We start from the raw sequence: 108,877 nt of genomic DNA on the forward strand, positions 1-108,877 counted from the left end.
AGAAGGTCTGCGCTTCGCCATTCGCGAAGGCGGCCGTACCGTGGGTTCGGGCGTCGTGGCCAAGATCCTCGACATCTGAGTCGAGCGAACAAAGGAATCATCACCATGGCCACGAAGCAAAAAATCCGCATCCGCCTGAAGGCATTCGACTACAAGCTGATTGACCAGTCGGCGGCCGAGATCGTCGACACCGCCAAGCGCACCGGCGCCATCGTCAAGGGCCCCGTGCCCCTGCCGACGCGCATGAAGCGTTTCGACATCCTGCGTTCGCCGCACGTCAACAAGACGTCGCGCGACCAGTTCGAAATCCGCACGCACCAGCGTCTGATGGACATCGTCGACCCGACCGACAAGACGGTGGACGCGCTGATGAAGCTCGACCTCCCGGCCGGCGTGGACGTCGAAATCAAGCTGCAGTAAGCCTTTCGCATTCCTGCATGCTTCAAAGCCCGTCGGTAGAAATACCGACGGGCTTTTTTTGTTCTTGCGTGCCATGGAGGTGTGGCATTCTCCGGAGCGCAGGTGACGACTGGCATCATCGGCGCAAGGAGTCTTTATGGGCGGAATGTGGTGGTCCCGGGCATGCCTGCTGCTTTGTGCCGCGGTGCTCGCCGGCTGCGGCGGCGGTGGGGGCGGTGGGGGCGGTGGCGCCACGCCGGCGGGCGGCACGGTCGTCATCCAGGGTGTGGCAACCTTCGATTCGGTCCCGAATGCGAGCAGCGGCCGCCTCGATTACAGCGCCACGAGCGCCAAGCCGATCCGGGGTGCGGTCGTCGAGGCGGTGGCCGAGGATGGCAGCCGGGTGCTGGCAAGCGCCATGACCGGCGAAACGGGGGCCTATGCCCTGTCGGTGCCCGTGAACACGCAAGTGCAGATCCGCGTGCGCGCCCAACTCCAGCGCAGCAGCGCGCCGAGTTGGGATGTGACGGTGCGCGACAACACAGCGTCCGGCGCGATCTACAGCATTCAGTCGGCCGTCTTCGGCAGCGGCAGTGCGGCGTCCCTCCAGCGCGACATCCACGCACCGTCTGGCTGGAATGGCAGCGCCTACGGGAGCACGCGCGCGGCCGGCCCTTTCGCGCTGCTCGACACCGTCTATGTGGCCATCAACAAGGTGCTCTCGGTGGCGCCCGCCTTGAACTTCCCTGTCTTGCGCGTGTACTGGAGCAGCAAGAACAGGCCCTCCTCTGGGGATCCGGCAGTCGGCGAGATCGGCACCACCTTCTTCCGGTCGAGCAGCGACGGTGAGCGCGCCATCTATGTACTCGGACAGGCCGACGTGGACACCGACGAGTACGACGTTTCGGTGGTGGCCCACGAGTGGGGTCACTACTACCAATCCGCGTTCAGCCGCGATGATTCACCGGGCGGAGAACACGGCCCGGGGGATTTGCTCGACCGCCGACTGGCTTTCTCGGAAGGCTGGGGTAACGCGTGGTCCGGCATTGCCTTGGAGCGCTCCACGTACAGCGATTCAAATGACGTTGCTCAGAGCGGAGGCTTTTCGCTCGATCTGAGCAGCGCCCCCGCCACGAACCGGGGTTGGTTCAACGAGCAGTCGATCCAGTCCATCTTCTGGAACCTGGAGCGTGCGGCTGGCTTCGGCGCCATTCATGCGGCCATGACCGGGCCGTTCAGGAGCGGCGTGCCAGTGACCTCCATCCATCCCTTTGCGGCGGCATTCGCCGTGGCGGCGCCTTCGCAGGCGGGTACGCTGGCGAGTCTGTTGGCGGCGCAGGCGATCAGCCCCTCTACGAGCGATCCTTTCGGTACGTTGGAGACCAACGACCAGGGTCTCTCCGGGGTATTGCCGCTCTACAAGAGCGCGGCGAGTTCCAACCTGTGCGTTGAGAAAGACAACGAGCGGCGAAATACCATTGGCCGGTTCGCGTATGTCCGATTCACTCTGGCTGCGGCCGGCTCGCATCAGATTGACGTCACTGGACTGCCCTCCACGTCGAATCCGGCGTTCGAGGTGTATCAAGGTGGCCTGCTCACGAGTCAGAACGTGCAATCGGGTGCGAGCGAAAGCGGTACTCTGAACCTTCCTGCAGGGGAGAGTGTCCTGGTTCTTCGCGATAGCAACGCCGGTGCTGCATGCTTCACCGTTTCAATCAACTGAGGAGAGCGGACATGAGCGCCCAACCGTCCTTTGTGCGCACGCGTTTCGCTGCGTTGGCCCTGATGGCGGCAGTGGCTGCACTGCCCGCCCATGCCGACCGCTCCGGAACCGAAGAGACCGCCCGCGATGCGGGCGCGCCCCGTGCCGCCATGAAGCCTGTTGCGCCGCGCAAGACGAACGGCTCCGGCATCGAGGTGCAGTTCCGCATCGACGGCACCCCGCGCTTGGGCGAGGCCTTGCCGATCACCCTGAGCTTCGTCGGCATCACCGACCCGGCCGGGGCGACCGTCCGCTTCACGGCCGATGCCGGACTCTCGTTGCCGGCCGCCTACCTGTCGAAGCTTCCGCTCTCTGTGGGGCAGACGGCGCCGACGCTGACGGTGCCGGTCACGCCCATGGCGGAAGGCCTGGCCTACCTCAATGTCTTCACCACCCAGGGCGGGAAGACCAGCGCCAACTCGGTGCCGGTGCAGGTCGGCAAGGCGACAGCGTCGAAGCCGGGCGGCGAACTCAAGTCGACGCCGAGCGGCGACAGGATCCTGATCGTCCCGGTCCCTTGATCCGCTCGGCCTTGCGCGCCTGAGCACTCGCGGGCTATAATCGCCGGCTCTGCCCGTTTTGCGCCTCCAGGGGCGCGCGACGGCGAGAATTTATCAACCTTTCTTCGTGACTGGTTCCCCTCAACAGGAGCGCAGTCAACGCTGTCGCCAATTGAAGTGGCAGCGGCGAAGGAAGACTTCCATTTTTGGAGAAAACATATGAGTCTGAGCAACTCCCTCGGGTTGCTGGGCCGCAAGGTGGGGATGATGCGTCTCTTCACCGATGACGGGGACGCAGTTCCTGTCACGGTGGTGGATGTGTCCAACAACCGTGTGACCCAGATCAAGTCGCAAGAGACCGACGGCTACGTCGCGCTTCAAGTGACGTTCGGCTCGCGCAAGGCATCGCGCGTGACCAAGCCGCAGGCAGGCCACCTCGCCAAGGCGGGTGTGGAAGCTGGCGAGATCATCCAGGAATTCCGCGTGACCGCCGATACGGCCGGTCAGCACAAGCCCGGTGGCGTGATCGCTGCAGGCAGCGTGTTCGCGGTCGGCCAGAAGGTGGACGTGCAGGGCACTTCCATCGGCAAGGGCTTCGCTGGCACCATCAAGCGCCACAACATGAGCTCGCAGCGCGCGTCGCACGGCAACAGCCGTTCGCACAACGTGCCGGGTTCCATCGGTATGGCGCAGGATCCGGGCCGTGTGTTCCCGGGCAAGCGCATGACGGGCCACCTCGGCGACGTCACCGTTACCACGCAGAACCTCGACGTGATCCGCATCGACGAAGCCCGTCAACTGCTGCTCATCAAGGGCGCGATCCCCGGCTCGAAGGGTGGCTTCGTCACCGTGCGTCCGGCCATCAAGGCCAAGCCGCAAGCGGCTGAAGGAGCGAAGTAATGCAACTCGAACTCCTGAACGAACAAGGCCAAGCCGCGTCGAAGTACGACGCCCCCGAAACCGTGTTCGGCCGTGACTACAACGAAGACCTGGTCCACCAGATCGTCGTCGCCTTCCAGGCCAACGCCCGCCAAGGCACGCGCGCCCAGAAGGACCGCGAACAGGTCCATCACTCGACCAAGAAGCCTTTCAAGCAAAAGGGAACGGGCCGCGCCCGTGCCGGTATGACGTCCTCGCCGCTGTGGCGCGGGGGTGGCCGGATCTTCCCGAACATGCCTGACGAGAACTTCACGCAGAAGATCAACAAGAAGATGTACCGCGCCGGTATGGCTTCGATCCTCTCGCAGCTCGCTCGCGAAGGCCGTCTGGCCGTGGTCGATTCGATCAAGGTCGACTCGCCCAAGACCAAGCCGCTGGCTGCCAAGTTCAAGGCGATGAACCTTGAATCGGTGCTGGTGATCGCCGAAGAAGTCGACGAGAACCTGTACCTCGCCTCGCGCAACCTGGTGAACGTGCTCGTCGTCGAGCCGCGTTACGCCGACCCGGTGTCGCTGGTGCACTACAAGAAGGTGCTCGTCACCAAGGGTGCCGTCGACAAGCTCAAGGAGATGTTCGCATGAGCCGCATGAATCCTACGCCGGCCTTCCGGACGCAGTTCGAAGAAGGTCGCCTGATGGCCGTGCTGGTCGCACCGATCGTGTCCGAAAAGGCCACGATGGTCGGCGAGAAGTCGAATGCCGTCACTTTCAAGGTGCTGCAGGACGCCACCAAGCCCGAGATCAAGGCCGCTGTTGAACTGATGTTCAAGGTCGAAGTCCAGGGCGTGTCCGTGCTCAACACCAAGGGCAAGACCAAGCGCTTCGGCAAGTCCATCGGTCGCCGCGACAACGTTCGCAAGGCCTATGTGACCCTGAAGGCCGGTCAAGAGCTCAACCTCGTCGGGGAAGGTGCTTAAATCATGGCCGTCATCAAGATGAAGCCGACTTCGCCGGGCCAACGTGGCGCGGTGAAGATCTCGCGGGACCACCTGTTCAAGGGTGCTCCTCATGCTGCGCTGCTGGAGCCGCAATTCCAGAAGGCCGGCCGTAACAACAACGGTCACATCACGACCCGTCACAAGGGTGGTGGCCACAAGCACCACTACCGCGTGGTGGACTTCGTGCGCAACAAGGACGGCATCCCGGCCAAGGTCGAACGCATCGAGTACGACCCGAACCGCACCGCCCACATCGCGCTGGTGTGCTACGCCGACGGCGAGCGCCGCTACATCATCGCCCCGCGCGGTCTGGAAGCCGGTGCCACGCTGCTGAGCGGTTCGGAAGCCCCGATCCGCGCTGGCAACACACTGCCGATCCGCAACATCCCCGTGGGTTCGACCATCCATTGCATCGAACTGCAGCCCGGCAAGGGCGCGCAGATCGCTCGCTCGGCCGGCACCTCGGCGACCCTGCTGGCACGCGAAGGCGTCTACGCCCAGGTCCGCATGCGCTCCGGTGAAGTGCGCCGCATTCACGTCGAATGCCGCGCCACGATCGGCGAAGTGGCCAACGAAGAACACAGCCTGCGCCAGCTCGGCAAGGCCGGTGTGAAGCGTCACATGGGTATTCGCCCGACCGTTCGCGGTGTGGTGATGAACCCGGTCGACCACCCGCACGGTGGTGGCGAGGGCAAGACCGGCGAAGGCCGTCATCCGGTCGACCCGTGGGGCAACCTCACCAAGGGCTATCGCACCCGTAACAACAAGCGCACGCAGGTCTTCATCGTGTCGCGTCGCAAGAAATAAGGGGATAGCACATGACTCGCTCTCTCAAGAAGGGTCCTTTCGTCGACCACCATCTGGTGGCCAAGGCCGACAAGGCCGTGACGACCAAGGACAAGAAGCCGATCAAGACTTGGTCGCGTCGCTCGATGGTCCTGCCCGAGTTCATCGGCCTGACCATTGCCGTGCACAACGGCAAGCAGCACGTGCCCGTGTACATCACCGACCAGATGGTCGGCCACAAGCTCGGCGAATTTGCGCTCACGCGCACGTTCAAGGGGCACCCCGCGGACAAGAAAGTCCAGAAGAAGTAAGGAACGACCATGTCTGAAACACGTGCAGTCCTCCGCGGTGTCCGCCTGTCGGTCGACAAGGGCCGTCTGGTCGCGGACCTCATCCGCGGCAAGAAGGTCGATCAAGCGCTCAACGTTCTGCAATTCACGCAGAAAAAGGCCGCTGTGATCATCAAGAAGGTGCTCGAGTCGGCCATCGCCAACGCCGAGCACAACGACGGTGCCGACATCGACGAATTGAAGGTCAAGACCATCTACGTCGAGCAAGGCGCCACGCTCAAGCGCTTCACCGCCCGCGCCAAGGGCCGCGGCAACCGCATCAGCAAGCCCACGTGCCATGTGTACGTGACGGTTGGCAACTAAAGGCCGGAAGACTATGGGACAGAAAATCCACCCCACTGGCTTCCGCCTTGCGGTCAGCCGTAACTGGTCCAGCCGCTGGTATGCCAGCAACAAGGACTTCGCCGGCATGCTGGCGGAGGACATCAAGGTGCGCGAGTACCTGAAGAAGAAGCTCAAGAACGCGTCGGTTTCCCGCGTGATGATCGAGCGTCCCGCCAAGAATGCGCGCATCACGATCTACTCGGCACGTCCGGGCGTCGTGATCGGCAAGAAGGGCGAAGACATCGAGAACCTCAAGCGCGAACTCGGCAGGCAGCTGGGCGTGCCGGTCGCAGTGAACATCGAAGAAGTGCGCAAGCCCGAAATCGATGCCAAGCTGATCGCCGACAGCATCACGCAGCAGCTCGAGAAGCGGATCATGTTCCGCCGCGCCATGAAGCGTGCCATGCAGAACGCCATGCGTCTGGGTGCCCAGGGCATCAAGATCATGTCGTCGGGCCGCCTGAACGGCATCGAAATCGCACGTTGCGAGTGGTACCGCGAAGGTCGCGTGCCGCTTCACACCCTGCGCGCCGACATCGACTACGGCACCTCGGAAGCCAAGACCACGTACGGCGTCATCGGCGTCAAGGTCTGGGTCTACAAGGGCGACACGCTGGGTCGTAATGACCTGCCGGCCGTCGAAACGCCGCGTCCTGACGACGAGCGCCGCCCCCGCGGTCCGCGTCGCGATGGCCGCCCGGGTGGCGACCGTCCGGGTTCGGACCGTCGTGGTCCTGGCCCGCGCGCCGGTGCCCGCGGCCCGATCGGTGGCAACACCGCGCCGGCCGACGGCAGCGACAAGCCCGCAGAAGCCACCGGTGCAGCCGCACCGGGTGCAGACGCCCCGAAACCCGCCGTTAAGCGCGTCCGCAAAGCCGCGCCAGCTGCAGCAGCTGACGGTGCCAAGACCGAGTAATCGGTCGCCCCTGGGCGCGCAAGCGCCTGGGGTCATCACGGAGTAAGAAAACATGCTGCAACCTGCACGTAGAAAGTTCCGCAAGGAACAAAAGGGCCGCAACACCGGTGTTGCGACCACGGGCAATTCGGTCGCCTTCGGCGACTTCGGCCTGAAATGCACCGATCGCGGCCGTCTGACGGCGCGCCAACTCGAAGCGGCACGTCGCGCGATTTCGCGTCATGTGAAGCGCGGTGGCCGCATCTGGATCCGCGTGTTTCCCGACAAGCCGATTTCGACCAAGCCCGCCGAAGTGCGGATGGGTAACGGCAAGGGCAACCCCGAGTACTACGTGGCCGAGATTCAGCCCGGCAAGATCGTGTTCGAGATCGTCGGCGTGCCCGAAGAACTCGCCCGCGAAGCGTTCCGCCTGGCTGCTGCCAAGCTGCCGCTGCGTACCACCTTCGTCGCGCGCCAGCTCGGCACCTGATCGAGGAGAGAACACTCATGGCAACACGTAAGAAGAAGGACGCCGCGGCCAAGCCGGTCAAGGTGTCGAAGGCTGCAACGCTGCGCGAAAAAGACGTCGCCGGCCTGCAAACCGAAATCAAGGATCTGCAGAAGGCCCATTTCGGCCTGCGCATGCAGAAGGCCACGCAACAGCTGTCGAACACCTCGACGCTGCGCGTGACACGTCGCGACATCGCTCGCGCCAAGACCATTCTTGCGCAGAAGTCGCAAGAGACCGCCGCCAAGTAAGGAGCAGACATGACGGAAGCTAAAAAATCCCTCAAGCGCACCTTGATCGGCAAGGTGGTCAGCGACAAGCGTGAGAAGACCGTGACCGTGCTGGTCGAGCGTCGTGTGAAGCACGAGCTCTACGGCAAGATCGTGGCCAAGACCAGCAAGTACCACGCCCATGACGAAAAGGGCGAGTACCACCTGGGCGACACCATCGAGATCACCGAAAGCCGGCCGATCTCGAAGACCAAGAACTGGGTCGTGACCCGCTTGGTCGAGAAGGCCGCCCTGGTCTGACCCTCGGCACACAGCCACCCCGGAAACGGCCCACAATGTGGGCCGTTTCTTTTTTGTCTGGAGCATTCTCATCATGATCAAAGTCGGCGATTCCCTCCCCTCGGTCACCCTCATGGAGTATTCGGAGGTCGAAGGCGAGGGCTGCAGCATCGGGCCGAACGCCGTGGACGTCACGAAGGCAGCGGCCGGCAAGACGATCGCCGTGTTCGCGTTGCCCGGCGCCTTCACGCCCACCTGCTCGGCCAAGCATGTGCCGGGTTACGTGCAGCATTTCGATGATTTCAAGGCCACCGGCGTCGACGAGATCTGGTGCCTGAGCGTCAACGACGCCTTCGTGATGGGCGCCTGGGCGCGCGACCAGAAGACCGGCACCAAGGTGCGCATGCTGGCCGACGGCAGCGCCGATTTCGCCAAGGCGACCGGCCTGACGCTCGACCTCACCGGCCGCGGCATGGGCCTGCGCAGCAACCGCTACTCGATGCTCGTGAAGGACGGCAAGGTGGCCTCGCTCAACGTCGAGGCGCCCGGCAAGTTCGAGGTCAGCGACGCCGAGACCTTGCTGGCACAGGCCAAGGCCTGAGCCCCGGCGCTCGAGCTCGGGCTACAGCTCGACCTTGAGGTAGTGCGAGCCCGCGATCGGGTTGTGGTAGTAGGGCGGCACCTCGGTGAAGCCCAGGTCTTCGTACAGCGCCCGCGCGGATTCCATGTCGTCCAGCGTGTCCAGCAGGACGCACGCATAGCCCGCGCCGCGTGCCGCGTCGAGGATCGATTCCGCCAGGCGACGCCCCAGGCCGAGGCCGCGAAAACAGCGCCGCACGTAAAGCCGTTTCATTTCGGCCGCATTGGGATAGTCGACGGCATCGAGCGGGCGCAATGCGCAGCAGCCGGCCACATGGAGCGCGCGACCATCCGCAAGTCGCAGCGGCGGGTCGGAGGGAGCGACGTCGGGGGGCGCGTCGACCAGCGCCAGCAGGAGCGCTCCCCGGGGCTCGGCGTAGTCACCGGGCAGTCGCCCGAGTTCCTCGTCGAAATTCTGAAAACTCAAATCGATGCCCAGGCCCGCCGCGTACTCCGTGAAGATCACGCGGGTGGCGTCGAACGCGGCCGCATCGTCCGGCGTGAGCAGCACGATGTCGGGTGCGCCGGTGAGCGGCAGCGGACGGGACGGCGAGATGCTCATGGCCGCATCGTACCGATCCAGACGGCCACGGCGACGCAGCCTGCGAAGACCGCGAGGGCCAGCAAGCGCATCGCGGCATCGTCGCGGCTGGGCGTCACCGCCGTGGTGCGCGAAAGTACCTTGTCGCCGGTGATCATCGACGCCACGAGCCGCTGGCGGCGCACCAGGCCGTGGTAGAGCAGCGCCGCCAGATGGAGGGCGATGAGCGCGATCACGACCCATTTGCCCTGCCCGGCATGCCACCCTGTCGCCAGGCTGCTCATCGCCCCCGACACAGTGTGCGCCAATGGCCCCGCGTAGGTGATCGCGTCATCGGCCACGAGGCCGGTCGCGACCTGGAGCGCCAGGACAGCGAGCATCGCGAAGACCGAGAGCGACCCCAGCGGGTTGTGGCCGATGAGGTGGTCCGGATGCGCCTGGCCCCGCAGGTAGGCCGCGACCGATCGCGGGCCATGGGCGAAGGCTGCGAAGCGCGACCAGCGCCCCCCCATGAAGCCCCACACGAGCCGGAACAGCAGCAGGGCCAGCACCGCGTAGCCCAGGCGGAAATGCCAGTCCATCACGCCGGTCCAGCCGGTGACCAGGACGCCGGTGACCGTCACCGCCAGCAGCCCGTGGAACAGCCGCGTCGGCAAGTCCCAGATGCGCGTGCGCGCCAGGCCGGTATCCGGCGTCGCGGGGGAGGGGGCGGGGGGCGTCATCGGGGCATGAAGGGCTGCGGAAGGCGCAGATTAGCAAATCCGCGTCTGGCGGCCGGAAATTCCTTCGCCTCGCATCCATCGTGCGGTGCGCCCCTAAACTGCCTTCGGCGCCGCGCCGCGGTGTCTTCCCCTCGATGCAAAGGACACCCATGATTCGTCTTGCCACCCTCGCATGCGCCCTGACGCTGGCCGTCGCAGCGCTGCCTGCTCTGGCGCAGCCGCAGAAGTTCGACAAGCCCGAGGACGCGGTCAAGTTCCGTCAGGCCACGTTGAAGGAACTGCAGAAGAACTTCAAGCGGGTCGCCGACATGGCGTCCGGCCGCGACGACTTCGATGCCAAGGGGGCTGACGAAAGCGCCACCCGCGTGGCCGAACTCATCAAGCAGCCGTGGCCCGCATTCGGCCCCGGCACCGAGGGCGGCAAGGCCCGTCCGGAAGTCTGGACCGAGCAGGCGAAGTTCCAGGACCTGGCGGGCAAGGCGCAAGGTGAAATGCTCAAACTGGCTGCGGCGGCCAGGACCGGCAGCCTGGACGCCATCAAGGCGGCGATGGGCCCGGCCGGCGCCTCGTGCAAGGCGTGTCACGACAGCTTCAGGGCACGCTGATCCCCGGCAAGCCGACGCAAAAAAGGCACCTTGCGGTGCCTTTGCGTCCAGTGCCCTGGCTGCTCAAGCCTCGGCCAGCAGCTTCTCGATCAGCTTGTGCAGCTCGGCGAAGTCCGGTTCTCCCACGTAGCGCTTCACGATCTCGCCGCGCTTGTTCACGATGTAGGTCGTCGGGGTGAGCGCCACGTCGCCCCAGGCCTTGGCGACGGCGCCTGTGTTGTCGATCGCCACCTTGAAGGGCAGCTTGCGGGTCTCGGCGAAGTTCACCACGTAGCTCGGCGGGTCGTAGCTCATGGCGACGGCCAGGGTGTCGTAGCCTTGCGCCTTGTACTTGTCGTAGGTGGCGATCACCTTGGGCATCTCGCCCACGCAGGTCACGCAGCTGGTGGCCCAGAAATTCACCAACGTCACCTTGCCTTTGAGATCATCGGTGGTCTTCTTGCTGCCATCGAGCAGGACGAAGGTCGACGCAGGCGCTGCCGAGACGCCCGTGTTCAGGTAGACGCCTGCGCCGGCGGCCAGGGCGATCGCAAGGGCGGCGACAGGGATGATTTTTTTCATGGGAGATGAATCGATGAAGCGCCGTAATTTTAGTTCCGCCTGCCTGTCCGTGCCTGCCTCTCTGGTATTGCTCGCCACACGGCAGGCACACGCCCTGTCGATCGGCGACCTCAGCGCGGTCGACGCGTCGGCCGGCGTCAAGGCTGCGCTCGAGAAGGGCGCCACGGTGGCCGTGAGCCTGCTGGGCCGGCCCGACGGTTTTCTCGGCAACCCCAAGGTGCGCATCCCGCTGCCGGGCTATCTGGAGGACGGGTCGAAGATCCTGCGCATGATGGGGCAGGGCAGCCGCATCGACGAGCTGGTGACGGCCATGAACCGCGCGGCCGAGCAGGCGGTGCCTGCCGCCAAGGACCTGCTGATCAACGCTGTGCGGACCATGAGCGTGACCGACGCGAAGGGCATCCTGACCGGCGGCGACAACTCGGTGACGCAGTTCTTCGCCGAGAAGACGCGCGCGCCGTTGACCGAGCGCTTCCTGCCGGTGGTAACCGCGGCCACCGTCAAGGTCAAGCTGGCCGAGAAGTACAACAAGTTCGCCGGCAAGGCCGCCGGCCTCGGTCTGGTGAAGAAGGAGGACGCCAACCTCCAGGGCTATGTCACGGGCAAGTCGCTCGACGGCCTGTACCTCGTGATCGGCGAGGAAGAGCGCAAGATCCGCCAGGATCCGGTGGGCAGCGGCAGCGCCATCCTGCAGAAGGTTTTCGGCGCCATCCGCTGAGCCGCGTGCGACGGCCGGGCCGGGCTCGCGGCTCGATAATCGACGCCCGATGCTTCTCCCTTCCCGTGCCGGTCTGGCCGTCGCCTTCGTCGTAGCGATCGCCTTGTCGGCCTGCAGCCCGACCTTCAACTGGCGCGAAGTGCCGGTCGGGGACGCCGGCCTGGTCGCGATGCTGCCCTGCAAGCCCGACCGCGCCACCCGTGCCATGCCGCTCGGTGCGGCGTCGGTCGAGGTCGAGGTGGTGGGCTGCGAGGCCGGTGGCGCGACCTTCGCCGTGGCGCACGCGCGGGCCGCCGATGCAGCACAGGCCGAAACGTGGCTGACCGCCTGGCGCATGGCCACGCGGGCGCAACTGGCCGACGCGCAGGCCGCCGAAACCCCCGCCGCGGTGCCGCGCGCCGCACCGCGGCCGGCGCCGGTCCGCTTCGATGGCGGCGGCCCCGCTGCGGCGCACCTGCTGTGGTTCGCGCAGACGCGCGCCGGCGGCGTCTCGCTCTACCAGGCGACCGTGCTCGGCCGGCCGTCGTCCGCGGAGGCCGTCTCCACTTTCGACGAAGGCCTGCGGCTGCCGTGAGCGCCGCCCGGCCGCCCGAAGGCGCTCAGCACCGCAGCCCGCAGGGCGGAGGTTATCCAATGAGCAGCGCCACCGATCACTCCTCCACTTCCTCGGCCGACCCGCATAATCGACGCCCGACTCTCCGCGCCGCATGAACAGCATCTTCATCATTGCCCACGCTCCGCTCGCCCAGGCGCTGCGTCAGTGTGCGCTGCATGTGTTCCCCGACTGCGAACGCCACATCGCCGCGCTCGACGTGCTGCCGAACGTGTCGCCCGAAGAGACGCTGGCGGCCGCGCGCATCACGCTCGACATGGCCTTGCGCACCCCGCGCTCGCAGGTGCTCGTGCTGGCCGACGTGTTCGGCGCCACGCCCTGCAACGTGGCGCAGAAGCTGGTCGACGGTGCGCGCTCGCGCCTGGTGGCCGGCGTCAACCTGCCCATGCTGCTGCGGGCCGTGAGCTACCGCAACGAGCCGCTCGATGCGCTGGTGCAGCGGGCCATGGCCGGGGGCACCGCCGGCGTCATGCAAGTCGCGGTTTCCGCTCCTCAGAATCAGGCGAGAAGAAAGCACAGTGATCAAGACATCCGTGACCATCAGCAATAAGCTGGGCCTGCACGCACGCGCGTCGGCCAAGCTCACCAAGCTCGCCGGCAGCTTCCCATGCGAAGTCTGGCTGGCCCGTGGCGACCGCCGCGTCAACGCCAAGAGCATCATGGGTGTGATGATGCTGGCCGCCGGCATCGGCGTCACCATCGACCTCGAGACGAATGGCGACCAGGAACAACAGGCGATGGATGCGCTGGTCGCGCTCATGAACGACAAGTTCGGCGAAGGCGAGTGATGTCGCCCCCACGCTCCGCACTGCGTGTCGTCGCTGCCCCCCGAGGGGGCGCGGCCGGCTTGGGGCGGCCCGGCGCCGGCCGGTTGTCGCCCCCGCGCGTCGTCCCATGACGTTCGCGGTCCACGGCCTCCCGGTCGCCCGAGGCATCGCCATCGGGCGTGCCGTGCTGGTGGTGTCGAGCCGCATCGACGTCGCGCACTACTTCATCAAGCCCGAGCAGGTCGAGACCGAGATCCAGCGTGTGCGCGGCGCGCGCAACGCGGTCGCCGACGAGCTGACCAAACTGCAGGCCAGTGTCGCGCTGATGGGCCCGAGCGAGGCGCCGCACGAGCTGGCAGCGCTGCTCGAGGTGCACCAGATGCTGCTGCAGGACGAAGCGCTCAGCGACGGCGTCAAGCACTGGATCACCGACCGCCTCTACAACGCCGAATGGGCGCTCACCACCCAGCTCGAGGTCATCGCGCGCCAGTTCGACGAGATGGAGGACGAGTACCTGCGCGAGCGCAAGGCCGACCTGGAACAGGTCGTCGAGCGCATGTTGCATCGCATGAAGGGCACCGCGGCCGTGCTGGCGCCGACGCCACCCAAGCGCAAGCGGGCGCACGCCGACGACGATGAGCATCACGACCCGACCACCGACGACAGCGTCGACGCGCCGCTGGTTCTGATCGCGCACGACCTCTCGCCCGCCGACATGCTGCAGTTCAAGAAGAGCGTGTTCGCCGGCTTCGTGACCGATGTCGGCGGACGCACCTCGCACACCGCCATCGTCGCGCGCAGCATGGACATCCCCGCGGTGGTCGGGGCGCGCACCGCGAGCCAACTGGTGCGGCAGGACGACTGGGTGATCATCGATGGCGATGCCGGCGTGGTGATCGTCGACCCGTCGCCCATCATCCTGGCCGAGTACGGCTTCAAGCAACGCCAGGGCGAACTCGAGCGCAGCCGTCTCACGCGCCTGCGCCACAAGCCGGCCGTCACGCTCGATGGTGAGCGCGTCGAACTGCTCGCCAACATCGAGATGCCCGAAGACACCCTCGGTGCGGTCAAGGCCGGCGCGGTGGGCGTCGGCCTCTTCCGCAGCGAGTTCCTCTTCATGGGCCGCGAGGCGCAGCAGCTCGCACGCCTGCCCGACGAGGAGGAGCAGTACCTGGCCTACCGCCGCGCGGTCGAAGGCATGCAGGGCATGCCCGTGACCATCCGCACCATCGACGTCGGCGCCGACAAGCCGCTCGACGGCAAGGCCGCCCGGCAGGAGCACCTGAACCCGGCGCTGGGGCTGCGCGCCATCCGCTGGAGCCTGGCCGACCCTGCCATGTTCCTGACCCAGCTGCGGGCCATCCTGCGGGCGGCGGCCCATGGCGAGATCCACCTGCTCATCCCGATGCTGGCGCACGCCAGCGAGATCCGCCAGACGCTCGCGCTCGTCGACGAGGCGCGCGCGCAGCTCGACCAACGCGGTGCGGTCTATGGCGTGGTGAAGCTCGGCGCCATGATCGAGATTCCGGCCGCGGCGCTCACGCTGCGGACCTTCCTCAAGCACTTCGACTTCCTGTCGATCGGCACCAACGACCTGATCCAGTACACGCTGGCCATCGACCGCGCCGACGAAGCGGTGGCGCATCTGTACGACCCGGCCCATCCGGCGGTCCTGCGCCTGGTGGCCGACACCATCGCCGAGTGCCGCCGGCAGGGCAAGGGGGTGAGCGTGTGCGGCGAGATGGCCGGCGACGTGACCTTCACGCGCCTGCTGCTCGGCCTGGGGCTGCGCAGTTTCTCGATGCATCCGTCGCAGATCCTCGCGGTCAAGCAGGAGGTGCTGCGGGCCGACACCGGCAAGCTCGCGCCCTGGGCGCAGAGCGTGCTCGAGGCCGAGGAGCCGGCGGCCCTGCTCAGCGCGCCGCGCTGACGCCCGCCTTCCGCGGGCGGCAGAAGCTCAACGGACCCGCGTGCCGATCGCGGCGGCCGAGATGATCATCAGTGCGGCCAGCGCGATCGTCCATGACAGCGGTCGGCCGGTCAGCACCAGCAGCAGGCCGGTCGACGCCAGCGGCGTGAGGTAGCTCAGGATGCCGATCTGTCGCGCGTCGCCGCGCTTGAGGGCCATGTCCCACAGGTAGAAGGCCGCGCCGAGCGGGCCCAGGCCGCACAGCGCGATCAGCACGATGTCGCGCGTGCTCAGGGTCGCCGACGGTTCCAGCACGGCGTGGCAGCCCAGCGCCAGCAGGCCGGACACCAGCCCGAACAGGCCGATCGCCGCTGTCGGAAAGGCGGGGACCCGCTGCGTCCACAGCGAATAGCTGGCCCAGATGAAGGCCGAACCGAGGGCCGGCAGGAAGCCCCAGGCCACCGTTGTCGGGCCCGCGGCCGAGGCGCCGCTGCGCGCGCCGAGGATGGCGATGGCCGCGCCGGCGAAGCCCAGCAGCGCAGCGACCACGTGCAGCGGCCGCAGCGTCATGCCCTTGAGCAGCAGCGGGGCGAGCACCACCATGAAGAGCGGCCACAGGTAGTTCACCAGGTTCGCCTCCACCGGCGGGGCGTGGCGCAGCGCGATGAAGAGCAGGAAGTGGAAGCCGAACAGGCCGTAGAGGCCCAGCGCCAGCGTGCGCGGCGGCACGGCCCAGGCGCGGCGGTCGCGCAGCAGCTGCGGCAGGCTCAGCACGCTGCCGATGGCCAGGGCCAGCCCGGTCAGGAGGAAAGGCGGCACATGCGAGAGCGCGGTGCCCAGCGAGGCGAGCGTGGCCCAGAAGGCGATGGCGCCGAGCGCGAGCAGGGTGGCGGGGGACATGCGCCGAGCTTAGAGGGGCTGGTCGTCGCGCGGCGACGGCGCATCGTCGCGCAACGCGCCCCGGCTCAGCCGTCGAAGGGCCGTGCCTGGCGACGCAGAGCGGCGGTGAGCGCCGAGGGCGAGCGGTAGCCGGTGCGGCGGGCCGTCTCGGCGACGCTGGTGCCGGCGGCGCGCAGCGTGCGCGCCTGCGCCAGGCGGAGGTCGCGCAGCCAGTGCATCGCACTCGTGCCCATCTCGTCGCGGCAGCGCGTGTTGAACTGGCTGGCACTGAGGCAGCAGCGCGCCGCCAGCATGGCGACGTCGAGCGGTGCGGCGTGCCTGCCGGCGGTCCAGGCGGCGAGCGCGGCCCAGTCGATCGGCCTGCGTGCGCTGTGCGGTGTCGGCGTGCCGTGCCAGGCCTCGAGCAGCAACAAGGGGCCGTAGAGCGTGGCCAGCGCGGCGTGGTCCTGCGCCACGCTGTGGGCGAGGCATTGCGCCAGGGCGCGCGCCTGGGGTGACGGCGTGGTGTGCCCGGCATGCCGCTGCCAGGCGCTCAGGGTGCTGTCGAGCACCAGGCACCGGCTGCTGCCGTCGGCGCCGAAGTCGTGGCGCTCGCCTGGCGGGATCACGCAGCCGTCACCGGCGGCGATGCGCCGGCCGCGGCCTTCGACCTCGAGTTCGAGCACGCCGTCGAGGCCGATCAGCACCTGGAAGTGGTCGTGCGCATGGCTGCCGTGCGATGCGCCATAGTGGCGCAGCGTCAGGGTGCCAGCGACCACGGTGCGCGCCTCAGACGCCGGCTGCGTGCGCCTGCTCGTCGGCGTGGTAGCTCGAGCGCACCATCGCGCCCACCGCGGCGTGGCTGAAGCCCATCTTGTAGGCCTCTTCCTCGAACATCTTGAACGTATCGGGATGCACGTAGCGGCGCACCGGCAAGTGCGAGTTCGACGGCGACAGGTACTGGCCGATGGTCAGCATGTCGATGTCGTGCGCCCGCATGTCGCGCATCACCTGCAGGATCTCTTCGTCGGTTTCGCCCAGGCCCACCATGATGCCGCTCTTGGTCGGCACGTTCGGGTGCAGCGCCTTGAACTTCTTGAGCAGGTTCAGGCTGAACTGGTAGTCGCTGCCCGGGCGCGCTTCCTTGTAGAGGCGCGGCGCGGTTTCCAGGTTGTGGTTCATCACGTCCGGCGGCGCGGCCTTCAGGATCTCGAGCGCGCGGTCGTCGCGGCCGCGGAAGTCGGGCACCAGGATCTCGATCTGCGTCGTCGGCGAGAGCTCGCGGATGTTCTTGATGCACTCGACGAAGTGGCCGCTGCCGCCGTCGCGCAGGTCGTCGCGGTCGACGCTGGTGATCACCACGTACTTCAGGCGCAGCCTGGCGATGGTGCGCGCCAGGTTCAGCGGCTCGTCCTGGTCGAGCGGGTCGGGCCGGCCGTGGCCGACGTCGCAGAACGGGCAGCGGCGGGTGCACTTGTCGCCCATGATCATGAACGTCGCCGTGCCCTTGCCGAAGCATTCGCCGATGTTCGGGCAGGAGGCTTCCTCGCACACCGTGTGCAGCTTGTTCTCGCGCAGGATCTGCTTGATCTCGTAGAAGCGCGTGCTCGGCGAGCCGGCCTTCACGCGGATCCACTCGGGCTTCTTGAGCATCTCGCCCTGCACCACCTTCACCGGGATGCGCGACAGCTTCGCCGCGGCCTTCTGCTTGGCGAGGGGGTTGTAGGTTTCGGCGCTCTGCGCCTCCCGCACGACGGGCGAGGGGACGACTTCGGTGTTGCTCATAGGGGCTCTCAAGGCGCCAGGTAGGTGATGAGCTTCTGGCTCAGCACGTGCGCGGCTTCTTCCCAGGTGGTGTGGACCCCGATTGTAGAAAGGTCGACCGTTCGCAGCCCTGCGTAGCCGCAAGGGTTGATGCGGGAGAAGGGTTCCAGGTCCATCGCCACATTGAAGGACACGCCGTGGTACGTGCCGTGGCGCGCCACCTTGATGCCCAGGGCAGCGATCTTGCCGAGGCCGCGGAACGGGTCGTCGGGGGAGAAGGGGCCGGTCAGCGCGGCATGGGAGAACGGGTCGTCCAGCCGCACGTAGATGCCGGGCGACCCGGCCACGCGGTGCCCCGTGACGCCGAAGTGCGCCAGCGTGCGGATCACCGATTCCTCGATGCGGTAGACGTACTCCTTCACGAAGTAGCCGGTGCGGCGCAGGTCGAGCAGCGGGTAGGCCACGACCTGCCCCGGGCCGTGGTACGTCACCTGGCCCCCGCGGTCGGTCTGGACGACCGGGATGGTGCCGGGGCTCAGCAGGTGGTCCGCCTTGCCGGCCAGGCCCTGCGTGAAGACCGGCGCGTGCTCGCAGACCCACAGCACGTCGGGTGTGTGTTCGCCGCGCTCGGCGGCGAAGCGGCGCATCGCGTCGTAGGTCTCCTGGTACTCGACGTGGCCGAGCAGCGTCGCCGCCAGCGTGGGCCGCGCGGCCAGGGTCAAAGCACCACCTTCACCATCGGATGCGACGACAGGGTGCGGTAGATGTCGTCGAGCTGCTCACGGCTGGTGGCGGTCACGGTGATGGTCACGCCCAGGTAGTTGCCTTCCTTGCTGGTGCGCAGTTCGATCGTGCTGGCGTCGAACTGCGGGTCGAACCGCTCGGCAACCAGCGTCACCGCATGAACGAAGCCGTCGACCTTGGCGCCCATCACCTTGATCGGGAACTGGGAGGGGTACGCGATCAGCGACTCCTTGCGGATGTCGGTCGGGGTGTCAGGCGTCGGAGCTGGAGTCGTCATGTGCGTCGGTGATGGTGTCAAGCAGTGGAAGTTCCCCGTTGATGTGCTTGGTCATGGCGGAATGCAAGGGGTTTTTACTTATAATCAATGGCTTTGTAAATTTTAGGCAGCCTTCGGCCACCGGCAGTGCACACAACCATGACAACAAGCACGCCAGAGTCCGAGATGGATGTCGAAGACGCCGATTTCAAGCCGCTCACCGCCGAACAGGCGCAGCAGCTGCGCGATGCCAATCCCGAACCGTCGCCCTGGTGGGTGATCGTGGCCCAAGTGGTCGCAGGAGTGATCGTGGCAGGCATCGCTTGGGCTTGGACGGGTCGGCCGGTGGCCGGCGTGTCGGCACTTTATGGGGCATTGGCAGTGGCGATCCCGGCGGCGTTGTTTGTCCGGGGTGCGATGAGGGGCACGGAGGCGGCGAATCCGTCGGCCGCCATGCTGAGGTTTTTTGTCTGGGAGCTGATCAAGCTGGCGCTGACCGTGGCCTTTCTGGCGGCGGCGCCCTGGGTGATCGGCGACCTGAGTTGGCTGGCGATGCTGGCTGGCATCGTGGCAGCGATGAAGATGTACTGGGTCGCCCTCGTGGTGCGGCCCAGATTGTTGAACCGGATTTGATTCTTTAAAGAGACGCTGAAAGATGGCCGCAGAAGGACACGCACCGACCGCGAGTGAATACATCGTTCACCATTTGCAGCATTGGCAGGTGAACTGGGGCCTCGAGCCGGTGACTCAAAAGGCCATCGTCGACTTCAACGTCATCAACCTCGACTCGGTGCTGTGGGCGCTGGTGGTCGGCGTGATCGGCTGCTTCGTGCTGTGGCTCGCCGCGCGCAAGGCCACCTCGGGCGTGCCCGGCCGTTTCCAGGCCGCGGTCGAAATCCTCGTGGAAATGGTCGACAGTCAGGCCAAGGCCAACGTGCACAACGCGCAGAGCCGCAAGTTCATCGCACCGCTGGCCCTGACCGTGTTCGTCTGGATCTTCCTGCTGAACGCGATGGACATGCTGCCGGTCGACCTGCTGCCGGCGCTCTGGGCGCAAGCGTTCGAGGCGGCGGGCCACGACCCGCACCACGCCTACATGCGCGTCGTGCCGACTGCCGACCTCTCCACCACGCTGGGTCTGTCGACCTCCGTGCTGCTGCTGTGCCTGTTCTACGGTATCAAGGTCAAGGGCCTGGGCGGCTGGGGCCATGAACTCATCACCGCGCCCTTCGGTGCGCATCCGGTGCTGTGGCCGATCAACCTGCTGATGCAGATCATCGAATACCTTGCCAAGACCGTCTCGCACGGCATGCGGCTGTTCGGCAACATGTATGCCGGCGAACTCGTCTTCATGCTGATCGCGCTCATGGGGGGTGCGATGGCCGCTTCGTTCTCGGGAGTGCTGCTGCCCATCGGGCACATCATTGCCGGAACCGTCTGGGCGATCTTCCACATCCTGGTGATCACGCTGCAGGCATTCATTTTCATGATGCTGACACTCATCTACCTGGGTCAGGCGCATGAGGGCCACTAGGCCTGGTTACCCTTCTCGCTTTCGTTTTTTCTTTTCGCTTTCATCTGTAATCTAAGGAGTCATCATGGCAAACATTCTCGGTCTCGTCGCTCTGGCATGTGGTTTGATCGTCGGTCTCGGCGCGATCGGTGCGTCCATCGGCATCGCCCTGATGGGCGGCAAGTTCCTCGAATCGTCGGCACGCCAACCCGAGCTCATGAACGACCTCCAAACCAAGATGTTCATCTTGGCCGGTCTGATCGACGCGGCGTTCCTGATCGGTGTGGCCATCGCCCTGCTGTTCGCCTTCGCCAACCCGTTCGCCGCGACCTTCTTGGCCAACCTGCCGAAGTAATCCCGTTCAACGCCACTCAAGAAAGGTGTTGCCGTGAGTATCAACGCGACCCTGTTCGTTCAGGCCATCGTCTTCCTGCTGCTGGTGCTGTTCACGATGAAATTCGTGTGGCCGCCCATCGCGAAGGCGCTGGATGAACGCGCACAAAAGATCGCCGCGGGCCTGGCGGCCGCCGAGAAGGCCAAGGCGGAACTCGCTTCTGCCAATCAGCGCGTCGAACAGGAACTGGTGAAGTCCCGCAACGAGACGACCAATCTGCTGGCCGACGCCGAGCGCCGCGCCCAGCAGATCGTCGAAGAGGCCAAGGGCCGTGCCACGCTGGAGGCCAACAAGATCGTGGCCGCTGCGCAGGCCGAAGCCGAGCAGCAATCGGTGCGCGCCCGCGAGGTGCTGCGCGAGCAGGTTGCCGCGCTGGCCGTCAAGGGTGCCGAGCAGATTCTCCGCAAGGAAGTCAACGCCGGCGTCCACGCCGACCTGCTCGACCGCCTGAAGACCGAGCTCTGAGGACGACATGGCCGAAATCGCCACCATCGCCCGCCCTTATGCCGAAGCGCTGTTCAAGGCGTCGACGCGTGACCTCGACGGCACGGCCGGCTGGATCGACCAGCTCGCCGCCGTTGCCGGCAACCCGCAACTGCTGCAGTTCGCGGCGGACCCCAAGGTCGCGCCCGAGCAGGTGTTCGACCTGGTGTCCGGTTTCGTGCCGTCAGGTCTGCCCGATGCCGGCAAGAACTTCCTGCGCACCGTGATCGACAACGGTCGTCTCGCGGCGCTGCCCGAGGTGGCTGCGCAGTTCCGACTGCTCAAGAACGCGCAAAGCGGCGCCTCGGATGCCGTGGTCTACAGCGCCTTCCCGATCGACGCGGCCGGTCTGAAGACCGTCTCCGAATCGCTGGAACGCCGCTTCGGCCGCAAGCTGAACACCCGGGTCGAACTGGATGCGTCGCTGATCGGCGGCATCCGTGCCGTGGTGGGCGACGAAGTCCTCGACACGTCCGTCAAGGCGCGTCTCGAGCAAATGAAAGCAGCGCTCACCGCTTGATGCGGCGAGGCGGTTGGCCCCATTTATTGAAAGAAGGAAAGAGTCATGCAACTCAATCCCGCAGAAATTTCCGAACTGATCAAGAGCCGCATCGAGGGCCTTGGCGTCAGCGCTGACATTCGCAACCAGGGCACCGTGGTGTCGGTGGCCGACGGCATCGTGCGCGTGCACGGCCTGTCGGACGCGATGCAGGGCGAAATGCTCGAGTTCACGCCCACCGCCGACGGCACGCCGACGTATGGCCTGGCCCTGAACCTCGAGCGTGACTCGGTCGGCGCCGTGATCCTGGGCGAGTACGAACACATCTCCGAAGGCGACACCGTGAAGTGCACGGGCCGCATCCTGGAAGTGCCGGTCGGCCCCGAGCTCATCGGCCGCGTGGTGAATGCACTGGGTCAGCCGATCGACGGCAAGGGCCCGATCAACGCCAAGATGACCGACGTGATCGAGAAGGTCGCACCGGGCGTGATCGCACGCAAGTCCGTCGACCAGCCGCTGCAGACCGGCCTGAAGTCGATCGACTCCATGGTGCCGATCGGCCGTGGCCAGCGCGAGCTGATCATCGGCGACCGCCAGACCGGCAAGACGGCGGTGGCGATCGACGCGATCATCAACCAGAAGGGCCAGGGCGTGACCTGCGTCTACGTCGCGATCGGCCAGAAGGCCTCGTCGATCAAGAACGTGGTGCGCGCACTGGAACAGGCCGGTGCCATGGACTACACGATCGTGGTCGCCGCTTCCGCTTCGGAGTCGGCCGCGATGCAGTACGTGTCGGCCTATTCGGGCTGCACGATGGGCGAGTACTTCCGCGACCGCGGCGAAGACGCCCTGATCGTGTACGACGACCTGTCCAAGCAGGCTGTCGCCTACCGCCAGGTCTCGCTGCTGCTGCGCCGCCCGCCAGGCCGCGAAGCCTACCCCGGCGACGTGTTCTATCTCCACAGCCGTCTGCTCGAACGCGCCGCGCGCGTGAACGAAAAGTACGTGGAAGATTTCACCAAGGGTGAAGTCAAGGGCAAGACCGGTTCGCTGACGGCATTGCCGATCATCGAAACGCAAGCCGGCGACGTGTCCGCCTTCGTGCCGACCAACGTGATCTCGATCACCGACGGCCAGATCTTCCTGGAAACCTCGCTGTTCAACGCCGGCATCCGTCCCGCCATCAACGCCGGTATCTCGGTGTCGCGCGTGGGTTCGGCCGCTCAGACGAAGATCATCAAGAGCCTGTCGGGCGGTATCCGTACCGACCTGGCCCAGTATCGTGAACTGGCTGCGTTCGCGCAGTTCGCTTCCGACCTGGACGAAGCCACCCGCAAGCAGCTCGACCGCGGTGCCCGCGTGACCGAACTGCTCAAGCAGGCCCAGTACAGCCCGCTGCCCATCTCGCTGATGGGCGCCACGCTGTTCGCGGTGAACAAGGGTTTCATGGACGACCTGGACGTCAAGAAGGTTCTGGCCTTCGAGCACGGCCTGCACCAGTTCCTGAAGACCAGCCACGCGGCGTTGCTCGACAAGGTCGAGAAGGCCAAGGCGCTCGACAAGGACGCCGAAGCCGAACTCACCGCCGCGATCACGACGTTCAAGAAGTCCTTCGCCTGAACATGATGCCCACCCCCGAAGCGGCCTTCGGCCGCCTCCCCCTCCAGGGGGCGCTGCCAGTGGCCCGGCAAAGCCGGTTCCACGTCGGCCTGGCGAAGAAACTCAGGAGCTAAGCATGGCTGCAGGAAAAGAGATTCGCGGCAAGATCAAATCGGTGGAGAACACCAAGAAGATCACCAAGGCCATGGAAATGGTGGCCGCGTCGAAGATGCGCAAGGCGCAGGAGCGCATGCGCGCTGCCCGTCCGTACAGCGAGAAGATCCGCGCCATCGCGGCGAACCTCGGCCAGGCCAACCCCGAGTACACGCACGCGTTCATGAAGACGAACGAGGCGAAGGCTGCGGGTTACATCCTGGTGACGACCGACAAGGGCCTGTGCGGCGGCATGAACACCAACGTGCTGCGCGCGCTGACCGCCAGGCTGCGTGAGCAGCAGGCGGCCGGTGTGGCGGTCGAGGCGGTGGCCATCGGCAACAAGGGCCTCGGTTTCCTCAACCGCATCGGCGCCCGCGTGGTATCGCATGTCACCCAGCTGGGCGACACGCCGCACCTCGACAAGCTGATCGGCCCCGTCAAGGTGCTGCTCGACGCGTATGCCGAGGGCCGGGTCAACGCGGTCTATCTCTGCTACACCAAGTTCATCAACACGATGCGCCAGGAGTCGGTGGTCGAGCAACTGCTGCCGCTGGCGGCCGAGACGCTGCAGGCCGAAAAAACCGGAACAGGCCAGCACGCCTGGGACTACATCTACGAGCCCGATGCGGCGAGCGTGATCGACGAACTGCTGGTGCGCTATGCCGAGTCGCTGGTGTACCAGGCCGTCGCCGAGAACATGGCGTCGGAGCAGTCCGCGCGCATGGTGGCCATGAAGTCCGCCACCGACAACGCTGGCAACGTGATCGCCGAACTCAAGCTGGTCTACAACAAGACCCGCCAGGCCGGCATCACCAAAGAACTGTCGGAAATCGTGTCGGGCGCTGCGGCGGCCGCCGGCGTCTGAGCCGGTCTCGATGTCAACCAGATTCAAAAATTAATTGGAGCAGATGATGGCTCAAGCCAATGCAGTGCAAGGCAAGATCGTTCAATGTATCGGTGCCGTGGTCGACGTGGAATTCCCGCGCAACCAGATGCCCAAGATCTATGACGCCCTGAAGTTCGACGGCAGCGCGCTCACGCTCGAAGTGCAGCAGCAGATCGGCGACGGCGTGGTTCGCACCATCGCCCTCGGTTCGTCCGACGGCCTGCGTCGCGGCCTGATCGTGACCAACACCGGCGAGCCGATCACCGTGCCCGTGGGCAAGGCCACGCTCGGCCGCATCATGGACGTGCTGGGCGCGCCCATCGACGAGCGCGGCCCGGTCGGCCAGGAAGTCACCGCCTCCATCCACCGCAAGGCACCGGCCTACGACGAACTCTCGCCGTCGACCGACCTGCTGGAAACCGGCATCAAGGTGATCGACCTGGTGTGTCCGTTCGCCAAGGGCGGCAAGGTGGGCCTGTTCGGTGGCGCCGGCGTCGGCAAGACCGTGAACATGATGGAACTCATCAACAACATCGCCAAGGCCCACTCGGGTCTGTCGGTGTTCGCCGGTGTGGGTGAACGCACCCGCGAAGGCAACGACTTCTATCACGAGATGGCCGACTCCGGCGTCGTGAACCTCGAGAAGCTCGAGGACTCGAAGGTGGCCATGGTGTACGGCCAGATGAACGAGCCCCCGGGCAACCGTCTGCGCGTGGCGCTGACCGGCCTGACCATCGCCGAGTCGTTCCGCGACGAAGGCCGCGACGTGCTGTTCTTCGTGGACAACATCTACCGCTACACGCTGGCCGGTACCGAAGTGTCCGCCCTGCTGGGCCGCATGCCCTCCGCCGTGGGCTACCAGCCGACGCTGGCCGAGGAAATGGGCCGCCTGCAAGAGCGGATCACCTCGACCAAGGTCGGCTCGATCACCTCGATCCAGGCCGTGTACGTCCCTGCGGATGACTTGACCGACCCGTCGCCCGCCACCACCTTCGCCCACTTGGATTCCACCGTGGTGCTGTCGCGCGACATCGCTTCGCTCGGTATCTACCCCGCCGTGGACCCGCTGGACTCGACCTCGCGTCAGCTCGATCCGAACGTGGTCGGCGAAGAGCACTACAACGTGGCCCGCGCCGTGCAAGGCACGCTGCAGCGCTACAAGGAACTGCGCGACATCATCGCGATTCTGGGCATGGACGAACTGGCCCCGGACGACAAGCTGGCCGTGGCCCGCGCCCGGAAGATCCAGCGTTTCCTGTCGCAGCCCTTCCACGTGGCCGAAGTGTTCACCGGCTCCCCCGGCAAGTACGTGCCGCTGTCGGAAACCATCCGTGGTTTCAAGATGATCGTGGCCGGCGAGTGCGACCACCTGCCGGAACAGTCGTTCTACATGGTTGGTACCATCGACGAAGCTTTCGAAAAAGCCAAGAAGGTCGCGTAAAGCGGCGCATTCGACCGCCTGGCTTCGTTGCCGTGCTCGCCGTACTTCCTGTACGGCTATGCGCGGCGCCTCACCAGACGGCCGACTGCTTGCTTTCCGAAGTTCTCCCTAGAACGGCAAAGGAAAAAACATGGCAAACACCATTCACGTCGACGTGGTCAGCGCGGAAGAGTCGATCTTCTCGGGCGAGGCCAGGTTCGTCGCGCTGCCCGGTGAAGCCGGCGAGCTCGGCATCTACCCGCGCCACACCCCGCTGATCACGCGCATCCGCCCGGGTGCCGTGCGCATCGAGACGGCCGACGGCGGCGAGGAGTTCGTCTTCGTGGCTGGTGGCATCCTCGAAGTGCAGCCCCACACCGTCACCGTGCTGTCCGACACCGCGATCCGCGGCAAGGACCTGGACGACGAGAAGGCCAACGCCGCCAAGGCCGCCGCCGAGGAAGCGCTCAAGAATGCCAAGAGCGACATCGACATCGCGATGGCGCAGTCCGAGCTGGCCGTGATGGCCGCGCAGATCGCCGCACTGCGCAAGTACCGCCAGAAGAAGTAAGACGGTTCGCCGCCTTGCACGAAGCCGCCCTCCGGGCGGCTTTTTCATTGGGCGCTCGAAGCCAGACGTCGGCCCGCCGTTCGGCCTGAAAATGGTCGAAGTTCAGCCTTGTCCGGCCGAAGCTGTCTCTCTAGTATCCGGCTTCCGCCTTGGCCATCCGATGCCGAGCGCGAGAGACGGAGACAAACGCATGGAACGTTGGCGCGGCCTGACGGCCGACGAGATGCAGCTGCTCGAGACGACCTTCTGGTCGGCGGGCGGCTCGCGCCATGGCATGGCCGAACGGCTCGGCTTCTCCAGGAGCAAGGCGAATGCGCTGATCGCCGGACTGGTCGACCAGGGGCTGCTGGCCGAGGCCGGCTTGCAGCGTTCCTCGGGTGGCCGTCGCGCCGAGAACCTGCAGATCAGCGGCTCGCTCGGCGTGCTGGTGGGCGTCGACATCGGCGCCACCAGCCTCGATCTGGCGGTGCTCGGCCCCGATCTCCAGCCGCTGGCGCAACACGCGGAGCCGGCCGACGTGGGCCACGGCCCCGGCGTCGTGCTGGCGCGGGTGCGCGTGCTCATGCGCGAGCTGCTGGCGCAATGTGGGCTCGACGCATCGAAGGTGATGGGCATCGGCATGGGCGTTCCCGGGCCGGTGAACTTCCAGATCGGCCAGCTCGTCAACCCGCCGCTCATGCCGGCCTGGGACGGCTTCTCGATCCGCGAGGCGCTGCGCGAGGATTACGCGGCGCCGGTCTTCGTCGACAACGACGTGAACCTGATGGCGCTGGGCGAGCTCTGGCGCCTCAAACGCACCTTGAGCAACTTCCTGGTCATCAAGGTCGGCACCGGCATCGGCTGCGGCATCGTCTGCCATGGCGAGGTGTACCGCGGCGCGGCCGGTTCGGCCGGCGACGTGGGCCACATCTGCGTCGACCAGGAAGGCCCGCGCTGCCACTGCGGCAACGTGGGGTGCGTCGAGATGATGGCGGCCGGCCCGGCCATCGCCCGCATGGCCGTCCACGCGGCAGAGGCGGGCGAGAGCGCGATGCTCGCCGAGCGCCTGCGCGCGCAGGGGCGGCTCGATGCGCTCGACGTGGCCCATGCCGGCCGGGCGGGCGACGCCGCGGCCAACGCCATCATCCAGCGCGCGGGGAGCCTGCTCGGCCAGATGCTGGCGTCGGTGGTGAACTTCTTCAACCCGTCGCATGTGTTCATCGGCGGCGGCATCACGCACATCGGGCCGCTGTTCCTCGCGGCGGTGCGCCAGAGCGTCTACCAGCGCTCGCTCGCGCTGTCGACGCGGCACCTCGAGATCCAGTACACGCCGCTGGGCGCGCAGGCCGGCCTCATCGGCGCGGGCGTGCTGGCGATGCAGGAAACGCTGAAGGTGAAAGGGGTCGCGCCATGACCGGACTGGCCGTCGACTTCGACGCCATCGAGAAGGCCTTCGGGCCGGTGCAGGTGCTGCATGGCGTGAGCTTCTCGCTCGCGCCGGGGCGGGTCTACGGCCTGCTGGGCGAGAACGGTGCGGGCAAGTCCACGCTGATGAAGATCCTCGCGGGCTACGAGCGGCCGAGCGGCGGCGGGCTTCGCATCGACGGCACGCCGCAGCAGTTCGCCAGTTCGCGCGACGCCGAGGCGCTGGGCATCGTGCTGATCCACCAGGAATTCAACCTCGCCGAAGACCTGAGCGTGGCGCAGAACATCTTCCTCGGGCACGAGAAGAAGAAGGCCGGCTTCCTGCTCGACGACGCAGCCATGGAGCGCGAGGCCGCCGCCGCCCTCGCGCAGGTCGGCCTGCGGATCGATCCGCGAACGAAGGTCCGCCGGCTCATCGTCGCGGAGAAACAGCTGGTCGAGATCGCGAAAGCCATCGCGCGCAACGCTCGCCTGCTCATCATGGACGAGCCCACGGCCACGCTCACGCCCGGCGAGACCGAGCGCCTCTTCAAGCTGATCGCCCAACTGCGCGCCGAGGGCGTGACCATCGTCTACATCTCCCACAAGCTCGACGAGGTCGAGCGCGTGACCGACGACGTGATCGTGATGCGCGACGGCCGCTTCGTCATGCGCTCGCCCACGGCGGACATCACCCGCCACGAGATGGCGAACCGGATGGTCGGCCGCGCGCTGACCGACCTCTACCCGCCGCGCGACACCGTTGCGCACAACGCCGCGCCCGCGATGAAGGTGCACGACTTCAGTGTGCCCGGCTGGGCGCAGGGGGTGAGCTTCGAGGTGCGGCCGGGCGAGATCCTGGGCTTCGCGGGCCTGGTCGGCGCGGGCCGCACCGAACTGTTCGAGGGCCTGATGGGCCTGCGTCCCGCGAGCGGCCAGGTCGAGATGCTCGGCCGCCCGGTGCCCGGCGGCAGGGGTTGGCACAACCCGCGCGATGCCGCCAAGCACGGCTTCTCCTACCTGAGCGAAGACCGCAAGGGCAAGGGCCTGCATGTGGACTTCGGCCTGCGCCAGAACCTCACGCTGATGGCGCTGGAGCGCTACGCCACGCCGTGGCTGAAGCCGGACGCCGAGCGCGCCGCGCTGGCCGAGGCGGTGAAGGACTACGGCATCCGCACCGGCAACCTCGACGCACGCGCCTCGTCGCTGTCGGGCGGCAACCAGCAGAAGCTCGCACTCGCCAAGGTGCTGCAACCGCAACCGAAGGTCGTGGTGCTCGACGAGCCCACGCGCGGTGTCGACATCGGCGCCAAGCGCGACATCTATTTCCTGATCCAGCGACTCGCCCGCGAAGGGCTCGCCGTGATCGTCGTCTCGTCCGAGTTGATGGAACTCATCGGCCTGTGCCACCGCGTCGCCGTGATGCGCGCCGGCCGGCTCGTGACCACGCTAGCCGCCGACCATCTCACCGAAGAAGAACTCATCGCCCATGCCACAGGAACCGCCCATGACCACGCCAACGCCTGAGGCCGCCCCGCACCGTGCCGCGCACAAGCCCGGCTGGGCCGCGCGCCTGCACGGCATCGGCCCGATCGCCGGGCTGGTGCTGTTGTGCATCGCCGGCACGCTGCTCAACAGCGACTTCGCCACCGCCGACAACGCGATGAACGTGCTCACGCGCACGGCCTTCATCGGCATCATCGCGGTGGGCATGTGCTTCGTGATCATCTCGGGCGGCATCGATCTGTCGGTCGGCTCGATGGCCGCGCTCATCGCCGGCAGCGTGATCATGTTCATCAACTGGGCCGGGCCCGCCACCGGCTCGCCGCTGATGGCGGTGGTGCTCGGCGCCACGCTCGCGGTGCTGCTGGGTGCGATGTTCGGGCTGGCGCACGGGCTGCTCATCACCAAGGGCCGCATCGAGCCCTTCATCGTGACGCTGGGCACGCTCGGCATCTTCCGCGCCTACCTCACCTACTTCGCTGACGGCGGCGCGCTCACGCTCGACAACGACCTGTCGGACCTCTACGCGCCGGTCTACTACGCGAGCCTCCTGGGCATCCCGGTGCCGGTGTGGGTCTTCTTCATCGTCGCGGTGATCGGCGGCGTGATCCTCAACCGCACCGCCTACGGGCGCTACGTGCAGGCCATCGGCTCGAACGAACAGGTGGCGCGCTACGCCGCCGTCGACGTCGACCGGGTGAAGATCCTCACCTACGTGCTGCTCGGCGGGTGCGTCGGCATCGCCACGCTGCTGTACGTGCCGCGCCTGGGCTCGGCGTCGCCCACCACCGGCCTGCTGTGGGAACTGGAAGCCATCGCGGCGGTGATCGTCGGCGGCACCGCGCTCAAGGGTGGTGCGGGCAGCATCGCCGGCACGGTGATCGGCGCGATCCTGCTCTCGGTCATCAGCAACATCCTGAACCTCACCAGCATCATCAGCGTATACCTGAACGCTGCCGTGCAGGGCTTCGTGATCATCGTCGTGGCGTTCCTCCAAAGAGGTCGGCGCTAGTTTTCCCGTTCCCGTTCCATCCACCAAAAGGAGACATCCCTCATGACACGTTTCACCCGTCGCATCGCACTCACGGCCATCGCAGCCGCCTCCCTCGCCAGCCTGCCGGCCTTCGCCGCCGAGAAGGTCAACCTCGGCGTGTCGATCCCGGCCGCCACCCACAGCTTCATGGGCGGCATCAACTACTGGGCCAACCAGGCGAAGAAGGATCTCGAGAAGGAACACAAGGACCTGAAGATCACGATCAAGACCGCCAGCGGCGCGCCCGAGCAGGCCAACCAGCTGCAGGACTTCACGACCGTCACCAAGATCAATGCGCTCGTCATCTTCCCCTTCGAATCGGCCGCACTGACCAAGCCGGTCGCCCAGGTGAAGGCCAAGGGCGCCTACGTGACCGTGGTCGACCGCGGCCTGACCGACACCAGCGCGCAGGACGCCTATGTCGCCGGCGACAACACGGCCTTCGGCAAGATCCCGGCCGAGTACATCGTGAAGAAGCTCGGCGGCAAGGGCAACGTCGTGGCGCTGCGCGGCATCGCGACCACGCTCGACAACGAGCGCATGGACGCCTTCAACGCGGTGCTCAAGAACCACCCCGACGTGAAGCTGCTCGACGCGAAGTATGCCAACTGGAACCGCGACGACGCCTTCAAGGTGACGCAGGACTACCTCACGCGCTTCAAGGCCATCGACGCGATCTGGGCGGCCGACGACGACATGGCGGTGGGTGTGCTCAAGGCCATCGAGCAGGCCAAGCGCGACGACATCAAGATCGTCTTCGGCGGTGCCGGCGCCAAGGGCATGGTCAAGACCATCATGGACGGCAAGAACAAGATGATCGACGCCGACGTGAGCTACTCGCCCAAGTTCATCTACGACGCGATCAAGCTCACCGCCGAAGCACGCCTGAAGGGCGAGAAGCTGCCGGCCACGACGATCATCCCGTCGGTGCTGATCACCAAGGACAACGCCAAGGACTTCTACGTCCCCAACTCGCCATTCTGATGTGACTGCGGACAACGCTTCGCGCAAGCTGCGCTATGCCATGGTCGGCGGCGGCCGCGACGCCTTCATCGGCGCGGTGCACCGCCACGCCATCGCGCTCGACGGCCAGTGCGAGCTGGTGGCCGGCGCGCTGTCGTCGAGCGCGGACAAGGCGCGTGCCTCGGGCCGCGACCTGTTCCTGGCCGACGACCGCAACCATGGCGACTGGCAGGCGCTGCTGGCCGACGAGCTGAAGCGGCCGGCGCACGAGCGCGTCGACTTCGTCGCCATCGTCACGCCGAACCATGTGCACTTCCCGGTGGCGCAAGCTTTCGTGGAGGCGGGCTTCCACGTCGTGTGCGACAAGCCGCTGGTGCACACGCGCGCCGAGGCCGACGCGCTGGTCGCCGCGGTGGCTGCACAAGGCACGGTCTTCGGCGTGACCTACAACTACAGCGGCTATCCGATGGTCCGGCAGGCGCGCGCGATGGTGCGGGCCGGCGAGATCGGCGAGGTGCGCAAGGTCATCGTCGAGTACAGCCAGGGCTGGCTCGCCGCGCCGCTGGAGGCCAGCGGCAACAAGCAGGCCGGCTGGCGCACCGACCCGGCCAAGAGCGGCGCGGCGGGCGCCATCGGCGACATCGGCACGCATGCGGAGAACCTCATCGCGACCGTCACCGGCCTCCAGATCGAGCGCCTGTGCGCCGACCTCGGCGCGCTGGTGCCGGGCCGCGCGCTCGACGACGACGCCAACGTGCTGCTGCGCTTTTCGAGCGGTGCGCGCGGCGTGCTGGTGGCATCGCAGATCAACACGGGCCTCGAGAACGACCTGCGCCTGCGCGTGACCGGGACGCAGGGCACGCTCGACTGGCGGCAGGAGCATCCGAGCGAGCTGCTGCACTTTCCCGCCGATGGGCCCAAGCGCGTCCTCACGCGCGGCGCGCCCTGGCTGCACGAGTCGGCACGGCGTGCCAGCCGGTTGCCCAGCGGCCACCCCGAAGGCTTCATCGAGGCCTTCGCCAATGTCTATGCGGGCGTGGTGGCGGACATCCGCGCGCGGCTCGGCGGCGTGCCGCCCGACCCGCTCGCGGCCGACTATCCCCGCGTGGAAGACGGCGCGCGCGGCGTGCGCTTCATCGAGCGCACGGTCGCGTCGGCGGCCAGCGCCGCTAAGTGGACGGACTGGTAGGCGCCGCCAAGGCCGTATCGCCGAAGGGCCCGTGGCCCGTCAGTTGCCGCGTGATCGCGGCCTTGAGCGGCGGAAAGCGTTGCGCGCCTTCGAGCACCAGTTGCCGCAGCAGCCGAAGCGGCGCGCGCTTGTCGGCGTAGAGCTTCGCGACCGCATTGGTGCCGTGATAGATCAACCGGGTGTGCCGGCGGTGCGTGGCTTCGTAGGCGGCCAGCAGCGAGGCGGCGCCGATGTCCTGGCCCGCGCGATGCGCCTGCACCACCCGGCCGGCCAGCGTGCCCACGCCCTGCAGGCCGAGGTTGTAGCCGTGCGCCGTCACCGGGTGCATGCCCACCGCGGCATCGCCGACGAGCGCACTGCGCATGCTCCGGAAGCGGTGCGCATAGGTGGCGACCAGCGGGTAGGCATGGCGCTCGCCGGCCATCGCCATGCGGCCGAGCCGATCGTGGAACTGGCGCTGGACCAGCGCGGTGAAATCCGCGGCGGGCAGCGCCATCAGCGCTGCGGCCGCGCTCGCATCGGCCGTCAGCACGACCGACGACGCATCGCCTGTCAACGGCAGCACGGCCAGCGTGCGTTCGTAGCCGAAGCACTCGTGCGCCACCTCGCCATGCGGCTGTGCATGCTGCATGCGGCAGACCACCATCGTGCGGCCGAAGTCGTGCAGGTCGGCGCCGATGCCGAGCTGGCGGCGTGTGGTCGAGAAGCGGCTGTCGGCGGCCACCAGCAGCCGGGCGCGCAGGTCCCCGCCGGTGGGAGCGGGCTCGGCCTCGAAGAACACCTCCGCGTGGCTCGGCAGCGTGCGAACCTGCGAGGTCTGCGCGTTGCAGACGATGCGCAACGCCGGCAGGGCGTCGGCCACCTCGAAGCTGGCGCGCCGCAGCGCATGGTTGGGGACGATCCAGCCCAGCACGCCGGTGCCGCCGCCACTCCCCGCTCGTTGTGCGTTGAAGTCCAGCAAGGCGCGGGCGTGGCCGCCGTCGTGCACCTGCGCTTCGCGGATGACGCCGATCTCGTGCGCCGCGAGCCGTGGCCAGATGCCGAGCTTTTTCAGCAGCGCGACGCTGTCGTGCGTGAGCGCGATCTCGCGGCCATCGTCCTTCGGTGCGGACAGGGCGGCGCGCCCCTGCGTGTCGAGCACGATGACCGAGAGGCCGGCCTGCCCCAGTGAAATGGCCAGTGCCAGCCCGGCGGGGCCGGCACCGATGACGAGGACATCGCTGTCCAGGGGCTGTTGCATCGCGCGCCTTGAAATGTTGACCGTGGCATTGTGCGAGCCACGGCTTGGCGCCGTCGTTGACGGGCGTCAAGCGTCATGCGGCGCGCGATGCCTGCTCAAGACATCAGGCTGACGTGCGCCGCCACCACGCGCCAGCCTTCGGGCAGGCGCACCCAGGTCTGGCTCTGGCGGCCGATGCGCTCGCTGCCGGCACGCTTGAACTCGATGTTGGTCACGGCCAGGTCCTGGCCGTAGCTGGTGATCGCCGTGACGGTCACTTCGCGTTCCAGGTTCACCGCGGGGCGGGCCTGGCGGAAGGCGCGGATCGCGTCGTAGCCGTACAGGTTCTCGCCCGCGCCGTAGCGCAGCGTGTGCGGCGAATCGAAGAAGAGCCGGTCGAGCACGGCCACGTCGTTGGCCACCAGCGCCTGCTGGTACTCGGCGAAGGCGGCCGTCACTTCTTCGAGCACGGCGGGCAGGTTGATATCGGAGAGGGCAACGGTCACGGTCTTACTTTCCACCCCAATGCACGAAGCGGCGCTCCGCCATCAGGAACACGAGGTTCATCACATAGCCGAGCAGGCCGGCCGCAAAGATCGAAGCGTACATGTCGGGCATGTCGAAGAGGGTCTGCGCGTTCATGATGCGCTGGCCCAGCCCGTCGGTCGAGCCGATGAACATCTCGGCGACGATCACGATCACCAAGGCGATCGACACGCCCGAGCGCATGCCCACGAACACCTGCGGCATCGACTCCAGCAGGATCACGTCGGTCAGCACGCGCCAGCGCGGCGCGCCCATCACCTTGGCCGCGAGCTGGCGCTGCTTGCGCGCGCTCATCACGCCGTAGGCCACGTTGAAGAGAATCGCCAGCGCCGCGCCGAAGGCGGCCACCGCGATCTTGGTCGCCTCGCCCACGCCGAACAGCACCAGGAAGAGCGGGAACATCGCCGAGGCCGGCGTCGAGCGGAAGAAGTCGATGGCGAACTCGATCGACTGGTAGATCTTCTCGTTCGAGCCCAGCACGATGCCCAGCGGCACCGAGATCACCAGCGCCAGCCCGAAGGAACTGAGCGTGCGCACGATGGTCTTGTAGAAGTCGCCCCACAGCGTGCCGTGCGCGATGCCGTTCCAGAAGGCGGCGAGCGCCTCCATCGGCGACGGCAGCAGCACCGGGTCGATGGCGCGCGTGGCGTGCACGAAGGCCCACAGGGCGATCAGTACCGCCATGCCGACCAGCGGGCGCAGCCGGGCGGCGGTGCGTTCGGAGATCGCGATCATGGCTTGCGCACCTCCCGCTGGAAGATCTCCAGCGCGCGGGTCTTGGTGGCGATGAACGCCGGGCTGAGCGTGGTGTCGGCGGTGCGCGGGCGCGGCACGTCGAAGGGCAGGTTCTCGGCCACGCGCGTGGGCCGCTTGGTCAGCAGCAGCACCTCGTCGGCCAGCAGTACGGCTTCGTCGAGGTCGTGCGACACCAGCATGGTGGTGGTCCGGCGTTCGGTCAGCACCTTCTGCAGCCGCTCGCGCAGGAACATCACCATCTCGTAGTCGAGCGCGGAGAAGGGTTCGTCGAGGAACAGCACCTCGGGGTCGACCACCAGCGCCCGCATGATCGACACCAGCTGCTGCTGGCCGCCGGACATCTGGTAGGGGTAGCGGTTCAGGTCGAACTTCACCTCGAAGCTCTCCACCAGCCGATCGAGCCGCGCCTGCCGCTCGCCCTTGGCGATGGCCAGGTACTGCAGCGGGTAGCGGATGTTGTCGATGGCGCGCATCCACGGGAACACCGCCTCGCGGTAGTTCTGGAAGACGTAGCCGATGCGCGTGTCGCGCGCCTCCTTGCCCTCGAACAGGATCTGCCCGGCGTCGTAGGGCAGGATGCCCGAGATCATGTTGATCAGCGTGCTCTTGCCGCAGCCGTTGGGGCCGAACACCGAGACGATCTTGCCCTTCGGGATGTCGAGGTCGAAGCCGTCGTAGATGGTCGCGTCCTGGAAGCGCTTGGTCAAGCCGCGGATGGTGATGTGCGTGCCCTCCGGGTACCAGCGGTGCGACCTGTCGCTGACGGCAGCATCGGGCAAGGCGGCCCCGATCGGCAGGTTCGAATCCATCACGCGCATCAGAAGGCTCGAACCAGCGTCTTGCCGTCGATCTTCTCCTTGACCACGCCCAGTTCGGTGCCGATGTCGAGGAACTTCTGGAAGTCGCCCACGTCGGCGGCGCTCATGTCCTTGACCATCACGATGCGCGGCAGCGGCACGGTGGCGGCCAGCTCCGGCGGCACCTTCATGCCCTGCACCAGGTAGCCGCGCGCGCTGCTGTCGGCCTGCGCTTCCTTCACGCCGCGCGCCCAGGCCGCGGCGAAGCGCTTGGCCACGTCGGGCTTGTCGGCCATGAACTTGCCCGACATCACGGCGCCGGCAGCGAAGGCCGAGGCGCTCTTGTTGCCCAGCAGGTAGGTGGCGATCACGCCGGTCTCGACGCGCTTGCCGACCTTCTGCGCGACCATGATGGTGGCCGACGGCTCCAGCGTGTAGCCGCCGTCGAAGTTGCCCGACTGCAGCGCGCCGATGTGCACGCCGATCTGCTGCTCCTGGATGGTGAAGTCCTTGCCTTCGACCAGGCCCACCTTCTTGAGCACCGCGCGCGCCGCGCCGATGTTGGCGGGGCCGGGCGCCGAGAACAGCTTGAAGCCGTTCCTGAAGTCCTTCAGCGACTTGGCCGGGCTGTCGGCCTTGACGACGAACTGCTCGATCACATGCTGCGAATTCTGGCCGTTGAGCGAGATGTACTTGAGCGTGTTGGGCCGGCGCGCTTCCATGTTGGCGCCTTCGAGCGTCACCAGGTTCACGGCCGCGTCGATGCCGTTGGACACCAGCGCCTGCACGGTCAGCGGGTGGCTGGTCATGGGCACTTCCTCGATCTCGAGGTCGGCGTCCTTGAAGTAGCCGCGGTTCATGGCGACGTAGAAGGGCAGCGCCGCGCTCGAGGGGAACACGCCGACCTTGATCTTGTCGGCCGCGGCGGCCGGTGTGCAGAGCGTGGCGGTGGCGAGCGCGAGGACGCCGGCGATCAGGCGGCCGACACGCAGGGGAGCGGAAAGAAAGGCGGGACGCGACATCGTGGGTTACTCCGGAAGATTGAGAGGCGATGAAAGGGTGGGGTAGGACTTCGGATCGAAGAAGCTCTGCCCCGCGCGGTACACGCGGGGGGCCGACATGTCGGGCGGCGCACCGGGCTCGACCGCGCCTTCGAAGGTGAGCTCGAGCTGTACGCCGCTCGGGTCGTGGACGAAGAGCTGCCACAGCGTGGTGCCGGGCACCAGGAACTCGCGCCAGTCGAGCTGCGCCGCGCGGAAGCGCGCGACGTACGCGTGGTAGCCCGAGCAGGCCAGCGACACATGGTCGATGGCGCCGGTGCCGCTCGGCACCTGGCCCGCATCGCCCAGCGCCGGGCCGCCCGCGTACACGTGGATGATGGCCTGGCCGCCCGGCTGGCCGCAGGCCAGCCAGGCACCCGGGTAGCCGAAGTCGGGGCGGGCGATCTCGCGCAGGCCGATCACGCCGACCCAGAAGGCGCGCGTGGCGTCGAGGTTCGCGGTCTTGATCGCGAGGTGGAACAGGCCGTGGGTGATGGCGGTGTTCATGCCGCGGCCTCGACGCCGCCGGCCGGTGCGCCGATCGATACGTCCCGGAACAGCGCCGAGAGGTCCGCGAGGAAGCCTGGCTCGGTCTTCCAGCGCGCGCCCTCGACCGGGTCGGCGCCCGCGAGCATCGTGTCGGTCGCGGCGATCGACAGCGCCATCGCGAAGCGGATGCGTTCGCTCCGCGCAGCCTCGACCTGCGCCAGCCAGTCGCGCGGCGCCAGGCGGCCGGCGCCGATCTCGCGCGCGAGGATCATCGCGGCGGCACAGGCGTCTTCCATCGCCTGCGTGGCGCCCTGGCCCAGCGTCGGCGCCATGCCGTGCGCGCTGTCGCCGAGGTACATCACCTGGCGCACCGGCTCGGCGAAGCGCACGTCCGATTCCTGCATGCGCGCCCAGTGGGTCTGCGCGAGGTTGGCGCACAGCGCGTCCATCAGCCACTGCGCCTGCGCGCCGAGCGCACCGCCCGCGGGCCGGTAGGCGGCGCGCAGCGCGGCCTCGGTGTTCCAGGCGTCGTCGATGGGGGCGCCGGGTTCGATCGGGAAGGTGGCGGCGATGTACACGTGGTCCGGCGGCACGCGGAAGGCCAGCAGTCGGTGCGCGCCGTTGAACCACTGGCCGTAGTCGTCGACCAGGCCGCCGCTGGTGTCGGGCACCAGCGTGCGCACGATCGCCACGCCCACGTGGCGCGGCTCGGGCAGGCCCGAGAAGGCGGCGCGCGTGGCCGAGTAGCGGCCGTCGGTGCCCACCAGCAGGTCGATGTCGTCGATCGTGTGCTGCACGCCGCCCTGCGTGTAGCGCACGGTGGTGCGCGCCGGGTCGCCGGCGCTCGGGCCGATGGCGTCGATCTCGCAGCCGTAGCGGATGGCCGGGCCGGCGCCGGCGCGCAGCACGCGGTACAGCTCCGACCAGCGGATGCGGATGCCCGGGTTGTCGGCCACCTGCGCGAGCGGCAGGTCGAACAGCGGCGTGCCATCGGTCAGCGACACCTGCCAGCGCTGCCACGGCAGGCTGGCGGCCTCCACCTCGGCGGCCAGCGCCGGGTCGCACAGGCGCAGCGCCTTGATCGCGTTGGGGCCGACGTTCAGGCCGGTGCCGGCCTCGGAATGGTCCTCGGGGCTCACGCGTTCGAGGCAGTGCAGCGCCACGCCGGGCAGCAGGGCCAGGCGCCGCGCCAGGATGGCGCCGGCCACGCCGGCACCGATGATCACGATCTTCATGCGGGTTGACTTTCGGAAGGAGGTGGGAGCGGCCAGCGGCGGGCCTGCGGCTGCAGCCGCTCGAAGGCCAGGCCGAGCGCGCACAGCAGCGCGTCGCTGCCGTGCGGGCCGATCAGCTGGAAGCCGATGGGCAGGCCGTCGGGCGACGGTTCGGCCGGCAGGGCCAGTGCCGGCAGGCCGGCGCCGTTGACGAAGGCGGTGAACACGGCGTGGCCGCGCGGGTCGACCTGCCGCCCGTCGATGTGGGTCGGATGGCTCTGCTCGGCCGGCCACGGCATGGCCGCGCAGGCGGGCGTGAGCACCAGGTCGACCTCCTCGAAGACGCGCTCCATCGCGTCGTTCAGCGCGCGCTGGTGGGCCTGCGCGTTGAACAGGTCGACCGCGCGCAGGGCGCGTCCGGTGACCAGCATCGCGGCCAGGGCAGGCGTCATGCGCGCATCGTCCTTCGGCGTGCTGTCGTGCAGCACGGCGGCCAGGCCGGTGGCGCTCAGCACCGGCCAGGCGAGCCGGTTGAACACATGCACCGCGGCCGGGGCGTCGGCCTCCCGCACGAGGTGGCCCATGCCGCGCAGCTGGGCCGCGACAGCGGCCATGCGCTGGTCGATGACCGGGTCGACCGGGCTGCCGGCGATGCGCGACCAGTGCGCGATGCGCAGCAGCTGCGGCGTCGGCGTGGCGAGCGGGTCGAGGGGCCACAGGAGCGTCGGCGCGATCACCTGCAGCACGCGCATCACGTCGGCCGTGCTGCGGGCGATGGGGCCGACCACCTCCAGGCCCGGCAGCATCTCGGGCAGGCCGTGCGCCCGCGGCACCGTGCCCCACGAGGGCTTGAGCCCGACCAGGCCGGTGTAGGCGGCGGGCCGGCGGATCGACCCGCCGCCGTCGGTGGCCAGTGCCGCCGGGCCGATGCCCGCCGCCACGGCCGCGGCCGCGCCGCCGCTCGAGCCGCCGGGCGTGAGCGCGGTGGCCCACGGGTTGCGCGTCGTGCCGAAGACGAGGTTGTCGGTGTAGCCCTGCAGCGTGAACTCGGGCACGTTGGTCTTGGCGAACAGCAGCGCACCGGCATCGCGCAGCCGCTGCACCGGCGACTCGTCGCGCAACTGTGCGTGCGCCGGGTACAGCGCGCTGCCCCAGCGGCAGGGCATGCCGGCCACGGGGATGTTGTCCTTCACGCTGATCGGCACGCCGTCGAGCGCCGACAGCGGGGCGCCGCGTAGCCAGCGGCGTTCGCTCTCGCGCGCCGCGGCATAGGCGGCGCTGTCGTCGCGTGCGATCACGGCGTTGATCTGCGGGTTGACCGCGTCGAGCCGCGTCAGCACGCTGCCCAGCGCCTCGACCGGCGAGAGCGTGCGGGCGGCATAGGCCTGCGCCAGCGCGCCGATGTCGAGCTGCCAGGGGGCGGTCATGTCATGCCTCGCGCGATCACGGCGACCAGCCCGCCGCCGTCGGGCCCCTGGTGCTCCGCGCCGCCGGACACGAAGATGCGCCCGTCGCCCAGCACGCCGGCCACCAGCCCGCCCACCGCGCCGCGGATGTGGCGCTGGGCGTTGATGTCGGTGTCGTCGAGCATGGTGTGGCGCGCACCGCGCACGCGGCCGCGGCGGTCGGGTTCGCACTTGACGAAGACGGCGGCCACGCGGGCCGCGTCGGCCTCGTTCAGCTGCGGCTCGGCCGCCAGCCCCAGCGGGCGCAGCGCCTGCGCCACGGCGCCCAGGTCGAGGGCGTCGCGCATCGGTGCGCAGCCCATGCGCAGGTCGCCTTGCCACCGCGGGCTGTGGCCCAGCACGATCACCTCGTTGGCCTCCACCTCGACGCCGGACGACACGCTGGCGCGCGCCGAGAAGCGCGTGAAGTCGCTGAGCATCGCGGCTTCGAGCGCCGGGTCGTCGGGCAGTTCACCGAGCGCGATCGCGACGCCGAAGGCGCCGGCCGCACGGGCCGTGGCCATCGAGCGGTTGGCGTCGGCCGTGAGCACCGTGTGGCCCGTCGCGGCGGCGGCCTGGGCGCGTGCGGCGGTCACGCAGGGGCACTTGACCTGCACGAAGGCAATGTCTTCGGTGCGCGCGATGCCGGCGTCGCGCATGGCCGCACGCACCGCGTCGGCCACCGAGCGCACATGCGCCCAGCGGCCCACGTGCTGCGCGGCCAGCGGCGCGCTCACGGCGGTGCCGATGGCGAGCGCGCCGGGGCCGGCGGCGTCGGCCCCCGAAGCGTCCGGCCGGCCGCTGCGCGAGAACACCACGTAGTGCGGGCTCAGCACGCCCTCGGTGCCGCCGGAGAGGATGCAGGGCAGTTCGCGCAGCAGCGTCGCGGCCGGGCGGCCGGTGCGTTCGGCGAGCAGCGCCATGAGGGTCTGGGTGAAGTAGCCGCGGGTGAAGTCGTTGACGCCGCCGTTGCCCTCGGTCTTGCCGATCACGGCCACGATGTCGGCGGCCCGCAGCGTGCCGGCGTCGAGCAGCGCGGCCAGCTCCGACAGGTCGCCGGGGTGGGCCATGCCCAGGCGGTGCACCCGCAGCGTGGGGCGTGTGTCGGCCGCGGGTTCGGCACGGTCGGAGGCGGCGGGAGAGGGATTGAGCAGGGCGTCCATGGGTGCTGCAATGCAACAGATGCACCGAGTATGGGCAGCGCCCCTGCAAACTTCCAGCGCATAGTTTCTCTCGCACCGCACACATTTTGTGTGCACTTGCGTGCTGTCAGGGCGTTCAGCCCGGCAGCGCGGCCAACCGGTTGACCAGCGCTTCCATGAAAGACAGCGTGGCGATCGGCAACGTGCGCCCGGCGCGCGACACCAGCACCAGCTGGCTGTTCGTGAGCGTCCGGTCGGTCAGCGGGACCGCCACCAGCGCGCCGCGCCGCACCTCGTTCTGCGTGCCGATCTGGAACTGGAAGCTGATGGCGCCGGTGCGCAGGGTGAATTCCTTCAGCGTCTGCACCGTGCTGGCCTCCAGCGCCACCTGCAGCGTCATGTGGGAGCGCGCCATGAGCGCGTCGAGCAGGCGCCGGCTGCCGAAGGAGCGGTCGCCCAGCGCCACGGGGTACTCCTGGCAGTCGGCCAGGCGCAGCGTGTCGCGGTCGGCCAGCGGGTGGTCGGGCCGCAGCATGGCGCACAGCGGCTGCGGAATGGCGGCGATGACGCGCAGCGCGTCCGAGGGCACCGGGTCGTGCACCAGGATCAGCTCCACGTCGTCGGCCAGGAGCGCCGCCACCAGCACGCCGGTCACGCCTGCGACGAGCTGGAACTGCACGCCCGGGTGCGTCTGCTGGTACTGCGCGATGGTGTCGGGGATCAGGTCGACGGCGACCGATTCGGCGCAGCCGATGCGCACCGTGCCGCGCACCAGGCCGCGCAACTGCTCGATCTGCGATTCGGCCGAGCGCATGTCGGCCATGCTGCGGCGCACCGCCGCGATCAGCACTTCGCCGGCGGACGTGAGCCGCACGCCGCGCGGCAGCCGCTCGAACAGCGGCGTGCCCACGTCGGACTCGATCTCGAGGATCTTGCGGTTGAGCGCGGTCGAGGCCACGTGCAGCTTCTCCGCCGCCTTGCGGATCGAACCGGCCCGTGCGACGGCGTCGAGGTAGACGAAATGGCGGGGCGGGTGGAGCATGGTGCCGGCGTCGCCGTGCTCAGAGGCCGCTGTGGGCGGGGTTCGGCAGCAGCGCGCCCCGCACCGTGTCGCGGCCCGCGGCCTTGGCGGCGTAGCAGGCCGCGTCGGCGGCCCGCAGCCAGTCGTTCACCGTCCCCATGTCCACCTGCAGCGCCGCCACGCCGACGCTGGCGCCGACGCTCAGCGGGCCGTGCGGCGACGGCACCACGACCTCGGTGATGGCGCGGCGCACGTCGTGGGCAATGCGCATCGCCATCTCGGGCGTGCAGTGCTCGAGCAGCAGCGCGAACTCGTCGCCGCCGACGCGGGCCACGAGGTCGCCGGCGCGCACACGGGCGGTGATCGCCGTGGCCACCGTCAGCAGCATCAGGTCGCCCGTGAGGTGGCCGGCGGTGTCGTTCACCGGCTTGAAGCGGTCGAGGTCGAGGAAGACCAGCACGGCCGGCAGCGAGGCGGGCAGTGCCTCGACCAGCCGCTGTGCCTGCCGCTCGAAGGTCGCGCGGTTGGCCAGCCCGGTGAGCGCATCGTGCGCGGCCGACCATTCGAGCTGCTGGCGGGCGGCCCGCTGGTCCTCGACATCGCTGAGCGTCCAGATGGTGCCGCGCGTGCGGTCGGCCGGGTCCACCGGCTTGGTCCTCAGGCCGGCCCAGAAGCGCGTGCCGTCGTGCCGCAGCAGCTGCCACTCGCCCCGGTAGGGCTGCAGGGCACGGAACTCGCCGCGTTCCTGGGCGAGGAAGGCGGCATGGTCCTCGTCCGACGCGAAGAGCATGCGCACCGGCTGGTCGATCAGGTCGTGCTGGGTGCTGGCGAAGAGACGGCAGAACTCGGCGCTGACGAGCTCGAAACGCTCGCCGCGCACGAAGGCGATGCCCACGGGCGCCGCACTCATGACCGAGCCGAGCTTGCGCATCGTCTCAGCGTTCGTCGCCTCCAGCTGCACGCGCTCGATGCCCACACGGCGCAGCACGCGGCTCAGGCTGCCGATCTCGCCGGCCGCGGCCGGCCAGCCGGCGTGCGGCGCCAGCGTGCCGTCGAACAGGTGCTGTGCGCGATGCTCCAACAGCGTCAGCGGCCGCAGCAGACGCCACAGCAGCGCCAGGAAGGCGACCAACATGAGGGCGATCAGCGCGACCGCGACGATCAGCGCGTCGGTCCGCGCGGCGCGCAAGGGCGCCAGCAGGTCGGCCTCGGCGCGGGCGCGCCAGATCATCCAGTCCGGCCCCGGCACGCCGGCGGCGCTGACCAGTTCGCCGGGCTGCTTCAACTGGATGCCCAGCGGCTCGATCGGCGAGCCCGCCGCGCGCCACCCGGCAAAGGCCTGCGCCAAGCGCGGCTCGTCGGACAGATGCGTCATGAGTCGTCCGCGATCGGGGTGCGCGAGCACTTGGCCGTGCTGGGTCGTCACCACCAGCATCGCGGCCGACTCGAGACCATCATCGTCCACCAGCCCGTCGAGCAGGTCGCGGCTGCTCAGGCGAAGGGTGCCGCCCAGTATTCCCGCCGCGCCTGTGGCATCGTGGATCGGTTGCGTGAAGACGATGGCCGGCTCGCCGCGAAGGCGGTCCGACACCGGTTCGGAAATGATCGGCCGGCCCTCGCGCAGCGTCCGCTGGAAGTAGTCGCGGTCGGCCAGGCTGAGGCGCGGGAGCACGCTGACCTCCGTGCTGTTCGCGCGAACCCTCATCTCGCCGTCCTCGGTAGCCACGAACAGGCCGGTGAACAGACGGCGCAGGACGGGCTGCGATTCGGCGAATTGCCGCATGGCGGCCTCGTCGCCCAGGGCCACCATCCCGAGTTCCGGTGTGACCGCCCCCAGTGCGAGCTGCAGTTCGATCAACCGCCGCGACAGCAGCGCCGCCGTGCGCGCGACTTCGTTGGCTTCGCGGCGTTGTTCGGTGGCGAGCGTGTCCTTCTCGGCGCGTGTCACCAGCAGGAGGGTGATGAGGCCGATGCCCAGCAACAACGCGGCGACGCCGCCCGCGATGATGCGCAGCTTGAGGGAGCCGAGGGCGGCGGGCCAGTGGAAGTCGCGACCGGTCATGGGCAATCGATGAGGCTATAGGCGCGCGGCGTGGGCCGGGCGTTCCAAACGGGATTCAGGGGTGGGGCGGGTCGACGCGAAACATCATTGTGGCGTGTCTCCGAAGGCCCTTGGCGAAATACATATGGTGCCCTTGTAGGCCAATCCACACGGCACAACGCGCCGGTGAGCGTCCGCTTTCCGGCGGGCTGCGGGCTAGCATCGACGCCATGGACCTCGTCGTCGCCCGCCCCGAAGGCCTCTACTGCCCGCCCGGCGACTTCTATATCGACCCCTGGCGGCCGGTGGCGCGCGCGGTCATCACCCATGCCCATTCCGACCATGCACGGGTCGGACACGGGCACTACCTGGCCCACACCGACAGCGCAGGCATCCTGCGCACGCGGCTCGGCGACGACATCGCGCTGCAGACGCTGCCCTACGGCGAGGCGATCACGCACCACGGCGTGCGCATCTCGCTGCACCCGGCCGGCCATGTGCTCGGCTCCGCGCAGGTGCGGCTCGAACACGGCGGGCGCGTGTGGGTGGCCTCGGGCGACTACAAGACCGAGCCCGACGGCACTTGCCCGCCTTTCGAGCCGGTGCCCTGCGACACCTTCATCACCGAGTCGACCTTCGGCCTGCCGATCTACCGCTGGCCGACGCAGGCCGTGCTGTTCGCCGAGATCGACGACTGGTGGCGCCGCAATGCGGAGGAGGGCCGCGCGTCGGTGCTGTTCTGCTATGCCTTCGGCAAGGCGCAGCGCATCCTGCACGGCGTCGATGCGGGCATCGGGCCGATCGTGGTGCACGGGGCGGTCGAGCCGCTGAACGCCGTGTACCGCGCCGCCGGCGTCGCGCTGCCGTCGACCCTGCGCGCGACCGATCCGGAAGTGAGCCCGCAGATGCTCAGGCGTGCGCTGGTGCTGGCGCCGCCCACGGCGCAGGGCACGCCGTGGATGCGGCGCTTCGGCCACTACGCCGACGCCTTCGCCAGCGGCTGGATGCAGCTGCGCGGCACGCGTCGCCGGCGCGGTGTCGACCGCGGCTTCGTCATGAGCGACCACGCCGACTGGCCCGGCCTGCAGAAGGCTATCGCCGGCACGGGGGCCGAGCGCGTGTTCGTCACGCACGGCAGCGTCGCGGTACTGGTGCGCTGGCTCACCGAGAACGGGCTGGAGGCGCAGGGGTTCAAGACCGAATACGGCGACGAGGACGTGGCCGACCAGGGCGACGCCAAGCCTGCGGCGCCCGACGCCGCGCCATGAAAGCCTTCGCCGCCCTCTACCGCGAACTCGACGCCACCACGTCGAGCCTCGCCAAGCAGGCGGCCCTGCAGCGCTACCTGCAGGCCGCCGTGCCCGAAGACGCGGCGTGGGCGGTGTACTTCCTCGCCGGTGGCAAGCCACGCCAACTGGTGCCCACCAGGCTGCTGCGCCTGCTGGCGCAAGAGGCCGCCGGCCTGCCCGAGTGGCTGTTCGACGAGAGCTACGAGGCCGTCGGCGACCTGGCCGAAACGATCTCCTTGTTGTTGCCGCCGCCGACCGAGGCGCACGATCTCGGCCTGGCCGTGTGGATCGAGCGGCATCTGTTGCCGTTGCGAAAGACAGCGCCTGAGGCACTCGCCGGCACGCTGCGTTCGCAATGGCGCCAGCTCGCCGTCGACGAGCGGCTGGTCTACTTCAAGCTCATGACCGGCAGCTTCCGCGTCGGCGTGTCGCGGCTGCAGGTGACGCAGGCGCTGGCGGCCGTCGGCGGACTCGACCCCAAGCGCGTGGCGCAGCGGCTCATGGGCTACACGCACACCAGCGGGCAGCCCAGTGCGGCCGACTACGCGGCGCTCATCGGCGCGGAGAACGACAGCGAGCTCGATCAGAAGACCAGCGGCCAGCCGTACCCGTTCTTCCTCGCGCATCCCTTCAACCAGCCGGTCGAACAGTTCGATGCGCTGCTCGGCCCACCGGCCGACTGGATCGTCGAATGGAAGTGGGACGGCATCCGCGCCCAGCTCGTCAAGCGCGCCGGGGCGGTGTCGCTGTGGTCGCGCGGCGAGGAGCTGGTGACCGACCGCTTCCCCGAACTCGCGACCATGGGCGAGGCGCTGCCCGACGGCACGGTGCTCGACGGCGAGATCGTGGTCTGGAGAGACGACCGTGTGCAACCCTTCGCCGAGCTGCAGCGCCGCATCGGCCGCAAGACGGTGGGCGCCAAGCTGCTGCGCGAGATCCCGGTGGTACTGCTCGGCTACGACCTCCTCGAATGGCAGGGCCGCGACCTGCGCGCGGTCCCGCAGCAGGAACGCCGGGCATGGATGGACGAACTCGTCACGCAGGTGCAGCACCCGCAGCTCATCGCCAGCCCGATGCTCACCGGCGACAGTTGGAGCGACCTGTCACGCCAGCGCGAGGCCGCGCGCGCGATGGGCGTCGAAGGGATGATGCTCAAGCAGCGCCACGCGCACTACGGCGTCGGCCGCACCAAGGACGTCGGCACCTGGTGGAAGTGGAAGATCGACCCGCTCAGCATCGACGCCGTGCTCATCTACGCGCAGCGCGGCCACGGCCGCCGCGCCAGCCTCTACAGCGACTACACCTTCGCCGTGTGGGACGGCCCGCCCGAGCAGCCGGACCGCAAGCTCGTCCCCTTCGCCAAGGCCTACTCGGGCCTCACCGACGCCGAGATGGGTCGCGTCGACGCGGTCATCCGCAAGACCACCATCGAGAGCTTCGGCCCGGTGCGCAGCGTGAAGCCGACGCTGGTGTTCGAGCTCGGCTTCGAAGGCATCGCGAAGAGCACGCGCCACAAGAGCGGCATCGCCGTGCGCTTTCCGCGCATGCTGCGCTGGCGGGAGGACAAGCCGGTGGATGCGGCGGATACCTTGGAGACGCTGGCGGCATTGCTGCCGGGGTAGGTCGCGCTGCTGGCGTCGGTCGCGCCCCTAAAGCGCCGGTCCGAGTCCGATCGGTGCCGGCACCTGATTGACGATGCGGGTGAACAGGGCGTTGTAGGCACGATCCGGTACGTGCCCGGCCAAGGGGTCGCCGTTGTGTGCGAATGCATCGTCGAGTTCGCGCCAGTCGGTGTCGGTGAGCACGCGCTCGGCCAGCGGCAGAATCTCGCGCTCCTCCAGCGTCATGTGCGCCAAGTAGAAGTCCACGTATTGCCCCACCGCCTGCTCGAACGCCGCGCGGCGCGGCTCGCCGAGAATCTCGAAGGCAAGCAGCGCATGCTCGACATGGCGGATCCGGCGCTCGCCGCTGGCGTGGTCGCTGTCGAGCTTGTCCAGCAGATCGCGCGAGAGCGGCGTCTTCGCACGCAGCTTGGGAAACAGCAGCTCCGTCTCCTTGGGGTGGTGCCGCTTCTCCGGGAACTCGTCCACGTAGAAAAGCATCGCCCGCAGGGTCGCGAAGTCGGGCAGGGCGCCTTGCTTGCGGTACTGCTCGAGCAGCATGACGATGGAGCGAAGGACGGCCGAGAGTGCGGCGTGCTCCAGACGGATGATGCGAACGCTGGCGTAGGTCATGGCCATCCTTGCTTGCGGGAGGGGCGCGGCTGCCCGGGCATGGCAGCTGGCCCCGGCCCCATTCTCCGCACGCGGAAGGCGTCGCCCTTGATCGATATCAAGTCAGGTCGCCTGGGCCTTCCCGGTTTGCGAAGGATCAAGTCCGCAGGCTCGGGCGGCGGGCCGGCACATGTCGGCGTCTTGACGCGCCGCCGCCCGGGGCGACACTGCGGAATGGACATCTTCACATCGTCGGCCTCGCTCGTGGGGCTGGCCGTGGCGCTGGGCATCGGGCTCATCGTCGGCATCGAGCGAGAACGCCGCAAGGGGGATGGCGACCGCCGAGCCGCGGCGGGATTGCGCACCTTCGCCATCGCCGCGGTCGCGGGCGCGATCGCGCAGCGCCTGCCCGTCCCGGCGCTCGTTCCCATCGGGGGCGCCCTCGTCGCCACACTGGCGGTGGTGTCGCACTGGAAGAGCCGCTCGCCGGACCCGGGCATGACCACGGAGATCGCCTTGTTCGCGACCTACCTGATCGGCGTGCTGTGCGTCATCGAGCCGTCGTTGGGCGCCGCCTGCGGAACGGGCCTGGCGCTGCTGCTGGCGGCGCGCAACAGGCTGCACCGGTTCGCCACCGAACTGCTCAGCGAGCAGGAGCTCAACGACGGTGTGCTGTTGGGCGCGCTGGCCTTGATCGCGTTGCCACTCATTCCCGCCCAGCCCATCGAGATGCTCGCCGGCATCTCGCCCCGGCCGCTGGCCGCGATGGTGCTGCTGATCATGGCGATGCAGGCGGCGGGCCAGGCGGCGGTGCGTTGGCTCGGCGTGCGCGGCGGCCTGCTCGGGGCAGGTTTTGCGTCCGGGTTCGTGTCGAGCACCGCCACCGTGGCCTCATTCGGAAGCCGGGCGCGTCGACAGCCGCTCCACACCAGCCTGCTGGCCAGCGCCGCCGCCTTGTCGGCGGTGGCCACCTGGGTGCTGGCCCTGACGATGACCGCGGCACTGTCCCCTCCAGCCGGAATCGCGCTGCTGCCGGTCGCGCTGGCCGGAGCGGCAGGCGCGACCGCCGTGGCGCTGTTGCCGCTTTTGTCGCATCAGCCATCCGCTGCGCTCGAAGCGCCGCCCGTCACCCGCAGCGCGCTGCGCCCGCGCGAGGCGCTCGTCGTGGCCCTGGTGCTGGCCTCGGTGGCGTTGCTGGTGGGAACGGCACAGCGGCACTTCGGCAACACGGGGCTGCAAGTCGGCATCGCGTTGGCGGCGTTGGTCGACGCACACGCGCCGGTGGCGTCGCTCGCTTCGCTGCACGCGGCCGACACGCTGTCGACGGCGCAGTTCGTCCGAGGCGTGCTCGTGGCGGTCGGCGCCAACACGCTCACGCGCTGCATCGTGGCCTGGGTTGCCGGCGGCCGGGCCTATGCGCTGCGCGTGGCGGCCGCACTGGTCGCGAGCCTGGCCTGTGCCACCGTCACCGCGGTCTGGCTGCGGGATCACCCGCTGGAACTGGCTGCTGCATCCGTGTTGCGCGTCGATGCCGAATTTCCCGGCACGGTCGAATCGCTTTAAGCTCCCGTCCATGAGCAGCCTCAACCCCAAGACCTACGACTCCGTTCCCTCGCGCAAGGTGGCCTTCCTCGGCCTGGGCGTGATGGGTTTCCCCATGGCCGGCCACCTGGCCAAGGCGGGCCACCGCGTGACGGTCTACAACCGCTCCGCCGCTAAGTCGGCCGCCTGGGCCGCCGAGTTCGGCGGCCAGAGCGCGCCCACGCCGCGCGAAGCGGCGGCCGGCGCGGAGATGGTGTTCTGCTGCGTCGGCAACGACGACGACCTGCGCTCGGTGGTGCTGGGCGACGACGGCGCCTTCGCCGGCATGTCGAAGCACGCGGTGTTCGTCGACCACACGACGGCCTCGGCCGACGTGGCGCGTGAACTGTCGAAGATCGCGCAGGGCAAGGGCCTGCAGTTCATCGATGCCCCCGTGTCCGGTGGCCAGGCCGGTGCGCAGAACGGTCTGCTGACCGTGATGTGCGGCGGCGACAGCGCCACTTTCGACGCGGTCAAGCCGGTTGCCATGGCCTTCTCGCGCGCCGTCACGCTGCTGGGCGAGAGCGGCGCCGGCCAGCTGGCCAAGATGGTCAACCAGATCTGCATCGCCGGCCTGGTGCAGGGCCTGTCGGAAGCCATCGCCTTCGGCATGCGCGCCGGCCTCGACATGGAAGCCGTGCTCGGCGTCATCAGCAAGGGCGCGGCCCAGAGCTGGCAGATGGAGAACCGCGGCAAGACCATGATCGACGGCAAGTTCGACTACGGCTTTGCGGTCGACTGGATGCGCAAGGACCTGGGCCTGGTGCTGGACGAAGCCAAGCGCAACGGCGCGCGGCTGCCCGTGACGGCGCTGGTCGACCAGTTCTATGCCGACGTGCAGCAGGCGGGCGGTGCCCGCTGGGACACGTCGAGCCTCATCACACGACTCAAGTAAAAAGCGCCCCGCGGGGCGCTTTTGTCGTTCATCGGATCGGCGTGGCGGTCGCGCCACCGGAGGCCGGCAGCGGTTCCATCGGCGGCAGCGGCACACGCGAGCCGCTCGATGCCGGCGTGGCGGCGGGTGCCGCGGTACCGCCCTGGCGCGTCTGGCCGGCGAGTTCGGCTTCGCTCACCACCTCGACCACGCGCACCACCTTCTGAACGCCCGAGACGCCGCGGGTGATGTCGGTGGCGCGGTCGACCTCGCGCTTCGTCGCCAGGCCCATCAGGTAGACCACGCCGTTCTCGGTGATCACCTTGAACGAGGTCGCGAAGACATCTTTGGCATCGAGCAGCGAGGCCTTGACCTTGCCGGTGATGAAGGTGTCGTTGGAGCGCACCTGGAACGACCGCGCCTCGCCCACCTGCACCTCGTTGACGATCGAGCGCACGTTGTCGATGCCCTGCACGGCCGCCTCGACCCGGCGGCGGTCGGCCTCGTTGCCCACGGTGCCGGTCAGCAGCATCTGGCGGTTGAAGCTGGTGACGCTCACGTACATCTGGTCGTTGGCGATCTCGCGGATGCGCGAAGCGCCGCGCAGTTCGATCGCCTGGTCGTCGACCTGTGCACCCGAGCTGCGGCGGTCGGTGGCCATCAGGCCGGCGCCGACCGCGGCACCGCCCACCACCAGCGGCACGCAGGCCGAGAGTGCCGTGGCCAGCGCGGCCGCGGCGGTAAGGGTCAGCACGAGGCGTGGGATCGATGAGGTCGTCATGTGGATGCTTCCTGTTCTCCGAGTAACTGGGCGTCCACACCGTCGCACAGGCAGTGCAGCGCGAGCAGGTGGACTTCGTGGATGCGCAACGCACGTTCGTGCGGCACGGAAACCTGGACATCGGTCTCGCGCAACGCGCGTCCGATCGCACCGCCGTGGGCGCCCAGCAGGGCCACCACCGTCATGTCGCGCGCATGGGCGGCTTCGACGGCCGCGAGCACCGCGGCCGACTGGCCGCTGGCGCTCAGCGCGAGCAGCACGTCGCCGGTCTGGCCGAGTGCGCGCACCTGGCGCGCGAAGCGGTCGCCATCGCTGGCCTCGGCGGTGTCGGCGGCCGGGTCGGTCGCATCGCCGGGCAGGGCGATGGCGGCCAGCTCGGGCCGGTCACGCTCGAAGCGGCCGACGAACTGCGCCGCGAACTGGGCCGCCAGCAGGCCGGACACGCCGGCACCGCAGGCCAGGATCTTGCCGCCGCTGGTCACGCAGGCCAGCAGCGCCTGCATGGCCTGTCCGATGGGTTTGCTGAGCACCGGGCCTGCTTGGTATTTGAGGTCGGCGCTGTCGATGAAGTGCTGCTGGATCCGTTGCTCGAGCATGGGCGGCGATGATAACTGGGGGTCGTGAAACAAAAGGTGTGATGCGTGGAGCGTAGGGGCACTCAACCAGTTCCCGCATCGAAGGCGGCGACCAGCCATTGAATGCCCTCGGGCTCGACCAGCACCACGTCGAAGCGGCAGGGTGGCGGAGTGCGCAGCGCCATCAGGTAGTGGCGCGCCGCGAACACGATGCGGCGCTGCTTCACCCCGGTGATGCTGCCGCCGGCCCCGCCGTGGCTGCGGCTGGTGCGCTGGCGCACCTCCACGAAGACCACCGTGCCGTCGCGCGGGTCGCACACGATCAGGTCGATCTCGCCGCCGCCGCGGCCGGGGGTTCGATAATTGCGCGCGACCAGGCGCAGTCCGGCCTTCTGCAGATGCGCCAGCGCGGCGTCTTCCGCCGCGTCGCCGCGCTGCTTGGTCGTCGTGCTCCCTGTCGTCTTGTCGTTGTTCTGGAGAAGTCCCATTGAATGCTCTCGCCCCCGCCTCTTTCGGCGCCGCCCTGTCGGCCGCGCGCGATGCCGCGGGTGCCCAGCATTATCCGCAGGGCACGCTCTACGTCGTCGCCACGCCGATCGGCAACCTGGCCGACATCACGCTGCGCGCGCTGCACGTGCTCGAGATCGTCGACGTCGTCGCCTGCGAGGACACGCGCCACACGCAGGGCATGCTGCGCGCCTACGGCATCGACCGGCCCGGCGCGCAGCTGCTCGCCGTGCACCAGCACAACGAAGCCGAAGCCGCGCAGGCCGTGGTCGCGCGCCTCGCGCAGGGCGAGCGCATCGCCTATGTCAGCGACGCTGGCACGCCGGGCGTGAGCGACCCCGGCGCGCGGCTGGCCGCCGCGGTACGTGCCGCCGGCCACCGGGTGCTGCCGCTGCCCGGCGCCAGCAGCGTCATCACGCTGATCGCCGCGGCCGGCCTGGTGGCCGAGGGTGGCGACGAGCGCAGCGCCTTCGTCTTCGCTGGCTTCCTGCCCAGCAAGGCCGGCGAGCGCGATGCGGCGGTGCAGGCGCTCGCGCGCGAGCCGCGCAGCGTCGTGCTGCTGGAGGCGCCGCATCGCATCGAGGCGCTGGCCCGCGCGCTGTCCGTGCTGGGCGAGCGGCGCGTCACCATCGGCCGCGAACTCACCAAGCAGTTCGAGGAGATCGCCACCGTCGCGGCCAGCGCCTTGCCCGACTGGTTCTCCGCCGGGCGCGACCGCACGCGCGGCGAATTCGCGCTGGTGCTGCACCCGGTGGCGGTGGTCGCCGACGATGGCGCCGAGGCCGAGCGCGTGCTGCGCCTGCTGCTGGCCGAACTGCCGCTCAAGAGCGCGGTCAAGTTGGCCGCCGACATCACCGGCGCGCCGAAGAACGCGCTGTACGACACGGCGCTGCGCCTGCGCGACGGCGGCTGAGCGCTTCGGCGGTGTCGCGCGACCCATGAAAAAGGCCGGAAGCTCTTGCAAGCTTCCGGCCTTTTTGTGTGTGGTCCCGCCGCCAGGAATCGAACCTGGATCTCAGCCTTCGGAGGGCCGAATTCTATCCGTTGAAATACAGCGAGAAAGGCTCGCGGCACATACCGCGAGCCGCTGATTATCGCCCATCAGGCGGCCAGTGGGCAGGGCGCGGTCTGAACGTCGGCTGCGGAGGGCAGTCGGCCGAAGCCGAGGCCGGCCACGTACACGCTGAAGGCACGCCGGCCGGTCTGTACGAGCTCGAAGGCGTCGGGGTCGAGCAGCCAGTTCTGGATCAGGCCGCTCACCAGGGCGTGCAGGCCTTGGGCGGCCACGGCCGCGGGCACCGCGAGGCGGACGTGCTGGCGGCGCGCGGCCAGGCGCAGGGCGCGCTCGAAGTCGGCCACGCAGGCCTTGCGCGCGTCGAGGTGGCGCTGCTGCACCGACTGCATCTCCCGCGTGTACTCGACCTTGTGCGTCGCCACTTCGAAGACGCGGCGCACCTGCAGGTCGGTCGTCATCAGCTTGAGGGCCGCCACCAGCACCCGTTCGACCTCGCGCAGCGGGTCGGCCTCGCTCTGGCCGGTGGCCTGCGCGGCGGCCTCGAGGGGCAGGGTGACGCGTTCCATCATCGCGTTGAAGAGGTCGGCCTTGTCCTTGAAGTGCCAATAGATGGCGCCCCGCGTCGCACCCGCCTGCTGGGCGATCTGCTGCAGCGAGGTCTGGGAAACGCCCTGCGCCTGGAACAGCAACTCGGCCGCGTCGAGCAGCCGGTGGCGTGTGGCGAGAGCCTCTTCCTTCGTATGGCGGGCCAATGTGTCTCCTGAAAGAATGCTCGGATAGCGAGTCGATGAACTATACATGCACGAATGTATGTAAACTAGCCGGCTTCCGATGACCCATCCGGCCGCCTGGCCTTGACGGCGATCAAGCCTTCGGGCGTTGCCCCCTTTTTTGAATCAAAAGGAATCACATGCCGCAATCGCATGTCTCTTCACGTCGTTCGTTGTCTTCGTGGCGCCTGGTGGCCGCCGGTACGGTGGTCATGGCCGTGCTCGCGCTGACGGCGTGCGGCAAGGGCAAGGAGCCTGCGGCCGCGGGTGGCGCACCGGGCGGTGCGGCACCGCCGCCGCCCGAGGTGGGGGTGGTGGTCGCCACGCCGACGGACGTCGGCCTGGTCACCGAACTGCCGGGCCGGCTCGAAGCCTCGCGCGTGGCAGAAGTCCGCGCCCGAGCCGCGGGCATCCTGCAGGAGCGGCTGTTCCGCGAAGGCAGCGACGTGAAGGCGGGCCAGCCGTTGTTCCGCATCGACTCGGCACCCTACGCCGCGGCCGCCCGCAGCGCGCAGGCCAGCCTGGCGCGCGCCGAAGCGAATGCCGTGCAGGCCAAGGCCCTGGCCGACCGCTACAAGCCGCTGGTCGAGGCCAACGCCGTGAGCAAGCAGGAGTATGCGAACGCGGTGGCGTCGCAGAAGGCCGCGGAAGCCGACGTGGGCGTGGCCCGTGCGGCGGTGACCACCGCCAACATCAACCTGGGCTACGCCGCGGTGACCGCGCCCATCTCGGGCCGCATCGGCCGCGCGCTGGTCACCGAAGGCGCGCTGGTGGGGCAGGGCGACGCCACCGCGCTCGCCGTGATCCAGCAGATCAATCCGCTGTACGTGAACTTCACCCAGTCGGCCAACGACGTGCTGAAGCTGCGCCGCGCGATGGCCGATGGCCAGTTCAAGCGCGCCGACGGTGCCGATGCCGCCAGCGTGCGCGTGGTGCTCGAGGGCGGCGGCGAGTACCCGACGCCGGGCAAGTTGCTGTTCTCCGACCTCACGGTCGATGCGACCACCGGGCAGGTCACGCTGCGTGCCGAGCTGCCCAACCCCAAGGGCGAACTGCTGCCCGGCCTGTACGTGCGCGTGCGCATCGAGCAGGCCCAGGTGAGCAACGCCATCACGCTGCCGCAGCAGGCCGTGACGCGCACGCAGCAGGGCGACACGGTCACCGTGGTCGGCGCCGACGGCAAGCTGAGCAAGCGCACCGTGAAGGTCGGCGCGGCCAAGAACAACCAGTGGGTGGTGATGGAGGGCCTCAAGGCCGGCGAGCAGGTGATGGTCGACGGCTTCCAGAAGCTGCAGATGATGCCGCCCGGCACCCCCGTCAAGGCTGTGCCGTGGACCCCGCCCAAGCCCGCCGCGGCCGCGGCTGCGCCGGCTGCATCCGGCGCTTCGGCGGCGGCCGCACCGGCCTCGGCCGCCAAGCAGTAAGAGGAGCCCGCCCGCATGGCTAAATTCTTCATCGATCGCCCCATCTTCGCGTGGGTGATCGCGCTGTTCGTCATCGTGATGGGCGCCGTGGCGATCACGCAGCTGCCGATCTCGCAGTACCCGCCGGTCGCACCACCGGCCATCGTCATCAACGTCACCTACCCCGGTGCGTCGGCCCAGACGCTCGAGGACAGCGTGCTGTCCGTGATCGAGCGCGAGATGAACGGCTCGCCCGGCCTCATCTACATGGAATCGGTCGCGCAGGCCGACGGCACCGGCACGATCACCGTGACCTTCGAGACCGGCACCAATGCCGACCTCGCGCAGGTCGACGTGCAGAACCGGCTGTCGCGCGCGACGCCGCGCCTGCCGTCCAGCGTCACGCAGCAGGGTGTGCGCGTCGACAAGTCGCGCAACAACTTCCTGCTGTTCACGATCCTCTCGTCGGACGATCCCTCGATCGACCCGATTGCGCTGGGCGACTACGCCTCGCGCAACGTGCTGCCCGAACTGCAGCGCGTGGCCGGCATCGGCCAGGCACAGCTCTTCGGCACCGAGCGCGCCATGCGCGTGTGGATCGACCCGGCCAAGCTGCAGGGCTTCAACCTGTCGAGCGCCGACGTCAATTCAGCCATCACGGCGCAGAACGCACAGGTGTCGTCGGGCACGATCGGCGACCTGCCGAACATCACCGGCCAGGCGATCGCCGCCACCGTGGTGGTGCGGGGCCAGCTCAGCACGGTCGAGCAGTTCGGCAACATCGTGCTGCGCGCCAACACCGACGGTTCGTCGGTGCGCCTGAAGGACGTCGCGCGCATCGAGCTCGGCGGCCAGGCCTATTCGACCTCGGCACGCCTGAACGGCCAGCCGGCCGTCGGTATCGGCGTCCAGCTCGCGCCCAGCGGCAACGCACTGCAGTCCGCCAAGGCGATCCGCACCAAGATGGAAGAGCTGTCCAAGTTCTTCCCCAAGGGCGTGAAGTGGAGCATTCCCTACGACAGCTCGCGTTTCGTGAGCATCTCCATCAGCGAGGTGGTCAAGACGCTGTTCGAAGCCGTCGCGCTGGTGTTCGTCGTGATGTTCCTGTTCCTGCAGAACTGGCGCTACACCGTCATCCCGACCATCGTGGTGCCGATCGCCCTGCTGGGTACCTTCGCCGTGCTGGCGGCACTGGGCTTCTCGATCAACGTGCTCACCATGTTCGGCATGGTGCTGGTGATCGGCATCGTGGTGGACGACGCCATCGTGGTGGTCGAGAACGTCGAGCGCATCATGACGGAGGAGGGCCTCGGCCCGCTCGAGGCCACGCGCAAAGCGATGCAGCAGATCTCGGGCGCCATCATCGGCGTGACCGTGGTGCTGATCTCGGTGTTCGTGCCGCTGGCCTTCTTCGCCGGCTCGACCGGCAATATCTACCGCCAGTTCTCGGCGGTGATGGTGGCGTCCATCGCCTTCTCGGCCTTCATGGCCCTGTCGCTCACGCCCGCGCTGTGCGCCACGCTGCTCAAGCCGATCGATCAGGGCAGCCATCACGAGAAGAAGGGCTTCTTCGGCTGGTTCAACCGCAGCTTCTCGCGCACGGCCAAGGGCTACGAGAGCGTGGTCGCCCGGCTGCTCAAGCGCGCGGCGCGTTACCTGCTCATCTACGTCGCGATCATCGGTGCGGTGGTGGTGCTGTTCCGCGGCCTGCCGACCTCCTTCCTGCCGCAGGAAGACCAGGGCAACATCATCGTGAACGTGCAGCTGCCGCCAGGTGCCACGCAGGAACGCACGCTGTCGGTGATGCAGCAGGTCGAAGGCTTCATGCTCAAGCAGCCCGAGGTGCAGAGCATGGTGGGCGTGTTGGGCTTCAGCTTCTCCGGCCAGGGCCAGAATGCCGGCCTGGCTTTCGTGACGCTCAAGGACTGGGACGAACGCAAGGGCGCCGGCCAGTCGGCCGACGGCCTGGCGGGCCGCGCCTTCGGTGCGCTGTCGGGCATTCGCGACGCGTTCATCTATCCGCTGAGCCCGCCGCCGATCCCTGAACTGGGCAACGCCAGCGGCTTCACCTTCCGGCTGCAGGACCGCAGCGGCGCCGGGCACGAGGCGCTCATCAACGCGCGCAACCAGCTGCTGGGCATGGCGAGCAAGAGCAAGCTGCTCACGCAGGTCCGGCCGGATGGCCTGGAAGACGCGCCGCAGCTGCAGATCGACATCGACCGCGACAAGGCGAACGCGCTGGGCGTGACCTTCGACGCCATCAACACGACCTTGTCGACGGCCCTCGGCTCGCGCTACATCAACGACTTCCCGAACCAGGGTCGTCTGCAACGCGTGGTGGTGCAGGCCGATGCGCCAGCGCGGATGCAGCCCGACGACCTGCTCAAGCTCAACGCGAGCAACACGAAGGGACAGCCGGTGCCGCTGTCGACCTTCGCCTCGACGCGCTGGGTCACCGGTGCGCAGCAGACGGTGCGCTACAACGGCTATCCGGCGGTACGCATCAGCGGCTCCGCGGCACCGGGCTCGAGCTCGGGCGACGCCATGGCCGAAATGGAGAAGCTGGCGGCGCAACTGCCGGCGGGCTTCGGCTTCGAGTGGACCGGCCAGTCGCGGGAGGAAAAGCTCGCGGGTTCCCAGGCCATGATCCTCTACGGCTTCGCCATCCTGGCGGTGTTCCTGTGCCTGGCGGCGCTGTACGAAAGCTGGTCGATCCCGCTGTCGGTGATCCTGGTCGTGCCGCTGGGCGTGCTCGGGGTGCTGCTGGCGACGATGCTGCGTTCGTACTCGAACGACGTGTATTTCCAGGTGGGCCTGATCACCATCATCGGCCTGTCGGCGAAGAACGCGATCCTGATCATCGAGTTCGCGAAGGACCTGCAGGCCCAGGGCAAGGGCCTGGTGCAGGCCGCGCTCGAAGCGGCACACCTGCGCTTCCGGCCGATCGTCATGACCTCGCTGGCCTTCGGCCTGGGCGTGGTGCCGCTCGTGACCGCGTCCGGTGCCGGCTCGGCGAGCCAGCGTGCCATCGGCACCGGCGTGCTGGGCGGCATGGTGACCGGCACGGTTCTCGCCGTGTTCTTCGTGCCCGTGTTTTTCGTTGTCGTGCGCACCTTGTTCAAGGGCAGCAAGCGTCAGCTAGAGGCGGACCGGCGGCATGCCGCGGCCGCAGGAATCGAGCCTACCCATGACTAAGCGATCCAACTTTCGCGGCACCCTGAGCGTGGTGGCTGCCGCTGCCTTGCTGGCCGGCTGTTCGCTCATCCCGACCTACGAGCGGCCCGCCGCTCCGGTGCCGACGACCTTCCCGAACGACCCCGCGCAGCCGGCCGGTCCGGCCGCGGCGACGGTGCCGTGGCAGGACTACTTCACCGACCCGCGCCTGCAGGGCCTCATCACCACGGCGCTCGCCAACAACCGCGACCTGCGTGTGTCCGTGCTCAACATCGAGCAGGCGCGCGCGCAGTTCCAGATCCAGCGTTCGGCGCTGTTTCCGGCGGTCGGCGTGTCGGCCAGCGGTTCGCGCTCCAGCCCGAACGCGCTGCAGGCCTTCGGCGTGGGCGGCAGCGTGAGCTCGAACTACGCGGTCAACCTGGGCATCACGGCCTGGGAACTCGACTTCTTCGGCCGCATCGCGAGCCTGAAGGAACAGGCGCTGGCCCAGTACCTGGCCACCGAGGAGTCGCGCAAGGCGGCGCAGATCAGCCTGATCGCCGCGGTCGCCAATGGCTGGCTCACGCTCATCGCCGACGACGAACTGCTCGAACTCACCCGCCAGACGCTCGACACGCGCGAAGAGTCGGTGCGGCTGACCAAGCTGCGCTTCGACAACGGCGTGGTGTCGGAGATCGACTACCAGCTCGCCAACTCGCAGGCCGAGACGGCGCGCGCCACCTACGCACAGCAGCAGCGGCTGCGCGCGCAGGACGAGAACGCGCTGGCGCTGCTGCTCGGCGCGCCCGTGCCCGCCGCTGCGCTGTCGGGCGGCGCGCTGCGCCTGGACACCGCGGCGCCGATGCGCGACCTGCCCGCCGGCCTGCCGTCGGACCTGCTGGCCGAACGCCCGGACGTCCGCGCGGCCGAGCAGCAGCTGATCGCCGCCAACGCCAGCATCGGCGCGGCCCGCGCCAATTTCTTCCCGCGGGTGTCGCTCACCACCAGCGTCGGCACGGCCAGCAGCGAGTTCTCCAACCTGTTCGACAAGGGCACCAAGGCCTGGTCCTTTGCGCCGTCGATCACCTTGCCGATCTTCAATGCGGGGGCGAACCAGGCCACGCTCGATTCGGCGCGCGCCGGCCAGCAGATCGCCGTCGCGCAGTACGAGAAGTCGATCCAGACCGCGTTCAGCGAAGTCGCCGACGCGCTCGCCGGGCGCGCCACGCTGGGCGAGCAGGTGCGGGCGCTGCGCGCGCAGGCCGACGCCGAGGGCGTGCGCTTCAAGCTGTCGGACCTGCGCTACCGCAATGGCATTGCCAGCGCGCTCGACCTGCTCGATTCACAGCGTTCGCTGTTCGCCGCGCAACAGGCCGCGGTGCAGACGCGCCTGCTGCAGCTGCAGAACCAGGTGCTGTTCTACAAGGCGCTGGGCGGCGGCTGGACCAGCCGCTGACGCCGCCGGGACTGCATGGCGGAAAGCCCCGGCCTTGGCGCCGGGGCTGCTCCCTATAATCGCGGGTTGGTTCGAAGCCCCGAGAAGCCCCCGATATTGAGGACGCCATGAGCGCAGACCCGCACTACCAGGCCACAGAAGAAGCCCACACCGGCCCGATCAAGAACCCCAAGCAGCTCCTGCTGGCGGTCTTTTTCTCGTTCATCGCACCCATCGCCATCATCGTGGGCCTCGTGTCCTTCGTGGTGTCGGGCGCCCGGCCCTCGGGCACGGCCGAGGGCGACAGCATGGCGCTCTACGGCGTGTCGCAGGACGCGCGCGACCGCGAACTGGCCGAGCGCCTGAAGAAGATCGGTTCGATCGAGATCCGCGACGCCAACCGCCCGCTGGCGACGGGCGAGGCGGTCTTCAAGGTGCAGTGCGTGGCCTGCCACGGCGCCCCGGGCATCCCGGGCGCACCGCACTTCAACGACGCGGCCGCCTGGGGCCCCCGCATCGGGCAGGGCTACGCCACGCTGCTCGACCATGCCCTCAAGGGCAGGAACGCGATGCCGCCGCAAGGGGGCGGCGACTTCGACGACATCGAAATCGGCCGTGCCGTGGTCTATATGGCCAACGCCGGCGGTGCCACCTTCCCGGTGCCCGACCGCCCCGCCGCCGATGCCGCGCCGGCCGACGGCGCAGCATCGGCAGCCGCCCCGGCCGCCAGCAAGTAAGCGGCGGCCTGTCGCCCCGTTCCGAAGCCGGCTGCATGCCGGCTTTTTCATGTCCGGCGCCGTGCGATCAGGCTGTGGTCGTGCGCGCGGCCGGGCTCAGCACATGGCCGAAGCGAAGTGGCAGGTCGAGGGCCTGCACCGCTTCCGGTTGGGGCCAGCGGCCCTGCTCGATAGCGTCGGCGGCCAGGCCCACGTCCTGCGTGTGCACCAGGCCGAGCCCCCGCGGCGTCGCCAGGTACAGGCGGCCGGCCTCGTCTAGCAGACAGGCGTCGATGCTCGTTGGCGTGCCGGCGTGCGAGGCCACCGAGAAGTCCTCCGCCACGCGCCAGACCCAGGGCGCGGCTTCGAGTTCGACATACACGCGTTGCGGGCCGTTCTGGAAGAACCACTGCCCGGCTTCGTCGTGTTCGTAGTTGCGCTGGATGAAGTCGATCAGCTTGTCGTGGCGCAGCAGCGAGCCTTTCGACGCGGGGAAGGGGCCCGCCGCCTGCGTGCGGTCGTCCCGCATGTACCAGTTGCCGCGCGCGTCGAGGCCGAGCCAGCCGTGGCAGTGCGGCACGTTCGGCCACTTGGCCAGCGCTTGTTTGACGATGTCGTCCATGGGGCGATTCTGCGCGCGGGGCTACACGTGTTGCGTCAGCCAATCGCCCACGTGCGCCGGCAGGCCGCGCACATGGCCGGGCGGCAGGCCCAGCGGAAAGCCGACGTGCCCGCCGTGCGCCGGCTGCCACAGGGTGACGTGCGCGCCGACCTCGGCCTGGCGCGGCAGGCTGGCGGCGGGCACGAAGGGATCGTTCAGCGCGTTCACCACCAGCGTCGGCACGCGGATGTCGGCCAGGTGCGGCTTGGACGATCCGCGTGACCAGTAGTCGTCCACATCCCTGAAGCCGTGCAGCGGTGCGGTGAACACGTTGTCGAAGGCGTACAGGTCGCGTGCCGCCAGCAGCGCGTCGCGGTCGAACAGGCCAGGGTGCTGCGCCAGCTTGGCCAGCGCCTTCGGCTTCATGGTCGCCAGGAACATGCGGGTGTAGACCAGCCGGTTGAAGCCGCGCCCGATGGCCGCGCCGCCGGCTGCGAGGTCGAGCGGCGCGGAGATCGACGCCACCGCGCGCACCCGGCGCGCGGCCTCGGCGCCGGCCTCCTCGGCCCAGCGCAGCAGCGCATTGCCGCCCAGCGAGACACCCGCCGCCAGCATCGGGCCGGTGTGCTGCGCGGCGAAGCGCGCGAGCATCCAGTCGACCTCTTCGAAGTCGCCCGAGTGGTAGGCCCGCGGGGCCCGGTTGATCTCGCCGCTGCAGCCGCGGAAATGCGGCACCGCGAAGCCCCAGCCGCGCGTGGCGGCGAAGGCGGCGAAGGCCTCGGCGTAGTGGCTGCGCGAGGAGCCTTCGAGGCCGTGGAAGAGCACCAGCAGCGGGGCAGACGGCGTGGCGGCATCCATGAAATCGACGTCGACGAAGTCGCCGTCGGGCGTGGCCCAGCGCTCGCGCCGGTAGGCGGGCGGTGGCCCGTCGGTGCGGCGCGCATAGAGCGCCGGCCAGATCGTCTGCAGGTTGCCGCCGGGCAGCCAGCGCGGGGCGACGTAGCGCATCGGTGCAGCGTCAGTGCAGGGTTTGACGCGCGTCGTTGTCGTCGTCGGGCTCGTGCGCGCTGCCGGGGCTGGCATGGTGCGCCACCAGGCGCCAGCCCTGGGCGGTCTTGTGATAGACGTTGGTCGCCAGCACGAAGGCGTGGTGCGGGCCCTCGGCGGTCAGCACCTCGACGCGCTCGAGCACGTTGTGGACGGCGCTGGCCAGCGACTCGACCTTGCGCACCCGGGCCGGCCGGGCGTGGATGACGCCGTTGGCGAACATCTGCTCGAAGGCCGCGCGGATGGCGCCCGTGCCCACCAGGCGCGGGCCGCCGGGGTGCACGCAGAACACCTCGTCGTCGTCGGCCCAACAGGCCATGAGGGCTTCGATGTCGCCGCGTTGCAGCGCCTCGTAGAACGCCGTCTCGACATCGTCGGCGGTGCCGCCGACAGCCGCGGCGCGGAGCTTGGTCTTGGTGGACATGGGTGGAGATGTAGGAGGAGCTGGGATTTTGCCTGCACTGCATGTCCGCTGGGCTATGCTTGCCGCCCACCCGCTGCCTGACGCATCGTCGTGCAGGTGGACATCGAACGATCAAGGGAACACACACCATGAAACGCTGGCTTCTGACCCTCTTCGCCGCGCTGTCGCTCGGCCTGCTCTCCGGCTGCGGCTACAACCAGTTCCAGTCGCTCGACGAGGCCAGCAAATCGGCCTGGAGCGAGGTGCTCAACCAGTACCAGCGCCGCGCCGACCTGGTGCCGAACATCGTCGCCACCGTCAAGGGCGAAGCCAACTTCGAGCAGGAGACGCTGACCCGCGTGATCGAGGCGCGCGCCAAGGCCACGTCGGTGCAGGTGACGCCCGAGACGCTCAACGACCCTGCCGCCTTCGCCAAGTTCCAGCAGGCGCAGGGCGAACTGTCGTCGGCGCTGTCCCGCCTGCTGGTGGTGTCGGAGCAGTACCCGAACCTCAAGGCCAACCAGGCCTTCCGCGACCTGCGCGTGACGCTCGAGGGCACCGAGAACCGCATCACCGTGGCGCGCAACCGCTACATCCAGACGGTGCAGGAATACAACGTGCTCGCGCGCAGCTTCCCGACCAACATCACGGCGAAGATCTTCAGCTACGACCCCAAGCCGAACTTCAGCGTGCAGAACGAGGCGCAGATCTCCACGCCGCCGACGGTCGATTTCGGCGCGCCGAAGAAGTGAGCTGCGCCCCATGAACGCGGCACGGCTGCTGCGGCATCTTGCTGGCCTGTTCGCGCTGGCGCTGGGCCTGTTCGGCGGCGCGCACGCCCAGGCGCTGCTGCCCGTGCCGGCGCTCAGCGCGCGGGTGATCGACCAGACCGGCACGCTCGATGCGTCGCAGCGCCAGGCGCTCGAGGCCAAGCTGGCCGCCTTCGAGCAGCGCAAGGGCAGCCAGATCGTGGTGCTGATGGTGCCCACCACGCAGCCCGAGGACATCGCGAGCTACGCCAACCGCGTGGCGAACGAGTGGAAGATCGGCCGCCGCGAGGTCGGCGACGGCGTGCTGCTGATCGTCGCCAAGGACGACCGCAAGATGCGCATCGAGGTCGCCAAGACGCTCGAGGGCGCGCTGCCCGACATCGCTGCGGCGCAGATCATCGACGACGCGATGAAGCCGCGCTTTCGCGACAACGACTTCGCCGGCGGGCTGGATGCCGCGGCCGACCAACTCATCGCCCGAATCTCGGGCGAGGCGCTGCCCGAGGTCGAGCGCCGCGGCGACGCGCGTTCCGGCGGCTTCGGCTTCGACTGGGAAAGCCTCGCGATCTTCCTGTTCTTCGCGGTCGTTGTCGGTGCGCCGATCGCACGCCGCATCTTCGGCGCCAGGCTGGCGCCCTTCGTGATGGGGCTGGGCGTCGGCGGGGTCGCCATGGCGATCACCGCGACGGCGCTGGTGGCCGTCGCTGCCGGCATCGCTGCGCTGGTCGTCACGCTGATGTCGGGCGTCGGTCCGTTGATCAGCGGGGGCCGCCGGGGCGGCGGCTGGAGCACGGGCGGCGGCGGGGGCGGATGGAGCGGCGGTTCGTCCTCGGGCGGCGGCTTCAGCTCCGGCGGCGGCGGCGATTTTGGAGGCGGTGGCGCCTCGGGGGACTGGTAGCCATGGCGTCACTTCTTGCCAAACTGGGGCGGCTCTGGCGCCACCGCTCGGCCGACGAGGCCGCCGTGCGGCGCGTGCTGCCACCGGAGGTGCTCGCCCGACTGCAGGCCCGCGTGGCCGCCAGCGAACGTCGCCACACCGGCGAGATCCGCCTGTGCATCGAGGCCGGCCTGCCCGTGAGTTACCTGTGGCGCGGTGCGCCGGCGCGCGAACGGGCGATCATGCTGTTCGGCAAGCTGCGCGTCTGGGACACCGAGCAGAACAACGGCGTGCTGATCTACCTGCTGCTGGCCGAGCACGCGATCGAGATCGTGGCCGACCGCGGCATCGACCGCCACGTCGACACCCAGGCCTGGCGTGCGATGGCGCAGCGCATGGGCGGGGCCTTCCGCGAGGGCCGCTTCGAGGACGGGCTGACGCAGGCCCTGGAAGAGGTGTCGGCCCTGCAGATGGCGCATTTCCCGCGCGCCGAGGGCGAGCCCGACGTCAACGAACTGCCGGACGCGCCCGTCGTGATCTAGCGGCCGCCGAGCGGCCCGAAGTTCGAGGGCGCCAGGTCGGTGTCGAAGCCCGAGTCCAGCGCGGGCATGCCGGACGGCATCAGCGCGGCGTTGACGCTGGTCGGCGCGCTGTCGTGCTCGCTCAGGAGCCGGCGGTTGACGGCATGCGTGGCATCGAGCTCTCGCTGCATGGCCTTGGCCACCTGCGACAGCGTGCGCAGCCGGCGGTTGTTCTCGCGCACCCGTCCGCCCAGCAGACTGGCGACGGCCAGCAGCAGGCGCGCCGCGATGGCCGGCTGCGTCTCGACCAGCCCGCGCAGCGCCTCGCGCGAGAGGATGGCCAGCTTCAGGTCGGAGAGCGCCGTGCAGGTGGCCGAACGCGGCGCCCCGTCGATCAGCCCCATCTCGCCGATCAGGCTGCCCGCGCCGATGAGCGAGATCACCATGTTCTCGCCGGCTGCGCCGGTGGCATTCTCGGCGCGTACCTGGCCTTCGATCAGCAGCGCCATGAATTCGTTGCCGTCGGTCTGGCCTTCCTCGATGAAGACGGTGCCGGCCGCGACGAAGGCGGGCTGCATGGCGTCGATCACCAGGCCCGCGTCATGGAAGTCGAGTTCGGCGACCGGCGAGGCGCGCATCAGCATCAGCACTGCCTGGTCGCGCAGGCTGGCGGCGGGGGGGCGCAGGTCGCTCATCGGCCGATACCCACGCGGCGCTCAGACGATGGCGAAGTGCTCGGTGCCGGCCGACAGGTCGGTCGAGCGGGCGCGCTGGCTGTTCAGCTTGATCTGCAGGCGCAGGTCGTTGGCCGAGTCGGCGTTGCGGATCGCATCCTCGAAGCTGATCGCGTTGCTCTCGAACAGGTCGAACAGCGCCTGGTCGAAGGTCTGCATGCCGAGGTTGCGGCTCTTCTTCATGATCTCCTTGATCTCGCCGACCTCGCCCTTGAAGATCATGTCGGAGATCAGCGGCGTGTTCAGCAGCACCTCGACCGCGGCAATGCGGCCCAGCCCGTCCTGCGTGGGAATCAGCCGTTGCGAGACCAGCGCGCGCAGGTTGAGCGACAGGTCCATCAGCAGCTGCGTGCGACGCTCTTCCGGGAAGAAGTTGATGATGCGGTCGAGCGCCTGGTTGGCGCTGTTGGCATGCAGCGTGGCCATGCACAGGTGGCCGGTCTCGGCGAAGGCCACCGCGTGCTCCATCGTCTCGCGGTCGCGGATCTCGCCCATCAGGATCACGTCGGGCGCCTGGCGCAGCGTGTTCTTCAGCGCGGCCTCCCAGCTGTCGGTGTCGATGCCCACTTCGCGCTGCGTCACCACGCAGTTCTTGTGCGGATGCACGAACTCGATCGGGTCTTCGACCGTCACGATGTGGCCGAAGGAGTTCTCGTTGCGCCAGTCGACCATCGCCGCCAGCGTGGTCGACTTGCCCGAGCCGGTGGCGCCCACCAGGATCGTCAGGCCGCGCTTGGTCATCGACACGTCCTTGAGCACCTGCGGCATGCCCAGCCCGTCGATGGTCGGCAGCACGGCGGGGATGGTCCGCAGCACCATGCCGATCTTGCCCTGCTGCACGAAGGCGTTGACGCGGAAGCGGCCGATGCCGGTGGGCGAGATCGCGAAGTTGCATTCCTTCGTGCGCTCGAATTCCGCCACCTGCCGGTCGTTCATGATCGACCGCGTCAGCGCCACCGTGTGCTGCATGCCCAGCGACTGCCCCGACACCTTGGTGATCTTGCCGTCGACCTTGATCGCCGGCGGGAAGTCGGCAGTGATGAACAGGTCACTGCCGTTGCGGCTCACCATGAGCTTGAGCAGATCGTTGATGAACTGACTGGCCTGATCGCGTTCCATGAAGTACCTGCCTGTCTGAGCTGAAAGGGTTGGCGCCTGCCAAGGACGCGGAAGGTTTTATGCCAGGAACGCCGCGGAACGGGCTTCGCCCGGCCGCTGGCGTTGCCCCCGGTAGGGGGAGGGCGAAGCGACACGCAGTGCGCGCAGCCTGGGGGCGAGCATAGCTAGCCTGGGAAGTTTTCGGGGATCTTGGCCTTGCCGCGCGCTTCTGCGGCACTGATCACGCCGCGGCGCACCAGGTCGGTCAGGTTCTGGTCCAGCGTCTGCATGCCCTGGCCGCTGCCGGTCTGGATCGACGAATACATCTGCGCCACCTTGCCCTCGCGGATCAGGTTGCGGATGGCCGAGGTGCCCAGCATGATCTCGTGCGCCGCCACGCGGCCCTGGCCGTCCTTGGTCTTGCACAGTGTCTGCGAAATCACGGCCTGCAGCGACTCCGACAACATCGCGCGGATCATCTCCTTTTCCTCGCCGGGGAACACGTCGATGATCCGGTCGATGGTCTTGGCGGCCGACGAGGTGTGCAGCGTGCCGAACACCAGGTGGCCGGTCTCGGCGGCGGTCATCGCCAGCCGGATGGTTTCCAGGTCGCGCATTTCGCCCACCAGGATCGCGTCCGGGTCTTCGCGCAGGGCCGAGCGCAGCGCGTTGGCGAAGCTCAGCGTCATCGGGCCGACCTCGCGCTGGTTGATCAGGCACTTCTTGGACTCGTGCACGAACTCGATCGGGTCTTCCACCGTGAGGATGTGGCCGTACTCGGTCTCGTTGAGGTAGTTCACCATCGCCGCCAGCGTGGTCGACTTGCCCGAGCCCGTGGGGCCGGTCACCAGCACCAGGCCGCGCGGCTTGAGCGCCAGGTCGCCGAAGATCTTGGGCGCGTTGAGCTGCTCGAGCGTGAGGATCTTCGACGGAATCGTCCGGAACACCGCCGCCGCGCCGCGCGCCTGGTTGAAGGCGTTCACGCGGAAGCGCGCCAGGCCGTCGATCTCGAAGGAGAAGTCGACCTCCAGGAATTCTTCGTAGTGCTTGCGGTGCGTGTCGCTCATGATGTCGTACACCATGGCGTGCACCGCCTTGTGGTCGAGCGCGTCGACGTTGATGCGCCGCACGTCGCCGTGCACCCGGATCATGGGCGGCAGCCCCGACGAGAGGTGCAGGTCGGAGGCTTTGTTCTTGACGCTGAATGCCAGCAGTTGGGTGATGTCCACGAAGACCCTCGGTGACGTTTTGATACGCTTTGGATGATTATGACGATGATTGCCGCCAACCTCCACCAAGTTCGATCGCGGATCGTGACCGCCTGCGCGGCGGCCGACCGCGACCCGGCGAGCGTGCACCTGCTCGCCGTCTCCAAAACCTTCCCGGCCGAGGCGGTGCGCGAGGCGCTGGCCGCGGGCCAGACTGCCTTCGGCGAGAACTACGTGCAGGAAGGCGTGGCCAAGATCGAGGCCCTGGCCGACGTGCGCGCGCAACTCGTGTGGCACTGCATCGGCCCTCTGCAGAGCAACAAGACCCGGGTGGTGGCCGAGCATTTCGACTGGGTGCACAGCATCGACCGGCTGAAGATCGCCGAGCGCCTGTCGGAACAGCGGCCGGCGGGGTTGCCGGCGCTGCAGGTCTGCCTGCAGGTCAACGTCGACGGCGGCGCCAACAAGTCGGGCGTGTCGGCCGACGAGGCGCTGGCGCTGGCGCAGGCCGTGGCGTTGTTGCCACGGTTGCGGCTGCGCGGGCTGATGGCGATCCCGGAACCTGCCGCCGATTTCGACGCCCAGCGGGCGCTGTTCCTGCGCGCGCGTGCCGTGTACGACCGCATCCGCGACAGCGGCATCGCGCTCGACACGCTCTCGCTCGGCATGAGCGCCGATCTCGAAGCGGCCATCGCGGCCGGCAGCACGATGGTGCGGGTGGGCACCGCGATCTTCGGCGGGCGGCCAAAGCCGGCCCTGTGACGCCGGTCTTTCAGTTCCCCAGCGGCAATCGCGCGCTGCTTTTCACCTCCTCCATCACCGCATAGGTCCGCGTCTCGCGCACGCCGGGCAGCTGCCACAGCACCGTGCCGGCGAATTCGCGATACGCCGCCATGTCGGCCATGCGGGTCTTGAGCAGGTAGTCGAAGCCGCCGGCCACCATGTGGCATTCCATGATCTCGTCGCGCACCTGCACCGCCGCCTTGAAGGCGTCGAACACATTCGGCGTCGTGCGGTCGAGCAGCACCTCGACGAAGACGGTGAAGCCTCGTCCCAGCTTGTGCGGGTCGAGCCGCGCCTCGTAGCCCTGGATGTAGCCCTCGCGCGTGAGGCGCTGCACGCGCGCCAGCACGGCGGTGGGCGACAGCGCCACCGTCTCGGCCAGCTTGAGGTTCGAGAGGCGGCCATCCTCCTGAAGAATCCTCAGGATTTTCATGTCGATGCGGTCGACTCCGGGTAATTCATTGCTCATTGGCTTCAGATTATCCGGCTGACGTGGTGAATTTTGGTGAATAACTCGATGACGCCAGCGGCACGATCACAGCCATCCCTCCTGGAGTTTTTCATGCGCCTGCCGATCCCGTACCGCCCCGAACCCGACGTCGTCGCCCACCGTCTCGCCGCCCTTGAAGGCGCACTCGAATGGCACCAGGCCGCGCTGCATGCGGCACCCTGGGTCCAGGCCGTGCGGAACAACCCGCCGCCGTTCTGGGCCATGGAAAGCCTGCTGCGCGAGTACCCGATCTCCAGTGCCGAAGGCCTGGCGCTGATGCGGCTGGCCGAGGCCCTGCTGCGCGTGCCCGACGCCGAGACGGCGATCGCGCTGACCGCCGACCAGCTCGGCCGGGCCGACTTCGACGGCGCGGCCGACTCCACGCTGGCGCGGCTGTCGTCCTCGGCCATCGCGCTGTCCAAGCGCTTCCTGCCCGAGAGCGACCATCCGCCCGGCCTGCTGGCGCGCCTGGGCTCGCGCACCGTCGTCGCCGCCACGCTGCGCGCGGTGCAACTGCTGGGCCGCCAGTTCGTGCTCGGCCAGACCATCCGCGAAGCCATGGGCGAGGCGCGCAGCGCGCAGAAGAAGCAGCCGGCGCTGTGCTTCAGCTACGACATGCTGGGCGAGGGCGCCCGCACCGAGGCCGACGCGCAGCGCTACCAGCAGAGCTACGCCGACGCGATCCGCGCCATCGGCACCCAGTCGGACGCCGCACGCGCGCCCGAGCACAACGACGGCATCTCGATCAAGCTCAGCGCCCTGCATCCGCGCTACGAAGACGCGCAGCGCGAGCGCGTGATGGACGAGCTGGTGCCGCGCGTGTGGCAGCTCTGCGCGCTGGCGGCCGACGCCAACCTGAACCTCACGATCGATGCGGAGGAGGTCGACCGGCTCGAACTCTCGCTGGACGTGTTCGAAGCGCTGGCGGCACGGATCGCGGCCGAGAAGCCGCAATGGCGCGGCTTCGGCCTGGCGATGCAGGCTTACCAGACGCGTGCGCTCGAACTCATCGGCGAGGTCGTCGCCATCGCTCGCCGGCACGGGCTGCGCCTGATGTGCCGCCTGGTCAAGGGCGCCTATTGGGACGCCGAGATCAAGCGCGCGCAGGAGCTCGGCCTGCCGCACTACCCCGTGTTCACCCACAAGCACCACAGCGACGTGAGCTACCTCGCCTGCGCGCGCGCCATGCTCGCCGCGCCCGACGCGATCTACCCGCAGTTCGCCACGCACAACGCCGGCACCATCGCGGCCATCCTGCAAATGGCGGGCGCGCAAGGTTTCGAGTTGCAGCGCCTGCACGGCATGGGCGAGGGCGTGTACCGCGAGGTCATGAAGGCGACGACGGCGCATGTGCGCGTCTATGCGCCGGTGGGCCAGCACAAGGACCTGCTCGCGTACCTCGTGCGCCGCTTGCTGGAAAACGGCGCCAACTCCTCCTTCGTGAACCAGCTCGGCGACGACGGCGTACCGGTCGACCGGTTGCTGGCGTCGCCGCTGCACGCGTCGCCGATGTCGTCGCTGCCCCTGCCGCCGCTGCTCTACGGGCCGGCACCCGCACGGCGCAACAGCGAAGGTCTCGACCTCGCCGTGGCCACGATGCGCGCGCCCTTGCTGGCGGCGCTGGCGAGCACGCCGGTGCCCGTGGTGCCGCTGGCCGATGCGGCGCGCGCCGAGCCCGCCGTGGCCGAGGCCCTGCGCGCGCTGCCGGCGTGGCGCGGTACGCCGGTTGCCCAGCGCGCGGCCCGGCTGCGCCACGCGGCCGATGCCTTGCAGGCGGACCTCCCGCGCTTCTGCGCGCTGCTGGTGAAGGAGGCCTTCAAGACCTGGGGCGACGCCATCGCCGAGGTGCGCGAGGCCGTCGACTTCCTGCGCTACTACGCCGACGAGGCCGAGCGGATCATGCAACCCGTGGCGCTCCCGGGACCGACGGGTGAATCGAACGAGCTGCGCCTCGTCGCGCGCGGCCCGTGGGTCTGCATCAGCCCCTGGAATTTCCCGCTGGCGATCTTCGTGGGCCAGGTGGCGGCCGCGCTCGCGACCGGCAACACGGTGCTGGCCAAGCCCGCGGAGCAGACGCCCGGCGTCGCGCTCGAAGCGGTGAAGCTGCTGCACGCGGCCGGCGTGCCCGCCGATGCGCTGCAGTTGCTGCACGGCCCGGGCGAGACGGTGGGCGCCGCGCTGGTGGGCGCGCCCGGCGTGGCCGGCGTCGTCTTCACCGGCTCGACGCAGGTGGCGAAGATCATCCACCGCGCGCTGGCCGCGAAGGACGGCCCGATCGTCCCGCTCATCGCCGAGACCGGCGGCATCAACGCGATGGTGGTCGACTCGAGCGCGCTGCCCGAGCAGGTGATCGACGCGGTGGTCCAGAGCGCCTTCCGATCGGCCGGCCAGCGCTGCTCGGCGCTGCGCCTGCTGTGCGTGCACGAGGGCATTGCCGAGGGCGTGATCGAGATGCTCGGCGGCGCCGTGGCCGAACTCGCCAGCGGCGACCCGGCGCTGCTGGCCACCGACGTCGGCCCGCTGATCGACGCCGAGGCCTTCGGCAACGTGGCACGCGCGGTCGACGCGCTGGCGGCGCACGGCCGTCCGATCGCCGCGTCACCGGTCGCCGCGCCGATGGCAAATTTCATCGCGCCCCAAGCCTTCGAGGTGCCCTCCATCGAGCACGTGCGCAGCGAGATCTTCGGCCCGGTGCTGCAGATCGTGCGCTGGTCGGGCGATCCGGCCGCGGTGGTCGAGCGCATCAATGCGTTGGGCTACGGGCTCACCTTCGGCATCCAGACGCGCATCGACTCGCGCGCCGCCGCGATGGCCGCCCAGGCCCACATCGGCAACGTCTACGTCAACCGCAACACCATCGGTGCGGTGGTCGGCGTGCAGCCCTTCGGCGGCGAAGGCCTGAGCGGCACCGGACCCAAGGCGGGCGGGCCGCACTATCTCTATCGTTTCTGCGCCGAGCAGACCGTCACGATCAACACCGCGGCGGCCGGCGGCAACGCGGCGCTGCTTGCCGCAATGGCATAAGGTCCTGCATCCGCCGCATGGGGAGTGGCGCGCGGGCCGGCGCGGGGCTATCGTCCGCCCAGTCCATCCACCGAGGGTCTTCCATGAGCGAGAAACTGTCCTTTGTCCATCCCACGCCCAACAGTCCGTGGGGCACCTACCTGCAGCAGGTCGACCGCGTGGTGCCGTACCTGGGCGACCTGGCCAAGTGGGCCGAGACGCTCAAGCGGCCCAAGCGCGCGCTGATCGTCGACGTGCCCATCGAGATGGACGACGGCCGCATCGCGCACTACGAGGGCTACCGCGTGCAGCACAACATGAGCCGCGGCCCGGGCAAGGGCGGCGTGCGCTTCCACCCCGACGTGACGCTGGAAGAAGTGATGGCGCTGTCGGCCTGGATGACGGTCAAGACCGCCGCCGTGAACCTGCCCTACGGCGGGGCCAAGGGCGGCATCCGCGTCGACCCGAAGAAGCTGTCGCTGAAGGAGCTGGAGAAGGTCACGCGCCGCTACACCAGCGAGATCGGCATCATCATCGGCCCGCACACCGACATCCCGGCGCCCGACGTGAACACCAACGGCCAGATCATGGCCTGGATGATGGACACCTATTCGATGAACACCGGCGGCACGGCCACCGGCGTGGTCACCGGCAAGCCGCTGCACCTGGGCGGCTCGCTCGGCCGGGTGAAGGCCACCGGCCGGGGCGTGTTCGTCACCGGCCGCGAGGCGGCGCGCCGCCTGGGCCTGGACCTGCGCGGCGCCCGCGTCGCGGTGCAGGGCTTCGGCAACGTGGGCTCGGTCGCGGCCGAACTCTTCGCCGAGGCGGGCGCGAAGATCGTCGCGGTGCAGGACCACACCGGCACGGTCGTCAATGAGAACGGGCTCGACCTCGAGAAGCTCATCCCGATCTCGCGCACGCCCGCCGGCGCGGCCGGCTTCGAGGGCGGCGACAAGGTGCCCAACGAGCAGTTCTGGGAGGTCGCCTGCGACATCCTGATTCCCGCCGCGCTCGAAGGCCAGATCACGGCCGAGCGCGCCAAGAAGACCAAGGCCAAGCTGGTGCTCGAAGGCGCCAACGGCCCGACCGTGCCGGAGGCCGACGACATCCTGGCCGAGCGCGGCGTGCTGGTGGTGCCCGACGTGATCTGCAACGCCGGCGGCGTGACGGTGTCGTACTTCGAATGGGTGCAGGACTTCTCGTCCTTCTTCTGGGACGAGGACGAGATCAACGTGCGGCTCGACCGCATCATGATGAACGCGCTCAACCAGATCTGGGACACGGCCGACAAGCACAAGATCACGCTGCGCACCGCCACCTACGCGGTCGCCTGCGAGCGCATCCTGATGGCACGGCAGGAACGCGGCCTGTATCCCTGAACGACCCGGAACGACCGTGAACGCGCGGTCGCGGGAACATTGGGCGGCGCAACGGCTCTGACCGCGGGCCGGCTTCCACCGGGTAGCATTCCACGCCGATGTCGCCTCTACCTTCCCGCTTCTTCCCGAGCCACCTCGCTGCGGCGCTCCTCGTCCTGGTCATCGCCGGTTGCGGCACCGGCTCGCCTAAGCGCGTCGTCTACGACCCGGAGGAGTTCGACTCGACCACCACCCATTCGCGCAGCTATGCCGCCACCGAGGCGCAGACCTGCGAGGCCGCGCGCCGCGCGCTGCTCAGCCAGGGCTACCTCATCACCGCGTCCAACGCCGACCTGGTGACCGGGCGCAAGAGCTTCCAGCCGGCCAACGAGGTGCATGTCGAGGTCGAATTCCGTGTGGTCTGCGCGCGTGACCAGTCGGCCAAGGCCAGCCAGCGCAAGAGCATTGCCTTCGTCACGGCCTTGCAGGACCGCTACGGCATCAAGAAGACCAACAACGCGGCCAGCGTGGGCGTGGGCGCCATCGGCTCGCTGTCGCTGCCCTTCTCGTCGAGCGACGACGCGATGGTCAAGGTGGCGAGCGAAACGCTCACCGATGAGCGCTTCTACGACCGCTTCTATGCGCTGATCGACCGCTACCTGGTGCCCGGTGCGGTCGACGAGAAGGTGGAAGAGCCGCCTGTGCCGGGACAGGCGGTCAGCACGCCGGTGGTGCCGCAGCGCACGCCCGTCAGCACACCGCTGGCCACCCCGCCCGAGCCGGTGAGCACGCCGGTGGCGCCGGCGCCCGACCGCGGCTGAACGCCGGCGGCGTCAGCCGTCCAGACGCTCGATGCCTTGCAGCGCCGCCTGCAGCTCGTCCACGCCGAAGGGCTTCTGCAGCCAGACCGTGCCGGGAATCGGGTTCGCAGGGCGGGGCTGCCCGGTGGCGAAGATGACGCGCAGCTTGTCCTGCGCCTGCAGGATGTCCACCAGATCCAGGCCCGACAGCGCGGGCAGGCCGATGTCCGTGAGCAGCACGTCGAAGGCGCCATCGATGAAGCGGTCGCGTGCGACCTCGGCGCTCTTCACGCCGGCGACCCAGTGCCCCAGCAACTCCAGCATCTCGACCATCGCCGACAGCGTGGCCGGGTCGTCCTCGACCACCAGGATCCGCAGGCCGGAAACGGCGTCGGTGTCGGCCGGGGCGGAGGTGGGGGGCGCAGGAGCTTGCATGTCACGGAGGGCTGGGAAAGGCCCACTTTACGCGCAGGCGGCCGCCTGCGGCTTCCGTCAGGTCGTTTTCGTACGTAGGAAGGCCGCTGAAGCGCCCCGCGCGCTCAGCGTGCCAGCGTCGACTTTCCCAGCAGGCTTTCGATGAGTTCGACCGCGACTTCGGCCGTGCGGTTGCGCACATCGAGCGCCGGGTTGAGCTCGACCACGTCGAGTGAGCCGAGCCGGCCGGTGTCGGCCACCATCTCCATGCACAGCTGCATCTCGCGGTAGGTCGGGCCGCCGCGCACGGCGGTGCCCACGCCGGGCGCGTCGGCCGGGTCCAGGCAGTCGAGGTCGAAGCTCACATGCAGGTGCGTGTCGTCGTCCACGTCCTGCAGCGCCTCGGTCATGGTGTTGCGCATGCCGTGCTCGTCGAGGTGGCGCATGTCGAACACGGTGAGCCCGAGCGCGCGGATCGCCTGCTTCTCCTCGGCGTCGACGCTGCGGATGCCGATGAAGCGGATGGCCTCGGGGCCGAGGGCGGCGCGCTCGCCGCTCCAGCCGGTGAGTGCCGCCGGGCCGCGCCCGAGCAGGCAGGAGACCGGCATGCCGTGGATGTTGCCGCTCGGGCTGGTGCCGTGCGTGTTGACGTCGGTGTGCGCATCGAGCCACAGCACGCGCAGCTTCTGCCCGCGCTGCCGCGCATGCCAAGCCACCGCGCTGATCGAGCCGATCGCCAGGCTGTGGTCGCCGCCCATCATCAACGGCAGCCGGCCGGCGCCGAGCGCGGCGTCGACCGCGTCGTACACCGCACGGTTCCAGGCGACGGCTTCGTCGAGGTGGCGCAGGCCGTCCGAGGGCGCGCTCCACGGCGTCGCCGGGCCGGCGAGGTTGCCCGCGTCGACCACCTGGAAGCCCAGGCGCGCCAGCGTGCCGGGCAGGTCGGCCACGCGCAGCGCGTCCGGCCCCATGCCGGCGCCGCGCACGCTGGCACCGATGTCGGTCGGCGCACCGATGAGTTCGACGGTGGGGATCATGGACGCCATGATGCCCAGAAGGCGCGCCGCCGTGTGTGGGAAAAGGGCGTCAGCGCCAGTTATCAGTGATGCCATTGCGCTGCGCGTCACCCGCAGCCGATGAACCCGGCACGGCCAGGGCACCCGCGGAACTGGCTTCGCCAGGCCGCCGGGTGCGCCCCCTTGAGGGGGAGGCGGCGACACGCAGTGCGCCGCATCGGGGGTGGGTTTCATCTCAGCGCAGGCCGAGCACGCGCCACGCCAGCTTGGACAGGGCCGCCACCGTTTCTTCCGCCGTGAACCGTCCGCCGGGCCGGTACCAGGTGTAGAGAAAGCCCGGCAGGCTGCAGGCCGCCAGCGCGGTGATCATCGGGTCGTCGAAGTCGAAGTCGCCGTCGCGCCGGCCTTCTTCCAGCAGGGCGCAGAGCCTGTCGTAGAAGTGGCGCGCCAGCTTCTTTTGCGCCGCGCGGTAGGCCGGGCGGTAGGCCTGCGGCTCGCGGTACGGGAACACGGCGCAGGGGTGGTGCGCGATGGTGGCGCGGATCAGCCGCTCGATGCCCTCGGTCACTTTCGTGCGCGCCGGGCGGGTGTCGTCCGCCGGGAAGTCCATGGCCGTGAAGCAGTCGACCGCCGGGCGCCACGACAACCGCTCGAAGATCTCCTGCTTGTCGCGGAAGTAGTAGTAGACGAAGGGCTTGGTCACGCCGAGCTGGCGGACGATCTGTGCCATCGTGGTGGCGGCGTAACCTTGCTCGGCGAAGAGCGTGGTCGCGGCCTGCAGGATGCGTTCGCGCTGGAGGTCGGTCGCTTCGGTGGCGGCGCGCTGGCGGCCGGTGCTCACGGCGTCGCGGGGATGTTGTTCTATCTTCGTTCTTCTACCCATGGGTAGGATTGTTGGTGGCGCTCCCGGTCCTGACAAGCGTCGAAAGCGCTACGGCTGCTATCGCAAACCCTGATCGACGCGCCTGCCGTGGCGACACAGCGCTACACAAGATTTCGTGCGTCGCTTACACCGGCTTCACATGGCAGGGGCAGCATGGCAGCTCGTTCACTCCAGGAGCTTCCATCATGAAAAAACTCACGCTCTCCCTCGCGACCTGTGCTGCCGTGCTGCTGCCGCTCGGTGCCATGACGCTGCCGACCGCCGCCCAGGCGCAGGCCTCCATCGTCATCCGGACCGCGCCGCCGCCGCCACGCGCCGAACGCGTGCCGCCGCCGCGCCGTGGCTATGTCTGGGCCCCAGGTCACTACGAAGCGCGTGGCGGTCGCTATGTGTGGGTGCGCGGTGAGTACGTTCGGGCGCGCCCGGGCTACGCCTACCGCGCGCCGCAATGGCAGGATCGCGGTGGCCGCTGGGAATACAACCGGGGCGGCTGGGACCGCGACGGCGACGGCGTGCCGAACCGGGCCGACCGCCGTCCGAACAACCCGCACCGCAACTGACAGCGGGTCAGAACAGTCGGAAGATCAGCGGCAGCAGCAGGGCCGCGAGCACCACCTGCAGGCCGAGCGCCAGGCCGGCATAGGCCCCGGCATCGGCGTTCACCTGCAGCGCGCGGGCTGCGCCGATGCCATGCGCGGCGGTGCCCAGCGCGAAGCCGCGCGACCGCCAGCCGGCCGGCGTGGTCCGAATGCGCAGCGCGTCGAACAGGTACTTGCCCGACAGCGCGCCGATCAAGCCGGTGAGCACCGCGAAGACCGCCGACAGCGCCGGGATGCCGCCGATCTTCTCGGCGATGCCCATGGCCACCGGCGCGGTGACCGACTTGGGTGCCAGCGACATCACCACGTCGTGCGGCAGCCCGACCGCCCACCCCAAGGCCACCGCGGAGCCGCCCGCCGCGGCACCGCCGAGCAGGGCCGCCAGCAGCACGCGGCCGAAGCGTGCCCGCAGTTCGACCCGTCGCTGCCACAGCGGCCAGCCCAGCGCGACGACCGCCGGTCCCAGCAGGAAGTGGATGAACTGCGCGCCAGCGAAGTAGGTCGGATAATCGACCTTGGTGAGCGTGAGGCCACCCGCGATCGTCACGATCGACCACAGCACCGGGTTGGCCCAGGGCGCATGGCCCAGGCGCACATACGCCGCCTGCGCGAGCAGGTACACCACCAGCGTTGCCGTCAGCCCGAAGAGGGGCGAGGCGGAAAGGTAGACCCAGAGCTGGACGAAGTGCGGCATCGCGTCAGGGCGCCTTTCGGTCCGGCCAGTAGAGCACCAGCGCCGTGACGGCCAGGCCGATCCAGGTCGACAGCGCGATCACCACCAGCATGCGGCCGCCGTACTGCGACAGCAGCGCCAGGTGCGTCATCACGCCGACGCCCACCGGGATGAAGAGCAGCGAGAGGTGCGACAGCAGGAAGTTCGCGCATTCGGCCACCGGCTCGCGCACGAGGGCGAAGCGAAGCGCCGGCACCAGCAGGATCAGGCCCAGCACCGGCCCGGGCAACGGCAGCGAGAAGCCGCGCGAGAGCACTTCGCCGATCGACTGGAACACCAGCAACCACGCCAGACCGCGCAAGCCCTTCATCGGCGCGGGCGCTAGAAGCGCGGCAGGTCCGGGTGCGGCAGGCGGCCGCCGCGCACCACCTGCTTGCCGTACTCGGCGCAGCGCTGCAGGGTCGGGATCACCTTGCCGGGGTTGAGCATGCCTTCGGGGTCGAAGGCGCGCTTGACGCCGAACATCTGCTCGTTCTCGGCCGCGGTGAACTGCACGCACATGCTGTTGAGCTTCTCGACGCCCACGCCGTGCTCGCCGGACACCGTGCCGCCCATGGCGACACTGGTCTCGAGGATGTCGGCGCCGAACAGCTCGCAGCGGTGCAGTTCGTCGGGGTCGTTGGCATCGAACAGCACCAGCGGGTGCAGGTTGCCGTCGCCTGCGTGGAACACGTTGCAGCAGCGCAGGTTGTACTTCTTCTCCATCTCCTGTATGGCGAGCAGGATGTCGGCCAGGCGCTTGCGCGGGATGGTGGAGTCCAGGCACATGTAGTCGGGGCTGATGCGGCCGGAGGCGGGGAAGGCGTTCTTGCGGCCGCTCCAGAACTTCAGACGCTCGTCCTCGTTCTCGCTGCAGGCGATGGCCGTGGCGCCGCACCGGCGCAGCACGTCGGTCATGCGGCCGATCTCTTCCTCGACCTCCTCGATCGTGCCGTCGGATTCGCACAGCAGGATGGCGGCGGCGTCGAGGTCGTAGCCGGCTTTCACGAAGTCCTCGACGGCGGCGGTCATGGGCTTGTCCATCATCTCGAGCCCGGCCGGGATGATGCCGGCCGCGATCACCGCCGCTACGGCATCGCCGGCTTTGCGCACATCGTCGAAGCTGGCCATGATGCAGCGCGCCAGCTGCGGCTTGGGCACCAGCTTGACGGTGACCTCGGTGGTCACGGCCAGCATGCCTTCGCTCCCGATGACCAGCGCGAGCAGGTCGAGTCCCGCGCCGTCGAGCGCCTCGCTGCCGAACTCGATCGGCTCGCCCTCGGCGGTGAAGCCGCGCACGCGCAGCACGTTGTGCAGCGTCAGGCCGTACTTCAGGCAATGCACGCCGCCCGAGTTCTCGGCCACGTTGCCGCCGATGGTGCAGGCGATCTGGCTCGACGGATCGGGCGCGTAGTAGAGGTTGAAGGGGGCGGCCGCCTCGCTGATGGCGAGGTTGCGCACGCCGCACTGCACGACCGCGGTGCGGGCGTAGGGGTCGATCTTCAGGATGCGGTTGAACTTGGCCAGCGACAGCGTCACGCCCATCGCATGCGGCATCGCGCCGCCCGACAGGCCGGTGCCCGCGCCGCGCGCCACCACCGGCACGCCGAGCCCATGGCAGGTCTTAAGCACGGCCGCCACCTGCGCCTCGGTCTCGGGCAGGGCCACCACCAGCGGCCGTTGCCGGTAGGCCGTGAGGCCGTCGCATTCGTAGGGCGTGGTGTCTTCGGCGTGCCAGATCAGCGCATGGGCCGGCAGGTGGGCCTGCAGGGCGCGGACGATCTGCGACTGGCGCTCGCTGCGCTGCATCAGGTCGTGCTGGCTGGGCGTGGTGGGCGCATTCATGGCGTCACTCTATTCCGAATCCAGGCCGAAGGGCGGCCGGCCGCTACTTGAAGATGACGGTCTTGTGGCCGTTCATGAGCACGCGGCGTTCGCTGTGCCACTTGACGGCACGTGCCAGCACCTGGCTCTCGGTGTCGCGGCCGCGGGCCGTCAGGTCTTCGACCGTGTCGGTGTGGTCGGCGCGGGCCACGTCCTGCTCGATGATCGGGCCTTCGTCGAGGTCGGCCGTCACGTAGTGCGCCGTGGCGCCGATCAGCTTCACGCCGCGGTCGTGCGCCTGGTAGTAGGGCTTGGCGCCCTTGAAGCTGGGCAGGAACGAGTGGTGGATGTTGATGGCGCGGCCGGCCAGCCTGGCGCACAGGTCGTTGCTCAGCACCTGCATGTAGCGCGCCAGCACCACCAGTTCGGAGCCCTCGGCCTCGATGATCTCCAGCTGCTTCGCTTCGGCCTGCGGCTTGGTCGCCGCCGTCACCGGGATGTGGTGGAAGGGCACGTTGTAACTGGCGGCCAGCTGGTAGAAGTCGCGGTGGTTCGAGACGATGGCGCGCACGTCGATGGCCAGCAGGCCGCTCTTCCAGCGGAACAGCAGGTCGTTGAGGCAGTGGCCTTCCTTGCTGACCAGGATGACGGTCTTCACCGGCTGACTGGCGTCGTGCAGCTTCCAGTCCATGCCGAAGCCCTGGGCCAGTTCGCCCAGTTCCCTGGCGAGGGCATCGCGGTCGTGGGCGGTGCAGGCGAAGCGCACCCGCATGAAGAACAGGCCGGTGCCGTGGTCGTTGTACTGCGCCGCTTCTTCGATGTTGCCGCCGCGCTCCAGCAGGAAGCCCGAGACGGCGTGGACGATGCCGGTGCGGTCCGGGCAGGAAAGGGTCAGGATGTACGCGCTCATAAGGGCGCAGATTGTCGCAGCCCTGTGGTGGTGCCGTCGAAGTGCCAGAATCGCCCTTCCTTTCTTCGTGTCCGTTCAGCAGAGGAGCGACCCATGGCCATCCCCGACTTCAACATGGACAACCAGTGGTTGCCCTTCACCCCCAACCGCGCCTTCCGCAAGGACCCGCGGGTGTTCACCGCCGCCGACGGCATGGTGTTCACCACGCACGACGGCCGGAAGGTCGTCGATGGCATCTCGTCGCTGTGGTGCGTGGGTGCGGGCCACAACCGAAAGCCCATCAACGAGGCGATCAAGACGCAGCTCGACACGCTCGACTACGCGACCGCCTTCCAGGTCAGCAACGACAAGGCCTTCAAGGCCGCCGAGATGATCGCGGCCATGGCGCCGGGCGACCTGAACAAGGTGCTGTTCTGCAACTCCGGCTCTGAAGCGGCGGACACCTCGCTGAAAGTGGCGCTGGCCTACCACCGCGCCCGCGGCGAGGGCCATCGCAACGTGTTCATCGGCCGCGAGAAGGGCTACCACGGCGTGGGTTTCGGCGGCATGTCGGTGGGTGGTATTCCGGGCAACCGCAAGACCTTTGGCACGGCCTTCCTGCCGCGCGTGGACCACATGCGCTTCATCCACGACCCGGTGAACCATGCCTACATCCACAACCAGGAGCCGGTGTGGGCCGACGACCCATTGCTGGAGCTGGAGCAGCGCATCCTGCCGCTGCACGACCCGAGCAACGTGGCGGCCATCATCGTCGAGCCGATCGCGGGTTCGGCCGGCTGGTACGTGCCGCCGAAGGGCTACCTGAAGCGGCTGCGCGAGATCTGCGACAAGCACGGCATCCTGCTGATCTTCGACGAGGTCATCACCGGCTTCGGCCGCCTGGGCACGAACTTCGGCGCCGACTACTACGGCGTGGTGCCGGACATGCTGAACTTCGCCAAGGCGGTGACCAACGGCGTGATCCCGATGGGCGGCGTGATCTGCCGCGACAAGCTGTACGACGCGATGATGGCCACCGACGCACCCGAGCATGTCGTCGAGTTCTTCCACGGCTACACCTACTCGGGCCACCCGGTGGCGGCGGCCGCGGCCATCGCCACGCTCGAGCTGTTCCAGAAGGAGCAGCTCTTCTCGCGCGCCGGCGAGATGGGCCCGGTGCTGGGCGATGCCTTCCACAGCGTGTTCAAGGGCCTGCCCAACGTGATCGGCATCCGCAGCCTGGGCCTGGCCGCGGCGGTGGAGCTGGCGCCGATGGCCGGCGCGCCCGGCAAGCGGGCCTACGACATCTTCGTGGACTGCTTCCACAAGGGCGCGCTGGTGCGCCCGGCCGGCGACGTGATCGTGATCGCGCCGCCGTACATCGTGGAGAAGTCGCACATCGACACGCTGGTCAACACGCTGGCGGATTCGATCAAGAAGGCCGCTTAAGTGGGGCGCCTGAGGCTGGCGCAGTAGTCCTGCGGGGGCAGCGGCGCTGTCGGCCAGAGGCTGTCGTAGTCGCTGGTCGGGCCCTCGGGTATGGCCGACGCCGTGGACAGCAATTGCACGGTCGCGATCTTGAAGTCGCTCGGCAGGTGCTGCGGCACGCCCAGCGACCGCAGCACATGGCCGGCGCCGGCGATCAGCAGCACCGTCTTGCCCGGCTGACGCGCCTTCACCACTGCCTGCGCCATGGCGCGGTCGCGGGCGATCTGGATGCGCGTCATCGGCCCGATCTGCGATTCGGGCAGCAGGTGGCAGTGGCCCTCGCGGACGGCCTGCTGCTGCGCTTGGCGGGCGCTGTCGCCCAGCTGCGCGTCGAGAGAGACGTCGGCCATCGCGTCCTTCATGCGCGCCCGCGGCAGGTTGGCGCCCAGGACCGGCACGCCGGCGCGCACCGCGGCCATCACGGCCGGGCCGTAATCGGCCCAGGGCCAGGCCTTGTCGTTCCAGCTCAGTGCGGTGCGAATCTGTTCTTCGGTGGCGTCGGCCGGCAGGTGGCCGGTGCCGTTGCCTTCCTCGGCCATCTCCAGCGTCAGCGCGGCCAGGCGCCCGCGCGCGACCAGCGTCTCGACGGCTTCGCGCTCGATGACGTGGTGCTCGGGCGCGTCGTGCTGTTCGCCGATCAGCACGGCGTCGGCCGGCAGCAGCGCCGCGATGCGGCGGGCCACCGGCGCGTCGGCTGCGGGCGGCGCGGATACGCAACCTCCCAGCAGGGCCAGACAGACGAGAAGGGCGAAATGCGGTGCGGCCAGACGCGAACGAGGCATGGCCGCTCGCCGGCTCAGAACGTGTGAAGGAACCGTCGCGAGCGCCCCGAGCTTGCATCGAGGACCGGAGCCGCACTGGCGTGCGGTGAGGACCGCAGATGCGAGATCGGGGTGCGCAGCAGGTTCATTCACACGTTCTCAGTGGACCAGCACCGGGGTGTGCGCCAGTTCGGCGTAGCCCTCGAGCGTGTCCTCGACCTCTTCCTGCGTGGGCGTGTTGAGCTGCCAGGCGGTGATCTGCTGCTGGAACAGCTCGGCCCAGGAGCCGTCGAGGTAGACCTCCTTGCCGGAGCGCTTGTCGACGATCTCGAAGCCGTGGCGGGCCAGCACCGGCAGGTGCGGCTGCACGGGGGCTTCGCCCTCGGTGGGCTGCACATGCACGACCGCGAACGAATCGGAGTCGTACAGCATGTTCATGGCGGGGCCGGTGAGGATGTCGATGGCGTTCATGGGTGTTAGATAGCAATCAACGCGCCAGTTTCAAGAAGCGTCGAAACTTTCACGGCGCGAAAGCCATTGACGGCTCAATTCGGCCCGCCGGCGGGCAGCCGTTCGCGCAAACGCATGTCGGCGAAGTCGCCGTTCGCCTGTGTCAATTTGAACCGTACCGGCAGATAGCCCAGGGCCGGCGCCAGCCACAGCTCGACGGTGTCGTCGTAGGGCTTGCGTGGGTTGCGGGTCAGCTTGCGGGCGACGAAATCGCCGGCCGGCAGGTGCAGCAGCTCTTCTTCGCCGATCTTGAAGATCCACAAATCGGCGTCGCGCGTGCCCACGGTCTGGATGGCGATCGCCCCGTCCGTCGTGTAGCGCGCGGGGTCGCCCGCCATCAGCGCGCCCAGTTGCAGCATCACGCTCAGGCGGTCCTGCGCGCCGGGCATGAGGGCGACCGGCGGCGCGTTGTTGCTGAACACGACCTGACCCTGGTCGCGCACGAAATGCGAGGCGACCTCGGCCTTGCGGGTGTCGGAGAAGCGCGTCGGCTCGATGCCGCCCGGGCCGATCGTGCCCTGGCTGTGCTGCGATCGCAGCGTGACGAAGAGCGCGCCCATCGACAGGCGCGCGTCGTAGGCCTGCCCGTCCTGCTTCCATTCGAGCTCGCCGAAGAGGTTCATCGGTGCCGATCCGAGCTGGCCGGTGGCGGAGAACTTGAGCCGTACCGAGCCGGGCAGCTTCGCCGTGAGGGGCGGCGCGATCGGGGCCGATGCCACGGCGGGCGCGCTCGCGGCCGGCTCGGGCGCCGGCGCCCGAGCCTGGCCGGCGTCGCTGGAGCTGGCGGCCGTCGTGGTGCTGTCGGGCTCGGTCGGTGCCTCGGCCGTCGTGACGGGCGGCGCGTCGGCAGCGGGTGCCGCAACAGGCTCGGGCGCGGGTGGTGCCGGGCGGGGTTTCGGCGGTGGCTTGGGCTTTGGCGCAACGGCCAGCTTCGGCGGCGGCTTCGGCGCCTCGACCACCGGCGGGGCCGGCGGCGCGACCACAATCGTCCGGGTGATGAAGCTCTGGGCCAGCGACTCGCTCGGCCGCAGCATCGCGCCCGACACCCAGCCCAGCAGCGCCAGATGCGCCGCGACGACGACCGTCGCCACCGCGGCCAGCGTGCGCCAGGGCGGGCGCTCCGGCGGTGCGGCACCGTGGGGCGGGAGGAGGGCGGCGGTCATGGTCAGAGGTGGATCGGGCGGCGCGCTGGAGGTTCACCTCGGTACACTGCCGCCCGTTCAACCAGTTTAGTTGCGATGCCGCCACCGGCACCGCCGTTCCCATGAAACTCGCCACCCTCAAGGACGGCTCGCGCGACGGCCAGCTGGTCGTCGTCTCGCGCGACCTCACGCTCGCCCACTACGCCACCGGCATCGCCAGCCGGCTGCAGCAGGTGCTCGACGACTGGGGCTTCATGAGCCCGCAGCTGCAGGACCTGTACGACGAGCTCAACAGCGGCCGCGCGCGCCACGCCTTCCCCTTCGACCCCGCCCAATGCATGGCGCCGCTGCCGCGCGCCTACCAGTGGGCCGACGGCTCGGCCTACCTCAACCACGTCGAGCTGGTGCGCAAGGCCCGGAATGCCGAAGTGCCCGAGAGCTTCTACACCGATCCGCTGATGTACCAGGGCGGCAGCGACGATCTTCTGGGCCCGATGGACGACGTGGTGGTGCCGAGCGAATCGATGGGCATCGACTTCGAGGCCGAGATCGCGGTGGTCACCGGCGACGTGCGCATGGGCGTCACGCCCGAGCAGGCGCTCGACGGCATCCGCCTGGTGATGCTGGTCAACGACGTGAGCCTGCGCGACCTCATCCCCGCCGAACTGGCCAAGGGCTTCGGCTTCTTCCAGAGCAAGCCCGCCACCGCCTTCAGCCCCGTGGCCGTCACGCTCGACGAGCTGGGCGAGGCCTGGCGCGAAGGCCGCGTCCACCTGCCGCTGCAAAGCAGCTGGAACGGCCGCAAGGTCGGCCTGTGCGACGCCGGCGACGAGATGACCTTCCACTTCGGCCAGCTCATCGCCCACATCGCCAAGACGCGCAACGTGCGCGCCGGCAGCATCGTCGGCAGCGGCACCGTGAGCAACAAGGGCGTGGAGAAAAACGGTCGCATGGAATGGCCCAAGGGCTACTCCTGCATCGCCGAGAAGCGCTGCATCGAGACCCTCCAGGACGGCCAGCCGAGCACCGAGTTCATGCGCTACGGCGACACCATCCGCATCGAGATGAAGGGCCTGGATGGCCGCTCGCTGTTCGGCGCGATCGACCAGGAGATCGTGGCGCCGGGTGGGCGGGAGCGTGCGGCGGCTGCTGCTGCGAGCGCGCTGAAGGCGCAGGCAGCAGCAGACGTTGCCGGGGGCTGATGCGCTGTGCCCACTTCGCCTGAGCAGTTGTTGGCGTGACTCGCCGAGCCTGAAAGTCATCGGCTGGAGTTCAAGGAAGCCAAGCTGAAGTACGACTTCGAGAAGCTCTTGAAGTACTGCGTGGCACTGGCCAACGAAGGTGGCGGCACCATCGTGCTGGGTGTGACGGACAAGCGACCGCGCAGGATCGTCGGCTCCTTGGCCTTCGATGAGCCGGGCCGCACCGAGGCCGGTCTGCACCAGAAGCTGGGCCACCGTATTCCCGTGGAAGAGCTTCGGTTGCCGGAGGGGCGCGTCGTGATCGTGCATGTGCCTTCGCGGCTGCCGGGTACGGCGTGGCAGATCGATGGCCGCTATTACAAGCGGGCGGGGGATGATCTCGCGCCGCTGAGCGATCACGAACTGCGAGCCATGTTCGCGGAAACGGGACCGGACTTTTCGGCGCAACCTTGTCCAGGGGCAACACTGGTCGACCTGGCGCCGGAATCCGTCGCAGTGTTCCGCGATCGCTGGGCGCAGAAGTCGGCCGATCCGCGCAAGCACGATTGGAGCGATGCTGAAACGCTGCGCAATGCGGAACTGCTGGTCGAGGGCGACCGGGTCAGCTACGCGGCACTGATCCTGCTGGGCACACGAGCTGTTCTGGGTCGCTGTCTGCCTCAGGCTGAGCTGATCTTCGAGTACCGGTCGTCCGAGGCTGCCGGTCCGGCGGCTGACCGCGAGGAATACCGCGAAGGCTTTCTGGCCTGGCAAGACAAGCTCTGGAAAAAGATCAATCTGCGCAATGATCGGCAGAGTTACCAGGACGACTTCTTTCGCATGGACCTGCCGACTTTCGACGAGGTGCCGGTGCGCGAAGCCGTGCTGAATGCGCTGGCGCATCGCGACTATCGCTTGGGTGGTTCGGTGTTCGTGAGGCAGTACGCCAAGCGACTGGAAGTCGTGAGCCCTGGCGGTCTGCCGCCGGGCATCACGCCCGAAAACATCATCGATCAGCAGAATCCCCGCAACCGCCGCCTGGCCGAGGCTTTGGCCAAGTGCGGCCTGATCGAGCGATCGGGTCAGGGTCTGAACCTGACGGTGGAAAGCGCGGTTCGGCAGGGCAAGCCCTTGCCCAGCTTGGCCGGAACAGCGGCGCACGAGGTGCGATTGACGTTGGAAGGCGGCGTGCGCAACCCAGCGTTCGTTCGCTTCATGGAGCGCCTGGGTGAAGAGACGCTGCGGTCGTTCTCGACTCTGGACTACCTGGCGCTGGAATGCCTTCAGCAGGAGCGGCCCTTGACGCCTGTATTGCAGGAGCGCCTGCCGGCGTTGGCGGCCGCGGGCGCCGTGGAGGTGCTTGGCCGTGGGAAGAGCGCACGCTACATCTTGGCGGCAGCGCTCTATGCCGCGCTAGGCGCCAAGGGCACCTACACGCGCAAGCGCGGGCTCGATCATGGAACCAACAAGGCGCTGTTGCTGAAGCATCTCCGAGACCAAGGGCAGGCCGGGGCGCCGCTGAGCGAGTTTCGTCAGGTGCTGCCGGCGCTGCCGGTCAAGGCGGTGCAGCACCTGCTGGACGAGTTGCGCAACGAGGGCGCCATTCGTGTGCTGGGCCAGCGGCGATGGGCGCGGTGGCATTTGGCGGATTCCCCCGTCTTTAACCCTGGCGGGCCGGAAAAGGTTTAAAGCGCCGCTTTGGTGGGTGAAATAGTTCTTAAAAATCAAGCACTTATAAAGACCATCGGCGTGCCTGAGTGCCCGAAGTCAAGTTTAAGGGGCTGAAGAAAGCACTGCCGTGTCTGCGCGCCCAGCTCATCGAAGAGCTGGTGCATCCGTGAAGACCGGCTGATTCCTACTTCGCGAACGCCCGCCGCGACCCGTCCGGGAACACCTCGTCGTCGCGATCCGGCTGGCCGTTGGCGTCCCAGGTGCGCTCGCGCATGACGCGGCCCTGGTTGTCGTAGGCCGACTCGCTCTGGAGGCGGCCCGCTTCGTCGAAGCGGCGGTGCAGGCCCACCGGCAGCAGGCGGCCGCGCGGTGCGGGGGCGCTGAAGCGGCCCTGCGCGGCGCGTTGGCCGTTGTCGTGGAACTCGGTGATGTCGGCCACGCGCTCCAGCCCTTCGCCGCTGTAGACCGTCGTGCTGCGCGGTTGGCCGTTGAGGTAGAAGCTGTCGTCGCTCAGCGCCGCGCCGGCCGGGTTCCAGCGCTGCTCGCGCAGCAGCGAACCGCGCTCCGAATACTCCGCCTCGCGCTGCTTCACGCTGCCGCGCTCGCCCACCAGCGCCGCCAGTTCGTAGCGCTTGACGCCCTCGGACGAGAAGCGCTGTTCGATGCGCTGGTTGCCCGCCAGCTCGTCGATCGATTCGGGCTTGCCGTTGTCGTAGAGGCGTTCGCTGCGCACCCGCTTGCCGGCCACGAAGGCCAGGCGCGCGCGCAGGCCGCCGTTGGCGTCGAACAGCTCGACCTGCGACGGCGCACTGCCGCCGAAGCCGCACAGCCGCGCATCGTCCGCTGCCGGCGCAAGCACCGCCTTGTCGGCACAGCGCAGCGCCGACAGCTGGCCCGTGGGCGTGAACTCCGCCGACGCGCGCTCCCCGCCCGGCTCGGTGTAGAACGCGACCCGGCGCAGCTGGCCGTTGGGGTGGAAGCTGCGCACCAGGCCCAGCTCGCGGCCGTCGTCGTAGGTCGCCTCGCGCAGCAGCTGGCCGTCGGGGTAGAACTCGCGGGCGCGGCCGTGCAGGTTGCCCCGGGCGTTCACGCTGTGTTCCTTGGCCAGCTTGCCGCGGTCGTAGTAGCGCACGGCCCCCATGAAGACACCGTTGCGCAGCTCCTGCTCGCGCTGCAGTTCGCCGCTGTCGCGGTCCTTGCAGCGCATCACGCCGGTCTTGCCCTGGGTCGTGTTGCCGTTGGCCGGGTTGACGCGCTCGCCGTTGAGGTCGCAGTCCTGCACGGCGTGCGCGGTGCCGCCGGCCAGTGCCAGCAGCAGCGCGGCCGCGAGGGCCACGACGACGCGCGTGCTCATCGGCCCATCTCCAGGACCAGCGACTTGAGCCCGCGGATCATCATCTCCACCGCGACGGCCACCAGGATCAGGCCCATCAGCCGCTCGAGCGCGAGCACCACGCGGTCGCCGATCAGGCGCTGGATGCGGTCGGACAGCACCAGCACCAGCGCGCAGACGGCCATGGTCACGCTGAGCGCGGCGATCCATTCGAGCCGGCGTTCCGGCGCCTGCGACACCAGCAGCATCACGGTGGCCAGCGCCGACGGGCCGGCCAGGGCGGGAATGGCCAGCGGCACGATCAGCGGCTCGCGCGTGTCGGTGCTCTCGTAGGCGGTGTGGTTCGGGAAGATCATGCGCAGCGCGATGAGAAGCAGCACCACCGCCCCCGCGATCTGCAGCGACAGCCCCGACAGCCCCATCACCCGCAGGAAGCTGTCGCCGACGAACATGAAGGCCAGCAGCAGCACGAAGGCGATCAGCACCTCGCGCAGGATCACGCCCGCGCGCCGCTCGGGCGCCACATGGCGCAGCGCGTTGGCGAAGATGGGGATGTTGCCCAGCGGGTCGCAGATGAGCAGCAGCAGCACCGTGGCGGAGGCGAAGGTGTAGGTCACGGGCCCATTATCTGTTGCAAAACGTGTACATGTTGGCTCCGATAATCGCTCGCAGCACCCCCCGAGACGCCGTGCCGTTGAACTCGCACACCGCCTTCCGGTCCACCGTCTGCCATCCGAAATTTCTGGAGACCTGCATGCCCTTCATCCCTTCGCTGCGTCGCGCTGCCCTTTGCATGGCGCTCGCCGCAGCCGGCGCATCCGCGCTCGCCCAGCCGGCCGCGCCGGTCGAGGTGCAGGACGCCTGGGTGCGCGCCGCCGTGCCCGGCCAGAGCGGCACCGGTGCCTTCATGAAGCTCACGGCGCGCGCCGGCCTGCGCCTGGTCGGCGTCAGCACGCCGGTCGCCGGCGTGGCCGAGGTGCACGAGATGAAGATGGAGGGCGACACGATGCGCATGCGCGCCATCCCGGGCCTCGACCTGCCGGAACACAAGACCGTCGAGCTCAAGCCCGGCGGCTACCACCTGATGCTGATGGACCTGAAGCATCCGGTCGCCAAGGGCACGACGATCCCGCTGACGCTGCAGTTCCAGGACGCGCAGGGCGCCAAGAGCACGCTCTCGCTGGATGCCCCGGTGCGCTCGGCGGCGCCTGCCGGCGCGGCGCCGGCGCACATGTACAAGCACTGATCGCCGACGTTGCTGCGGGCACGCTGGGGTAAGCTGGCGGACCCACAGCCGGAGACACCCATGAGCGATGCGACATCCCCTTTCGCCTTCAGCCAGTTCGTCCCGGGTTTCGACTTCCTGAAGAACCTTGCCGGCGGCGCGAACCCGGGCGGCGGCGCCGTGCCCGGCATGCCGAGCCTGTCGAGCTGGGTGGCGCCGACGCTGTCGGTCGAAGAGGTCGACAAGCGCATCCAGGAACTCAAGACGGTCCAGTACTGGCTCGAGCAGAACGGCCACGCGCTCAAGGCAACCATCCAGGCGCTCGAGGTGCAGAAGATGACGCTGTCGACCCTGCGCGGCATGAACGTGCAGATGGAAGACCTGGCCAAGGTCTTCACCCGCGCGGCCGCCGCCGCGGAGCCGACGGCGCCCCCGGCCGCACCGCCCAGCGCGCCGGCTGCAGCGGCGGCCCCCGAAGAGGCCGAGGCTGAGCCGTCGTCGGCCACACCGCCGCACAAGAGCGGCAAGAGCGCCAAGAGCGCCGCCGCCGCCGCCGCGCCCGGCGTGGTCGATCCGCTGCAATGGTGGAACGCGCTCACGCAGCAGTTCCAGCAGATCGCCCAGACCGCCATGCAGGACGCCGGCCACTCGAAGATGCTCGGTGGTGCCGATGCGCCCGTGGCGCGGCCGGCTGCCGCGGCCAAGAAGGCGGCAGCCGGTAAGAAGGCCACGAAGCCCTCGCAATCGACGAAGACCACCGCGCGCAAGACGCCGGCCGCATCGCGCTCACGCAGCCGATGAAGCCGTCTTGCGCCCACCCCGAACATTCCGGACCCCGCGCATGAAACTCTTTCCCACCGGCCACGCCACCCATCCGCAATGGATCATGGCCGCCGGTCTCGCCCTGGCCCAGGTGCGCGCGCAGATGGCGCTGCCCGAATACGCCTCCGCGCCGACGCTGGGCCTGCTCTACATCACCGACCACTACGCGGACCACGCGCAGGAGATCCTCGACCACCTGAGCGCCGAGCTGCCGGAGGTGACCGACTGGTCCGGCACCGTCGCCGTCGGCGTGGCCGCCAACAACGCCGAGTACTTCGATGAGCCGGCGTTGAGCCTGATGCTGTGTGCGCTGCCGAGCGACCAGTACCGCGTGTTTTCGGGGGTGGCGCCGCTGGGCAGTTCGGAGATGGCCGGCTTCGAGGCGCACACGGCACTGGTCCATGCCGACCCGCGCACGCACGAGCTGGCCGAACTGATCGGCGAGATGGCCGGGCGCACCGACACCGGCTACCTGTTCGGCGGCCTCTCCTCGGGGCGCGACGAATCGCTGCAGTTCGCGATCGGCGGCAACGGCAACATCCGCGGCCACGGCGCGGCCGGTGGCGTTTTTTCGGGCGGCATGTCGGGCGTGCTGTTCGGCGAAGGTGTGCGGCTGGTGTCGCGCGTCACACAGGGCTGCCAGCCGGTGTCGCGCGAACGCGAGATCACCGAGGCCGACGGCAACCTGCTGCTCAAGCTCGACGGCGAGCCGGCGCTCGACATGCTGCTGTCTGACCTGAACGTGTCGCTCGACGAGCCGCAGACGGCGATCGAAGCGGTGCGTGCGACGCTGGTGGGCCTGGTCGACGCGGGCAGCGACGGCATCCGCCGCACCGGCGACCTGGGGTCCGACGTGCTGGTGCGCCACATCATCGGGCTCGACCCGACGCGCCGCGGCATCGCGATCGCCGATGTGGCCGAAGCCGGCATGCGCATGAGCTTCTGCCGGCGCAACGCGCAGGCCGCGCGCGCCGACCTGATGCGCATCTGCGCCGAGATCCGCGAGGAACTCGAGCCCGAGGAGCAGACGCTCGCGACCGCACGCGCGGTGGCCGCCGGCGAGGCCGAGGCCGCCCCGCATCCGGCGCGCCGCGTGGCCGGTGCGGTGTACGTCAGCTGCTCGGGCCGCGGCGGGCCGCACTTCGGCGCGCCCAACGCCGAGATGCAGATCGTCCGGCATGCGCTGGGCGACGTGCCGCTGACCGGCTTCTTCGCGGCCGGCGAGATCGCCCGCCACCACGTCTACGGTTACACCGGCGTGCTGACGGTCTTCGTCGCCTGATCAGCCCTTCGCGAAGGCGAATTCGACCTCGGGCGACATCCCGCTGACGATGCGGGCGATCGACTTGCCGGCGCCGCAGGCGTGGATCCAGCCCGGCGCGCCCGGTGCGACGTTCAGGAACAGGTTGCGCCTGCGGGTGCGGCCGATCAACGGCAGGCCGCTGGCGCTGCGGGCGTAGGGCGTGGTGGTCAGCACCGCGCCGCGCGCATCGACCAGGCCGGGGAACAGGGTCTCGACCCGCGCGAGCATGCGCGCCAGCCGCACGTCGTCGCGCAGCGCGGCAGCGGCACTCTCGGCCCGCACCGTCGTCCATACCCGCAGCCGGTCGCCGTCCGGCGTCGTGACGCGCTGCAGGCGCAGCCGGCTGCCCAGGTCCTGCAGCATGACCTGCGGCGCCCGCTCCGGGTTCTTCAGCGGCAGCAGCACCGAATGCTCGTGGACCAGCCGCAGCCGCAGCGGCACGCCCAGCCCCTGCGCCACCGGCGCGCTGCCGCTGCCCAGGGCCATCACGTAGGCGTCGGCACGCAGCGTGGTGCGTTCGCCGTCGGCGTTGCGCAGTTCGACATGGTCGACCCGGCCCTCGCGTGCATGCAGCTGGGTCACCGTGTGGTTCATGAGGAAGTGCACCCCGGCGGCACGGCACATGAAGATGGCGCTGCCGACGAAGCCGCTGGCATCGGACGAGGTGCCTTCGCGCGTGAAGGCGGCGCCGGCGAGCTGGCCGCGCAGGGGTTCGAGCGAGGGCTCGATGCGCAGGGCTTCGTCCGCCGAGAGCAGGTGCAGCACGCAGCCCAGCGCATGGAGGCGCGGCACACCGCGCGCGAATTGCTCGAAGGCCTCGGTGTCGGTGTAGATCCGCATCCAGCCTGCGCCCCGGGGCGGCTGCGTCACGCCCGCCTCGCGACCCAGCGCACGCACGCTTTCACGGCTGTAGGCGCTCAGGCGCGCCAGATGTTCCATGCGTTCCGTGGGCCGATGGGCGGCGCCGGTCAGGTAGCCGGTCCAGCCGTGCACGCGGTTGCGCACGCGCTCGAACGCGGAGCGCCACAGGGCGCCGGGACGTTGGGCGGGCGGGGTGTCGGCGGGCGAGGGCGTTTCGACCAGACCCCGCACCTTGGCCGCGGGCGTGCCGTGGCGGTCGATCACGGTCACCTCGTGGCCGAGTTGCTGGAGGTAGTAGGCCGAAGCGACGCCAAGCAGCCCGCCGCCCAGAACAATCACGCGCATGGTCCAAATCCTTGTGGGATGGCACAAACGGCGGATGCACGACAAGCTGTGTGGTCGCTGGTCGGATCCGGGGTTCGGGTTGCCGCTCCCTCTGTCCTTGGTACCTGAGAGATTCGCCCGCACGCGACGTGCGACGGGGTTGCTCCTTCGGTGCATCGCGCCAGGGCGATGGCTCTCCAGACGGCTAGATCAATAGACGCAGTCATCGAACCGGCATGCGGTTCACCTCGGCGTTCATGGGAGTTTGCGCGTACGGTGGGGTGAGAACACCCGCTCTCCTGCAGACCTGGAGTTTACCCTTGTTGACAATTTGGTGCGGCTGGCCGTTCGGCCTATGTGACGATGTGGTTTTCAGGGCGCTCGCACGGCGCTGGCGGGTTTGGCGTCGCTGCGGCGCAGGCGCGTGAAGGCCTCGAACTCCCAGTTGCGCATGCCCAGGAGCAGGGTGTAGCCCTCGCGGTCGTTGGGTGAGAGCTTCTGGTCGGTCTGGTGCTGCTGCGCGAAATCCTGCGCCACCCGCTGCAGCCGCTCGAGGAAGGAGGGCGCCAGGGCCCGGCTGATCGAGCCGTGCACCAGCAGCAGGCCCTCGGCCGGGCCGTCGAAGCCGCCGCGGTAGTAGTCGAGCACCACGTTCTCGCGGAAGAAGTCCATGACCGGCCCGTGCGGCCGCCAGCGGAAGGTCTTGGCCAGCTTGAGCCGGTAGCGATTGAGCGGCCGCAGCTCGATGATGCCGATGCGGTCGAGCTGCACCAGGCAGGCGATGCATTCCGCTTCGGTGATGCGGTAGGCCGCCACGATCTGCTCCAGCGTCCATTGGCTCAGCACGTTGATGGCCACCAGCAGCAGCTTCTTGTCGCGCACCACCGCCTTCTCCTGCTCCTGCGTCAGCTCGCGCAGCAGCGGCTGGGCGTCGGCCACGCGGCGGGCCAGCTCGGCGAAGTCGATCTTGAGCGCCCGGCAGATGGCGTCGACCCGGCTCAGCGGCATGTCGCCCTTGGCCAGCATCCGCTTGACGCTGGATTCAGCCATGCCCAGACCGCGCGCCAGATCGGCGTAGGTCATGCGGGCGCTCTTGAGTTCGTTCTTCACGGCCTGGACGAGGTCGATGGTGGTGCTCATGGAAGACGAGTCCTTGGTACTGTTTTTCGATACCGATCGGCTTGGATTGGCAGACCGTATCGATTTTCGATGCCAAATTGTTCCGGTGGCAACTAGATTCCGCTCCCACCGCACCACCGGAGTCCACCATGCATCGATCCAAGCGCTTCCCGACCTGGCCGCTGTTCCAACGCCTGGCGCCGCAGCTCGCGCCACTGGAGGGGCGCGAGCGCGCGCTGCTCTGGCTCGTCGCGGCCTTCGTGCTGGTCGCCTGCTTCGGGCCGGCGGTGCCCGACCCCACGTCGGCGACCGGCGCCGGCTTCGCGGACATGCGGGCCTGGCACGGCCTGCCCTTCGCGATGGACGTGGCGAGCAACCTGCCGTTCGCGGTCTTCGGGGTCTGGGGCCTGTTGCGGCTGCGGCGCTTCGACACGCTGCACGAGCGCCTGCGCTCGGCCGGCGCGCTCGACTGCGCCTGGCTGTTCTTCGCCGGGTTGGTCTTCACGGCGGCCGGCTCGGTCTTCTATCACCTGCAGCCCGACGCGCTGCGGCTCGCGGCCGACCGCGCCGGCATGGCGATCGCCTTCGCCGGCATGCTCGGCCTGGCGGTGTGCGAGCGGGTGAGCCTGCGCGCCGGCTGGCCGGCGGCCTGCGTGGCCTTCGCAGGCGGCCTGATGGCGGTGACGGTCTACCACGAGCGCGGCGACGTGCTGCCCTGGGCGGTGGTGCAGTTCGGCGGCATGGCGCTGGTGCTGGGGCTCGCGCTGCTGCGGCCGGTGCCGGGCGCGATGGGCCTCAAGCTCGGCGCGGTCATCTTCTTCTATGCCGCGGCCAAGCTCCTCGAGCTGGGCGATCACTGGGTCTTCGAGGCGACCGGCCAGATCGTCTCGGGCCACACGCTCAAGCACCTGGTCGCGGCCTGCGCGGCCTGGCCGGTGCTGCAGGCGGTCGACGGGTTGACGTGTCGGGCCCTGCGGCACAATCCACGCGCCGCCGCCATGACGGCCCGAGGAGCCCCGACAGGGACATTCGAATGACAACACCCGCCGCCGCTGCTTCGACCGAGGTCCACGCGAACCAGTTCGCCCTGCTGGGCCAGCGGCGCTTCGCCCCCTTCTTCTGGACGCAGTTCGCCGGCGCGGCCAACGACAACCTCTTCAAGTTCGCCTTCACCGTGATGGTGACCTACCAGCTCCAGCTGAGCTGGATGCCGCCGGCCATGGCGGGCCTGGCGATCGGCGCGCTCTTCATCCTGCCCTTCCTGCTGTTCTCTGCGACCGCCGGGCAGCTGACCGACAAGTTCGACAAGACGAGGATGATCCGCGTCGTCAAGAACCTCGAGATCGCCATTATGGCGATCGCCGCCTGGGGTTTCGTGCGGGCCGACGCTGCCGTGCTGCTGGGCTGCGTGTTCCTCATGGGCCTGCATTCCACGCTGTTCGGCCCGGTCAAGTTCGCCTACCTGCCGCAGGTGCTCGACGCGCGCGAGCTCACCGGGGGCAACGGCATGGTCGAGATGGGCACCTTCGTCGCCATTCTGCTCGGCCAGGTGGCCGGTGGCCTGCTGGTGGCGCTGCCGGGCATCGGCCACACGACGGTGGCGGTGGCGTGCGTGGGGCTGGCGCTGGTGGGGCGCGGCGTGGCACAGGCGATCCCGGCCGCGCCGGCGACCGATCCGAACCTCGTCATCAACTGGAATCCGTTCAGCGAAACCTGGCGCAACCTGAAGCTGGCGCACGGCAACATCGTCGTCTTCCGTTCGCTGCTGGGCATCTCGTGGATGTGGTTCTTCGGCGCGGTGTTCCTGAGCCAGTTCCCGAGCTTCGCCAAGGAGGTGCTGCACGGCAACGAGCAGGTCGCCTCGCTGCTGCTGGTGGTGTTCTCGATCGGCATCGGCATCGGCTCGCTGCTGTGCGAGACGCTCAGCCGCCGCCAGGTCGAGATCGGCCTGGTGCCGCTCGGCGCCATCGGCATGAGCGTGTTCGCGATCGACCTGTACTTCGCTTCGCGCGGCCTGCCGGCGGTGCCGGAGATGGGCCTGGGCGCGTTCGTGGCGCAGGCGGCGCATTGGCGCGTGATGGCCGACCTCGGCCTGCTGTCGCTCTTCGCCGGGCTCTACAGCGTGCCGATGTACGCGCTCATTCAACTGCGCAGCCAGCCGACGCACCGCGCGCGCATCATCGCGGCGAACAACATCCTCAACGCGCTCTTCATGATCGCCAGCTCGGTCATCGCCGGCGCGCTGCTCAAGGCCGGCTTCACCATCCCGCAGATCTTCCTGTTCACCGGCATCGCCAACGCGGTGGTGGCCTTCTACATCTTCATGCTGGTGCCCGAATACCTGCTGCGTTTCGTGTCCTGGCTGCTGTCGCACTTCATCTACCGCTTCCGCATCCGCGGCGACGAGCACATCCCGACCGAGGGCGCGGCGGTGCTGGTGTGCAACCACGTGAGCTTCATCGACGCCGTGCTGCTGATGGCGGCCAGCCCGCGGCCGATCCGCTTCATCATGGACCACCGCATCTTCCGTGTGCCGGTGCTGGGCTGGCTCTTCAGGCTGGCCAAGGCGATCCCGATCGCGCCGCAGAAGGACGACCCGGTCGCCTACGAACGCGCCTTCGCGCAGGCGGTCGACGTGCTGCGTGAAGGCGACCTGCTCGCCATCTTCCCCGAGGGCGCCATCACCCGCGACGGCACGCTGCAGCCCTTCAAGGGCGGCGTGATGAAGATCCTCGGCGCCGCCCGTGCCGAGGGCATGGATCCGCCGGTCATCCCGATGGCGCTGACCAACCTCTGGGGCTCCTTCTTCAGCCGCATCGAACAGCGCGACGGACAGAACGTCGCCATGGTGCGGCCGTTCCGCCGGGGGCTGTTCAGCCGCGTGGGGCTCAACGTCGGGCCGGCCGTGCCCGGCTTGGAGGTGCAGCCCGAATCGCTCCAGTCGCGCGTCAGCGGGCTGCTCGCTGCTTGATGGGCGGGCTGCGCGACGCTTTCTGGGGCGCCCTCGGTGCGGTGCCGCCGGCGTTCTGGCACGCCTTCACCTGGCTGGGCGACAGCGGCCTGCTGCTGCCGGCGTCGGTGCTGATCGCGTTGCTGCTGTGGCTGTCGCCGGGCGGCGGCCGCTGGACCGCGTTCAGCTGGTGCCTGGCCTTCGGCGTCGGCGGGGCGGTGATCGTGGTGTCGAAGCTGGCCTTCCTGGGGTGGGGCGTGGGCAGCGCCCGGTTCAACTTCACGGGGTTCAGCGGCCACACGGCGATCAGCACCAGCGTGTGGTCGGTGGCCTTCTGGATGGTCGCGGCGCGGCAGTCGCCCGCCGTGCGCCGCGTGGCGGTGGCGGCTGGCTGGGCCCTGGGCGCGGGCATCGGCGCCTCGCGTCTGGCGATCTTCGCGCACTCGGTGTCGGAGGTCGCGGCCGGCCTGCTGCTGGGCATCGCGATCTGCCTGGCGTTCCTGCGGCTGGTGCGCGCGCAGCCGGCGCCGCGCGTGCCGTGGCCGGTGATGCTGCTCGGGCTGCTGCTGCCGCTGGCCTTCCAGTCGCCGGGCGCGCCGGCGCCGACGCAGGATCTGCTCGAAGCCATCGCCGTCCGGCTGGCCGGCATCGAGCGCCCTTACACCCGGGACGATCTGCATCGGACGTGAGGTCTTGAATCGGTATCGAAATCCGGTACCGATGGCACTGTAATGGAGGCCTGGTGCATTGATATGCGCCTTTTCGGTAAGCTGAGGTCGATCATCTGATCACCTTCACAACGCCGCGAGGCTTTCATGCAGAACCTTCCCTCCCTCGTCTCTCTCCAGCGCGACACGCGGGCCTGGCAGCTCCAGGTCTGGACCTCCTTCGGTGTCGCCGTGTCGCTCTGTGCCATCGGCCTGGGCTGGCTGCCCGGCGCGGCGCTCGACCGCGCCTTCATGGTGATGGGCTACGTGTTCTGCCTGTCGGCGGCGTTCGTGCTGGCGAAGTTCGTGCGCGACAACCAGCACGGCACGGTCCGCTCGGCCGGCGATACGCCGATGTGGAAGCTGGTGGTGTGGGGCGGCTTCCTCACCGCCATGGGGCTGACCGGCTGGGGCCTGCTGCGCATGGAGATCCATGAGACCTACAAGGCCTTCCTCGGCGTGAGCTGGCTGTTCCTCATCAGCGCGGCCTTCACCCTGGCCAAGACGCTGCGCGACCGCCACGAGGCGGATCTGGCCGAGGCCCGCCTGCAAGGTCGCCGCGAAGCCCGCGCCGTCGATGCCACCGCGGAATGACCCGCGGCGCCCCAACCCTTTCAGGAGCACTCTCATGAAAAAGATGTTCGTCGTTTCCCTGCTGGCCGCCTGCACAGCCCTCGCGGCGCAGGCGCAGAGCGAAGCCTCGGCGGCCCTGTCGCTGGTGCCGGTGGCCTCGGTGGTCGGCACCGCCTCGGTGGCGGGCGCCTCCGCCAGCGCCGTGGTGGCCGTGCCGGTGGCCCTGTCGGTGGGTGGTGCCGCGCTCACGGTGGTGGCGGTCGAGGCCTCGGCCGAGGGCACCGTCTACCTGCTGGAGCGCGCGTCGGATGGCGCTCGCGCCAGCGTCCGCTTGGCCGGCCATGCAGCGCAGGGCAGCGCGATCGCGGTGGGCACCGTCGTCACGGTGGACGTGATCGGCAGCGGCGTCGTGCTGTCGGCCGCGGGCGAGATGATCGCCTTCATTCCGAACGCCATCGGCCGTGCGCTGCTTCACAACGAGAGGCTGATGTGAACCCGCGCACCCCGACCCATTTCGGTCGCTACGACGATTTCGGGCGCGAGGTGGAGGCGCCGCGCTGGTCGTGGCGTGTGCGTGCCGCGCTGCGCATCGCGCTGCTCGCGGCGACGGTCGTGCTGGCCGGGTTGTTCCTCTTCCCCACCGAATCGCACGCGGGCCGCTCGTGCGAGCAGGCCCGCCCGACGGTGAGGCAGGTGCAGCAGGGCCTGACGCTGGCCGAACGCACGGCGCAGGCGCTGGACGCCAGCGGCGCGCGCGTGGTGCTGCTGGCGCGCGCCGGGCAGGATCTCGGCAAGTACGGGCTGCGCTGGTCGCACATCGGCATCGCCTACAAGACCGAGGCCGGCCCGTGGCACGTCGCGCACAAGCTCAACCAGTGCGGCACAGCAGTCTCCGGTCTCTATCGCCAGGGTTTGGGCGAGTTCTTCCTCGACGACCCCTGGCGCTACGAGGCGGCGTGGTCGGTGCCCACACCGGCCGTGCAGGCGCAACTGTCCGCGCTGCTGGGCGTGGCGCCGGTCGATGGCATCGGGCGCCTGCACACGCCGGCCTACAGCCTGGTGAGCTATGCGTGGGCCGACAGGTACCAGCAGTCGAACCAGTGGGTGATCGAGACGCTGGCGCTGGCCATGGAGCCGTCGACCATCGCCGACCGCGGCCAGGCCCAGGCGTGGCTGCGCTTGAAGGGCTATGTGCCGACCACGCTCAAGCTCGGCCCGCTCACGCGGCTCGGCGGCCGCATGAGCAAGGCCAACGTCGCCTTCGACGACCACCCCAACGACAAGCGCTTTTCCGACCGCATCGAGACGGTCACGGCCGATTCGGTGTTCGCCTGGCTGCAGCGCAGCGAGCTGGGCACCGCGCCGGTCACACTCGGGTTGTAAAAACAAGGAGGAACTCATGAGCAAATCGCTTCGTCTCTCGGAAAAATGGTTTCGCCGCGGGCTGTGGCTGGTGGCGCTGGTGTTCGCCAGCTTCCTGATCGGGCTCGGCGGCACGCTGGTCGGCGACCTGCCGCAGGTCGAGCGGGCCCTGCAACTGGACGACTTCATCGATCGCGCGGCCGCCGAGCCCTTGCGGGCCGGCGTGCGGGAGGCCGAGCGCACCGAGCAGCAGGCCGCCCGTGAACTGGAGCAGGCCGAGCTGAAGCTGTCGGTCGCGCAGCAAGCCAGCCGCACGGCGCGCGAGACCTTCGGCAACTGGGTCGCGACGCGCCGCGCCACAGCCCAGCCCGACCAGGACGCCGAACTCATCGCGCGCACCCGTGCGCTCGACGGGCTGAAGGCCAAGGAAGACCAGGCGCAGCAGCAGGTCGACGCGCAGCAGCAGGTCGCGCTCGATGCCCGCCAGGCGCAGGAAGCGGCACAGCAGAAGCTGGCCGTGCTCGAGGCCGACGCGCAGGAGAAGCTGCGTGCCGAGTACCGACGCGTCGAGTTGCGCGTCTTTGGCTACCGTCTGGCGCTCACGCTGCCCCTGCTGCTCATCGCCGGGTGGCTCTTCGTGAAGAAGCGCAAGAGCACCTACTGGCCTTTCGTCTGGGGCTTCATCTTCTTCGCGCTGTTCGCCTTCTTCGTCGAGCTGGTGCCCTACCTGCCGAGCTATGGCGGCTATGTGCGCTACGTGGTGGGCATCGTGCTCACGGTGCTGGTCGGGCGCTATGCCATCGTCGCGCTCAACCGCTACCTCGCGCGCCAGAAGCTGGCCGAGGCGCAGCCCGACATCGTGCGGCGCGAGGAACTGAGCTACGACACCGCGCTGGCGCGCCTGGCCAAGAGCGTGTGCCCCGGCTGCGAGCGGCCGGTCGACCTGAAGAGCCCGGCGATCGATTTCTGCCCGCACTGCGGCATCGGCCTGTTCGACCATTGCCGCGCCTGCGATGCGCGCAAGAGCGCCTTCTCGAAGTTCTGCCACGCCTGCGGCACGTCGGCACAGACGCAAACACTTTCGGGCCAGCCAACGGTGGCTGGCGTCTTGCCTGCGTGATAGAAGCTTGTGCGGCGCATGGCGCCGCGTTTCACAGAACCAGTTCGATATTCAAGGAGTCCTCATGAGCATTTTCGGCAAGATTTTTTCCAAGATTTTCCCGTCGGCCAACGCGGCTGAAGTCCAGGCCGCCCCGGCGCCTGCACCCACGGCCAGCGCGCCCGCGGCGCCGGCACCGCCACCCTCGATCCCGCTGGGCGACGTCCCGGCCATCCTGGATGCGATGCCGGGGGCTGCGGGTCTGAACTGGCGCACGTCGATCGTCGATCTGCTCAAGTTGCTCGGCCTGGACAGCAGCCTTGCCGCGCGCAAGGAACTGGCCGGCGAAATCCTCTACAGCAATGGCGAGCCGGGTTCGGCCGAGTGGAACATCGGTCTGCACAAACAGGTGATGACCCGCATCGCCGCGAACGGCGGTACCTTGCCGGCAGAACTGCGCGACTGAGTCGCGGCCACCCTGCAACCGAAGCCCGTCGCCGACGGGCTTTTTCTTGGGCGCTACACGCCGCGGGCGCGATCCGACCTGAACTGCTGCCGGAACTCGGCGAAGCGCCCGGCGTCGAGCGCCTCGCGGATCTCGCGCATCAGGTTCAGGTAGTAGTGCAGGTTGTGGATGGTGCACAGCATCGGCCCGAGCATCTCGCCGCAGCGGTCGAGGTGGTGCAGGTAGGCGCGGCTGAAGCCTTCGCGGCCGCCGTCGTTCCAGCTGACGCCCGAGGTACCGGCGCAGGCATGGCAGGTGCAGCTCGGGTCGACCGGCTGCGGGTCCATCTTGTGGCGCGCGTTGCGCATCTTCAGGTCGCCGAAGCGCGTGAACATCGTGCCGTTGCGCGCATTGCGCGTGGGCATCACGCAGTCGAACATGTCGACGCCGTCGGCCACGCCCTGCACCAGGTCTTCCGGCGTGCCCACGCCCATCAGGTAGCGCGGCTTGTGGGCCGGCAGCCGGTGCGGCGTGTGGCCCATGATGTGCAGCATCTGATCCTTCGGTTCGCCCACGCTCACGCCGCCGATGGCGTAGCCGGGAAAGTCCATCTCGACCAGCGCGGCCAGCGATTCCTCGCGCAGGTTCTCGAACATGCCCCCCTGCACGATGCCGAACAGCGCGTTGGGGTTCTCGAGCCGCGCGAACTCGGTCTTGCAGCGCGCCGCCCAGCGCAGGCTCAGTTCCATCGACGTGCGCGCCTCGGCCTCGGTCGTGATGTGGCCGTTGGTGTCGTAGGGCGTGCACTCGTCGAACTGCATGACGATGTCGCTGTTGAGGATGGTCTGGATCTGCATCGAGACCTCCGGCGTGAGGAAGAGCTTGTCGCCGTTGACCGGCGACGCGAACTTCACGCCCTCTTCACTGATCTTGCGCATCGCGCCCAGCGACCACACCTGGAAGCCGCCGGAGTCGGTGAGGATCGGCTTGTTCCACTTCTCGAAGGCGTGCAGCCCGCCGAAGCTCGCCATCACGTCGAGGCCGGGGCGCATCCACAGGTGGAAGGTGTTGCCCAGGATGATCTGCGCGCCCATCTCCTCCAGGCTGCGCGGCATCACGCCCTTGACGGTGCCGTAGGTGCCCACGGGCATGAAGATCGGCGTCTGCACCGGGCCGTGGTTGAGCGTGAGCGTGCCGCGGCGGGCGTGGCTCGTCGGGTCGGTGGTGAGCAGTTCAAAGTTCAGCATGGGATTCAGTCCTGTCGTGCCAGCAGCATGGCGTCGCCGTAGCTGAAGAAGCGGTAGCGGTTCTCGATGGCGTGGGCGTACAGCGCCATCACGCGCTCGTAGCCGGCCAGGGCGCTCACCAGCATCATCAGCGTGCTCTTGGGCAGGTGGAAGTTGGTCAGCAGCAAATCGACGTGCGCGAAGGCGAAGCCGGGGGTGATGAAGATGCGCGTGTCGCCGGCGGCCTCGCCGCTCTTCGCCCACGATTCGAGCGTGCGCACGGTCGTCGTGCCGACGGCGACCACACGGCCGCCGCGCGCCTTGCAGTCGGCGATGGCGCGCTGCGTGGCTGCGGGCACTTCATAGCGTTCGGCGTGCATCGTGTGCTCGGCGATGTTCTCGGTCTTCACCGGCTGGAAGGTGCCGGCGCCGACGTGCAGCGTGACATTGGCGCGCTGCACGCCGCGCGCTTCGAGTTGCGCGAGCAGGCCTTCGTCGAAGTGCAGCGCGGCGGTCGGTGCGGCCACGGCGCCGGGGACGCGTGCGAACACCGTCTGGTAGCGGCTTTCGTCCTCCGTGGAATCGGTGTGCTCGATGTAGGGCGGCAGCGGCACGTGACCGCAGCGCGCCATCAGTGCGTAGGGGTCTTCGTCGGCCGGGCTTTGGAAGGCGAAGCGGAAGAGGGCGCCGTCCTCTTCCGGCCAGCGGCCGAGCAGCGTGGCCGTGAAGCCGCCGACCATCTGCAGCGTCGTGCCGACGGGCGGCTTCTTGCTGACCTTCATGTGGCAGACGGTCTCGTTGCCGGTGAGGACGCGTTCGACCAGCAGCTCCAGCTTGCCGCCCGTCGGCTTCTCGCCGAAGAGTCGCGCCTTGACCACGCGGGTGTCGTTGAAGACCAGCAGATCGCCGCTGCGCAGCAGGCCGGGCAGGTCGCGGAAGATGCGATCGACCGGGGCGTCGCCGGTGCCGTCGAGCAGGCGCGACGCGGTGCGTTCGGCGGCGGGGTGCTGCGCGACCAGATCGGGCGGCAGGGCGAAATCGAAATCGGAAAGCGTGAAGGCGCGCATGGTGCTTGAGGGCCGGACGGGCCCGTGCCAAGGAGGCGGACAGGGGAAGAAGAGCGGCGGGATTGTCCCACGGCGGAAAAGGCCGGATGCGCGGCAGGGCGGCGCGGCAGAATCGGTGCATGACCACGCCACCCGTTCCGAACCCCGACGCCGCGGACGTGTCGGCGCCACGCTTTGGCGATGCGCCGCAGCATGTGCTGGTCACGGGCGGCACGGGCTTCGTCGGCAGCCATCTGGTCGCGGCGCTGCGGGCCGACGGCCACACCATCACCGTGTGGACGCGCGATGCCACGGCCGCTGCCCGGCGTTTCGATGCGTCTGTGCACTGTGTGCAGCAGCTCGACGAGATCCCCGCGTCGCCCGCGGTCGACGTGGTGGTCAACCTCGCGGGCGCACGCATCGTCGGCCCGCGCTGGACCGCCGCGCGCCAGGCCGCCTTGCTCGCGAGCCGTGCGGGGCTGACCGATGACCTGGTCGCCTGGATCGCCCGCCGCCCGGTCAAGCCCTGGCTGATGCTGTCCGGCTCGGCCGTCGGCTACTACGGCGTGCAACCGCAGGGCGATGCGGCGGAACTGACCGAGGCGAGCCCGCCGCAGTCCCTCTTCATGTCGCGCCTGTGCCAGGCGTGGGAAGCGTCCGCACACGCCGCGGCCGCCCACGGCGTGCGGGTCGCCTGCCTGCGCTTTGGCCTGGTCCTGGGGCACGGCGGCGCATTGCCGGGGCTGCTGATGCCGGTGAAGATGGGCGTCGGCGGCCGGCTCGGCACCGGGCGGCAGTGGGTGTCGTGGATCCATCTGCAGGACCTGCTGGGCGCCATGGCCCACCTGTGGCGCATGGCGGCGACCCCCGGCGCGCTCACCGAGCCGCTGGCCTGGAACTTCACGGCGCCCGAGGCCTTGCGGCAGGAAGACTTCATGCGCACCGCCGCCCAGGTGCTGCACCGTCCGTTCTGGTTGCCCGTGCCGGCCGCGCCGGTGCGCCTCGCGCTCGGCGAGCAGGCCGACGTGCTGCTCGAAGGTCAGCGCGTCGCGCCGAAACGCCTGACCGACACCGGCTTCCGCTTCCGTTTCCCCGACGCGCGCGGCGCGCTGCAGGACCTCTGCTGAACGTGCCGCGCAAGCCGTCGTCGCCCACGCCCGACCCGTCGAAGCCGACGGCGGCGCCGTCCGCGCCCGTCTCACCGGGTACGGGCCCGAGCCTGGTGCAGCGCGCGCTGCGCAAGCTCGGGCTGCTGCGCGACATCGACTTCGCGCTCTACCTGCCGATGCGCTACGAGGACGAGACGCGCATCGTCCGCCTGGCCGACCTGCGCGATGGCGACCTGGGCCAGATCGAGGCGGTCGTGACCGAGAGCGAGGTGAGCTTCCGGCCGCGCCGCCAGCTCGTCGTGACGGTCGACGACGGCAGCGACACCTGCCAGCTGCGCTTCTTCAATTTCTATCCGTCGCAACAGAAGCAGCTGGCCGTCGGCGCCCGCGTGCGTGTGCGCGGCGAGGTGCGCGGCGGCTTCCTCGGGCGGCAGATGATGCACCCGACGGTGAAGGCGGCCGGCACCGTGCTGCCCGATGCGCTGACGCCGGTCTACTCGACCATCGCCGGCCTGGCGCAGCCGGTGCTGCGGCGCGAGGTGCGCGCGGGCCTGGCGCGTGCCGTGCTCGACGAAACGGTGCCTGCGCAGATCGGTCTGCGCGGCGCCTGGCCGCTGCGCGATGCGCTCAACTTCCTGCACTACCCGACGCCCGACGTGTCGATCGCCGCGCTGGAAGACCACAGCCATCCCGCCTGGCAGCGCCTGAAGGCCGAAGAGCTGCTCGCGCAGCAACTGTCGCAACTGCAGGCGCGGCGCGAGCGGGCGGCGCAGCGCGCGCCGGTGCTGGCACCGTCGCCGGCCGCGGAGTCGCTGCATGCGCGCCTGCTGGGCGTGCTGCCCTTCGCGCTCACCGGCGCGCAGCAGCGCGTGGGCGAGGAGATCACGCACGACCTGGCGCGCACGGCACCGATGCATCGTCTGTTGCAGGGCGATGTCGGCTCGGGCAAGACGGTGGTGGCCGCGCTCGCGGCGGCGCGCTGCATCGACGCCGGCTTCCAGTGCGCGCTGATGGCGCCCACCGAAATCCTCGCCGCGCAGCACTTCGGCAAGCTGATCGGCTGGCTCGACCCGCTGCTGGCCGAGCGCGGCCTGCGCGTGGCCTGGCTCACGGGCAGCCAGAAGAAGAAGGAGCGCGACGCGATGGCGGCGGCGGTCGAGAGCGGCGAGGCGGCGCTGGTGATCGGCACGCACGCCGTGATCTCCGAGAAGGTGCGCTTCAAGCGCCTGGCGCTGGCCGTCATCGACGAGCAGCACCGCTTCGGCGTGGCGCAGCGGCTGGCGTTGCGGGGCAAGGCCGGCGGCGACCTCGAGCCCCACCTGCTGATGATGAGCGCCACGCCTATCCCGCGCACGCTCGCCATGAGCTACTACGCCGACCTCGACGTTTCCACCCTCGACGAACTGCCGCCCGGCCGCACGCCCATCGTCACCAAGCTGGTGGCCGAGCACCGGCGCGACGAGGTCATCGACCGCATCCGCCACCAGCTCGCGCAGGGCCGGCAGGTGTACTGGGTCTGCCCGCTGATCGAGGAAAGCGAGGCGGTCGACCTGCGCAATGCCACCGAGACCCGCGACGAACTTGCCGGCATGCTGGGCGATGCGGTGCAGGTCGGCCTGCTGCATTCGCGCATGCCGACGGCCGAGAAGCAGGACGTGATGGCGCGCTTCACGGCCAACGAGGTGCACGTGCTGGTGAGCACGACGGTCATCGAGGTCGGCGTCGATGTGCCCAATGCGTCGCTGATGGTGATCGAGCATGCGGAGCGCTTCGGCCTGTCGCAGCTGCATCAGCTGCGCGGGCGTGTGGGGCGCGGTGCCGCGGCGTCGGCCTGCGTGCTGCTGTACGCGCCGAACGAAGGCGGGCGCGTGGGCGAGACGGCGCGCGCGCGGCTGCGGGCGATGGCCGAGACGAGCGACGGCTTCGAGATCGCCCGGCGCGACCTGGAGATCCGCGGGCCTGGCGAATTCCTCGGCGCGAAGCAGTCGGGCGCGCCACTGCTTCGCTTCGCCGACCTTACCGACGACGCACTGCTGCTCGACTGGGCGCGTGCGCTGGCGCCGAAGATGCTCGACCAGCATCCCGCGCTCGCGCAGAGGCACGTGGACCGTTGGCTGGGCAGCAAGGCGGAGTACCTCAAGGCCTGAGCCGCCTGCGGGTTCGGGCTCTTGCGCATAATCGCTGCGGTGACCCTCACCGAACTCAAATACATCGTCGCGGTCGCCCGGGAGCGGCATTTCGGCAAGGCGGCGGACGCCTGCTACGTGTCGCAGCCGACCTTGTCGGTGGCGATCAAGAAGCTCGAGGACGAGCTCGAAGTGAAGCTCTTCGAGCGCAGCGCCGGCGAAGTGACGGTCACGCCCCTGGGCGAGCAGATCGTGCAGCAGGCGCAGAGCGTGCTCGACCAGGCCGCCAGCATCAAGGAGATCGCCAAGCGCGGCAAAGACCCGCTGGCCGGCCCGCTGAACCTGGGCATCATCTACACGATCGGGCCCTACCTGCTGCCCGACCTGGTGCGCCAGAACATCGCGCGCACCCCGCAGATGCCGTTGATGCTGCAGGAGAACTTCACCGTCAAGCTGCTCGAGATGCTGCGCGCCGGCGAGATCGACTGCGCCATCATGGCCGAGCCCTTTCCGGACACTGGCCTGGCGGTGGCGCCGCTCTACGACGAGCCCTTCGTCGCGGTGCTGCCCACGAGCCATCCGCTGGCGGTGCGCGAGTCGATCAGCTCCGACGAACTCAAGAACGAGACGATGCTGCTGCTGGGCACAGGCCATTGCTTCCGCGACCATGTGCTGGAGGTCTGCCCGGAGTTCGCGCGCTTCTCGAGCAATGCCGAAGGCATCCGCAAGAGCTTCGAGGGCTCGTCGCTGGAGACCATCAAGCACATGGTGGCGTCGGGCATGGGCGTGACGCTGGTGCCGCGGCTGTCGGTCCCGGCGGAGGCGCTCCGGCCGAGGGGCCGCGGCCGCAAGGAGCCCGAGCCGATGGTGCGCTACCTGCCCATCCACGACGGCGAAGGGCGCGAACCGCCGATGCGGCGCGTCGTGCTGGCCTGGCGCCGCAGCTTCACGCGCTACGAGGCGATCGCGGCGCTGCGCAATGCGGTCTATGCCTGCGAGCTGCCTGGGGTGAAGCGGCTGTCCTGATCCGTGCGCGGCCTCGGCCTACGCGCAGCGGCGCGGCAAGCGGCAATGGCTGCGATAGAGTCCCGCTGTTGCGATGGCGCCAGCAGGCTCCTAAAGTCGCGAACGTCCCATTCAATCCATCGAAGGAATCGTCGTCATGGCAAAAGCACCCAGCAAGTCCCAGAAGAAGGCCAAGTCTCCGATCACGTCCGCCCCCGCTGCCGGCGCCGGCAAGGTGCCCGCCAAGGGCGGTGCCAGCGTGGCGCAGGAGTCGGGCAGCCGCAACGCGCCGATCATCAACATCGGCATCGACCGGCAGGACCGCGCCGCCATCGCCGAAGGCCTGAGCCGCGTGCTGGCCGACACCTACACCCTGTACCTCACGACGCACAACTTCCACTGGAACGTGACGGGCCCGCACTTCAACTCGCTGCACGCGATGTTCATGGGCCAGTACACCGAGCTGTGGACCTCGACCGACGTCATCGCCGAGCGCATCCGCGCCCTGGGCCATTACGCCCCCGGCTCTTACGCCGAATTCAGCAAGATCGCGACGGTGCCCGACGTGCCGCCGGTGCCGCCCAAGGCCATGGAGATGGTGCGCATCCTGGTGAAGGGCCATGAAACCGTGTCCCGCATCGCGCGCGAGTTCATCCCCGTGGCCGAAGAGGCCGGCGACGACCCGACCGCCGACATGCTGACTGCGCGCTGCACGGTGCACGACCAGACGGCATGGATGCTGCGCTCGCTGCTCGAAGAGTAAATTCGTGCGGGGGCGCAGGCCCCGTGGTGAATCGGAGCGGCACAATGCCGCTCTTTTCGCTTCTGGAGCTTCCGTGAAGGCTGGCGGGCGCCTCGCGCTGTACTTGGACCTCATCCGTTGGAACCGGCCCGCCGGGTGGCTGCTGCTGCTGTGGCCGACGCTGGGGGCGCTGTGGTTCGCCGCGGGCGGGTGGCCCGGCTGGCATCTGCTGGCGGTCTTCGTGGGGGGCACGGTGCTCATGCGCAGCGCCGGCTGCTGCGTCAACGACGTGGCTGACCGCGACTTCGACCGGCACGTCAAACGCACCGCCCAGCGGCCGGTGACCAGCGGCGCCATCTCGGTGAAAGAGGCGCTCGGGTTGGGCGCCGTGCTGGCGCTGGTCGCCTTCGGGCTGGCGCTGACCACCAATACAGCGGTGATCGTCTGGGCCTTCGTCGGGCTGGCCGTGACGCTGG

General features: G+C 68.9%; 117 protein-coding genes, 1 tRNA gene, 1 pseudogene and 1 riboswitch (1 of these 120 cut by a window edge). Of the genes and pseudogenes, 71 read left to right on the top strand and 48 right to left on the bottom strand.

Features of this window, described 5'->3' with window-relative positions; translation table 11 throughout:
• From N8A90_RS02845 to N8A90_RS02915, 15 genes and pseudogenes are all read left to right on the top strand, one after another.
• Positions 1 to 79: pseudogene (locus N8A90_RS02845) on the top strand (elongation factor Tu); the annotation flags it as partial.
• A gap of 26 nt (positions 80 to 105) precedes the next feature.
• Positions 106 to 420 carry a 30S ribosomal protein S10 gene (rpsJ, locus tag N8A90_RS02850; RefSeq protein ID WP_028250951.1) on the top strand — a complete coding sequence of 105 codons (315 nt, stop codon included), beginning with the start codon at positions 106 to 108 and terminating at the stop codon, positions 418 to 420.
• Between the two features lie 136 nt (positions 421 to 556).
• The gene (locus N8A90_RS02855; protein ID WP_262073152.1) at positions 557 to 2,122 is read left to right on the top strand and encodes a hypothetical protein; all 1,566 of its coding nucleotides are present in this window, start codon (positions 557 to 559) and stop codon (positions 2,120 to 2,122) included.
• A gap of 11 nt (positions 2,123 to 2,133) precedes the next feature.
• A complete protein-coding gene (locus N8A90_RS02860) occupies positions 2,134 to 2,682 on the top strand; it encodes a hypothetical protein (RefSeq protein ID WP_262073153.1) in 549 nt (182 codons plus the stop codon).
• A 198-nt stretch (positions 2,683 to 2,880) separates the two neighbouring features.
• On the top strand, positions 2,881 to 3,561 hold the full coding sequence (rplC, locus tag N8A90_RS02865; RefSeq protein WP_262073582.1) for a 50S ribosomal protein L3: 681 nt from the start codon (positions 2,881 to 2,883) through the stop codon (positions 3,559 to 3,561).
• Complete coding sequence (gene rplD / locus N8A90_RS02870) at positions 3,561 to 4,181, top strand: 50S ribosomal protein L4 (RefSeq protein ID WP_262073154.1); 621 nt, start codon at positions 3,561 to 3,563, stop codon at positions 4,179 to 4,181. Before rplC ends, rplD begins: the two co-directional genes overlap by 1 nt.
• Entirely contained in the window at positions 4,178 to 4,516 is a 339-nt protein-coding gene (gene rplW, locus N8A90_RS02875) for a 50S ribosomal protein L23 (protein ID WP_262073155.1), read from the top strand. The genes rplD and rplW overlap by 4 nt, the downstream gene beginning before the upstream one ends.
• Before the next feature lie 3 nt (positions 4,517 to 4,519).
• Positions 4,520 to 5,344, top strand: coding sequence for a 50S ribosomal protein L2 (rplB, locus tag N8A90_RS02880; protein WP_262073156.1), 825 nt, complete (start codon positions 4,520 to 4,522; stop codon positions 5,342 to 5,344).
• An 11-nt stretch (positions 5,345 to 5,355) separates the two neighbouring features.
• Entirely contained in the window at positions 5,356 to 5,634 is a 279-nt protein-coding gene (gene rpsS / locus N8A90_RS02885) for a 30S ribosomal protein S19 (RefSeq protein ID WP_007838132.1), read from the top strand.
• 9 nt (positions 5,635 to 5,643) lie between these two features.
• Positions 5,644 to 5,976, top strand: coding sequence for a 50S ribosomal protein L22 (rplV, locus tag N8A90_RS02890; protein WP_007838134.1), 333 nt, complete (start codon positions 5,644 to 5,646; stop codon positions 5,974 to 5,976).
• A gap of 13 nt (positions 5,977 to 5,989) precedes the next feature.
• Positions 5,990 to 6,913 carry a 30S ribosomal protein S3 gene (gene rpsC, locus N8A90_RS02895; RefSeq protein ID WP_262073583.1) on the top strand — a complete coding sequence of 308 codons (924 nt, stop codon included), beginning with the start codon at positions 5,990 to 5,992 and terminating at the stop codon, positions 6,911 to 6,913.
• Positions 6,914 to 6,965: 52 nt separating this feature from the next.
• The gene (rplP, locus tag N8A90_RS02900) at positions 6,966 to 7,382 is read left to right on the top strand and encodes a 50S ribosomal protein L16 (protein WP_262073157.1); all 417 of its coding nucleotides are present in this window, start codon (positions 6,966 to 6,968) and stop codon (positions 7,380 to 7,382) included.
• 62 nt (positions 7,383 to 7,444) lie between these two features.
• Positions 7,445 to 7,651: a 50S ribosomal protein L29 gene (gene rpmC / locus N8A90_RS02905; protein WP_262073584.1), complete on the top strand. Its 207-nt coding sequence runs from the start codon at positions 7,445 to 7,447 to the stop codon at positions 7,649 to 7,651.
• 9 nt (positions 7,652 to 7,660) lie between these two features.
• A complete protein-coding gene (rpsQ, locus tag N8A90_RS02910) occupies positions 7,661 to 7,930 on the top strand; it encodes a 30S ribosomal protein S17 (protein ID WP_262073158.1) in 270 nt (89 codons plus the stop codon).
• A gap of 73 nt (positions 7,931 to 8,003) precedes the next feature.
• Positions 8,004 to 8,510 (top strand): peroxiredoxin, encoded by a 507-nt coding sequence (locus N8A90_RS02915; RefSeq protein WP_262073159.1) that lies wholly within the window; start codon positions 8,004 to 8,006, stop codon positions 8,508 to 8,510.
• 21 nt (positions 8,511 to 8,531) lie between these two features.
• Here the strand turns inward: N8A90_RS02915 and N8A90_RS02920 are convergent, their stop codons facing one another.
• Positions 8,532 to 9,110, bottom strand: coding sequence for a GNAT family N-acetyltransferase (locus tag N8A90_RS02920; RefSeq protein ID WP_262073160.1), 579 nt, complete (start codon positions 9,108 to 9,110; stop codon positions 8,532 to 8,534).
• A complete protein-coding gene (locus N8A90_RS02925; protein WP_262073161.1) occupies positions 9,107 to 9,811 on the bottom strand; it encodes a cytochrome b/b6 domain-containing protein in 705 nt (234 codons plus the stop codon). Before N8A90_RS02925 ends, N8A90_RS02920 begins: the two co-directional genes overlap by 4 nt.
• 149 nt (positions 9,812 to 9,960) lie before the next feature.
• Here N8A90_RS02925 and N8A90_RS02930 point away from each other — a divergent pair, with 149 nt between their 5' ends.
• A complete protein-coding gene (locus N8A90_RS02930; RefSeq protein ID WP_262073162.1) occupies positions 9,961 to 10,416 on the top strand; it encodes a c-type cytochrome in 456 nt (151 codons plus the stop codon).
• Positions 10,417 to 10,479: 63 nt separating this feature from the next.
• Here the strand turns inward: N8A90_RS02930 and N8A90_RS02935 are convergent, their stop codons facing one another.
• A complete protein-coding gene (locus tag N8A90_RS02935) occupies positions 10,480 to 10,977 on the bottom strand; it encodes a TlpA disulfide reductase family protein (protein ID WP_262073163.1) in 498 nt (165 codons plus the stop codon).
• Positions 10,978 to 10,990: 13 nt separating this feature from the next.
• Here N8A90_RS02935 and N8A90_RS02940 point away from each other — a divergent pair, with 13 nt between their 5' ends.
• From N8A90_RS02940 to ptsP, 5 genes are all read left to right on the top strand, one after another.
• Complete coding sequence (locus N8A90_RS02940) at positions 10,991 to 11,695, top strand: DUF4197 domain-containing protein (RefSeq protein WP_262073164.1); 705 nt, start codon at positions 10,991 to 10,993, stop codon at positions 11,693 to 11,695.
• A 49-nt stretch (positions 11,696 to 11,744) separates the two neighbouring features.
• Positions 11,745 to 12,269: a hypothetical protein gene (locus N8A90_RS02945; protein ID WP_262073165.1), complete on the top strand. Its 525-nt coding sequence runs from the start codon at positions 11,745 to 11,747 to the stop codon at positions 12,267 to 12,269.
• A 133-nt stretch (positions 12,270 to 12,402) separates the two neighbouring features.
• A complete protein-coding gene (locus N8A90_RS02950) occupies positions 12,403 to 12,858 on the top strand; it encodes a PTS sugar transporter subunit IIA (RefSeq protein WP_262073166.1) in 456 nt (151 codons plus the stop codon).
• Positions 12,827 to 13,096, top strand: a complete 270-nt coding sequence (locus tag N8A90_RS02955) for an HPr family phosphocarrier protein (protein WP_262073167.1) — start codon at positions 12,827 to 12,829, stop codon at positions 13,094 to 13,096. The genes N8A90_RS02950 and N8A90_RS02955 overlap by 32 nt, the downstream gene beginning before the upstream one ends.
• Before the next feature lie 106 nt (positions 13,097 to 13,202).
• Entirely contained in the window at positions 13,203 to 15,005 is a 1,803-nt protein-coding gene (gene ptsP, locus N8A90_RS02960; RefSeq protein WP_262073168.1) for a phosphoenolpyruvate--protein phosphotransferase, read from the top strand.
• Between the two features lie 27 nt (positions 15,006 to 15,032).
• On the opposite strand, the gene N8A90_RS02965 is transcribed toward ptsP, so the two are convergent.
• The 5 genes from N8A90_RS02965 to N8A90_RS02985 all read right to left on the bottom strand — a co-directional run bounded on the left by N8A90_RS02965 (position 15,033) and on the right by N8A90_RS02985 (position 18,648).
• Entirely contained in the window at positions 15,033 to 15,884 is an 852-nt protein-coding gene (locus N8A90_RS02965) for a DMT family transporter (RefSeq protein WP_262073169.1), read from the bottom strand.
• Positions 15,885 to 15,949: 65 nt separating this feature from the next.
• A complete protein-coding gene (locus N8A90_RS02970; protein ID WP_262073170.1) occupies positions 15,950 to 16,642 on the bottom strand; it encodes an AraC family transcriptional regulator in 693 nt (230 codons plus the stop codon).
• 10 nt (positions 16,643 to 16,652) lie between these two features.
• Complete coding sequence (gene lipA / locus N8A90_RS02975; protein WP_262073171.1) at positions 16,653 to 17,648, bottom strand: lipoyl synthase; 996 nt, start codon at positions 17,646 to 17,648, stop codon at positions 16,653 to 16,655.
• An 8-nt stretch (positions 17,649 to 17,656) separates the two neighbouring features.
• Positions 17,657 to 18,349 carry a lipoyl(octanoyl) transferase LipB gene (gene lipB, locus N8A90_RS02980; RefSeq protein ID WP_262073172.1) on the bottom strand — a complete coding sequence of 231 codons (693 nt, stop codon included), beginning with the start codon at positions 18,347 to 18,349 and terminating at the stop codon, positions 17,657 to 17,659.
• Entirely contained in the window at positions 18,346 to 18,648 is a 303-nt protein-coding gene (locus tag N8A90_RS02985; RefSeq protein WP_262073173.1) for a YbeD family protein, read from the bottom strand. Before N8A90_RS02985 ends, lipB begins: the two co-directional genes overlap by 4 nt.
• Positions 18,649 to 18,813: 165 nt before the next feature.
• Here N8A90_RS02985 and N8A90_RS02990 point away from each other — a divergent pair, with 165 nt between their 5' ends.
• The 14 genes from N8A90_RS02990 (at position 18,814) to N8A90_RS03055 (ending at position 32,219) form a co-directional block, all read left to right on the top strand.
• Positions 18,814 to 19,260, top strand: a complete 447-nt coding sequence (locus tag N8A90_RS02990) for an ATP synthase subunit I (RefSeq protein WP_262073174.1) — start codon at positions 18,814 to 18,816, stop codon at positions 19,258 to 19,260.
• Between the two features lie 22 nt (positions 19,261 to 19,282).
• Positions 19,283 to 20,161, top strand: a complete 879-nt coding sequence (atpB, locus tag N8A90_RS02995; protein ID WP_262073175.1) for a F0F1 ATP synthase subunit A — start codon at positions 19,283 to 19,285, stop codon at positions 20,159 to 20,161.
• Between the two features lie 64 nt (positions 20,162 to 20,225).
• The gene (gene atpE, locus N8A90_RS03000) at positions 20,226 to 20,495 is read left to right on the top strand and encodes a F0F1 ATP synthase subunit C (protein ID WP_140844704.1); all 270 of its coding nucleotides are present in this window, start codon (positions 20,226 to 20,228) and stop codon (positions 20,493 to 20,495) included.
• Positions 20,496 to 20,528: 33 nt separating this feature from the next.
• On the top strand, positions 20,529 to 20,999 hold the full coding sequence (locus N8A90_RS03005; protein WP_262073176.1) for a F0F1 ATP synthase subunit B: 471 nt from the start codon (positions 20,529 to 20,531) through the stop codon (positions 20,997 to 20,999).
• Between the two features lie 7 nt (positions 21,000 to 21,006).
• Entirely contained in the window at positions 21,007 to 21,537 is a 531-nt protein-coding gene (locus N8A90_RS03010) for a F0F1 ATP synthase subunit delta (RefSeq protein ID WP_262073177.1), read from the top strand.
• 45 nt (positions 21,538 to 21,582) lie between these two features.
• On the top strand, positions 21,583 to 23,136 hold the full coding sequence (gene atpA / locus N8A90_RS03015; protein WP_262073178.1) for a F0F1 ATP synthase subunit alpha: 1,554 nt from the start codon (positions 21,583 to 21,585) through the stop codon (positions 23,134 to 23,136).
• Positions 23,137 to 23,251: 115 nt separating this feature from the next.
• A complete protein-coding gene (gene atpG / locus N8A90_RS03020) occupies positions 23,252 to 24,136 on the top strand; it encodes a F0F1 ATP synthase subunit gamma (protein WP_262073179.1) in 885 nt (294 codons plus the stop codon).
• Positions 24,137 to 24,182: 46 nt separating this feature from the next.
• The gene (atpD, locus tag N8A90_RS03025) at positions 24,183 to 25,598 is read left to right on the top strand and encodes a F0F1 ATP synthase subunit beta (protein WP_262073585.1); all 1,416 of its coding nucleotides are present in this window, start codon (positions 24,183 to 24,185) and stop codon (positions 25,596 to 25,598) included.
• 130 nt (positions 25,599 to 25,728) lie between these two features.
• On the top strand, positions 25,729 to 26,148 hold the full coding sequence (locus tag N8A90_RS03030; RefSeq protein ID WP_262073180.1) for a F0F1 ATP synthase subunit epsilon: 420 nt from the start codon (positions 25,729 to 25,731) through the stop codon (positions 26,146 to 26,148).
• A 223-nt stretch (positions 26,149 to 26,371) separates the two neighbouring features.
• Positions 26,372 to 27,541 (top strand): ROK family protein, encoded by a 1,170-nt coding sequence (locus tag N8A90_RS03035; protein ID WP_262073586.1) that lies wholly within the window; start codon positions 26,372 to 26,374, stop codon positions 27,539 to 27,541.
• Complete coding sequence (locus N8A90_RS03040; RefSeq protein ID WP_262073181.1) at positions 27,538 to 29,058, top strand: sugar ABC transporter ATP-binding protein; 1,521 nt, start codon at positions 27,538 to 27,540, stop codon at positions 29,056 to 29,058. Before N8A90_RS03035 ends, N8A90_RS03040 begins: the two co-directional genes overlap by 4 nt.
• A complete protein-coding gene (locus tag N8A90_RS03045; RefSeq protein ID WP_262073182.1) occupies positions 29,039 to 30,046 on the top strand; it encodes an ABC transporter permease in 1,008 nt (335 codons plus the stop codon). The genes N8A90_RS03040 and N8A90_RS03045 overlap by 20 nt, the downstream gene beginning before the upstream one ends.
• A gap of 42 nt (positions 30,047 to 30,088) precedes the next feature.
• Positions 30,089 to 31,051, top strand: a complete 963-nt coding sequence (locus N8A90_RS03050; protein ID WP_262073183.1) for a substrate-binding domain-containing protein — start codon at positions 30,089 to 30,091, stop codon at positions 31,049 to 31,051.
• A 40-nt stretch (positions 31,052 to 31,091) separates the two neighbouring features.
• Positions 31,092 to 32,219 carry a Gfo/Idh/MocA family protein gene (locus tag N8A90_RS03055; RefSeq protein WP_262073587.1) on the top strand — a complete coding sequence of 376 codons (1,128 nt, stop codon included), beginning with the start codon at positions 31,092 to 31,094 and terminating at the stop codon, positions 32,217 to 32,219.
• Here the strand turns inward: N8A90_RS03055 and ubiM are convergent.
• The 11 genes from ubiM to N8A90_RS03110 all read right to left on the bottom strand — a co-directional run bounded on the left by ubiM (position 32,200) and on the right by N8A90_RS03110 (position 43,950).
• On the bottom strand, positions 32,200 to 33,459 hold the full coding sequence (gene ubiM, locus N8A90_RS03060; RefSeq protein WP_262073184.1) for a 5-demethoxyubiquinol-8 5-hydroxylase UbiM: 1,260 nt from the start codon (positions 33,457 to 33,459) through the stop codon (positions 32,200 to 32,202). The genes N8A90_RS03055 and ubiM overlap by 20 nt on opposite strands.
• 95 nt (positions 33,460 to 33,554) lie before the next feature.
• Positions 33,555 to 33,944: an oxalurate catabolism protein HpxZ gene (hpxZ, locus tag N8A90_RS03065; protein WP_262073185.1), complete on the bottom strand. Its 390-nt coding sequence runs from the start codon at positions 33,942 to 33,944 to the stop codon at positions 33,555 to 33,557.
• 4 nt (positions 33,945 to 33,948) lie between these two features.
• Positions 33,949 to 34,719 carry an ABC transporter permease gene (locus N8A90_RS03070; RefSeq protein ID WP_262073186.1) on the bottom strand — a complete coding sequence of 257 codons (771 nt, stop codon included), beginning with the start codon at positions 34,717 to 34,719 and terminating at the stop codon, positions 33,949 to 33,951.
• On the bottom strand, positions 34,716 to 35,558 hold the full coding sequence (locus N8A90_RS03075) for an ABC transporter ATP-binding protein (protein ID WP_262073187.1): 843 nt from the start codon (positions 35,556 to 35,558) through the stop codon (positions 34,716 to 34,718). The genes N8A90_RS03070 and N8A90_RS03075 overlap by 4 nt, the downstream gene beginning before the upstream one ends.
• Positions 35,558 to 36,559 carry an ABC transporter substrate-binding protein gene (locus N8A90_RS03080; RefSeq protein ID WP_262073188.1) on the bottom strand — a complete coding sequence of 334 codons (1,002 nt, stop codon included), beginning with the start codon at positions 36,557 to 36,559 and terminating at the stop codon, positions 35,558 to 35,560. The genes N8A90_RS03075 and N8A90_RS03080 overlap by 1 nt, the downstream gene beginning before the upstream one ends.
• A 6-nt stretch (positions 36,560 to 36,565) precedes the next feature.
• Positions 36,566 to 37,084, bottom strand: coding sequence for a glyoxalase (locus tag N8A90_RS03085; protein ID WP_262073189.1), 519 nt, complete (start codon positions 37,082 to 37,084; stop codon positions 36,566 to 36,568).
• Positions 37,081 to 38,301, bottom strand: a complete 1,221-nt coding sequence (locus tag N8A90_RS03090; RefSeq protein ID WP_262073190.1) for an FAD-dependent oxidoreductase — start codon at positions 38,299 to 38,301, stop codon at positions 37,081 to 37,083. The genes N8A90_RS03085 and N8A90_RS03090 overlap by 4 nt, the downstream gene beginning before the upstream one ends.
• Entirely contained in the window at positions 38,298 to 39,707 is a 1,410-nt protein-coding gene (locus N8A90_RS03095) for an amidase (RefSeq protein ID WP_262073191.1), read from the bottom strand. Before N8A90_RS03095 ends, N8A90_RS03090 begins: the two co-directional genes overlap by 4 nt.
• On the bottom strand, positions 39,704 to 40,888 hold the full coding sequence (locus N8A90_RS03100; RefSeq protein ID WP_262073192.1) for a ring-opening amidohydrolase: 1,185 nt from the start codon (positions 40,886 to 40,888) through the stop codon (positions 39,704 to 39,706). Before N8A90_RS03100 ends, N8A90_RS03095 begins: the two co-directional genes overlap by 4 nt.
• Before the next feature lie 115 nt (positions 40,889 to 41,003).
• A complete protein-coding gene (locus tag N8A90_RS03105) occupies positions 41,004 to 41,909 on the bottom strand; it encodes a LysR family transcriptional regulator (RefSeq protein WP_262073193.1) in 906 nt (301 codons plus the stop codon).
• Between the two features lie 19 nt (positions 41,910 to 41,928).
• On the bottom strand, positions 41,929 to 43,950 hold the full coding sequence (locus N8A90_RS03110; protein ID WP_262073194.1) for a diguanylate cyclase domain-containing protein: 2,022 nt from the start codon (positions 43,948 to 43,950) through the stop codon (positions 41,929 to 41,931).
• 209 nt (positions 43,951 to 44,159) lie between these two features.
• On the opposite strand from N8A90_RS03110, the gene N8A90_RS03115 reads away from it, so the two are divergent.
• Both N8A90_RS03115 and N8A90_RS03120 read left to right on the top strand, forming a co-directional pair.
• The gene (locus N8A90_RS03115) at positions 44,160 to 45,197 is read left to right on the top strand and encodes a ligase-associated DNA damage response exonuclease (RefSeq protein ID WP_262073195.1); all 1,038 of its coding nucleotides are present in this window, start codon (positions 44,160 to 44,162) and stop codon (positions 45,195 to 45,197) included.
• Positions 45,194 to 46,840, top strand: coding sequence for an ATP-dependent DNA ligase (locus N8A90_RS03120; protein WP_262073196.1), 1,647 nt, complete (start codon positions 45,194 to 45,196; stop codon positions 46,838 to 46,840). Before N8A90_RS03115 ends, N8A90_RS03120 begins: the two co-directional genes overlap by 4 nt.
• Positions 46,841 to 46,867: 27 nt before the next feature.
• On the opposite strand, the gene N8A90_RS03125 is transcribed toward N8A90_RS03120, so the two are convergent.
• On the bottom strand, positions 46,868 to 47,452 hold the full coding sequence (locus N8A90_RS03125) for a hemerythrin domain-containing protein (RefSeq protein ID WP_262073197.1): 585 nt from the start codon (positions 47,450 to 47,452) through the stop codon (positions 46,868 to 46,870).
• Between the two features lie 213 nt (positions 47,453 to 47,665).
• Here N8A90_RS03125 and N8A90_RS03130 point away from each other — a divergent pair, with 213 nt between their 5' ends.
• Both N8A90_RS03130 and N8A90_RS03135 read left to right on the top strand, forming a co-directional pair.
• On the top strand, positions 47,666 to 48,994 hold the full coding sequence (locus N8A90_RS03130; RefSeq protein WP_262073198.1) for an MgtC/SapB family protein: 1,329 nt from the start codon (positions 47,666 to 47,668) through the stop codon (positions 48,992 to 48,994).
• Between the two features lie 10 nt (positions 48,995 to 49,004).
• Entirely contained in the window at positions 49,005 to 49,907 is a 903-nt protein-coding gene (locus N8A90_RS03135) for an NAD(P)-dependent oxidoreductase (RefSeq protein WP_262073199.1), read from the top strand.
• Between the two features lie 28 nt (positions 49,908 to 49,935).
• Here the strand turns inward: N8A90_RS03135 and N8A90_RS03140 are convergent, their stop codons facing one another.
• The 3 genes from N8A90_RS03140 to N8A90_RS03150 form a co-directional block, all read right to left on the bottom strand.
• On the bottom strand, positions 49,936 to 50,667 hold the full coding sequence (locus N8A90_RS03140) for a BON domain-containing protein (RefSeq protein WP_262073200.1): 732 nt from the start codon (positions 50,665 to 50,667) through the stop codon (positions 49,936 to 49,938).
• Positions 50,664 to 51,263, bottom strand: a complete 600-nt coding sequence (locus tag N8A90_RS03145; protein ID WP_262073201.1) for an SIS domain-containing protein — start codon at positions 51,261 to 51,263, stop codon at positions 50,664 to 50,666. Before N8A90_RS03145 ends, N8A90_RS03140 begins: the two co-directional genes overlap by 4 nt.
• A gap of 62 nt (positions 51,264 to 51,325) precedes the next feature.
• Complete coding sequence (locus N8A90_RS03150; protein ID WP_262073202.1) at positions 51,326 to 51,730, bottom strand: YraN family protein; 405 nt, start codon at positions 51,728 to 51,730, stop codon at positions 51,326 to 51,328.
• Here N8A90_RS03150 and rsmI point away from each other — a divergent pair.
• On the top strand, positions 51,730 to 52,662 hold the full coding sequence (rsmI, locus tag N8A90_RS03155; RefSeq protein ID WP_262073203.1) for a 16S rRNA (cytidine(1402)-2'-O)-methyltransferase: 933 nt from the start codon (positions 51,730 to 51,732) through the stop codon (positions 52,660 to 52,662). The genes N8A90_RS03150 and rsmI overlap by 1 nt on opposite strands.
• 71 nt (positions 52,663 to 52,733) lie before the next feature.
• Here rsmI and N8A90_RS03160 read toward each other — a convergent pair.
• Both N8A90_RS03160 and N8A90_RS03165 read right to left on the bottom strand, forming a co-directional pair.
• Positions 52,734 to 52,808: transfer RNA gene (locus N8A90_RS03160), tRNA-Arg, on the bottom strand.
• Positions 52,809 to 52,850: 42 nt separating this feature from the next.
• Positions 52,851 to 53,516, bottom strand: a complete 666-nt coding sequence (locus N8A90_RS03165) for a TetR family transcriptional regulator (RefSeq protein ID WP_262073204.1) — start codon at positions 53,514 to 53,516, stop codon at positions 52,851 to 52,853.
• Between the two features lie 158 nt (positions 53,517 to 53,674).
• Here N8A90_RS03165 and N8A90_RS03170 point away from each other — a divergent pair, with 158 nt between their 5' ends.
• From N8A90_RS03170 to N8A90_RS03185, 4 genes are all read left to right on the top strand, one after another.
• On the top strand, positions 53,675 to 54,958 hold the full coding sequence (locus tag N8A90_RS03170) for an efflux RND transporter periplasmic adaptor subunit (RefSeq protein ID WP_262073205.1): 1,284 nt from the start codon (positions 53,675 to 53,677) through the stop codon (positions 54,956 to 54,958).
• Between the two features lie 15 nt (positions 54,959 to 54,973).
• Positions 54,974 to 58,132 (top strand): efflux RND transporter permease subunit, encoded by a 3,159-nt coding sequence (locus tag N8A90_RS03175; protein WP_262073206.1) that lies wholly within the window; start codon positions 54,974 to 54,976, stop codon positions 58,130 to 58,132.
• A complete protein-coding gene (locus tag N8A90_RS03180) occupies positions 58,125 to 59,546 on the top strand; it encodes an efflux transporter outer membrane subunit (RefSeq protein WP_262073207.1) in 1,422 nt (473 codons plus the stop codon). Before N8A90_RS03175 ends, N8A90_RS03180 begins: the two co-directional genes overlap by 8 nt.
• A gap of 107 nt (positions 59,547 to 59,653) precedes the next feature.
• Complete coding sequence (locus N8A90_RS03185) at positions 59,654 to 60,262, top strand: c-type cytochrome (RefSeq protein WP_262073208.1); 609 nt, start codon at positions 59,654 to 59,656, stop codon at positions 60,260 to 60,262.
• A 67-nt stretch (positions 60,263 to 60,329) separates the two neighbouring features.
• Here the strand turns inward: N8A90_RS03185 and N8A90_RS03190 are convergent, their stop codons facing one another.
• From N8A90_RS03190 to N8A90_RS03200, 3 genes are read right to left on the bottom strand one after another with little or no spacing between them, the layout of a single operon-like run.
• Entirely contained in the window at positions 60,330 to 60,863 is a 534-nt protein-coding gene (locus N8A90_RS03190) for a DUF2946 family protein (protein ID WP_262073209.1), read from the bottom strand.
• 21 nt (positions 60,864 to 60,884) lie between these two features.
• Positions 60,885 to 61,850 carry a YheT family hydrolase gene (locus N8A90_RS03195; protein ID WP_262073210.1) on the bottom strand — a complete coding sequence of 322 codons (966 nt, stop codon included), beginning with the start codon at positions 61,848 to 61,850 and terminating at the stop codon, positions 60,885 to 60,887.
• A gap of 10 nt (positions 61,851 to 61,860) precedes the next feature.
• The gene (locus N8A90_RS03200) at positions 61,861 to 62,313 is read right to left on the bottom strand and encodes a YybH family protein (protein ID WP_262073211.1); all 453 of its coding nucleotides are present in this window, start codon (positions 62,311 to 62,313) and stop codon (positions 61,861 to 61,863) included.
• A gap of 128 nt (positions 62,314 to 62,441) precedes the next feature.
• Between N8A90_RS03200 and N8A90_RS03205 the strand changes: the two genes are divergently transcribed.
• The 3 genes from N8A90_RS03205 to N8A90_RS03215 are packed head-to-tail and all read left to right on the top strand — an operon-like array spanning position 62,442 to position 64,481.
• Positions 62,442 to 63,044, top strand: coding sequence for a LemA family protein (locus tag N8A90_RS03205; RefSeq protein ID WP_262073212.1), 603 nt, complete (start codon positions 62,442 to 62,444; stop codon positions 63,042 to 63,044).
• Positions 63,045 to 63,054: 10 nt separating this feature from the next.
• Positions 63,055 to 63,960 carry a TPM domain-containing protein gene (locus N8A90_RS03210; RefSeq protein WP_262073213.1) on the top strand — a complete coding sequence of 302 codons (906 nt, stop codon included), beginning with the start codon at positions 63,055 to 63,057 and terminating at the stop codon, positions 63,958 to 63,960.
• Positions 63,961 to 63,962: 2 nt separating this feature from the next.
• Positions 63,963 to 64,481 carry a TPM domain-containing protein gene (locus tag N8A90_RS03215; RefSeq protein ID WP_262073214.1) on the top strand — a complete coding sequence of 173 codons (519 nt, stop codon included), beginning with the start codon at positions 63,963 to 63,965 and terminating at the stop codon, positions 64,479 to 64,481.
• Here N8A90_RS03215 and N8A90_RS03220 read toward each other — a convergent pair.
• The 3 genes from N8A90_RS03220 to N8A90_RS03230 form a co-directional block, all read right to left on the bottom strand.
• Entirely contained in the window at positions 64,478 to 65,155 is a 678-nt protein-coding gene (locus N8A90_RS03220; protein WP_262073215.1) for a cyclic nucleotide-binding domain-containing protein, read from the bottom strand. The genes N8A90_RS03215 and N8A90_RS03220 overlap by 4 nt on opposite strands.
• A gap of 21 nt (positions 65,156 to 65,176) precedes the next feature.
• Positions 65,177 to 66,313, bottom strand: coding sequence for a PilT/PilU family type 4a pilus ATPase (locus N8A90_RS03225; RefSeq protein ID WP_262073216.1), 1,137 nt, complete (start codon positions 66,311 to 66,313; stop codon positions 65,177 to 65,179).
• A gap of 164 nt (positions 66,314 to 66,477) precedes the next feature.
• Positions 66,478 to 67,521, bottom strand: a complete 1,044-nt coding sequence (locus N8A90_RS03230; protein ID WP_262073217.1) for a type IV pilus twitching motility protein PilT — start codon at positions 67,519 to 67,521, stop codon at positions 66,478 to 66,480.
• 39 nt (positions 67,522 to 67,560) lie between these two features.
• On the opposite strand from N8A90_RS03230, the gene N8A90_RS03235 reads away from it, so the two are divergent.
• Entirely contained in the window at positions 67,561 to 68,262 is a 702-nt protein-coding gene (locus N8A90_RS03235; RefSeq protein WP_262073218.1) for a YggS family pyridoxal phosphate-dependent enzyme, read from the top strand.
• A gap of 10 nt (positions 68,263 to 68,272) precedes the next feature.
• Here the strand turns inward: N8A90_RS03235 and N8A90_RS03240 are convergent, their stop codons facing one another.
• Positions 68,273 to 68,752, bottom strand: a complete 480-nt coding sequence (locus tag N8A90_RS03240) for an Lrp/AsnC ligand binding domain-containing protein (RefSeq protein ID WP_262073219.1) — start codon at positions 68,750 to 68,752, stop codon at positions 68,273 to 68,275.
• Positions 68,753 to 68,845: 93 nt separating this feature from the next.
• Here N8A90_RS03240 and N8A90_RS03245 point away from each other — a divergent pair, with 93 nt between their 5' ends.
• The 3 genes from N8A90_RS03245 (at position 68,846) to N8A90_RS03255 (ending at position 73,955) form a co-directional block, all read left to right on the top strand.
• Positions 68,846 to 71,797 carry an L-glutamate gamma-semialdehyde dehydrogenase gene (locus tag N8A90_RS03245; protein WP_262073220.1) on the top strand — a complete coding sequence of 984 codons (2,952 nt, stop codon included), beginning with the start codon at positions 68,846 to 68,848 and terminating at the stop codon, positions 71,795 to 71,797.
• An 83-nt stretch (positions 71,798 to 71,880) separates the two neighbouring features.
• Complete coding sequence (locus tag N8A90_RS03250) at positions 71,881 to 73,155, top strand: Glu/Leu/Phe/Val family dehydrogenase (protein WP_262073221.1); 1,275 nt, start codon at positions 71,881 to 71,883, stop codon at positions 73,153 to 73,155.
• Positions 73,156 to 73,253: 98 nt separating this feature from the next.
• Positions 73,254 to 73,955: a DUF2242 domain-containing protein gene (locus N8A90_RS03255; protein WP_262073222.1), complete on the top strand. Its 702-nt coding sequence runs from the start codon at positions 73,254 to 73,256 to the stop codon at positions 73,953 to 73,955.
• 12 nt (positions 73,956 to 73,967) lie between these two features.
• Here N8A90_RS03255 and N8A90_RS03260 read toward each other — a convergent pair whose 3' ends face one another.
• The 3 genes from N8A90_RS03260 to N8A90_RS03270 form a co-directional block, all read right to left on the bottom strand.
• Complete coding sequence (locus tag N8A90_RS03260; protein ID WP_262073223.1) at positions 73,968 to 74,369, bottom strand: response regulator; 402 nt, start codon at positions 74,367 to 74,369, stop codon at positions 73,968 to 73,970.
• A 104-nt stretch (positions 74,370 to 74,473) separates the two neighbouring features.
• Entirely contained in the window at positions 74,474 to 75,385 is a 912-nt protein-coding gene (rocF, locus tag N8A90_RS03265) for an arginase (RefSeq protein ID WP_410087630.1), read from the bottom strand.
• Between the two features lie 214 nt (positions 75,386 to 75,599).
• Positions 75,600 to 76,247 (bottom strand): TetR/AcrR family transcriptional regulator, encoded by a 648-nt coding sequence (locus N8A90_RS03270; RefSeq protein WP_410087631.1) that lies wholly within the window; start codon positions 76,245 to 76,247, stop codon positions 75,600 to 75,602.
• Positions 76,248 to 76,432: 185 nt separating this feature from the next.
• Here N8A90_RS03270 and N8A90_RS03275 point away from each other — a divergent pair, with 185 nt between their 5' ends.
• Positions 76,433 to 76,807 (top strand): YXWGXW repeat-containing protein, encoded by a 375-nt coding sequence (locus N8A90_RS03275; RefSeq protein WP_262073226.1) that lies wholly within the window; start codon positions 76,433 to 76,435, stop codon positions 76,805 to 76,807.
• 7 nt (positions 76,808 to 76,814) lie between these two features.
• Here N8A90_RS03275 and N8A90_RS03280 read toward each other — a convergent pair whose 3' ends face one another.
• The 4 genes from N8A90_RS03280 to purU are packed head-to-tail and all read right to left on the bottom strand — an operon-like array spanning position 76,815 to position 80,292.
• Positions 76,815 to 77,540, bottom strand: coding sequence for an LrgB family protein (locus tag N8A90_RS03280; RefSeq protein ID WP_262073227.1), 726 nt, complete (start codon positions 77,538 to 77,540; stop codon positions 76,815 to 76,817).
• 4 nt (positions 77,541 to 77,544) lie between these two features.
• On the bottom strand, positions 77,545 to 77,889 hold the full coding sequence (locus N8A90_RS03285) for a CidA/LrgA family protein (protein ID WP_262073228.1): 345 nt from the start codon (positions 77,887 to 77,889) through the stop codon (positions 77,545 to 77,547).
• A gap of 11 nt (positions 77,890 to 77,900) precedes the next feature.
• Positions 77,901 to 79,403, bottom strand: a complete 1,503-nt coding sequence (locus tag N8A90_RS03290; RefSeq protein WP_262073229.1) for an FAD-linked oxidase C-terminal domain-containing protein — start codon at positions 79,401 to 79,403, stop codon at positions 77,901 to 77,903.
• 43 nt (positions 79,404 to 79,446) lie between these two features.
• Complete coding sequence (purU, locus tag N8A90_RS03295) at positions 79,447 to 80,292, bottom strand: formyltetrahydrofolate deformylase (protein WP_262073230.1); 846 nt, start codon at positions 80,290 to 80,292, stop codon at positions 79,447 to 79,449.
• Positions 80,293 to 80,385: 93 nt separating this feature from the next.
• Here purU and N8A90_RS03300 point away from each other — a divergent pair, with 93 nt between their 5' ends.
• Positions 80,386 to 81,720, top strand: coding sequence for an aminotransferase class III-fold pyridoxal phosphate-dependent enzyme (locus tag N8A90_RS03300; protein WP_262073231.1), 1,335 nt, complete (start codon positions 80,386 to 80,388; stop codon positions 81,718 to 81,720).
• On the opposite strand, the gene N8A90_RS03305 is transcribed toward N8A90_RS03300, so the two are convergent.
• The 3 genes from N8A90_RS03305 to N8A90_RS03315 all read right to left on the bottom strand — a co-directional run bounded on the left by N8A90_RS03305 (position 81,717) and on the right by N8A90_RS03315 (position 84,193).
• Positions 81,717 to 82,541 carry a ChaN family lipoprotein gene (locus N8A90_RS03305; protein WP_262073232.1) on the bottom strand — a complete coding sequence of 275 codons (825 nt, stop codon included), beginning with the start codon at positions 82,539 to 82,541 and terminating at the stop codon, positions 81,717 to 81,719. The two genes, N8A90_RS03300 and N8A90_RS03305, sit on opposite strands and share 4 nt — an antisense overlap.
• Positions 82,542 to 82,679: 138 nt before the next feature.
• A complete protein-coding gene (locus tag N8A90_RS03310) occupies positions 82,680 to 82,991 on the bottom strand; it encodes a DUF3567 domain-containing protein (RefSeq protein WP_262073233.1) in 312 nt (103 codons plus the stop codon).
• A 74-nt stretch (positions 82,992 to 83,065) separates the two neighbouring features.
• Entirely contained in the window at positions 83,066 to 84,193 is a 1,128-nt protein-coding gene (locus N8A90_RS03315) for a DUF3108 domain-containing protein (RefSeq protein ID WP_262073234.1), read from the bottom strand.
• Positions 84,194 to 84,294: 101 nt separating this feature from the next.
• Between N8A90_RS03315 and N8A90_RS03320 the strand changes: the two genes are divergently transcribed.
• Positions 84,295 to 85,374, top strand: coding sequence for a fumarylacetoacetate hydrolase family protein (locus tag N8A90_RS03320; RefSeq protein WP_262073235.1), 1,080 nt, complete (start codon positions 84,295 to 84,297; stop codon positions 85,372 to 85,374).
• A gap of 63 nt (positions 85,375 to 85,437) precedes the next feature.
• Positions 85,438 to 87,042: an ATP-binding protein gene (locus N8A90_RS03325; RefSeq protein WP_262073588.1), complete on the top strand. Its 1,605-nt coding sequence runs from the start codon at positions 85,438 to 85,440 to the stop codon at positions 87,040 to 87,042.
• A 166-nt stretch (positions 87,043 to 87,208) separates the two neighbouring features.
• Here the strand turns inward: N8A90_RS03325 and N8A90_RS03330 are convergent, their stop codons facing one another.
• Entirely contained in the window at positions 87,209 to 88,378 is a 1,170-nt protein-coding gene (locus N8A90_RS03330; protein ID WP_262073236.1) for a toxin-antitoxin system YwqK family antitoxin, read from the bottom strand.
• The gene (locus tag N8A90_RS03335) at positions 88,375 to 88,974 is read right to left on the bottom strand and encodes a MarC family protein (protein WP_262073237.1); all 600 of its coding nucleotides are present in this window, start codon (positions 88,972 to 88,974) and stop codon (positions 88,375 to 88,377) included. Before N8A90_RS03335 ends, N8A90_RS03330 begins: the two co-directional genes overlap by 4 nt.
• A 137-nt stretch (positions 88,975 to 89,111) precedes the next feature.
• On the opposite strand from N8A90_RS03335, the gene N8A90_RS03340 reads away from it, so the two are divergent.
• From N8A90_RS03340 to N8A90_RS03350, 3 genes are read left to right on the top strand one after another with little or no spacing between them, the layout of a single operon-like run.
• On the top strand, positions 89,112 to 89,603 hold the full coding sequence (locus tag N8A90_RS03340) for a copper chaperone PCu(A)C (protein WP_262073238.1): 492 nt from the start codon (positions 89,112 to 89,114) through the stop codon (positions 89,601 to 89,603).
• Positions 89,604 to 89,663: 60 nt separating this feature from the next.
• Positions 89,664 to 90,383, top strand: a complete 720-nt coding sequence (locus N8A90_RS03345) for a PhaM family polyhydroxyalkanoate granule multifunctional regulatory protein (protein ID WP_262073239.1) — start codon at positions 89,664 to 89,666, stop codon at positions 90,381 to 90,383.
• A 40-nt stretch (positions 90,384 to 90,423) separates the two neighbouring features.
• Positions 90,424 to 91,686, top strand: a complete 1,263-nt coding sequence (locus tag N8A90_RS03350) for an FIST N-terminal domain-containing protein (protein ID WP_262073240.1) — start codon at positions 90,424 to 90,426, stop codon at positions 91,684 to 91,686.
• On the opposite strand, the gene N8A90_RS03355 is transcribed toward N8A90_RS03350, so the two are convergent.
• Positions 91,687 to 92,913, bottom strand: coding sequence for an FAD-dependent oxidoreductase (locus N8A90_RS03355; protein WP_262073241.1), 1,227 nt, complete (start codon positions 92,911 to 92,913; stop codon positions 91,687 to 91,689).
• A gap of 81 nt (positions 92,914 to 92,994) precedes the next feature.
• Positions 92,995 to 93,103: riboswitch (glycine riboswitch) on the bottom strand.
• Between the two features lie 161 nt (positions 93,104 to 93,264).
• Complete coding sequence (locus N8A90_RS03360) at positions 93,265 to 94,032, bottom strand: helix-turn-helix domain-containing protein (protein WP_262073242.1); 768 nt, start codon at positions 94,030 to 94,032, stop codon at positions 93,265 to 93,267.
• A 128-nt stretch (positions 94,033 to 94,160) separates the two neighbouring features.
• On the opposite strand from N8A90_RS03360, the gene N8A90_RS03365 reads away from it, so the two are divergent.
• The 8 genes from N8A90_RS03365 to N8A90_RS03400 all read left to right on the top strand — a co-directional run bounded on the left by N8A90_RS03365 (position 94,161) and on the right by N8A90_RS03400 (position 101,168).
• Positions 94,161 to 95,048 carry a hypothetical protein gene (locus N8A90_RS03365; protein WP_262073243.1) on the top strand — a complete coding sequence of 296 codons (888 nt, stop codon included), beginning with the start codon at positions 94,161 to 94,163 and terminating at the stop codon, positions 95,046 to 95,048.
• Positions 95,045 to 96,982, top strand: a complete 1,938-nt coding sequence (locus tag N8A90_RS03370; RefSeq protein ID WP_262073244.1) for an MFS transporter — start codon at positions 95,045 to 95,047, stop codon at positions 96,980 to 96,982. Before N8A90_RS03365 ends, N8A90_RS03370 begins: the two co-directional genes overlap by 4 nt.
• Positions 96,982 to 97,650, top strand: a complete 669-nt coding sequence (locus N8A90_RS03375; RefSeq protein WP_262073245.1) for a phosphatase PAP2 family protein — start codon at positions 96,982 to 96,984, stop codon at positions 97,648 to 97,650. Before N8A90_RS03370 ends, N8A90_RS03375 begins: the two co-directional genes overlap by 1 nt.
• A gap of 126 nt (positions 97,651 to 97,776) precedes the next feature.
• The gene (locus N8A90_RS03380) at positions 97,777 to 98,262 is read left to right on the top strand and encodes a YiaA/YiaB family inner membrane protein (protein WP_262073246.1); all 486 of its coding nucleotides are present in this window, start codon (positions 97,777 to 97,779) and stop codon (positions 98,260 to 98,262) included.
• Positions 98,263 to 98,296: 34 nt separating this feature from the next.
• Positions 98,297 to 98,734, top strand: a complete 438-nt coding sequence (locus N8A90_RS03385; RefSeq protein ID WP_262073247.1) for a hypothetical protein — start codon at positions 98,297 to 98,299, stop codon at positions 98,732 to 98,734.
• Between the two features lie 101 nt (positions 98,735 to 98,835).
• Positions 98,836 to 99,624 (top strand): DUF2145 domain-containing protein, encoded by a 789-nt coding sequence (locus N8A90_RS03390; RefSeq protein WP_262073589.1) that lies wholly within the window; start codon positions 98,836 to 98,838, stop codon positions 99,622 to 99,624.
• Between the two features lie 16 nt (positions 99,625 to 99,640).
• Positions 99,641 to 100,723: a zinc ribbon domain-containing protein gene (locus N8A90_RS03395; RefSeq protein ID WP_262073248.1), complete on the top strand. Its 1,083-nt coding sequence runs from the start codon at positions 99,641 to 99,643 to the stop codon at positions 100,721 to 100,723.
• 64 nt (positions 100,724 to 100,787) lie between these two features.
• On the top strand, positions 100,788 to 101,168 hold the full coding sequence (locus N8A90_RS03400; RefSeq protein WP_262073249.1) for a DUF3597 domain-containing protein: 381 nt from the start codon (positions 100,788 to 100,790) through the stop codon (positions 101,166 to 101,168).
• Positions 101,169 to 101,221: 53 nt separating this feature from the next.
• Here the strand turns inward: N8A90_RS03400 and tgt are convergent, their stop codons facing one another.
• Both tgt and queA read right to left on the bottom strand, forming a co-directional pair.
• Positions 101,222 to 102,394 (bottom strand): tRNA guanosine(34) transglycosylase Tgt, encoded by a 1,173-nt coding sequence (tgt, locus tag N8A90_RS03405; protein ID WP_262073250.1) that lies wholly within the window; start codon positions 102,392 to 102,394, stop codon positions 101,222 to 101,224.
• Positions 102,395 to 102,399: 5 nt separating this feature from the next.
• Complete coding sequence (queA, locus tag N8A90_RS03410; protein ID WP_262073251.1) at positions 102,400 to 103,440, bottom strand: tRNA preQ1(34) S-adenosylmethionine ribosyltransferase-isomerase QueA; 1,041 nt, start codon at positions 103,438 to 103,440, stop codon at positions 102,400 to 102,402.
• Between the two features lie 119 nt (positions 103,441 to 103,559).
• On the opposite strand from queA, the gene N8A90_RS03415 reads away from it, so the two are divergent.
• The 5 genes from N8A90_RS03415 to ubiA form a co-directional block, all read left to right on the top strand.
• On the top strand, positions 103,560 to 104,546 hold the full coding sequence (locus tag N8A90_RS03415) for a TIGR01777 family oxidoreductase (protein ID WP_262073252.1): 987 nt from the start codon (positions 103,560 to 103,562) through the stop codon (positions 104,544 to 104,546).
• A 2-nt stretch (positions 104,547 to 104,548) separates the two neighbouring features.
• Positions 104,549 to 106,675 carry an ATP-dependent DNA helicase RecG gene (gene recG / locus N8A90_RS03420; RefSeq protein ID WP_262073253.1) on the top strand — a complete coding sequence of 709 codons (2,127 nt, stop codon included), beginning with the start codon at positions 104,549 to 104,551 and terminating at the stop codon, positions 106,673 to 106,675.
• A gap of 39 nt (positions 106,676 to 106,714) precedes the next feature.
• Positions 106,715 to 107,680, top strand: a complete 966-nt coding sequence (locus N8A90_RS03425; protein WP_262073254.1) for a LysR substrate-binding domain-containing protein — start codon at positions 106,715 to 106,717, stop codon at positions 107,678 to 107,680.
• Between the two features lie 136 nt (positions 107,681 to 107,816).
• Positions 107,817 to 108,422: a Dps family protein gene (locus N8A90_RS03430; RefSeq protein WP_316043999.1), complete on the top strand. Its 606-nt coding sequence runs from the start codon at positions 107,817 to 107,819 to the stop codon at positions 108,420 to 108,422.
• Positions 108,423 to 108,519: 97 nt separating this feature from the next.
• Positions 108,520 to 108,877 carry the 5' portion of a 4-hydroxybenzoate octaprenyltransferase gene (gene ubiA / locus N8A90_RS03435; RefSeq protein WP_262073591.1) on the top strand. Its footprint extends 512 nt past the window's final position, so only the first 358 of its 870 coding nucleotides appear in the window; it begins with the start codon at positions 108,520 to 108,522; its stop codon lies off the right edge, out of view.

This window comes from Variovorax sp. N23 (assembly GCF_025486315.1).
Taxonomy (GTDB): Bacteria; Pseudomonadota; Gammaproteobacteria; order Burkholderiales; family Burkholderiaceae_C; genus Variovorax.

Coding starts and splice junctions, on each gene's coding strand:
- rpsJ (WP_028250951.1), top strand. CDS start 106: ATGGCCACGAAGCAAAAAATCCGCATCCGCCTGAAGGCATTCGACTAC.
- N8A90_RS02855 (WP_262073152.1), top strand. CDS start 557: ATGGGCGGAATGTGGTGGTCCCGGGCATGCCTGCTGCTTTGTGCCGCG.
- N8A90_RS02860 (WP_262073153.1), top strand. CDS start 2,134: ATGAGCGCCCAACCGTCCTTTGTGCGCACGCGTTTCGCTGCGTTGGCC.
- rplC (WP_262073582.1), top strand. CDS start 2,881: ATGAGTCTGAGCAACTCCCTCGGGTTGCTGGGCCGCAAGGTGGGGATG.
- rplD (WP_262073154.1), top strand. CDS start 3,561: ATGCAACTCGAACTCCTGAACGAACAAGGCCAAGCCGCGTCGAAGTAC.
- rplW (WP_262073155.1), top strand. CDS start 4,178: ATGAGCCGCATGAATCCTACGCCGGCCTTCCGGACGCAGTTCGAAGAA.
- rplB (WP_262073156.1), top strand. CDS start 4,520: ATGGCCGTCATCAAGATGAAGCCGACTTCGCCGGGCCAACGTGGCGCG.
- rpsS (WP_007838132.1), top strand. CDS start 5,356: ATGACTCGCTCTCTCAAGAAGGGTCCTTTCGTCGACCACCATCTGGTG.
- rplV (WP_007838134.1), top strand. CDS start 5,644: ATGTCTGAAACACGTGCAGTCCTCCGCGGTGTCCGCCTGTCGGTCGAC.
- rpsC (WP_262073583.1), top strand. CDS start 5,990: ATGGGACAGAAAATCCACCCCACTGGCTTCCGCCTTGCGGTCAGCCGT.
- rplP (WP_262073157.1), top strand. CDS start 6,966: ATGCTGCAACCTGCACGTAGAAAGTTCCGCAAGGAACAAAAGGGCCGC.
- rpsQ (WP_262073158.1), top strand. CDS start 7,661: ATGACGGAAGCTAAAAAATCCCTCAAGCGCACCTTGATCGGCAAGGTG.
- N8A90_RS02915 (WP_262073159.1), top strand. CDS start 8,004: ATGATCAAAGTCGGCGATTCCCTCCCCTCGGTCACCCTCATGGAGTAT.
- N8A90_RS02920 (WP_262073160.1), bottom strand. CDS start 9,110: ATGAGCATCTCGCCGTCCCGTCCGCTGCCGCTCACCGGCGCACCCGAC.
- N8A90_RS02925 (WP_262073161.1), bottom strand. CDS start 9,811: ATGACGCCCCCCGCCCCCTCCCCCGCGACGCCGGATACCGGCCTGGCG.
- N8A90_RS02930 (WP_262073162.1), top strand. CDS start 9,961: ATGATTCGTCTTGCCACCCTCGCATGCGCCCTGACGCTGGCCGTCGCA.
- N8A90_RS02935 (WP_262073163.1), bottom strand. CDS start 10,977: ATGAAAAAAATCATCCCTGTCGCCGCCCTTGCGATCGCCCTGGCCGCC.
- N8A90_RS02940 (WP_262073164.1), top strand. CDS start 10,991: ATGAAGCGCCGTAATTTTAGTTCCGCCTGCCTGTCCGTGCCTGCCTCT.
- N8A90_RS02945 (WP_262073165.1), top strand. CDS start 11,745: ATGCTTCTCCCTTCCCGTGCCGGTCTGGCCGTCGCCTTCGTCGTAGCG.
- N8A90_RS02950 (WP_262073166.1), top strand. CDS start 12,403: ATGAACAGCATCTTCATCATTGCCCACGCTCCGCTCGCCCAGGCGCTG.
- ptsP (WP_262073168.1), top strand. CDS start 13,203: ATGACGTTCGCGGTCCACGGCCTCCCGGTCGCCCGAGGCATCGCCATC.
- N8A90_RS02965 (WP_262073169.1), bottom strand. CDS start 15,884: ATGTCCCCCGCCACCCTGCTCGCGCTCGGCGCCATCGCCTTCTGGGCC.
- lipA (WP_262073171.1), bottom strand. CDS start 17,648: ATGAGCAACACCGAAGTCGTCCCCTCGCCCGTCGTGCGGGAGGCGCAG.
- N8A90_RS02985 (WP_262073173.1), bottom strand. CDS start 18,648: ATGACGACTCCAGCTCCGACGCCTGACACCCCGACCGACATCCGCAAG.
- N8A90_RS02990 (WP_262073174.1), top strand. CDS start 18,814: ATGGATGTCGAAGACGCCGATTTCAAGCCGCTCACCGCCGAACAGGCG.
- atpB (WP_262073175.1), top strand. CDS start 19,283: ATGGCCGCAGAAGGACACGCACCGACCGCGAGTGAATACATCGTTCAC.
- atpE (WP_140844704.1), top strand. CDS start 20,226: ATGGCAAACATTCTCGGTCTCGTCGCTCTGGCATGTGGTTTGATCGTC.
- N8A90_RS03010 (WP_262073177.1), top strand. CDS start 21,007: ATGGCCGAAATCGCCACCATCGCCCGCCCTTATGCCGAAGCGCTGTTC.
- atpA (WP_262073178.1), top strand. CDS start 21,583: ATGCAACTCAATCCCGCAGAAATTTCCGAACTGATCAAGAGCCGCATC.
- atpG (WP_262073179.1), top strand. CDS start 23,252: ATGGCTGCAGGAAAAGAGATTCGCGGCAAGATCAAATCGGTGGAGAAC.
- atpD (WP_262073585.1), top strand. CDS start 24,183: ATGGCTCAAGCCAATGCAGTGCAAGGCAAGATCGTTCAATGTATCGGT.
- N8A90_RS03030 (WP_262073180.1), top strand. CDS start 25,729: ATGGCAAACACCATTCACGTCGACGTGGTCAGCGCGGAAGAGTCGATC.
- N8A90_RS03035 (WP_262073586.1), top strand. CDS start 26,372: ATGCAGCTGCTCGAGACGACCTTCTGGTCGGCGGGCGGCTCGCGCCAT.
- N8A90_RS03040 (WP_262073181.1), top strand. CDS start 27,538: ATGACCGGACTGGCCGTCGACTTCGACGCCATCGAGAAGGCCTTCGGG.
- N8A90_RS03045 (WP_262073182.1), top strand. CDS start 29,039: ATGACCACGCCAACGCCTGAGGCCGCCCCGCACCGTGCCGCGCACAAG.
- N8A90_RS03050 (WP_262073183.1), top strand. CDS start 30,089: ATGACACGTTTCACCCGTCGCATCGCACTCACGGCCATCGCAGCCGCC.
- N8A90_RS03055 (WP_262073587.1), top strand. CDS start 31,092: ATGGTCGGCGGCGGCCGCGACGCCTTCATCGGCGCGGTGCACCGCCAC.
- ubiM (WP_262073184.1), bottom strand. CDS start 33,459: ATGCAACAGCCCCTGGACAGCGATGTCCTCGTCATCGGTGCCGGCCCC.
- N8A90_RS03070 (WP_262073186.1), bottom strand. CDS start 34,719: ATGATCGCGATCTCCGAACGCACCGCCGCCCGGCTGCGCCCGCTGGTC.
- N8A90_RS03075 (WP_262073187.1), bottom strand. CDS start 35,558: ATGCGCGTGATGGATTCGAACCTGCCGATCGGGGCCGCCTTGCCCGAT.
- N8A90_RS03080 (WP_262073188.1), bottom strand. CDS start 36,559: ATGTCGCGTCCCGCCTTTCTTTCCGCTCCCCTGCGTGTCGGCCGCCTG.
- N8A90_RS03085 (WP_262073189.1), bottom strand. CDS start 37,084: ATGAACACCGCCATCACCCACGGCCTGTTCCACCTCGCGATCAAGACC.
- N8A90_RS03090 (WP_262073190.1), bottom strand. CDS start 38,301: ATGAAGATCGTGATCATCGGTGCCGGCGTGGCCGGCGCCATCCTGGCG.
- N8A90_RS03095 (WP_262073191.1), bottom strand. CDS start 39,707: ATGACCGCCCCCTGGCAGCTCGACATCGGCGCGCTGGCGCAGGCCTAT.
- N8A90_RS03100 (WP_262073192.1), bottom strand. CDS start 40,888: ATGGACGCCCTGCTCAATCCCTCTCCCGCCGCCTCCGACCGTGCCGAA.
- N8A90_RS03105 (WP_262073193.1), bottom strand. CDS start 41,909: ATGCTCCACCCGCCCCGCCATTTCGTCTACCTCGACGCCGTCGCACGG.
- N8A90_RS03110 (WP_262073194.1), bottom strand. CDS start 43,950: ATGACCGGTCGCGACTTCCACTGGCCCGCCGCCCTCGGCTCCCTCAAG.
- N8A90_RS03115 (WP_262073195.1), top strand. CDS start 44,160: ATGGACCTCGTCGTCGCCCGCCCCGAAGGCCTCTACTGCCCGCCCGGC.
- N8A90_RS03120 (WP_262073196.1), top strand. CDS start 45,194: ATGAAAGCCTTCGCCGCCCTCTACCGCGAACTCGACGCCACCACGTCG.
- N8A90_RS03125 (WP_262073197.1), bottom strand. CDS start 47,452: ATGACCTACGCCAGCGTTCGCATCATCCGTCTGGAGCACGCCGCACTC.
- N8A90_RS03130 (WP_262073198.1), top strand. CDS start 47,666: ATGGACATCTTCACATCGTCGGCCTCGCTCGTGGGGCTGGCCGTGGCG.
- N8A90_RS03135 (WP_262073199.1), top strand. CDS start 49,005: ATGAGCAGCCTCAACCCCAAGACCTACGACTCCGTTCCCTCGCGCAAG.
- N8A90_RS03140 (WP_262073200.1), bottom strand. CDS start 50,667: ATGACGACCTCATCGATCCCACGCCTCGTGCTGACCCTTACCGCCGCG.
- N8A90_RS03145 (WP_262073201.1), bottom strand. CDS start 51,263: ATGCTCGAGCAACGGATCCAGCAGCACTTCATCGACAGCGCCGACCTC.
- N8A90_RS03150 (WP_262073202.1), bottom strand. CDS start 51,730: ATGGGACTTCTCCAGAACAACGACAAGACGACAGGGAGCACGACGACC.
- N8A90_RS03170 (WP_262073205.1), top strand. CDS start 53,675: ATGCCGCAATCGCATGTCTCTTCACGTCGTTCGTTGTCTTCGTGGCGC.
- N8A90_RS03175 (WP_262073206.1), top strand. CDS start 54,974: ATGGCTAAATTCTTCATCGATCGCCCCATCTTCGCGTGGGTGATCGCG.
- N8A90_RS03180 (WP_262073207.1), top strand. CDS start 58,125: ATGACTAAGCGATCCAACTTTCGCGGCACCCTGAGCGTGGTGGCTGCC.
- N8A90_RS03185 (WP_262073208.1), top strand. CDS start 59,654: ATGAGCGCAGACCCGCACTACCAGGCCACAGAAGAAGCCCACACCGGC.
- N8A90_RS03190 (WP_262073209.1), bottom strand. CDS start 60,863: ATGGACGACATCGTCAAACAAGCGCTGGCCAAGTGGCCGAACGTGCCG.
- N8A90_RS03195 (WP_262073210.1), bottom strand. CDS start 61,850: ATGCGCTACGTCGCCCCGCGCTGGCTGCCCGGCGGCAACCTGCAGACG.
- N8A90_RS03200 (WP_262073211.1), bottom strand. CDS start 62,313: ATGTCCACCAAGACCAAGCTCCGCGCCGCGGCTGTCGGCGGCACCGCC.
- N8A90_RS03205 (WP_262073212.1), top strand. CDS start 62,442: ATGAAACGCTGGCTTCTGACCCTCTTCGCCGCGCTGTCGCTCGGCCTG.
- N8A90_RS03210 (WP_262073213.1), top strand. CDS start 63,055: ATGAACGCGGCACGGCTGCTGCGGCATCTTGCTGGCCTGTTCGCGCTG.
- N8A90_RS03215 (WP_262073214.1), top strand. CDS start 63,963: ATGGCGTCACTTCTTGCCAAACTGGGGCGGCTCTGGCGCCACCGCTCG.
- N8A90_RS03220 (WP_262073215.1), bottom strand. CDS start 65,155: ATGAGCGACCTGCGCCCCCCCGCCGCCAGCCTGCGCGACCAGGCAGTG.
- N8A90_RS03225 (WP_262073216.1), bottom strand. CDS start 66,313: ATGGAACGCGATCAGGCCAGTCAGTTCATCAACGATCTGCTCAAGCTC.
- N8A90_RS03235 (WP_262073218.1), top strand. CDS start 67,561: ATGACGATGATTGCCGCCAACCTCCACCAAGTTCGATCGCGGATCGTG.
- N8A90_RS03240 (WP_262073219.1), bottom strand. CDS start 68,752: ATGAGCAATGAATTACCCGGAGTCGACCGCATCGACATGAAAATCCTG.
- N8A90_RS03245 (WP_262073220.1), top strand. CDS start 68,846: ATGCGCCTGCCGATCCCGTACCGCCCCGAACCCGACGTCGTCGCCCAC.
- N8A90_RS03250 (WP_262073221.1), top strand. CDS start 71,881: ATGAGCGAGAAACTGTCCTTTGTCCATCCCACGCCCAACAGTCCGTGG.
- N8A90_RS03255 (WP_262073222.1), top strand. CDS start 73,254: ATGTCGCCTCTACCTTCCCGCTTCTTCCCGAGCCACCTCGCTGCGGCG.
- N8A90_RS03260 (WP_262073223.1), bottom strand. CDS start 74,369: ATGCAAGCTCCTGCGCCCCCCACCTCCGCCCCGGCCGACACCGACGCC.
- rocF (WP_410087630.1), bottom strand. CDS start 75,385: ATGATCCCCACCGTCGAACTCATCGGTGCGCCGACCGACATCGGTGCC.
- N8A90_RS03270 (WP_410087631.1), bottom strand. CDS start 76,247: ATGGGTAGAAGAACGAAGATAGAACAACATCCCCGCGACGCCGTGAGC.
- N8A90_RS03275 (WP_262073226.1), top strand. CDS start 76,433: ATGAAAAAACTCACGCTCTCCCTCGCGACCTGTGCTGCCGTGCTGCTG.
- N8A90_RS03280 (WP_262073227.1), bottom strand. CDS start 77,540: ATGCCGCACTTCGTCCAGCTCTGGGTCTACCTTTCCGCCTCGCCCCTC.
- N8A90_RS03285 (WP_262073228.1), bottom strand. CDS start 77,889: ATGAAGGGCTTGCGCGGTCTGGCGTGGTTGCTGGTGTTCCAGTCGATC.
- N8A90_RS03290 (WP_262073229.1), bottom strand. CDS start 79,403: ATGAATGCGCCCACCACGCCCAGCCAGCACGACCTGATGCAGCGCAGC.
- purU (WP_262073230.1), bottom strand. CDS start 80,292: ATGAGCGCGTACATCCTGACCCTTTCCTGCCCGGACCGCACCGGCATC.
- N8A90_RS03300 (WP_262073231.1), top strand. CDS start 80,386: ATGGCCATCCCCGACTTCAACATGGACAACCAGTGGTTGCCCTTCACC.
- N8A90_RS03305 (WP_262073232.1), bottom strand. CDS start 82,541: ATGCCTCGTTCGCGTCTGGCCGCACCGCATTTCGCCCTTCTCGTCTGT.
- N8A90_RS03310 (WP_262073233.1), bottom strand. CDS start 82,991: ATGAACGCCATCGACATCCTCACCGGCCCCGCCATGAACATGCTGTAC.
- N8A90_RS03315 (WP_262073234.1), bottom strand. CDS start 84,193: ATGACCGCCGCCCTCCTCCCGCCCCACGGTGCCGCACCGCCGGAGCGC.
- N8A90_RS03320 (WP_262073235.1), top strand. CDS start 84,295: ATGAAACTCGCCACCCTCAAGGACGGCTCGCGCGACGGCCAGCTGGTC.
- N8A90_RS03330 (WP_262073236.1), bottom strand. CDS start 88,378: ATGAGCACGCGCGTCGTCGTGGCCCTCGCGGCCGCGCTGCTGCTGGCA.
- N8A90_RS03340 (WP_262073238.1), top strand. CDS start 89,112: ATGCCCTTCATCCCTTCGCTGCGTCGCGCTGCCCTTTGCATGGCGCTC.
- N8A90_RS03345 (WP_262073239.1), top strand. CDS start 89,664: ATGAGCGATGCGACATCCCCTTTCGCCTTCAGCCAGTTCGTCCCGGGT.
- N8A90_RS03350 (WP_262073240.1), top strand. CDS start 90,424: ATGAAACTCTTTCCCACCGGCCACGCCACCCATCCGCAATGGATCATG.
- N8A90_RS03355 (WP_262073241.1), bottom strand. CDS start 92,913: ATGCGCGTGATTGTTCTGGGCGGCGGGCTGCTTGGCGTCGCTTCGGCC.
- N8A90_RS03360 (WP_262073242.1), bottom strand. CDS start 94,032: ATGAGCACCACCATCGACCTCGTCCAGGCCGTGAAGAACGAACTCAAG.
- N8A90_RS03365 (WP_262073243.1), top strand. CDS start 94,161: ATGCATCGATCCAAGCGCTTCCCGACCTGGCCGCTGTTCCAACGCCTG.
- N8A90_RS03370 (WP_262073244.1), top strand. CDS start 95,045: ATGACAACACCCGCCGCCGCTGCTTCGACCGAGGTCCACGCGAACCAG.
- N8A90_RS03375 (WP_262073245.1), top strand. CDS start 96,982: ATGGGCGGGCTGCGCGACGCTTTCTGGGGCGCCCTCGGTGCGGTGCCG.
- N8A90_RS03380 (WP_262073246.1), top strand. CDS start 97,777: ATGCAGAACCTTCCCTCCCTCGTCTCTCTCCAGCGCGACACGCGGGCC.
- N8A90_RS03385 (WP_262073247.1), top strand. CDS start 98,297: ATGAAAAAGATGTTCGTCGTTTCCCTGCTGGCCGCCTGCACAGCCCTC.
- N8A90_RS03395 (WP_262073248.1), top strand. CDS start 99,641: ATGAGCAAATCGCTTCGTCTCTCGGAAAAATGGTTTCGCCGCGGGCTG.
- N8A90_RS03400 (WP_262073249.1), top strand. CDS start 100,788: ATGAGCATTTTCGGCAAGATTTTTTCCAAGATTTTCCCGTCGGCCAAC.
- tgt (WP_262073250.1), bottom strand. CDS start 102,394: ATGCTGAACTTTGAACTGCTCACCACCGACCCGACGAGCCACGCCCGC.
- queA (WP_262073251.1), bottom strand. CDS start 103,440: ATGCGCGCCTTCACGCTTTCCGATTTCGATTTCGCCCTGCCGCCCGAT.
- N8A90_RS03415 (WP_262073252.1), top strand. CDS start 103,560: ATGACCACGCCACCCGTTCCGAACCCCGACGCCGCGGACGTGTCGGCG.
- N8A90_RS03430 (WP_316043999.1), top strand. CDS start 107,817: ATGGCAAAAGCACCCAGCAAGTCCCAGAAGAAGGCCAAGTCTCCGATC.